The 113,355-nt window shown below is 60.2% G+C and carries 106 protein-coding genes and 1 other RNA gene (2 of these 107 running past the window's edge); 68 read left to right on the top strand and 39 right to left on the bottom strand.

All coding sequences use genetic code 11. From position 1 onward, the window contains the following. Both VY732_RS28595 and VY732_RS28590 read right to left on the bottom strand, forming a co-directional pair. A protein-coding gene (locus VY732_RS28595; RefSeq protein ID WP_331693046.1) for a COG3014 family protein crosses the window boundary here: on the bottom strand, positions 1–325 show its 5' portion. It extends 1,070 nt beyond the left edge of the window; the window shows 325 of its 1,395 coding nt (coding positions 1–325); it begins with the start codon at positions 323–325; the stop codon falls past the left edge of the window. 189 nt (positions 326–514) lie between these two features. Continuing rightward, positions 515–1,936: a COG3014 family protein gene (locus VY732_RS28590; RefSeq protein WP_331693045.1), complete on the bottom strand. Its 1,422-nt coding sequence runs from the start codon at positions 1,934–1,936 to the stop codon at positions 515–517. A 252-nt stretch (positions 1,937–2,188) separates the two neighbouring features. Between VY732_RS28590 and VY732_RS28585 the strand changes: the two genes are divergently transcribed. Further along, positions 2,189–4,084 (top strand): FTR1 family protein, encoded by a 1,896-nt coding sequence (locus VY732_RS28585; RefSeq protein ID WP_331693043.1) that lies wholly within the window; start codon positions 2,189–2,191, stop codon positions 4,082–4,084. 108 nt (positions 4,085–4,192) lie between these two features. Next, positions 4,193–4,648, top strand: coding sequence for a YaiI/YqxD family protein (locus VY732_RS28580; protein ID WP_007911138.1), 456 nt, complete (start codon positions 4,193–4,195; stop codon positions 4,646–4,648). Between the two features lie 117 nt (positions 4,649–4,765). Here the strand turns inward: VY732_RS28580 and elbB are convergent, their stop codons facing one another. After that, on the bottom strand, positions 4,766–5,434 hold the full coding sequence (gene elbB / locus VY732_RS28575; RefSeq protein ID WP_331693041.1) for an isoprenoid biosynthesis glyoxalase ElbB: 669 nt from the start codon (positions 5,432–5,434) through the stop codon (positions 4,766–4,768). A gap of 278 nt (positions 5,435–5,712) precedes the next feature. Further along, positions 5,713–6,363, bottom strand: a complete 651-nt coding sequence (locus tag VY732_RS28570) for a DedA family protein (RefSeq protein ID WP_331693039.1) — start codon at positions 6,361–6,363, stop codon at positions 5,713–5,715. Between the two features lie 207 nt (positions 6,364–6,570). Between VY732_RS28570 and hemB the strand changes: the two genes are divergently transcribed. Both hemB and ppk1 read left to right on the top strand, forming a co-directional pair. Continuing rightward, on the top strand, positions 6,571–7,584 hold the full coding sequence (hemB, locus tag VY732_RS28565) for a porphobilinogen synthase (protein WP_331693037.1): 1,014 nt from the start codon (positions 6,571–6,573) through the stop codon (positions 7,582–7,584). Between the two features lie 18 nt (positions 7,585–7,602). Further along, positions 7,603–9,828 (top strand): polyphosphate kinase 1, encoded by a 2,226-nt coding sequence (gene ppk1, locus VY732_RS28560; RefSeq protein WP_077574992.1) that lies wholly within the window; start codon positions 7,603–7,605, stop codon positions 9,826–9,828. 286 nt (positions 9,829–10,114) lie between these two features. On the opposite strand, the gene ppx is transcribed toward ppk1, so the two are convergent. The 5 genes from ppx to VY732_RS28535 form a co-directional block, all read right to left on the bottom strand. Next, positions 10,115–11,617: an exopolyphosphatase gene (gene ppx / locus VY732_RS28555; RefSeq protein ID WP_008081406.1), complete on the bottom strand. Its 1,503-nt coding sequence runs from the start codon at positions 11,615–11,617 to the stop codon at positions 10,115–10,117. Between the two features lie 207 nt (positions 11,618–11,824). After that, positions 11,825–12,562 carry an amino acid ABC transporter ATP-binding protein gene (locus VY732_RS28550; protein WP_007911148.1) on the bottom strand — a complete coding sequence of 246 codons (738 nt, stop codon included), beginning with the start codon at positions 12,560–12,562 and terminating at the stop codon, positions 11,825–11,827. Next, positions 12,549–13,199 carry an amino acid ABC transporter permease gene (locus VY732_RS28545; protein WP_077574990.1) on the bottom strand — a complete coding sequence of 217 codons (651 nt, stop codon included), beginning with the start codon at positions 13,197–13,199 and terminating at the stop codon, positions 12,549–12,551. The genes VY732_RS28550 and VY732_RS28545 overlap by 14 nt, the downstream gene beginning before the upstream one ends. Then, positions 13,196–13,864 carry an amino acid ABC transporter permease gene (locus tag VY732_RS28540; protein WP_007911165.1) on the bottom strand — a complete coding sequence of 223 codons (669 nt, stop codon included), beginning with the start codon at positions 13,862–13,864 and terminating at the stop codon, positions 13,196–13,198. The genes VY732_RS28545 and VY732_RS28540 overlap by 4 nt, the downstream gene beginning before the upstream one ends. Positions 13,865–13,885: 21 nt before the next feature. Beyond that, positions 13,886–14,671, bottom strand: coding sequence for a transporter substrate-binding domain-containing protein (locus tag VY732_RS28535; protein WP_331693033.1), 786 nt, complete (start codon positions 14,669–14,671; stop codon positions 13,886–13,888). A gap of 256 nt (positions 14,672–14,927) precedes the next feature. Here VY732_RS28535 and VY732_RS28530 point away from each other — a divergent pair, with 256 nt between their 5' ends. The 6 genes from VY732_RS28530 to VY732_RS28505 all read left to right on the top strand — a co-directional run bounded on the left by VY732_RS28530 (position 14,928) and on the right by VY732_RS28505 (position 21,132). Continuing rightward, positions 14,928–15,635: a FadR/GntR family transcriptional regulator gene (locus tag VY732_RS28530; RefSeq protein ID WP_331693032.1), complete on the top strand. Its 708-nt coding sequence runs from the start codon at positions 14,928–14,930 to the stop codon at positions 15,633–15,635. Between the two features lie 120 nt (positions 15,636–15,755). Beyond that, on the top strand, positions 15,756–16,085 hold the full coding sequence (gene trxA / locus VY732_RS28525) for a thioredoxin TrxA (protein ID WP_003206727.1): 330 nt from the start codon (positions 15,756–15,758) through the stop codon (positions 16,083–16,085). Positions 16,086–16,335: 250 nt separating this feature from the next. Next, the gene (rho, locus tag VY732_RS28520; protein WP_077574986.1) at positions 16,336–17,595 is read left to right on the top strand and encodes a transcription termination factor Rho; all 1,260 of its coding nucleotides are present in this window, start codon (positions 16,336–16,338) and stop codon (positions 17,593–17,595) included. A 237-nt stretch (positions 17,596–17,832) separates the two neighbouring features. Next, positions 17,833–19,299 carry a 4-hydroxy-3-polyprenylbenzoate decarboxylase gene (gene ubiD, locus VY732_RS28515; protein WP_034151998.1) on the top strand — a complete coding sequence of 489 codons (1,467 nt, stop codon included), beginning with the start codon at positions 17,833–17,835 and terminating at the stop codon, positions 19,297–19,299. Continuing rightward, complete coding sequence (locus tag VY732_RS28510) at positions 19,299–20,267, top strand: CDP-6-deoxy-delta-3,4-glucoseen reductase (RefSeq protein ID WP_034151997.1); 969 nt, start codon at positions 19,299–19,301, stop codon at positions 20,265–20,267. The genes ubiD and VY732_RS28510 overlap by 1 nt, the downstream gene beginning before the upstream one ends. 196 nt (positions 20,268–20,463) lie before the next feature. Beyond that, positions 20,464–21,132 (top strand): gamma-glutamylcyclotransferase, encoded by a 669-nt coding sequence (locus VY732_RS28505; RefSeq protein WP_077574984.1) that lies wholly within the window; start codon positions 20,464–20,466, stop codon positions 21,130–21,132. On the opposite strand, the gene glpT is transcribed toward VY732_RS28505, so the two are convergent. Beyond that, the gene (glpT, locus tag VY732_RS28500; protein WP_007911178.1) at positions 21,108–22,457 is read right to left on the bottom strand and encodes a glycerol-3-phosphate transporter; all 1,350 of its coding nucleotides are present in this window, start codon (positions 22,455–22,457) and stop codon (positions 21,108–21,110) included. The two genes, VY732_RS28505 and glpT, sit on opposite strands and share 25 nt — an antisense overlap. A gap of 224 nt (positions 22,458–22,681) precedes the next feature. Here glpT and VY732_RS28495 point away from each other — a divergent pair, with 224 nt between their 5' ends. Together VY732_RS28495 and VY732_RS28490 are read left to right on the top strand one after the other, a co-directional pair. After that, a complete protein-coding gene (locus tag VY732_RS28495; RefSeq protein WP_331693021.1) occupies positions 22,682–23,299 on the top strand; it encodes a flagellar basal body-associated protein FliL in 618 nt (205 codons plus the stop codon). Between the two features lie 188 nt (positions 23,300–23,487). After that, positions 23,488–24,102: an energy transducer TonB gene (locus VY732_RS28490; protein ID WP_116028467.1), complete on the top strand. Its 615-nt coding sequence runs from the start codon at positions 23,488–23,490 to the stop codon at positions 24,100–24,102. 54 nt (positions 24,103–24,156) lie between these two features. Here VY732_RS28490 and VY732_RS28485 read toward each other — a convergent pair whose 3' ends face one another. Continuing rightward, entirely contained in the window at positions 24,157–25,134 is a 978-nt protein-coding gene (locus VY732_RS28485; protein WP_273916284.1) for an NADPH:quinone oxidoreductase family protein, read from the bottom strand. A 150-nt stretch (positions 25,135–25,284) separates the two neighbouring features. Between VY732_RS28485 and VY732_RS28480 the strand changes: the two genes are divergently transcribed. Further along, positions 25,285–25,692 carry a flagellar basal body-associated protein FliL gene (locus VY732_RS28480; RefSeq protein ID WP_116028465.1) on the top strand — a complete coding sequence of 136 codons (408 nt, stop codon included), beginning with the start codon at positions 25,285–25,287 and terminating at the stop codon, positions 25,690–25,692. A gap of 115 nt (positions 25,693–25,807) precedes the next feature. Here the strand turns inward: VY732_RS28480 and VY732_RS28475 are convergent, their stop codons facing one another. Then, positions 25,808–26,260 carry an EVE domain-containing protein gene (locus VY732_RS28475; RefSeq protein WP_123593548.1) on the bottom strand — a complete coding sequence of 151 codons (453 nt, stop codon included), beginning with the start codon at positions 26,258–26,260 and terminating at the stop codon, positions 25,808–25,810. 198 nt (positions 26,261–26,458) lie between these two features. Between VY732_RS28475 and VY732_RS28470 the strand changes: the two genes are divergently transcribed. After that, on the top strand, positions 26,459–26,614 hold the full coding sequence (locus VY732_RS28470) for a hypothetical protein (protein ID WP_007911192.1): 156 nt from the start codon (positions 26,459–26,461) through the stop codon (positions 26,612–26,614). Between the two features lie 36 nt (positions 26,615–26,650). Here VY732_RS28470 and VY732_RS28465 read toward each other — a convergent pair whose 3' ends face one another. The 4 genes from VY732_RS28465 to VY732_RS28450 all read right to left on the bottom strand — a co-directional run bounded on the left by VY732_RS28465 (position 26,651) and on the right by VY732_RS28450 (position 28,068). Beyond that, positions 26,651–27,256 (bottom strand): 5-formyltetrahydrofolate cyclo-ligase, encoded by a 606-nt coding sequence (locus VY732_RS28465; protein ID WP_116028463.1) that lies wholly within the window; start codon positions 27,254–27,256, stop codon positions 26,651–26,653. A 79-nt stretch (positions 27,257–27,335) separates the two neighbouring features. Then, positions 27,336–27,514: non-coding RNA, 6S RNA (gene ssrS, locus VY732_RS28460), on the bottom strand. A gap of 30 nt (positions 27,515–27,544) precedes the next feature. Further along, positions 27,545–27,862 (bottom strand): cell division protein ZapA, encoded by a 318-nt coding sequence (locus VY732_RS28455; protein WP_093429754.1) that lies wholly within the window; start codon positions 27,860–27,862, stop codon positions 27,545–27,547. Beyond that, the gene (locus VY732_RS28450; protein WP_007911197.1) at positions 27,859–28,068 is read right to left on the bottom strand and encodes a TIGR02449 family protein; all 210 of its coding nucleotides are present in this window, start codon (positions 28,066–28,068) and stop codon (positions 27,859–27,861) included. Before VY732_RS28450 ends, VY732_RS28455 begins: the two co-directional genes overlap by 4 nt. 130 nt (positions 28,069–28,198) lie before the next feature. On the opposite strand from VY732_RS28450, the gene VY732_RS28445 reads away from it, so the two are divergent. The 10 genes from VY732_RS28445 (at position 28,199) to gcvP (ending at position 41,012) form a co-directional block, all read left to right on the top strand. Beyond that, positions 28,199–28,759 carry a YecA/YgfB family protein gene (locus VY732_RS28445; RefSeq protein ID WP_331693013.1) on the top strand — a complete coding sequence of 187 codons (561 nt, stop codon included), beginning with the start codon at positions 28,199–28,201 and terminating at the stop codon, positions 28,757–28,759. A 27-nt stretch (positions 28,760–28,786) separates the two neighbouring features. Continuing rightward, positions 28,787–30,121 (top strand): Xaa-Pro aminopeptidase, encoded by a 1,335-nt coding sequence (gene pepP / locus VY732_RS28440; RefSeq protein ID WP_116028461.1) that lies wholly within the window; start codon positions 28,787–28,789, stop codon positions 30,119–30,121. Next, the gene (gene ubiH / locus VY732_RS28435; protein WP_116028460.1) at positions 30,118–31,305 is read left to right on the top strand and encodes a 2-octaprenyl-6-methoxyphenyl hydroxylase; all 1,188 of its coding nucleotides are present in this window, start codon (positions 30,118–30,120) and stop codon (positions 31,303–31,305) included. Before pepP ends, ubiH begins: the two co-directional genes overlap by 4 nt. Beyond that, positions 31,298–31,783, top strand: a complete 486-nt coding sequence (locus VY732_RS28430; protein WP_077574975.1) for a DUF4442 domain-containing protein — start codon at positions 31,298–31,300, stop codon at positions 31,781–31,783. The genes ubiH and VY732_RS28430 overlap by 8 nt, the downstream gene beginning before the upstream one ends. Positions 31,784–31,792: 9 nt before the next feature. Continuing rightward, on the top strand, positions 31,793–33,010 hold the full coding sequence (locus VY732_RS28425; RefSeq protein ID WP_331695900.1) for a 2-octaprenyl-3-methyl-6-methoxy-1,4-benzoquinol hydroxylase: 1,218 nt from the start codon (positions 31,793–31,795) through the stop codon (positions 33,008–33,010). 221 nt (positions 33,011–33,231) lie between these two features. Continuing rightward, positions 33,232–34,236, top strand: coding sequence for an extracellular solute-binding protein (locus VY732_RS28420; protein WP_331693009.1), 1,005 nt, complete (start codon positions 33,232–33,234; stop codon positions 34,234–34,236). Positions 34,237–34,598: 362 nt separating this feature from the next. Further along, on the top strand, positions 34,599–36,215 hold the full coding sequence (locus tag VY732_RS28415) for an ABC transporter permease (protein WP_331693007.1): 1,617 nt from the start codon (positions 34,599–34,601) through the stop codon (positions 36,213–36,215). Between the two features lie 156 nt (positions 36,216–36,371). Continuing rightward, positions 36,372–37,454: a glycine cleavage system aminomethyltransferase GcvT gene (gene gcvT, locus VY732_RS28410; protein WP_077574971.1), complete on the top strand. Its 1,083-nt coding sequence runs from the start codon at positions 36,372–36,374 to the stop codon at positions 37,452–37,454. A 50-nt stretch (positions 37,455–37,504) separates the two neighbouring features. Further along, positions 37,505–37,888 (top strand): glycine cleavage system protein GcvH, encoded by a 384-nt coding sequence (gene gcvH / locus VY732_RS28405; RefSeq protein ID WP_116028457.1) that lies wholly within the window; start codon positions 37,505–37,507, stop codon positions 37,886–37,888. Between the two features lie 250 nt (positions 37,889–38,138). Continuing rightward, positions 38,139–41,012: an aminomethyl-transferring glycine dehydrogenase gene (gcvP, locus tag VY732_RS28400; protein ID WP_331693003.1), complete on the top strand. Its 2,874-nt coding sequence runs from the start codon at positions 38,139–38,141 to the stop codon at positions 41,010–41,012. Between the two features lie 176 nt (positions 41,013–41,188). Here gcvP and VY732_RS28395 read toward each other — a convergent pair whose 3' ends face one another. From VY732_RS28395 to VY732_RS28375, 5 genes are all read right to left on the bottom strand, one after another. After that, positions 41,189–41,509, bottom strand: a complete 321-nt coding sequence (locus tag VY732_RS28395; RefSeq protein WP_331695899.1) for a DUF2388 domain-containing protein — start codon at positions 41,507–41,509, stop codon at positions 41,189–41,191. Between the two features lie 67 nt (positions 41,510–41,576). Beyond that, a complete protein-coding gene (locus VY732_RS28390; protein WP_077574968.1) occupies positions 41,577–42,020 on the bottom strand; it encodes an NfeD family protein in 444 nt (147 codons plus the stop codon). Between the two features lie 3 nt (positions 42,021–42,023). Further along, on the bottom strand, positions 42,024–42,944 hold the full coding sequence (locus VY732_RS28385; RefSeq protein ID WP_016983812.1) for an SPFH domain-containing protein: 921 nt from the start codon (positions 42,942–42,944) through the stop codon (positions 42,024–42,026). Positions 42,945–43,024: 80 nt separating this feature from the next. Then, entirely contained in the window at positions 43,025–44,809 is a 1,785-nt protein-coding gene (locus VY732_RS28380) for a GspE/PulE family protein (RefSeq protein WP_123593556.1), read from the bottom strand. Positions 44,810–44,901: 92 nt separating this feature from the next. Continuing rightward, positions 44,902–45,240, bottom strand: coding sequence for a hypothetical protein (locus VY732_RS28375; RefSeq protein ID WP_331693001.1), 339 nt, complete (start codon positions 45,238–45,240; stop codon positions 44,902–44,904). 126 nt (positions 45,241–45,366) lie between these two features. Here VY732_RS28375 and VY732_RS28370 point away from each other — a divergent pair, with 126 nt between their 5' ends. Next, positions 45,367–45,831 carry an Lrp/AsnC family transcriptional regulator gene (locus tag VY732_RS28370; RefSeq protein WP_016983809.1) on the top strand — a complete coding sequence of 155 codons (465 nt, stop codon included), beginning with the start codon at positions 45,367–45,369 and terminating at the stop codon, positions 45,829–45,831. 89 nt (positions 45,832–45,920) lie between these two features. Here VY732_RS28370 and VY732_RS28365 read toward each other — a convergent pair whose 3' ends face one another. Further along, complete coding sequence (locus tag VY732_RS28365) at positions 45,921–47,291, bottom strand: CYTH domain-containing protein (RefSeq protein ID WP_123593557.1); 1,371 nt, start codon at positions 47,289–47,291, stop codon at positions 45,921–45,923. 156 nt (positions 47,292–47,447) lie between these two features. On the opposite strand from VY732_RS28365, the gene argE reads away from it, so the two are divergent. Both argE and argA read left to right on the top strand, forming a co-directional pair. Next, the gene (gene argE / locus VY732_RS28360) at positions 47,448–48,602 is read left to right on the top strand and encodes an acetylornithine deacetylase (protein ID WP_038359003.1); all 1,155 of its coding nucleotides are present in this window, start codon (positions 47,448–47,450) and stop codon (positions 48,600–48,602) included. A 264-nt stretch (positions 48,603–48,866) separates the two neighbouring features. Beyond that, on the top strand, positions 48,867–50,165 hold the full coding sequence (gene argA, locus VY732_RS28355) for an amino-acid N-acetyltransferase (protein ID WP_034151976.1): 1,299 nt from the start codon (positions 48,867–48,869) through the stop codon (positions 50,163–50,165). 84 nt (positions 50,166–50,249) lie between these two features. Here the strand turns inward: argA and tauA are convergent, their stop codons facing one another. Beyond that, complete coding sequence (gene tauA, locus VY732_RS28350; protein WP_442968555.1) at positions 50,250–51,239, bottom strand: taurine ABC transporter substrate-binding protein; 990 nt, start codon at positions 51,237–51,239, stop codon at positions 50,250–50,252. Positions 51,240–51,603: 364 nt separating this feature from the next. On the opposite strand from tauA, the gene VY732_RS28345 reads away from it, so the two are divergent. The 8 genes from VY732_RS28345 (at position 51,604) to VY732_RS28310 (ending at position 58,953) form a co-directional block, all read left to right on the top strand. Further along, positions 51,604–52,971, top strand: a complete 1,368-nt coding sequence (locus VY732_RS28345) for an OprD family porin (protein WP_331692999.1) — start codon at positions 51,604–51,606, stop codon at positions 52,969–52,971. A 296-nt stretch (positions 52,972–53,267) separates the two neighbouring features. Further along, complete coding sequence (locus VY732_RS28340) at positions 53,268–53,906, top strand: peroxiredoxin (protein ID WP_331692998.1); 639 nt, start codon at positions 53,268–53,270, stop codon at positions 53,904–53,906. 308 nt (positions 53,907–54,214) lie between these two features. Further along, positions 54,215–54,808, top strand: coding sequence for an NADPH-dependent FMN reductase (ssuE, locus tag VY732_RS28335; RefSeq protein ID WP_034151973.1), 594 nt, complete (start codon positions 54,215–54,217; stop codon positions 54,806–54,808). An 89-nt stretch (positions 54,809–54,897) separates the two neighbouring features. Beyond that, the gene (locus VY732_RS28330; protein ID WP_137218529.1) at positions 54,898–55,863 is read left to right on the top strand and encodes a sulfonate ABC transporter substrate-binding protein; all 966 of its coding nucleotides are present in this window, start codon (positions 54,898–54,900) and stop codon (positions 55,861–55,863) included. A gap of 25 nt (positions 55,864–55,888) precedes the next feature. Further along, complete coding sequence (ssuD, locus tag VY732_RS28325) at positions 55,889–57,037, top strand: FMNH2-dependent alkanesulfonate monooxygenase (protein WP_018928626.1); 1,149 nt, start codon at positions 55,889–55,891, stop codon at positions 57,035–57,037. 8 nt (positions 57,038–57,045) lie between these two features. Next, complete coding sequence (ssuC, locus tag VY732_RS28320) at positions 57,046–57,828, top strand: aliphatic sulfonate ABC transporter permease SsuC (RefSeq protein ID WP_003229260.1); 783 nt, start codon at positions 57,046–57,048, stop codon at positions 57,826–57,828. Then, complete coding sequence (gene ssuB, locus VY732_RS28315; RefSeq protein ID WP_007913838.1) at positions 57,825–58,631, top strand: aliphatic sulfonates ABC transporter ATP-binding protein; 807 nt, start codon at positions 57,825–57,827, stop codon at positions 58,629–58,631. Before ssuC ends, ssuB begins: the two co-directional genes overlap by 4 nt. A gap of 106 nt (positions 58,632–58,737) precedes the next feature. Next, a complete protein-coding gene (locus VY732_RS28310) occupies positions 58,738–58,953 on the top strand; it encodes a TOBE domain-containing protein (RefSeq protein ID WP_003229256.1) in 216 nt (71 codons plus the stop codon). A 153-nt stretch (positions 58,954–59,106) separates the two neighbouring features. On the opposite strand, the gene VY732_RS28305 is transcribed toward VY732_RS28310, so the two are convergent. Both VY732_RS28305 and VY732_RS28300 read right to left on the bottom strand, forming a co-directional pair. Continuing rightward, positions 59,107–59,745 carry a TetR/AcrR family transcriptional regulator gene (locus VY732_RS28305; RefSeq protein ID WP_102901388.1) on the bottom strand — a complete coding sequence of 213 codons (639 nt, stop codon included), beginning with the start codon at positions 59,743–59,745 and terminating at the stop codon, positions 59,107–59,109. Between the two features lie 277 nt (positions 59,746–60,022). Next, positions 60,023–61,399: a glutamine synthetase family protein gene (locus tag VY732_RS28300; protein ID WP_007913842.1), complete on the bottom strand. Its 1,377-nt coding sequence runs from the start codon at positions 61,397–61,399 to the stop codon at positions 60,023–60,025. Between the two features lie 278 nt (positions 61,400–61,677). Between VY732_RS28300 and VY732_RS28295 the strand changes: the two genes are divergently transcribed. The 8 genes from VY732_RS28295 (at position 61,678) to VY732_RS28260 (ending at position 70,491) form a co-directional block, all read left to right on the top strand. Beyond that, positions 61,678–62,034, top strand: coding sequence for a glutamine amidotransferase (locus tag VY732_RS28295; RefSeq protein ID WP_331692984.1), 357 nt, complete (start codon positions 61,678–61,680; stop codon positions 62,032–62,034). Between the two features lie 93 nt (positions 62,035–62,127). Then, complete coding sequence (locus VY732_RS28290) at positions 62,128–63,486, top strand: glutamine synthetase family protein (protein ID WP_034151968.1); 1,359 nt, start codon at positions 62,128–62,130, stop codon at positions 63,484–63,486. A gap of 56 nt (positions 63,487–63,542) precedes the next feature. Beyond that, positions 63,543–64,907, top strand: a complete 1,365-nt coding sequence (locus VY732_RS28285; RefSeq protein ID WP_077574959.1) for an aspartate aminotransferase family protein — start codon at positions 63,543–63,545, stop codon at positions 64,905–64,907. 172 nt (positions 64,908–65,079) lie between these two features. After that, complete coding sequence (locus tag VY732_RS28280; RefSeq protein ID WP_077574958.1) at positions 65,080–66,192, top strand: polyamine ABC transporter substrate-binding protein; 1,113 nt, start codon at positions 65,080–65,082, stop codon at positions 66,190–66,192. A gap of 188 nt (positions 66,193–66,380) precedes the next feature. After that, entirely contained in the window at positions 66,381–67,478 is a 1,098-nt protein-coding gene (locus tag VY732_RS28275; protein WP_116028450.1) for a polyamine ABC transporter substrate-binding protein, read from the top strand. A gap of 66 nt (positions 67,479–67,544) precedes the next feature. Then, positions 67,545–68,687, top strand: coding sequence for an ABC transporter ATP-binding protein (locus tag VY732_RS28270; RefSeq protein WP_007913856.1), 1,143 nt, complete (start codon positions 67,545–67,547; stop codon positions 68,685–68,687). A gap of 35 nt (positions 68,688–68,722) precedes the next feature. Then, positions 68,723–69,604, top strand: coding sequence for an ABC transporter permease subunit (locus VY732_RS28265; RefSeq protein ID WP_177412532.1), 882 nt, complete (start codon positions 68,723–68,725; stop codon positions 69,602–69,604). Then, entirely contained in the window at positions 69,601–70,491 is an 891-nt protein-coding gene (locus tag VY732_RS28260) for an ABC transporter permease subunit (RefSeq protein ID WP_007913861.1), read from the top strand. The genes VY732_RS28265 and VY732_RS28260 overlap by 4 nt, the downstream gene beginning before the upstream one ends. Positions 70,492–70,631: 140 nt before the next feature. On the opposite strand, the gene VY732_RS28255 is transcribed toward VY732_RS28260, so the two are convergent. Beyond that, entirely contained in the window at positions 70,632–71,273 is a 642-nt protein-coding gene (locus VY732_RS28255) for an HD domain-containing protein (protein WP_331692982.1), read from the bottom strand. Positions 71,274–71,511: 238 nt separating this feature from the next. Here VY732_RS28255 and VY732_RS28250 point away from each other — a divergent pair, with 238 nt between their 5' ends. Next, the gene (locus VY732_RS28250) at positions 71,512–72,477 is read left to right on the top strand and encodes a GlxA family transcriptional regulator (RefSeq protein WP_331692980.1); all 966 of its coding nucleotides are present in this window, start codon (positions 71,512–71,514) and stop codon (positions 72,475–72,477) included. A 180-nt stretch (positions 72,478–72,657) separates the two neighbouring features. Here the strand turns inward: VY732_RS28250 and VY732_RS28245 are convergent, their stop codons facing one another. Both VY732_RS28245 and VY732_RS28240 read right to left on the bottom strand, forming a co-directional pair. Next, complete coding sequence (locus VY732_RS28245; RefSeq protein ID WP_331692978.1) at positions 72,658–75,066, bottom strand: penicillin acylase family protein; 2,409 nt, start codon at positions 75,064–75,066, stop codon at positions 72,658–72,660. 102 nt (positions 75,067–75,168) lie between these two features. Then, complete coding sequence (locus tag VY732_RS28240) at positions 75,169–75,747, bottom strand: DUF6436 domain-containing protein (RefSeq protein ID WP_331692977.1); 579 nt, start codon at positions 75,745–75,747, stop codon at positions 75,169–75,171. 99 nt (positions 75,748–75,846) lie between these two features. Between VY732_RS28240 and VY732_RS28235 the strand changes: the two genes are divergently transcribed. Further along, on the top strand, positions 75,847–76,794 hold the full coding sequence (locus tag VY732_RS28235; RefSeq protein ID WP_116028445.1) for an alpha/beta hydrolase: 948 nt from the start codon (positions 75,847–75,849) through the stop codon (positions 76,792–76,794). A 118-nt stretch (positions 76,795–76,912) separates the two neighbouring features. Here VY732_RS28235 and VY732_RS28230 read toward each other — a convergent pair whose 3' ends face one another. After that, a complete protein-coding gene (locus VY732_RS28230; protein WP_123593566.1) occupies positions 76,913–77,644 on the bottom strand; it encodes a DUF2059 domain-containing protein in 732 nt (243 codons plus the stop codon). A 108-nt stretch (positions 77,645–77,752) separates the two neighbouring features. Here VY732_RS28230 and VY732_RS28225 point away from each other — a divergent pair, with 108 nt between their 5' ends. Continuing rightward, positions 77,753–78,385, top strand: coding sequence for a 2OG-Fe(II) oxygenase (locus VY732_RS28225; protein ID WP_077574950.1), 633 nt, complete (start codon positions 77,753–77,755; stop codon positions 78,383–78,385). Position 78,386: 1 nt separating this feature from the next. Continuing rightward, on the top strand, positions 78,387–78,872 hold the full coding sequence (locus tag VY732_RS28220; RefSeq protein WP_212620820.1) for a DUF523 domain-containing protein: 486 nt from the start codon (positions 78,387–78,389) through the stop codon (positions 78,870–78,872). 286 nt (positions 78,873–79,158) lie between these two features. On the opposite strand, the gene VY732_RS28215 is transcribed toward VY732_RS28220, so the two are convergent. After that, on the bottom strand, positions 79,159–79,722 hold the full coding sequence (locus VY732_RS28215; protein WP_331692973.1) for a transporter substrate-binding domain-containing protein: 564 nt from the start codon (positions 79,720–79,722) through the stop codon (positions 79,159–79,161). A gap of 135 nt (positions 79,723–79,857) precedes the next feature. On the opposite strand from VY732_RS28215, the gene VY732_RS28210 reads away from it, so the two are divergent. Next, complete coding sequence (locus tag VY732_RS28210) at positions 79,858–80,283, top strand: DUF4399 domain-containing protein (protein WP_034151953.1); 426 nt, start codon at positions 79,858–79,860, stop codon at positions 80,281–80,283. 63 nt (positions 80,284–80,346) lie between these two features. On the opposite strand, the gene serA is transcribed toward VY732_RS28210, so the two are convergent. Next, a complete protein-coding gene (gene serA, locus VY732_RS28205) occupies positions 80,347–81,576 on the bottom strand; it encodes a phosphoglycerate dehydrogenase (RefSeq protein ID WP_331692971.1) in 1,230 nt (409 codons plus the stop codon). A gap of 204 nt (positions 81,577–81,780) precedes the next feature. On the opposite strand from serA, the gene VY732_RS28200 reads away from it, so the two are divergent. The 4 genes from VY732_RS28200 (at position 81,781) to VY732_RS28185 (ending at position 86,175) form a co-directional block, all read left to right on the top strand. Beyond that, positions 81,781–83,175 carry an FAD-binding oxidoreductase gene (locus VY732_RS28200; protein ID WP_137218536.1) on the top strand — a complete coding sequence of 465 codons (1,395 nt, stop codon included), beginning with the start codon at positions 81,781–81,783 and terminating at the stop codon, positions 83,173–83,175. 39 nt (positions 83,176–83,214) lie between these two features. Next, a complete protein-coding gene (locus tag VY732_RS28195; protein WP_008085293.1) occupies positions 83,215–83,880 on the top strand; it encodes a fumarylacetoacetate hydrolase family protein in 666 nt (221 codons plus the stop codon). Between the two features lie 258 nt (positions 83,881–84,138). Beyond that, positions 84,139–85,062, top strand: coding sequence for an SdiA-regulated domain-containing protein (locus tag VY732_RS28190; RefSeq protein WP_137218537.1), 924 nt, complete (start codon positions 84,139–84,141; stop codon positions 85,060–85,062). Positions 85,063–85,257: 195 nt separating this feature from the next. Then, positions 85,258–86,175 carry an SdiA-regulated domain-containing protein gene (locus tag VY732_RS28185; protein WP_331692968.1) on the top strand — a complete coding sequence of 306 codons (918 nt, stop codon included), beginning with the start codon at positions 85,258–85,260 and terminating at the stop codon, positions 86,173–86,175. A 148-nt stretch (positions 86,176–86,323) separates the two neighbouring features. Here VY732_RS28185 and rpiA read toward each other — a convergent pair whose 3' ends face one another. Next, positions 86,324–86,998 carry a ribose-5-phosphate isomerase RpiA gene (gene rpiA, locus VY732_RS28180; RefSeq protein WP_331692967.1) on the bottom strand — a complete coding sequence of 225 codons (675 nt, stop codon included), beginning with the start codon at positions 86,996–86,998 and terminating at the stop codon, positions 86,324–86,326. Between the two features lie 147 nt (positions 86,999–87,145). Here rpiA and ilvA point away from each other — a divergent pair, with 147 nt between their 5' ends. Both ilvA and VY732_RS28170 read left to right on the top strand, forming a co-directional pair. Beyond that, the gene (gene ilvA / locus VY732_RS28175) at positions 87,146–88,660 is read left to right on the top strand and encodes a threonine ammonia-lyase, biosynthetic (RefSeq protein ID WP_077574943.1); all 1,515 of its coding nucleotides are present in this window, start codon (positions 87,146–87,148) and stop codon (positions 88,658–88,660) included. Positions 88,661–88,700: 40 nt separating this feature from the next. Then, the gene (locus VY732_RS28170) at positions 88,701–89,114 is read left to right on the top strand and encodes a DUF2269 family protein (RefSeq protein WP_077574942.1); all 414 of its coding nucleotides are present in this window, start codon (positions 88,701–88,703) and stop codon (positions 89,112–89,114) included. A 105-nt stretch (positions 89,115–89,219) separates the two neighbouring features. Here the strand turns inward: VY732_RS28170 and VY732_RS28165 are convergent, their stop codons facing one another. Next, on the bottom strand, positions 89,220–89,876 hold the full coding sequence (locus tag VY732_RS28165) for an HAD family hydrolase (protein ID WP_331692964.1): 657 nt from the start codon (positions 89,874–89,876) through the stop codon (positions 89,220–89,222). A gap of 143 nt (positions 89,877–90,019) precedes the next feature. Between VY732_RS28165 and VY732_RS28160 the strand changes: the two genes are divergently transcribed. Further along, on the top strand, positions 90,020–90,499 hold the full coding sequence (locus tag VY732_RS28160; protein ID WP_003229203.1) for an RNA pyrophosphohydrolase: 480 nt from the start codon (positions 90,020–90,022) through the stop codon (positions 90,497–90,499). A 22-nt stretch (positions 90,500–90,521) separates the two neighbouring features. Further along, positions 90,522–92,801: a phosphoenolpyruvate--protein phosphotransferase gene (gene ptsP / locus VY732_RS28155; protein ID WP_116028435.1), complete on the top strand. Its 2,280-nt coding sequence runs from the start codon at positions 90,522–90,524 to the stop codon at positions 92,799–92,801. A gap of 235 nt (positions 92,802–93,036) precedes the next feature. On the opposite strand, the gene VY732_RS28150 is transcribed toward ptsP, so the two are convergent. Continuing rightward, complete coding sequence (locus VY732_RS28150; RefSeq protein ID WP_331692963.1) at positions 93,037–93,783, bottom strand: NRDE family protein; 747 nt, start codon at positions 93,781–93,783, stop codon at positions 93,037–93,039. 132 nt (positions 93,784–93,915) lie between these two features. Between VY732_RS28150 and VY732_RS28145 the strand changes: the two genes are divergently transcribed. The 3 genes from VY732_RS28145 (at position 93,916) to VY732_RS28135 (ending at position 96,615) form a co-directional block, all read left to right on the top strand. Next, complete coding sequence (locus tag VY732_RS28145) at positions 93,916–94,698, top strand: sulfite exporter TauE/SafE family protein (protein ID WP_116028433.1); 783 nt, start codon at positions 93,916–93,918, stop codon at positions 94,696–94,698. A 79-nt stretch (positions 94,699–94,777) separates the two neighbouring features. Then, on the top strand, positions 94,778–95,593 hold the full coding sequence (gene lgt / locus VY732_RS28140) for a prolipoprotein diacylglyceryl transferase (protein ID WP_007913003.1): 816 nt from the start codon (positions 94,778–94,780) through the stop codon (positions 95,591–95,593). A 50-nt stretch (positions 95,594–95,643) separates the two neighbouring features. Further along, positions 95,644–96,615, top strand: coding sequence for a thymidylate synthase (locus VY732_RS28135; protein WP_034153704.1), 972 nt, complete (start codon positions 95,644–95,646; stop codon positions 96,613–96,615). 125 nt (positions 96,616–96,740) lie between these two features. Here VY732_RS28135 and cadR read toward each other — a convergent pair whose 3' ends face one another. Further along, on the bottom strand, positions 96,741–97,190 hold the full coding sequence (gene cadR / locus VY732_RS28130; RefSeq protein ID WP_331692960.1) for a Cd(II)/Pb(II)-responsive transcriptional regulator: 450 nt from the start codon (positions 97,188–97,190) through the stop codon (positions 96,741–96,743). Positions 97,191–97,274: 84 nt separating this feature from the next. Between cadR and VY732_RS28125 the strand changes: the two genes are divergently transcribed. From VY732_RS28125 to VY732_RS28095, 7 genes are all read left to right on the top strand, one after another. Further along, positions 97,275–99,584: a heavy metal translocating P-type ATPase gene (locus VY732_RS28125; protein ID WP_331692959.1), complete on the top strand. Its 2,310-nt coding sequence runs from the start codon at positions 97,275–97,277 to the stop codon at positions 99,582–99,584. 13 nt (positions 99,585–99,597) lie between these two features. Continuing rightward, positions 99,598–100,461, top strand: coding sequence for a LysR family transcriptional regulator (locus tag VY732_RS28120; protein WP_064116303.1), 864 nt, complete (start codon positions 99,598–99,600; stop codon positions 100,459–100,461). A gap of 221 nt (positions 100,462–100,682) precedes the next feature. Beyond that, positions 100,683–101,759 (top strand): putative 2-aminoethylphosphonate ABC transporter ATP-binding protein, encoded by a 1,077-nt coding sequence (locus VY732_RS28115; protein ID WP_331692957.1) that lies wholly within the window; start codon positions 100,683–100,685, stop codon positions 101,757–101,759. Continuing rightward, positions 101,759–103,483 carry a putative 2-aminoethylphosphonate ABC transporter permease subunit gene (locus tag VY732_RS28110; protein WP_331692956.1) on the top strand — a complete coding sequence of 575 codons (1,725 nt, stop codon included), beginning with the start codon at positions 101,759–101,761 and terminating at the stop codon, positions 103,481–103,483. Before VY732_RS28115 ends, VY732_RS28110 begins: the two co-directional genes overlap by 1 nt. A 36-nt stretch (positions 103,484–103,519) precedes the next feature. Beyond that, positions 103,520–104,545 (top strand): putative 2-aminoethylphosphonate ABC transporter substrate-binding protein, encoded by a 1,026-nt coding sequence (locus VY732_RS28105; RefSeq protein ID WP_034153698.1) that lies wholly within the window; start codon positions 103,520–103,522, stop codon positions 104,543–104,545. Positions 104,546–104,663: 118 nt separating this feature from the next. Continuing rightward, positions 104,664–105,797, top strand: coding sequence for a TIGR03364 family FAD-dependent oxidoreductase (locus VY732_RS28100; RefSeq protein ID WP_331692955.1), 1,134 nt, complete (start codon positions 104,664–104,666; stop codon positions 105,795–105,797). After that, positions 105,797–106,357: a phosphonate degradation HD-domain oxygenase gene (locus VY732_RS28095; RefSeq protein WP_331692954.1), complete on the top strand. Its 561-nt coding sequence runs from the start codon at positions 105,797–105,799 to the stop codon at positions 106,355–106,357. Before VY732_RS28100 ends, VY732_RS28095 begins: the two co-directional genes overlap by 1 nt. 185 nt (positions 106,358–106,542) lie before the next feature. On the opposite strand, the gene VY732_RS28090 is transcribed toward VY732_RS28095, so the two are convergent. Both VY732_RS28090 and VY732_RS28085 read right to left on the bottom strand, forming a co-directional pair. After that, positions 106,543–107,928, bottom strand: a complete 1,386-nt coding sequence (locus VY732_RS28090) for a GTPase/DUF3482 domain-containing protein (protein ID WP_331692952.1) — start codon at positions 107,926–107,928, stop codon at positions 106,543–106,545. Beyond that, on the bottom strand, positions 107,921–109,300 hold the full coding sequence (locus VY732_RS28085) for a DUF2868 domain-containing protein (RefSeq protein WP_077574929.1): 1,380 nt from the start codon (positions 109,298–109,300) through the stop codon (positions 107,921–107,923). Before VY732_RS28085 ends, VY732_RS28090 begins: the two co-directional genes overlap by 8 nt. A gap of 85 nt (positions 109,301–109,385) precedes the next feature. On the opposite strand from VY732_RS28085, the gene VY732_RS28080 reads away from it, so the two are divergent. Next, positions 109,386–109,898 carry a dihydrofolate reductase gene (locus tag VY732_RS28080; RefSeq protein WP_331692951.1) on the top strand — a complete coding sequence of 171 codons (513 nt, stop codon included), beginning with the start codon at positions 109,386–109,388 and terminating at the stop codon, positions 109,896–109,898. Between the two features lie 90 nt (positions 109,899–109,988). On the opposite strand, the gene VY732_RS28075 is transcribed toward VY732_RS28080, so the two are convergent. Then, positions 109,989–111,380: an L-cystine transporter gene (locus tag VY732_RS28075; protein WP_038358898.1), complete on the bottom strand. Its 1,392-nt coding sequence runs from the start codon at positions 111,378–111,380 to the stop codon at positions 109,989–109,991. Positions 111,381–111,621: 241 nt separating this feature from the next. Here VY732_RS28075 and VY732_RS28070 point away from each other — a divergent pair, with 241 nt between their 5' ends. Further along, complete coding sequence (locus VY732_RS28070) at positions 111,622–112,683, top strand: hypothetical protein (RefSeq protein WP_016983215.1); 1,062 nt, start codon at positions 111,622–111,624, stop codon at positions 112,681–112,683. A 166-nt stretch (positions 112,684–112,849) separates the two neighbouring features. On the opposite strand, the gene ilvD is transcribed toward VY732_RS28070, so the two are convergent. Beyond that, a protein-coding gene (gene ilvD, locus VY732_RS28065) for a dihydroxy-acid dehydratase (RefSeq protein ID WP_008088424.1) crosses the window boundary here: on the bottom strand, positions 112,850–113,355 show its 3' portion. 1,336 nt of this gene lie beyond the right edge of the window; only the last 506 of its 1,842 coding nucleotides appear in the window; its start codon lies beyond the right edge, outside the window; the stop codon is at positions 112,850–112,852.

Here is a 113,355-nt window from a genome sequence, read left to right as displayed (position 1 = left end):
CGAACTGAGCCAGGTATTTACCGGTGTCGAGCTTGACCGAGTCTTCCCACTGACCGACCACCACATCGGCACTGGTCCAGGCATTCTGACTGCCGGAGAGATCGCCCTTGGCGCGCAGCAACTCACCTTTCTCGAAGTAATAGAGCAGGTCTTTGTCTGGGCCGGTGTTGTTCTTTTCCAGCAGGGTCAGCGCGGCGTCAACGTTGCCGGTGGCCAGTTGCTGGTTGGTCTGTGCCAGTTCGGAGTCGTAGTTGCGAAACGCCGTACAGCCGGACAGCAGAGTGACGGCGCTGAGCGCGATCAGAGTGGGGGCGCGGAATGCCATGGGGGTACTTCTTCCCTGGAGTAATACAGCCGCGGGTGCTGGTCGGGCTGGTGTGACCCATCGACAGTGGCGTTGGCCTCCTGCCAATTCCTCATAACCTGAGGAGCTTTAATGCCCGATCGCAATAACGCGGGCGCGGCATTATAAGCAGGCGGTGATGGCTATGTAATAGCTTTTTAATTGCACTGGTTAGTTAGGTGCCATTACCTGTTTCGAAGGGCTTGCTTTCTCTGGTAAAGGCGTCGCAGGAGCAACGAAGGCCGATCCGACGTAATAGGTCTGATCCCGGAACACGCGCAGATTGAGTATCTGATGATCCTGATCGACGCGTAAGGTCAGGGGATAGCCCGGCGGGTAGATGGGCACGTCGACCGTGTGCAGGCCCTTTTTCAGGCGCAGACGAGTGACGAGCGTCTTGTCAGGCAGGGCGCGCCAGGTGCGTGTATCGGCCTCCTCGAAAGGATCCTTGTTTGTCACCACCAGCGAGGCCTTGGCCGGGTTGCGCTCGTTTTCCTGTGCCTGGCCGATCGCGGCCATATTGGCGCGGAACATGGCGCGCGAGATGATTTCAGGCATGTCATCGCGCAGTGTTCGCATGGCCATATCGGTCACGCTGTTGATGACCGTCAACGGCTGCTTACGGCCATCAACCTTCAGGTGATTGAAGGTCGGGGTGACGGCGTCCGGAATCATCACCGGAAAGGATATCGGCGCGACAATGACCAGGTTTTCGTTCAGGCGCACCGGAATCGGCACTTGAACCGAGCTGCGCGCCGGTGCCAGACCGCTTTGCACAATGATCAGAACGTCACTTTCATCGGCCTTGGCTGCAGGCTTGTCGAGGTTACGCAAAGCGTTCTGCAGAAACGGCATGTCCGGGCGCAGTTCGATGGCTTGGCGATAACCGGGCGCCGCGAGGTCGCGCTCACCCAAGGCTTCATAAGTGAACCCGGCCAGATAGTGACTGAACGCACTTTGATAGCCGTTCTTCAGTTCGAGCACTTGTGGCGCATCGAGTATGGCCACCGGATAACCTTGCAGATCTTTGTAGCGCAGGGTGATGCCCTGGGACTTGGCCTCTGCCTCTGCCGCTTCGTATTGCAATTCGCGTTGCCGGGCGATCAGTCCTTCGCGTTCATGGGTCTTCTTGATATCGGCGCGAGCACCATCGAAATCGTTGACGGCTAACTGATTGAGGGCCATTTGCGTGGTCAGCATGACCTTCTCGTAGTCATAGCCTTCGTAGCGCAGCAGCTTGTCGTTGACGAGCATGGTGCCCATTTCATTGCCGAACCGGGACAGCAGCTGCATGGCGCCGGATGGGTTGGCCTCTTCGCGCTGGAAGATCATCCGGTCAGCACTGCGCCACGCTTGCTGACTTTCGGGCAGAGCGCTGCCAGCGCTGAGGATGGCGCCTGTTTCCAGGTAATACAGCAGATCCTTGTCTTCCCACGGGTTATGCATCTCGACCAGTGCCAGTGCGCCGGTGAGGTTGCCCTTGGTCATCTCGTCGGTGGTTTGCTGCATTTCCTGATCGTAATTGCGGTAAGCCGCGCAGCCGTTTAAAAAAAGCGCAGTGGCGAGCAGGACGAACAACGGGATGATCCGCATAAACGGTGTGTTTCCTTGAGCCGGAATGTTGAAGGCGCGCGCAGTATAGTGACGGATGCTGGCCAGTGGCTGCGAGTTGGGGGCCGATGTGCGCAGATCAAAGACTCTGTTCCTGAGGCAATCCTCGGCGATTTTGCGGAGTTCGTCTGCCGGGTACATCCGCCCCATCAAAGCGAAACACCGACAAAGCTTGAGGGAAATGCGTTCGAAGTGAACAATATGTAACTTCGCATTTCCATTTGAGAATTCTTCATGACTGCCTCGTCCCGTTTCCTGGCCTGGCTGGTGTTCCCGCTGTTTGCCCTGAGCAGCTTCAATCTGCTGGCCGATACCGTGGAAGGCGCGCCGCAAGCGCTGCACCTGCTCGATTACATCAGTGCGGATTACCCGCCGACGGTAGCGGCGGGCAAGGTTGTCGATGACGCCGAATACCGCGAGCAACTGGAGTTCACGCGGGCGCTGCAAGGCTTGATCGCCGGTATGCCGGCCAAATCGGAAAAGGCTGCGCTGGAGCAGGGCGTTGAAGCCCTGCACGCGGCGATCAGCGCGAAACAGGATGGCGCCGAAGTCGCTCGGCAGGCGCGGCAACTGGGCGCGCAACTGGCGGTAGCCTATGAAGTCAGCCAGGCACCGATCATCACCCCCGATCCCACCCGAGGCGCTCCGCTCTATGCGCAGAACTGCTCGGTGTGCCACGGTGACAGCGGCGCCGGTGACGGTCCGGCGGGACTTGGCATGACCCCCGCTCCGGCCAATCTGCGTGATGCGGCGCGGATGGATCACCTGAGTCTGTACGCGATCTACAACACCCTCGGCCAAGGCGTCGAAGGCACCGACATGCCGGCGTTTGCCGATCAGCTGGACGATCGTCAGCGCTGGGATCTGGCGACTTACATCGCCGGCTTCAGCGCCGATCCGGCGGCGGCCACGTCCGAGAAGAGCTACAACATCGCCGATCTGGCCCGCCAGACCCCGGCCGAAGTGCAGGCTGCCGATGGCCCGCAAGCGGCGGCGACGTTCCGTGCGCAACGCGCGCAGCCGCCGCAGGTCAAGCGTGGTCCGGCGCAGTTGCTCGACTACACCGCCGCAACCCTGGACAAGAGCCTTGCCGCGTACCGCGCCGGCGAACACGATCAGGCTTACGACCTGTCGGTCGCGGCCTATCTGGAAGGCTTCGAACTGGTCGAAAGCTCGCTGGATAACGTCGACGCCAACGTGCGCAAGGACACTGAAAAGTCGCTGATGGCGTATCGACAATCGTTGCAGGACGGCTTGCCGGTCGAGCAGGCCGAGCAGCGTCTGGACGCGGCCAAGGCGAAGTTGAAAGAGTCCGCCGGGTTGCTCGGCAGTGACGGCTTGAGCTGGTCGCTGAGCTACATCTCCGGCCTGCTGATTCTGCTGCGCGAAGGGCTGGAAGCGATTCTGGTGCTGGCGGCGATACTCGCCTTCCTGCGCAACACCGGCCAGCAATCGGCGGTGCGCAGCGTCAACGTCGGTTGGGGCCTGGCGCTGCTGGCCGGCCTCGGCACCTGGGCGCTGGCGGCGTATGTGATCGACGTCAGCGGCTCGCAGCGTGAACTGCTCGAAGGCGCCACGGCGCTGTTCGCCAGTGTCATGGTCTTGTGGCTGGGCGTGTGGATGCATGACCGTCGCCACGCCGCGGCCTGGCAGGATTACATCAAGAGCAGTCTGGTCGGTGGTGGCGGACGTTTCGGCTTCGCGATTCTGGCGTTCTTCTCGGTGTATCGCGAGTTGTTCGAAGTGATCCTGTTCTACGAAACCCTGTGGTTGCAGGCCGGCCCGGCCGGGCATGACGCGGTGCTCGCCGGTGGCGCGACGGCACTGGTGCTGCTGGTCGGTCTGGCGTGGGTGATCCTGCGCGGTTCGGCGAAACTGCCGCTGACGCTGTTCTTCAGCATCAACGCGGCGCTGTTGTGCGCGCTGTCGGTGGTGTTTGCCGGGCATGGCGTGAAGGCGTTGCAGGAAGCCGGGATCTTCGGCACGCGGCCGGTGGCGTTCTTTGAATTCGACTGGCTGGGGATTCATGCCGATGCGTATTCGTTGACGGCGCAGGCGGTGGCGATTCTGGCGATTGTTGTGTTGTATGGGCGTAGTTGGGTGGCGGAGAAGCGGCGGGTAGTCGCTTAACAGCATTCGCTGGGGCTCACATTCGCGAGCAGGCTCGCTCCCACAGGATTTGTGCGTAACCTGTGTGGGAGCGAGCCTGCTCGCGAATTGTTTTTGGAGGTTAGAAAAATGCGTGTATGGATCGATGCCGACGCCTGCCCACGGGCGGCGAAGGATCTGGTAGTGAAGTTTGCGCTCAAGCGCCAGTTCGAAGTGGTGCTGGTTGCCGGGCAGCCGCAGATCAAACCGGGGCTGGCCATCGTCAAACTGATCGTGGTACCGAGCGGTCCGGATGCGGCAGACGATTATCTGGTCGAGCACGCGGTACCCGGTGAGCTGGTGATTTGCAGCGATATCCCGCTGGCCGATCGTTTGGTGAAGAAGGGTGTGGCGGCGCTGGATCCGCGCGGCAAGGAGTTCGATGCGCAGAACATGGGCGAGCGCCTGGCCGTGCGCAACCTGTTCACCGATCTGCGCGAGCAGGGCCAGATGAGTGGCGGACCGGCGCCGTTTGGCGATCGCGAGAAGCAGGCGTTCGCCAATGCGCTGGACCGGATCCTCACACGCCTGACCCGCAAGCCTTAAGCCCTACACAAATCCCCTTGTAGGAGTGAGCCTGCTCGCGATAGCGGTCGGTCATTCAACAGATATGTGCCTGATACACCGCCATCGCGAGCAGGCTCACTCCTACAGTAGACCGTATCAGGCGTCGTTTTCGTGGGTCAGCTCGAGCACGCGGTCGACCAGTTTGTTGATCCCCGAAGCCGCCTCACTGATGTTCTGCGCCAGCATGTAAGCCGGGGTCGTCACCAGTTTGCGCGCCTTGTCTTCGATGATTTCCGTCACCGCACAGTCTTCATGGGTGGCGCCCATCTTGTTCATCGCCGTGGCGGTGTCGGCGTCGTTGCCGATGGTGCAGGTTACGCCCGGGCCGTAGATCTTCGCCGCCAGTGCCGGCGAGATGCACATCAGACCGACCGGTTTGCCCGCTTCGGCAAATGCCTCGGCCAGCGCCAGCACTTCCGGCTGCACGCTGCAGCTAGCACCTTCAACAGCGAAGTTCGAGAGGTTCTTCGCCGCACCGAAACCACCCGGCACGATCAGCGCATCGAAGTCGTCGACGTCGGCCTCGCGGATGTCCTTGATGTTGCCGCGGGCAATCCGCGCCGATTCCACCAGGACGTTGCGCGTCTCGGGCATTTCTTCGCCAGTCAGGTGGTTGATCACGTGCAATTGCGCGATGTTCGGGGCGAAGCACTGCACCTGCGCGCCGCGTTGGTCGAGGCGCAGCAGGGTGATCACGCTTTCATGGATCTCGGCGCCGTCGTACACGCCACTGCCGGACAGGATCACTGCAACTTTTTTGCTCATGGTTTTCTCTCCAGATTCATGGCGCTAAATGTCCACTAAATTGTCGCGCGTTGCCATAGGCTCAAGTGGTGGCGGCACCTGCATGGAACGCTTTCTACATGGATCGCAACAACGGCGGGGTGTTCATTATTTGGGATGTCTGTTGCGTGGCGAGCGGGTGATTTTTGGCGTGAGAACGCCGCTGACGAGCGGGAGTCCGCTAGCGCAGAGGGGATAAATGACTGAAAGAGGCGGCCAGCCCGCTCAGTGCCGGCGGGCTGTAGCAAGTCGCCAGCGCGTTACTCGGCTGGCGTCTTCGGTTCGGCAGGCTTGGATTCTTCGGCCTGATTCAGCAGTGCAGCTTTCGCAGCTTGCTCGTCGGCGTACACCTGCTTGGCCAGCCGCGCATTCTTGAAGCGGCGGCGCAGCCACAGACCAACACCCAGCACCAGCAACGCACCCAGCACCCACAGCTCGTACTTCTTGATGCTGCCAAGCATGCCTTCCAGCACCGCGCCGAAGTGGTAAGCGGCGGCGGCCAGCGCGGTCGCCCAGATCGCTGCACCGATACCGTTGAGCAGCAGATAACGTCCCGGCGGATAACCCGACAGGCCGATCGCCACCGGCATCACCGTGCGCAGACCGTAAACGAAACGGAAGCTCAATACCCAGATGTCAGGATGCTTGCGAATGTGCTCCAGCGCGCGGTCGCCCATCAGTTGCCAGCGCGGTTTGCGCGCGAGCAATTTGCGCCCGTGCTTGCGGCCCAGGAAGTACCACAGCTGATCGCCGGCATAGCTGCCGCAGAACGCCACGACCACCACCAGGTTGATGTCCATGTATCCACGGAACGCGAGGAAGCCCGCGAGCACCAAGATGGTTTCGCCTTCGAAGAACGTGCCGAGAAACAAGGCAAAGTAGCCAAAGTCATGCAGAAATTGTTGGAGCATTGTCTGGGTGCTGGCGAAATGAACGCGCAGCCTAACCCTTCGGACACATTCATGAAAGTGTCCAAATGTGTCTCGACGTGAACAATTCCTACACTGAGAATGGAATGCGGCTACATGTCACGGGCCTCACACAACTGTCATCTGTTCGTCATAATGGCCGTCTATAACTGTCACGCTCGCCCGTTTGCGCGGGCTCAGGAGTCCGCCGTGAGCTTTACCCCTGCCAATCGTCTGTTCCCTGCCACGCGCCTGCGCCGCAATCGTCGTGATGATTTTTCGCGTCGGCTGGTGCGGGAAAATGTGCTGACGGTCGATGATCTCATCCTGCCGGTGTTCGTGCTTGACGGTGAAAACCGTCGCGAAGCCGTGGCGTCGATGCCCGGGGTAGAGCGGTTGACTATCGATCTGCTGCTCGAAGAAGCAGCGAAATGGGTCGAACTGGGGATTCCGGCGCTAGCGCTGTTCCCGGTCACCCCTCCTGAACTTAAATCCCTCGACGCCGCCGAAGCCTGGAATCCTCAAGGCATCGCCCAGCGCGCCACCCGCGCGCTGCGTGAGCGTTTCCCTGAGCTCGGCGTGATCACTGACGTGGCGCTCGATCCATTCACCACCCACGGTCAGGACGGCATCCTCGACGAAGAAGGCTACGTACAGAACGACATCACTGTCGACGCATTGGTCCGTCAGGCGCTGTCCCATGCCGAAGCCGGCGCTCAGGTTGTCGCGCCGTCGGACATGATGGACGGTCGTATTCAGGCGATCCGCGAAGCGCTGGAAATCGCCGGTCACGTCAACGTGCGGATCATGGCTTATTCGGCCAAGTACGCCAGTGCCTATTACGGCCCGTTCCGCGATGCGGTCGGCTCGGCCTCGAACCTCGGCAAGGCCAACAAGGCCTCCTATCAGATGGACCCGGCCAACAGTGACGAAGCGCTGCACGAAGTCGGTACGGACTTGTCTGAAGGCGCGGACATGGTCATGGTCAAACCGGGCATGCCCTACCTCGACATTCTTTTCCGGGTAAAAGATGCCTTCAAAGTGCCGACCTTCGTCTACCAGGTTAGCGGCGAATACGCCATGCACATGGCGGCGATCCAGAATGGCTGGTTGAGCGAGGCGGTGATTGTCGAATCACTGACCGCCTTTAAACGTGCCGGCGCTGATGGCATCCTGACTTACTTTGCTGTCCGCGCCGCTCAATTGTTACGAGAGCAGAAATAGCCCTCCCAGGAACATTCAATGAATACCGAAGGACTCACGGAAGTTGCAGTAAAAGAAGCTCAACCGGTGGTCGAGCAAATCACCGAGACCCCGCCGGAACTGGAGCCTGCGCCACCCGCGCCGGTCACCGAACCTGTCGCGGCGGCGCCAGTGATTGCGATACCGGGCCTGGATGACAGCAGCCTGTACATCCACCGTGAGCTTTCGCAACTGCAATTCAATATCCGCGTGCTGGAACAGGCGCTGGACGAGTCCTATCCGCTGCTGGAGCGCTTGAAGTTCCTGCTGATCTTCTCCAGCAACCTCGACGAATTTTTCGAGATCCGCGTCGCCGGTCTGAAGAAGCAGATCACCTTCGCCCGTGAACAGGCCGGTGCTGACGGCTTGCAGCCGCATCAAGCGCTGGCGCGGATCAGCGAGCTGGTGCACGGTCACGTTGATCGTCAGTACGCGATCCTCAACGACATTCTGTTGCCGGAGCTGGAAAAGCACCAAGTGCGCTTCATCCGTCGCCGCCACTGGACGGTCAAGATCAAAACCTGGGTGCGCCGCTACTTCCGCGACGAGATCGCGCCGATCATCACCCCGATCGGCCTCGACCCGACGCACCCGTTCCCGTTGCTGGTGAACAAGAGCCTGAACTTCATCGTCGAGCTGGAAGGCATCGACGCCTTTGGTCGCGACTCCGGTCTGGCGATCATCCCGGCGCCGCGCTTGCTGCCACGGATCATCAAGGTGCCGGAAGAAGTTGGCGGCCCGGGCGACAACTACGTGTTTCTGTCGTCGATGATCCACGCCCACGCCGATGACCTGTTCCAGGGCATGAAGGTAAAAGGCTGCTACCAGTTCCGTCTGACCCGAAACGCCGACCTCGCGCTCGATTCCGAAGACGTCGAAGACCTGGCCCGCGCCCTGCGTGGCGAGTTGTTCTCGCGTCGCTACGGCGATGCGGTACGTCTGGAAGTCGCCGACACCTGCCCGAAACACCTTTCGGATTACTTGCTCAAGCAGTTCAACCTGAGCGAGAGCGAGCTGTATCAGGTCAACGGCCCGGTCAACCTGACACGCCTGTTCAGCATCACCGGTCTGGACAGTCATCCGGAGCTGCAATACACGCCGTTCACTCCGCAGATCCCGAAACTGCTGCAGAACAGCGAAAACATCTTCAGCGTGGTCAGCAAGCAGGACATCCTCTTGCTGCACCCGTTCGAGTCTTTCACCCCGGTGGTCGACCTGCTGCGTCAGGCGGCGAAAGACCCGCACGTTCTCGCTGTGCGCCAGACGCTGTACCGCTCCGGTGCCAACTCCGAGATCGTCGATGCGCTGGTGGATGCCGCGCGTAACGGCAAGGAAGTGACGGCGGTCATCGAGCTGCGTGCGCGGTTCGACGAAGAGTCCAACCTGCAACTGGCCAGCCGTCTGCAAGCGGCCGGTGCGGTGGTGATCTACGGCGTGGTCGGCTTCAAGACCCACGCCAAAATGATGCTGATCCTGCGGCGTGAGGCCGGTGAAATCGTCCGTTACGCGCACCTCGGCACCGGTAACTACCACGCCGGTAACGCCAAGCTCTACACCGACTACAGCCTGCTGACCTCCGACGACGCCTTGTGCGAAGACGTCGGCAAACTGTTCAGCCAGTTGATCGGCATGGGTAAAACCCTGCGCATGAAGAAGCTGCTGCATGCGCCGTTCACCCTGAAGAAGGGCATGCTCGACATGATTGCCCGCGAGACTCAGTTCGCTGTTGAAGGCAAGCCGGCGCACATCATCGCCAAGTTCAACTCGCTGACCGATCCGAAGATCATCCGCGCGCTGTACAAGGCCAGCCAGTCCGGTGTGCGCATCGACCTGGTGGTGCGCGGCATGTGCTGTCTGCGTCCGGGGATTGCCGGGGTTTCGCACAACATCCATGTGCGCTCGATCATTGGCCGCTTCCTTGAGCACACACGTGTTTTCTACTTCCTCAATGGCGGCGACGAGCAGATGTTCCTCTCCAGCGCCGACTGGATGGAGCGCAACCTCGACAAGCGCGTCGAGACTTGCTTCCCGGTCGAAGGCAAAAAGCTGCTGACCCGCGTAAAGAAAGAGCTGGAGCTGTACCTGACCGACAACACTCATAGCTGGAGCCTGCAGTCGGATGGCCGTTACATCCGCAACACACCGACCGGCAACCAGAACCCGAGGAGTGCGCAGGCGACGTTGCTGGAGCGGTTGGGTAGCCCCATCCTTCCGGTAAGCAGCTGAGGCCTTGAAGGTCAAAAGCCCCTCACCCTAACCCTCTCCCAGAGGGAGAGGGGACTGATCGAGGTGGATGGGCGAGTTACGCCGACCTGAACTACCGAGTCGAACTCAGGCCTTGAAGCCAACGGAGATCGGCTCCCTCTCCCTCGGGAGAGGGCTGGGGTGAGGGGCAGGCCCACCTCCCATCTCAAGCCGAACCCAATAAAAAAGGCGATCCCTGCGGATCGCCTTTTTTGCACCTGTCATCCACCCACCTTCGGCAGCTCCTGCGGGGGAGATTTGCGGTGTTTCAGTGAACAGTGAGCACAATCCCCACCCGCGTCAGCCAATCTGCCTCAAGCCCGAAATCCGCCTGAGTCAGCTGATTCTCATCCAGCCAGTTCTCCGGGAATTCCACATCCAGGGTGTTGCCCTTGGCGTGCAACACCACCTGCGGCATCGTCTGCGTGCCACGAATGTGGTGGAACAGGATCGCAAAGCGCAGCAGCACGCACAGGCGGATCAGCTTGTCGCCGTCGTCGCCGAAATCGGCAAACTTGTCCTTGGGAATGTTGCGGCGATGGCCGCGCACCAACAGCGCAAGCATTTGCTGGTCTTCGCGGGAGAAGCCGGCGAGGTCCGAGTGCTCGATCAGGTAGGCGCCGTGCTTGTGGTAGTGATAGTGCGCAATATCGAGGCCGACTTCGTGCACTTTCGCCGCCCAGCCGAGGAGTTCGCGCCAGATGCCGTCATCCAGCTCCCAGTCCACCGCGACCTGATCGAACGCGTGCAAGGCTTTGCGCTCAACTCGCGCCGCCTGCTCCAGGTCGACGTGGTAGCGCTCCATCAGCGAGGTCAGGGTGCGTTCGCGCACGTCTTCGTGATGATGACGACCGAGCAGGTCGTAGAGCACGCCTTCACGCAGTGCGCCGTCGCAGTGATCCATGCGTTGCAGTTCGAGGGCGTCGAAAATCGCTTCGAGAATCGCCAGGCCCGCCGGGAAAATGGTCCGGCGATCCGGCTTGATGCCTTCGAAATCGATCTTGTCGACGTCGCCAAGCTTGAATAGCCGACGCTTTAGCCAGGCCAGACCTTCGGCATTCACTTCGCCAGTGCCGTGGCCGCCGGCCTTCAATGCCAGGCCGATGGCGCGGATGGTGCCCGAGGAGCCGATGGCTTCATCCCAGGTCAGACGGTGCAGGGCGTGTTCGATGCTCATGATCTCCAGCCGCGCCGCCGTGTATGCCTGGGCGTAGCGGGCCGGGGTGATCTTGCCGTCCTTGAAGTAGCGCTGGGTGAAGCTGACGCAGCCCATCTGCAGACTTTCGCGCAGCAGCGGCTCGAAGCGCTGGCCGATGATGAACTCGGTACTGCCGCCGCCGATGTCGGCGACCAGACGTTTGCCCGGAGTGTCGGCGAGGGTGTGCGACACGCCCAGATAGATCAGACGCGCTTCTTCACGGCCGGAGATGACTTCCACCGGGTGGCCGAGGATTTCTTCGGCGCGGTGGATGAATTCGAGGCGGTTGCGCGCTTCACGCAAAGCATTGGTGCCAACGATGCGCACGGCGCCCAGCGGCATACCGTTGATCAGTTGGGCAAAACGCTTGAGGCAATCGAGGCCACGTTGCATCGATTCTTCGTTGAGCTTGCGCTCATCGTCGATGCCGGCGGCCAGCTGAACCTTTTCGCCGAGCCGCTCGAGAATGCGGATCTCGCCGTTCTGGGCCTTGGCCACGACCATGTGAAAGCTGTTCGAGCCCAGGTCGATTGCGGCGATCAGGGACAGATTCTTGGCTTGGGATTGCGGCATGGTCAGGGGGTCTCGGTCGATAACCTCGACATCGTGCCACGATCAACGGCTGGCGCCAACGCGCACGGTTCAAACCGTTGATTCAGCGCAGAAAGTCGGTGACCGCTGCGCGGTCAATCGCGAGCAGGCTCACTCCTACAGGTGAACGCATTCCCATATAGGAGTGAGCCTGCTCGCGATGAGGGCCTGGAAGCCCCTGTTTTTCTCTCAGGCTGTTGCTTCAACTGTGCCAATAAAGTTCGCCAGCTCCGCCGTCTGCGGATTGGCAAACAACACCTTCGGATCACCCACCTCATGCACCTTGCCATGGTGCATGAACACCAATTTATCCCCGACCTCGCGGGCAAAGCGCATTTCATGGGTGACCATGATCAGCGTCATGCCTTCCTTGGCCAGTTGCCGAACCACGCTGAGCACTTCGTTGACCAGTTCCGGGTCGAGCGCCGAGGTGATCTCGTCGCACAGCAAAACCTTCGGCGACATCGCCAATGCCCGGGCAATCGCCACACGCTGTTGCTGGCCGCCTGAGAGTCGATCCGGGAAGGCATCGAATTTTTCCCCAAGCCCCACACGTTCGAGCATCTCTCGCGCCAGTTCCGCAGCCTTGGCTTTCGGCACTTTCTGCACCACTTGCGGCGCGAGCATGACGTTTTCGCCCACGGTCAGGTGCGGGAACAGGTTGAACTGCTGAAACACCATGCCGACCTTCTGCCGCAGGCTGCGCAGATCGGCGCGGGCGGCGTCGAGGTATTCGCCATCGACTTCGATGACGCCATCGTTGATCGACTCCAGACCATTGAGCGTACGCAGCAGGGTGGATTTGCCCGAGCCGCTGCGGCCGATGATCGCCACGACCTGGCCTTCCTCGACGCTGAGGTCGATGCCTTTGAGCACGTGGTGATCGCCGTAGTATTTATGCAGGGCGGAAATTCTAAGCAGAGGCATGCAGTCTCCTTTCCAGGTAGCGCGCACTGAGGGACAAGGGGTAGCAGAGCAGGAAGTAGCCGAGGGCGACGAGGCCGTAGACCATGAACGGTTCAAACGTGGCGTTGGCAAGCATTCCGCCGGTCTTGGTCAATTCGGTGAAGCCGATGATCGAGGTCACCGCGGTGCCTTTGACCACTTGCACCGAGAAACCCACGGTCGGCGCCACGGCAATGCGCAGCGCCTGCGGCAGGATCACGTAGCGCAGCTGTTCCAGCGGATTGAGCGCCAGACTCGCCGATGCCTCCCACTGTCCGTTGGAGATCGACTCGACGCAGCCGCGCCAGATCTCCGCCAGATAGGCGCTGGTGAACAAGGTCAGGGCAATCGCTGCGGCCATCCACGGCGAGATTTCGATCCCGGCCAGCGCCACGCCGAAGAACACCAGAAACAGCTGCATCAACAATGGCGTGCCCTGGAACAGCTCGATCCATGTGCGGGCGATGCTGCTTGGCAGAGAGTTTTTCGAGATGCGCATGATCAGGATCAGCAGCCCGACAATCCCGCCGCCGATAAACGCCACCAGCGACAGCGCCAGCGTCCATTGCAGGCCGACGAGCAGGTTGCGCAGGATGTCCCAGAAGGTGAAATCGCTCATGCGCGGCTCCTGCTGATGTAGCGCCGACCGATCCAGTTCAGCAGTTGGCGAATCAGCAGCGCCATGCACAGATAGATCAGCGTGGTCAGCGCGTAGGTTTCAAAGGCGCGGAAGTTGCGCGACTGAATGAAGTTGGCGGCAAAACTCAACTCTTCGGTGGCGATCTGCGAACACACCGCCGAGCCAAGCATGACGATGATGATCTGGCTGCTCAGCGCCGGCCAGACCTTGCCCAGCGCCGGCAGCAGCACCACATGACGGAACGCTTCGAAGCGCGTCATCGCCAGCGCCGCCGCGGCTTCCAGCTGTCCGCGCGGGATCGCCTGAATGCCGGCGCGAATGATCTCCGTCGAATAGGCGCCGAGGTTGATCACCATCGCCAGCACCGCCGCCTGCCACTCGGAAATCTGCACGCCAAGCGATGGCAGGCCGAAGAAGATGAAGAACAACTGCACCAGAAACGGCGTGTTGCGGATCAACTCGACGTAGACGCCGAAGATTGCCGAGAACGGGCGGATGTTCCACGCCCGCACCAGCGCCCCGACAATCCCCACGCCGACCCCGAGCAACGCGCCGATGGCCGTCAGCTCAAGGGTGAACAGCGCCCCGCGCAGCAGCAGGTCGGTGTTTTCCACCACCGGCATGAAATCGAACTGATAAGCCATGAAGGTCTCCCGCTCAGTCGATCAGAGATCGGCCGGCAGCGGCTCTTTCAGCCAGGTCTGCGAATTCTTTTCCAGTGCGCCGTCAGCTTTGGCGGTGGTCAGGATGTCGTTGACCTTGGCCAGCAGCGCCGCTTCGTTCTTGTTCACGCCAACGTAGACCGGCGAATCCTTCAGTTTCACTTTCAGCGCCGGCACGCGTTTCGGGTTCTTTTCGCTGATTGCGACCATCACCACGTTGCCGCTGGCGATCAGGTCGACCTGTCCTGCGAGGTAGGCGGCGATGGTCGAGTTGTTGTCTTCGAAGCGTTTGATGGTCACGCCTTCGGGGGCGACCTTGGTCAGCTCGATGTCTTCGATGGCGCCACGGGTGACGCTGATGGTTTTGCCCTTGAGGTCGTCGAGGCCGGCGATCGCAGCGTCTGGCGGGCCGAACACGGCGAGGTAGAAGGGGGCGTAGGCGCGGGAGAAGTCGATGACTTTCTCGCGCTCAGGGTTTTTGCCGAGGCTGGAGATCACCAGGTCGACCTTGCCGGTGGTCAGGAACGGGATGCGGTTGGTGCTGTTGACCGGGGTCAGTTCGAGTTTGACCTTGAGTTGATCGGCCAGCAATTTCGCTGTGTCGATGTCCAGACCACGAGGTTTCATGTCCGGGCCGACCGAGCCGAACGGCGGGAAGTCCTGGGGCACGGCGACTTTCAGCGTGCCGCGCTTGACCACGTCGTCCAGACCGTCGGCGTGAGCGGGAGCCTGGCTGAGCAACAAAGAGGCAAACAGAGCGGCGAGGAGGGCGCTGTAACGCTTGGTCATGGACAATCTCCGGATCGGCGGGAAGTGATTTCTGCGTTCGGACAGAGCATGTGCCGTGCCAATACGTGGCTTTCGTCGTGGCAGGCCGCGGTTTCAGCGGCTTTGTTCGGTCTTACTGGTCTGAACAGTCAGGTTGTTTTTCGCACCGCTATCGCGCATCGCTGCGCAGCACCGAACCCCGCTGGGGCACGACTTGCCGGACTCGACGAATAGCTTTACAACTAGCCGCACATTGGCCTGGCGCGTCTGAAAAACCATGAACTCGATTTCCCGTGCGGTACCTGAAGTGGCGCTGCAAGCGATCCGCAAACTGATCACCGAGCAGGGTTTCGGTGCGGGCGACGCCTTGCCGTCGCAGCGGGATCTGGCGTTGCAACTGGGCGTGAGCCGGGCGTCGTTGCGCGAGGCACTGTCATCGTTAAGTGCGCTGGGCGTGGTCAGTATTCAGCCGGGCAAAGGCGTGTTCGTGCAGTCACCAGTGGAATTGTCGCTTGGCGAAAACGCACCGGGCTGGTCGTTCGCGGCGCAGGCGTCGCCACTGGACATCTTTCAGTTGCGCTATGCGCTGGAAGGATTTGCGGCGGGGCTGGCGGCGGTGACCTTGAGCACGTTCGATCTGGATGCGCTGGAAGACAACGTTGCAGCCATGCGCGAGCAATTGAAGGTCGGTGATTTTGAGGCAGCGGCGAAACTCGACTTCGAATTCCACCGGCGCATCCTTCTGGCCAGCGGCAATCAGGCGATGCTGAACATCCTCACCGCCAGCGCCGAGATGTTCCTGGAAAGCCAGAAACTACCGTTCATCCGCGCCGAACGCGCCATGGAAACCTGGCAGGAACACCGCAAGATTCTTCGTGCCCTCACGCGCCGGGCGTCCGGCGCTGCGCAAAAAGCCATGCAGGAGCACGTGCGCAACGCGGCCCTGCGCACTGGAATTTCCTTCATTGCCCCCGCCACCGCGTGACTTGAGCTATACCCAAACTCATCGAGTGCCATAGCAAGACTCAATCAACTGCGGCTTCCTGAACAGGGGAAGGGCGGCTATGATGGGCCACGTTTTTTTGCTTACAACCTGGAGAATTCCATGAGCAGCGATCTTATCAAACACGTTAGCGACGCTAGCTTCGAAGCCGACGTACTCAAGGCCGAAGGCGCTGTCCTGGTCGATTACTGGGCTGAATGGTGCGGTCCTTGCAAAATGATCGCTCCGGTTCTGGACGAGATTGCCGAGACTTACAAAGGCAAGCTGACTGTTGCCAAACTGAACATCGACGAAAACCAGGAAACCCCGGCCAAGCACGGCGTGCGTGGTATCCCGACCCTGATGCTGTTCAAGAACGGCAACGTTGAAGCGACCAAAGTCGGCGCCCTGTCGAAGTCGCAACTGGCGGCTTTCCTCGACGCCAACATCTAAGCGTCGCTGTAAAGTGCCTGAAAAAAAGCCCCGCAATTAGCGGGGCTTTTTGCGTATTCAGGGCTAGACGCTCCGAAACTCAGGTGGTACATTCGGCCCCGCACTGGTTTCTCCACTGCCCCCTGCTAGCCGTCGCCGACGCACTCCTTTTCGAATTAGTTCGCGATCCTGTCGCCTTCTCCGCGGCGCGGCCTCATTAAGCCAAAAGCTTAATTTCCCCCCCCTCCATAAATGATTACGTCATTCCTATATGAATCTGACTGAACTCAAGCAAAAGCCGATTACCGAACTGCTCGAATTGGCCGAACAGATGGGCATAGAAAATATGGCCCGTTCGCGCAAGCAGGACGTGATTTTCTCCCTGCTGAAAAAGCACTCGAAAGGCGGCGAGGAAATCTCCGGTGATGGCGTGCTGGAGATTCTCCAGGACGGCTTCGGCTTCCTGCGCTCCGCTGACGCTTCCTACCTGGCCGGCCCGGACGATATCTACGTCTCGCCAAGCCAGATCCGCCGCTTCAACTTGCGTACCGGTGACACCATCGTTGGCAAGATCCGCCCTCCGAAGGAAGGCGAGCGGTATTTCGCCCTGCTCAAGGTCGACACGATCAACTTCGATCGTCCGGAGAACGCGAAAAACAAGATTCTCTTCGAGAACCTGACCCCGCTGTTCCCGACCGTGCGCATGAAGATGGAAGCCGGTAACGGTTCCACCGAAGACTTGACTGGTCGCGTGATTGACCTGTGCGCCCCGATCGGCAAAGGCCAGCGTGGTCTGATTGTCGCGCCGCCGAAAGCCGGTAAAACGATCATGCTGCAGAACATCGCAGCGAACATCGCCCGTAACAACCCTGAAGTTCACCTGATCGTGCTGCTGATCGACGAACGTCCGGAAGAAGTAACCGAAATGCAGCGCACCGTGCGCGGCGAAGTGGTTGCCTCGACCTTCGACGAGCCGCCGACCCGTCACGTGCAGGTTGCCGAAATGGTGATCGAGAAGGCCAAGCGGCTGGTCGAACACAAGAAAGACGTGGTGATCCTGCTCGACTCCATCACCCGTCTGGCCCGTGCCTACAACACCGTGATCCCGAGCTCCGGCAAGGTATTGACCGGTGGTGTCGATGCCCATGCCCTCGAGAAGCCAAAGCGTTTCTTCGGTGCTGCGCGTAACATCGAAGAAGGCGGCTCGCTGACCATTATCGCCACCGCGCTGGTTGAAACCGGCTCGAAAATGGACGAAGTGATCTACGAAGAGTTCAAGGGTACCGGCAACATGGAGCTGCCTCTGGATCGCAAGATCGCCGAGAAGCGCGTGTTCCCGGCGATCAACATCAACCGCTCCGGCACCCGCCGCGAAGAGTTGCTGACCGCCGACGACGAACTGCAGCGTATGTGGATCCTGCGCAAGCTGCTGCACCCGATGGACGAAGTCGCTGCCATCGAGTTCCTGGTCGACAAGCTGAAAGCGACCAAGACCAACGACGAGTTCTTCTTGTCGATGAAGCGCAAGTAATACGCAGCTGTTTAAAAGAACGCTCCCGAAAGGGGGCGTTTTTTTTTGCTTTCGGGGGGCATGACTTTGCCGATGTGTCAGTCCTCTTGTTTGAACAACAGCTACCCGCAGGGGCAAGAAACCTTATGTAGCTGATTGGTGGTCACCGTGATATCGACGGATTAAGGGCACTGACGGGCTGCTGTTTGCCCGTCAGAGCAGGTAGGATGTACGCCTATTTTGAGGGTGCCATCGTCAATGAAATTCAAGGATCTTCGGGATTTCGTGCAGCAGCTTGAGCAGCGCGGAGAGTTGAAACGCATCCAGATTCCCGTCTCGCCGGTGCTGGAGATGACCGAGGTGTGCGACCGCACGCTGCGGGCCAAGGGCCCGGCGCTGTTGTTCGAAAAGCCCACCGGTTACGACATTCCGGTGCTTGGCAACCTGTTCGGCACCCCTGAGCGGGTAGCCATGGGCATGGGCGCCGAGTCGGTCAGCGAGCTGCGCGAAATCGGCAAGCTGCTGGCCTTCCTCAAGGAACCCGAGCCGCCGAAGGGCTTGAAAGACGCGTGGTCGAAGCTGCCGATCTTCCGCAAGATCATCTCGATGGCGCCGAAAGTCGTCAAAGACGCGGTGTGCCAGGAAGTGGTCATTGAAGGCGACGACGTCGACCTGGCGATGCTGCCGGTGCAGACCTGCTGGCCTGGCGACGTCGGCCCGCTGATCACCTGGGGTCTGACCGTCACCAAAGGCCCGAACAAAGAGCGCCAGAACCTCGGCATCTACCGTCAGCAAGTGATCGGCCGCAACAAGGTGATCATGCGCTGGCTCAGCCACCGTGGCGGCGCGCTGGACTATCGCGAATGGTGCGAGAAGCATCCGGGCCAGCCGTTCCCTGTGTCCGTGGCATTGGGCGCCGACCCCGCGACCATCCTCGGCGCGGTAACCCCGGTGCCAGACAGCCTGTCCGAATACGCTTTTGCAGGTCTCTTGCGCGGTAACCGCACCGAGCTGGTGAAATGCCGTGGCAACGACCTGCAAGTGCCGGCCACTGCCGAGATCATCCTCGAAGGCGTGATCCATCCCGGCGAAATGGCTGATGAAGGCCCGTACGGTGACCACACCGGTTACTACAACGAAGTCGACAGCTTCCCGGTGTTCACCGTCGAGCGCATCACCCACCGGATCAAACCGATCTATCACAGCACCTACACCGGCCGTCCGCCGGATGAGCCGGCGATTCTCGGCGTGGCGCTCAACGAAGTGTTTGTGCCGATCCTGCAGAAGCAGTTCCCGGAAATCACCGACTTCTACCTGCCGCCGGAAGGCTGCTCGTACCGCATGGCCATCGTGACAATGAAAAAGTCGTATCCGGGGCATGCCAAGCGCGTGATGCTCGGTGTCTGGTCGTTTTTGCGACAGTTCATGTACACCAAGTTCGTTATCGTCACTGACGACGATATCAACGCCCGCGACTGGAACGACGTGATCTGGGCCATCACCACGCGCATGGACCCCAAGCGCGATACGGTGATGATCGATAACACGCCGATCGACTACCTCGACTTCGCCTCGCCGATCTCCGGCCTGGGTTCGAAAATGGGCCTCGATGCCACCCACAAGTGGCCGGGCGAAACCACTCGGGAGTGGGGCCGCGTGATCGTCAAGGACGACGCCGTCACCCAACGGATCGATGCCATCTGGAATCAGTTAGGAATAGATTGATGCGTGTAACCCTGCAGCCCTCCGGAGCAGTGCTCGAGATACAGCCCGGTGAGCGGATTCTCGATGGCGCGCGGCGCCTGGGCTACGAATGCCCGCAAAGCTGCCGCAATGGCAATTGTCATGTGTGTGCGGCGCTGCTGGTTGAAGGTAGCGTCGCGCAGGACGGCAAGGTGCATGACCACGGCGAGTTCTACACTTGCATAGCCGAGCCGCTGGAAGACTGCATCCTGCTGTGGGATGGCGTGCTCGCGCTGGGAGAACTGCCGGTGCGCAGCCTGTCATGTCAGGTCATCGAATGCCGCGATGTCGGTGGCGACACCTGGCGTGTGCGCCTGCGGGCGCCGGCCGGCAAGCCGCCGCGCTATCACGCCGGGCAGTATTTGATGATCGAGCGCGAGAACGGTGAGAAATCGGCGTTTTCCATGGCCTCGGCACCGCACGGCGGGCGCGATCTGGAAATCCATGTGCTGGCGCGCGAAGCCAGTGCACTGAGCCTGATCGAACAGCTGCAACGCAACGCGATGGTGCGTGTCGAGCTGCCGTTCGGCGATACGCATCTGGCCGAGCTGCCCGACGGGCCGCTGGTGCTGGTCGCCGCCGGTACCGGCATGGGCCAGATTCACGCGCTGATCGAGCATTGCCGCGCCAACGGCTTCAAACATCCGGTGCATCTGTACTGGGGCGTGCGCCGTCCGGAAGATTTCTATGAGATCGAACATTGGGACGAATGGCTGAAATTGCCCAACCTGTTCCTGCACAAAGTCGTCAGCGATCAATGCGGTTGGGAAGGGCGCTGCGGCATGCTGCACGAGGCGGTCTGTGAAGACTTCCCCGACCTGAAACCGTTGCACGTCTACGCCAGCGGCTCGCCAGCCATGGTCTACGGCACGCTGGACGCATTGGTCGAAGCCGGGATGGATGCCCATCAAATGCGTGCCGACGTATTCGCTTACGCCCCGCGCTCCTAATTCTTTATAACTCGCTATATAGCCGATCGGTATTTATGTAATTGCATAAATACCGCTAGGTTATATATCAATCAGGCAATCAATTAGGAACTGTGCCATGGCACTCAAATTGCCTTAAAACATATGTGCCTTATTGTTACAGCGGTGCGTTCTATTAAGTAATTCTTTACCCGCGGGGAGCTGAACGCTATTCGCCATGAGCGCCATTGAAAACGCTTTTCTGAATTTGAATTACCCTCCGCGGCTCGATCTTGGGCCGCAGCTGACGCACGAACAACTTCTCGCTTCCATGCAATCGACCATGGCGCGCCACAAGGGCGGGCCGGTGTGGCTGTTCGCGTATGGTTCGCTGATCTGGCGGCCGGAATGTACGGCAGTGGAGCGCGTACGTGGACGCGTGCATGGCTACCATCGCGGCTTGTACCTGTGGTCGCACGAGCACCGCGGTACGCCGGAAATGCCGGGTCTGGTATTTGGTCTGGATCGCGGCGGTTCGTGCAGCGGCTTCGCCTATCGCTTGCCGGAAGACAATCTCGATGCGGCGCTGTACGCGCTGTGGAAGCGCGAGATGCCGGTGCCATCCTATCGGCCACACTGGCTCAATTGCCGTCTTGCCGACGGTAGCCAGGTGCAGGCATTGGGATTTGTGTTGGAGCGACACCTGCCCAGCTATGCCGGCAACCTGCCGGATCATGTGCTGAGTCAGGTGTTCGAAAGCGCCAGCGGGCGTTACGGCACGACTCGCGATTATGTCGAGCAGACCGCCCACGCCCTGCGCAGCCACGCCATGCCAGATCGAAACCTGGAGGCGCGGCTCAAGCGCTGTAAATCACAAAGCGATCAGGCGACCGCTTCACGGCTCTGACTGGCGACTTGCTTGTGCCACAGGGTCGGGGCGAGGAAGGCCATCGACAGCAGGCAAGCGCCCACCAGCAGGACAAAACCACCGTCCCAGCCGAAGTGGTCAACGGTGTAGCCCATCGCGGCACTGGCCGCGACCGAACCACCGAGATAACCGAACAGGCCAGTGAAGCCTGCGGCAGTGCCAGCGGCTTTCTTCGGTGCCAGTTCCAGCGCCTGCAGGCCGATCAGCATCACCGGGCCATAGATCAGGAAACCGATGGAGAACAGCGCGATCATGTCGACGGTCGGGTTGCCGGCCGGGTTCAGCCAGTAAACCAGCGTTGCGACAGTCACCAGTGCCATGAACACCATGCCGGTCAGGCCACGGTTGCCACGGAAGATCTTGTCCGACATCCAGCCGCACAGCAGCGTGCCCGGGATACCCGCCCACTCATAGAAGAAATAGGCCCACGAGGTTTTGTCGACGGTGAAACCCTTGGCTTCCTTCAGGTAGGTCGGTGCCCAGTCCAGCACGCCATAACGCAGCAGGTAGACGAAGACGTTGGCCATGGCGATGTACCAGAGCATTTTGTTGCGCAGCACGTATTTGACGAAGATCTCTTTCGCGCTGAATTCGTCTTCGTGGCTGGCGTCGTAGCCTTCCGGGTAATCGTTCTTGTACTTCTCGATCGGCGGCAGGCCGACCGATTGCGGGGTGTCGCGCATGGTGATGAACGCAAACACGGCCACGCCCAGCGCCACCGCTGCCGGTACGTAGAACGCTGCGTGCCAGTCGTTGAACAGGCCCATGCCGAGCAGGAACAGCGGGCCGATCAGGCCGCCGCCAACGTTATGCGCCACGTTCCACACGGAAACCACGCCGCCACGTTCCTTCTGCGACCACCAGTGCACCATGGTCCGGCCGCTTGGCGGCCAGCCCATGCCCTGGGCCCAACCGTTGATGAACAGCAGGATGAACATCATGGTCACGCTGGATGTTGCCCAAGGTGCGAAACCGAAAATGAACATCACCCCGGCCGAGACCAACAGGCCGAACGGTAGGAAGTAGCGTGGGTTGGAGCGGTCGGACACCAGGCCCATGAGGAATTTCGATAAGCCGTAGGCAATGGCGATCGCCGACATCGCCAGACCCAGATCACCGCGGCTGTAGCCTTCGTCGATCAGGTACGGCATGGCCAGCGAGAAGTTTTTGCGCAGCAGGTAGTAACCCGCATAGCCAAAGAAAATACCGGCGAAGATCTGCCAGCGCAGGCGTCGGTACGTGCTGTCTATTTTTTCTTCAGGCAATGGAGCCTGATGTGCGGCAGGACGAAAGAAAGCAAACATTCAAGAGCTCCAGATTTCTTGTTTTGACTGCGGATGCGAATGTTACAGTTTCGTTACCGAAAATAGCACCGGTTCGCATCGAGCAAATAGCGGAAAATGTTGGAAGTCGCGTGTTCCTTTACGAACCTGTCGCTCAGCTGTAAGAACAGGGCGTTTTTGTGGCGGTCGGGACGTTGTGTCTTAGACTCGCGATCTACAGATCGACTGATATCTCGAGATAAACGATGACCCCGAAAGTTCGCAGGCTATTGCCCAGACTGTTGATGGTCGCAGCGGTGACTGTTTCAGTGTTGGCACTGAGCTTCGCCCAAGGTTCTGCAGCACCAGGCCTGCGCAATGTCACCGTATTGATCGTCCGCCATGCGGAAAAGCCTGATGTCGGCCGAGAACTCAATGCCCGGGGCGAACAGCGCGCCGCAGCTTACGCGGACTATTTCACCTCTTTGCAGTTGGACGACCAGACACTCACACCCCAACGTCTGATCGCTACCGCCGACAGCCCGGAAAGCATCCGCCCGCGACAGACGCTGATTCCACTGTCCCAGCGCCTGCAACTGCCGATTGAACAGCCCTATGTAAACAACGAGGTCGACAAGCTGGTCAGTTCGCTGCGCAAGAATAATCAGGCGAAAACCGTGCTGATCGCCTGGCATCACGGCCACATCAATAAGCTGATTGCCGCTTTCGGCGGCGATGGCCCGGCACTGATCGGTCAGCCGAAATGGCCGGTGGATATCTACGACTGGCTGATTGTTTTGCGCTTCGACGACAGGGGGCAGTTGATCCAGTCGCGAAGCGAGAAGGTTCAGGAACAACTGATGCCAGGCGATATTGCAGGCTGAAACGGTAATAGGGTCCGTCAGAAAAGTTACCTTTAAGCATTCGCGTGGTGCGTTCGCCCGATTTACCGTTGTGTCTTGGGAAACGTCCTGCGTCCAAAGCAGAAGTTGCGCCATTCAGTTAAACGTCATAGCTCCGTAACCTTTGTGCTGTTGCCGGGATCGGTATTCGGGTGCTTAGGGAGCGGATCATGCGGTGGATTGTGGCGTTGCTTTTGTTGCTGGTCGGCGGTGTCGTGCAAGCGGCAGGGGCGCTGTTGATTCCCGAAGACAACCCCCGACCAATTTATCCACTGGCATTGTCCAGGGCAGGGATTACGGGAGAGGTTAAGGCTCGTTTCATCGTCAGGGCGGATGGCTCAGTCAGCGAAATCAGCATTCTGAAAAGCGACCACCCCGATCTGGCTGAAGCGGTCAGAGTTGCGCTGGTGCAGTGGCGTTTCAAGCCTTGGGCTGTAGAGGAGGACAAACCCGAAAAGCAGGAAGTCGTCGCGCCGATAGTCTTTCGGCTCGATCTGGATCAACCCATTCACGTCAACCGGCAACTGAAAGTCTTGCGATGCCGAACGGTCAACGAGAACCTCGCCAACATTGCCGAGTATTCATGGATCGATTCGGCGGCGTTCGCACAAACCCGCGCCTATCTATCGAACGTCTTCCATAAAACCCAGCTTCCGGATGAGCAGCGTCTGGCGATGATCGCCAGGATGAATCGGCAGGTTGAGAAGATCGTCAGGGCTTGTCGAGAGAGCCCCACGCGCAAATTCATAAGCCTGTTGCCCACGGAGATTCGTGAGTTGCTCTGATAACAAAAGCCAGTATGACCGAGCCGGACATTCTGGCCTTTATCGAAAGGTTACTCAGCGCACCTGCACCACCACCTTGCCCACCGCCTTGCGCTGGCCAAGATCATTGATCGCCTGCGCCGCATTGCTCAGCGGATAGACCTGCGACACCAGCGGTTTCAACTTGCCCTCGGCAAACCAGCCGAATAACTGCTGAAAGTTCGCCGCGTTGTCTTGTGGCTGACGCTGGGCAAAAGACCCCCAAAACACACCCAGTACAGCCGCGCCTTTGAGCAGGGCGAGGTTGACCGGCAGTTCGGGGATCCGGCCGCTGGCGAAGCCGACTACCAGCAAGCGACCGTTCCAGGCGATAGCGCGGATGGCTTGATCGAACAGGTCACCGCCAACCGGGTCGTAAATCACATCGGCACCCTGGCCATCGGTGAGGCGTTTGATTTCGTCTTTGAGGCTGGTTTCGCTGTAGTTGATCAACTCGTCGGCGCCGGCTGCCTTGGCTACTGCGAGTTTCTCGGCACTGCTGGCGGCAGCAATCACCCGGGCGCCCATGGCTTTGCCGATTTCGACGGCAGCCAGGCCGACCCCGCCGGAAGCACCGAGTACAAGCAGGGTTTCCCCCGGTTGCAGGTTGGCGCGCTGCTTGAGTGCATGCATCGAGGTGCCGTAGGTCATGCTGAAGGCGGCGGCGATGTTGAAATCCATCGACGGCGGAATCGGCAGCACGTTATAGCCCGGCACCGCGACCTGTTCGGCAAAACTGCCCCAGCCGGTCAGGGCCATGACCCGGTCGCCAACCTTGAGGTGGCTGACCTTTTCCCCGACTTCACGCACCACACCGGCCGCTTCACCTCCGGGCGAGAACGGGAAGGGCGGCTTGAACTGGTACTTGCCCTCGATGATCAGCGTATCCGGGAAGTTGACCCCGGCGGCGTGCACGTCCAGCAGGATTTCGTTCTTCTTCGCGACAGGACTGGCGACGTCTTCCAGCACCAGCGATTCGGCAGGGCCGAAGGCTTTGCACAGCACGGCTTTCATCAGGGCTATTCCTTTGGGAGTGATGGCCGATAAGTGTAGGTGTGTCAGTCAACGGGTCAACGAGCATGCCCGGCCCTGATAGTCAGCCATAAGCTTGTGCTTGCGCGGCGGGTCGTTATGCTAGGCCGCAAACCGGATAAGGAGCGAATTGTGAAAGCGTGGATCATGTTGTTGCTGGCCCTGTCTCTGCCTGTGGCAGCGCTGGCCGAAGAAGCCAAAGAAGGCGAGGCGCCGAAGGTAAGCTACATCACCCTGAGTCCACCGTTCGTGGGCAACTACGGGCTGGACGGTACGCCGAAGCTCAAGGTCTACAAGGCCGATGTGGCATTACGCGTTACCGGCGAAGAGGCGAGCAAACTGGTCAAGGCCAACGAGCCGCTGATTCGCAATCAACTGGTGGCGCTGTTCACTCAGCAGACCTCTGATGCGATGGCCAGCATCGAAGGCAAGGAAAAGCTGCGTCAGGAAGCGTTGAAGCAGACCCAGCAAGTGATGAATGACGAGACCGGCAAACCGGTGGTTGAGGATCTGTTGTTCAACAACCTGATCATTCAATAAGCCATTCGTTGTCCGGGCTGGCCCCATCGCGAGCAGGCTCACTCCTACAGTTGGAATGCGTTCCCCTGTAGGAGTGAGCCTGCTCGCGATGGCGATGTTTCAGGCAACATATTCTTCAAGGCTTGAGCGCAATCACCGCAGCCCACTGCTCCGGCGTCACCGGCATCACCGACAACCTTGATCCCTTCTGTACCAGCGGCATCTCCGCCAGCGCCGTCTGCTGCTTCAGATAATCCAGCTTCAACACCCGCGTAAACGTCTCGACGTGTTCAACGTCAATCGCACTCCACGCGTTCTTCTCCTGCGTAGCCTTCGGATCGAAGTAATGACTCTCCGGCTCCAGTGCGGTGGGATCCGGGTACGCCGCTTCGATTATTTTGCCGATCCCGGCAATCCCTGGCTCCGGGCAGCTGGAATGATAGAAAAAGAACTCATCGCCCACCGCCATCGCGCGCAGGAAGTTGCGTGCCTGATAGTTGCGAACCCCGTCCCAGCGCGCTTTGCCGAGTTTTTCCAGACCTTTGATCGAGAGTTCGTCGGGCTCGGACTTCATCAGCCAATAGGCCATGGTTTTTTGCTCCTGAAACGGTCATTGGGCAGGTTGTCGGGCAATTTTATGACAAACCGACAGTCGGTTGACGTCAGCGTTTGCGCGCAGGTTCACGTTGTCGCAAAATGCCGGCCTTTAAAGCTTGACGCTGCTGCACGGCCTACAAACGGAAACCGCTGCTGTCATCGTGATGATGTGCCTTGAGGGGGGCAATCGATGAAACGCAAACCGGATTTACTATGGACTTTGGTAATTTTGTTTGGCCTGGGCGTCGTGACCACCGGTTACGCGCAAAGCCTGTGGGCGAACAAGGCCGACGCGCCGATTGAAGTTGCACAGCAAGTACAACAGTCGACAGCCTTCAAGCGCTGAAACTGCTTTCCCGACGCCGCTGATCTGCGCGGCGTCCTATCCTGCGAAATACCACGCCTTGTCGCTGACCGTGCCCTGTAACGGTACATCCCAGCTCGCCTGCGCCAATCGCTCGACCTTCTGACACTCATGGGCCAGCCCCAGCAACGTCGGCTTGCGCCAGTTTTTGCGTCGAGCCAGATACGCCAGACTGCGATCATAGAAACCGCCGCCCATCCCCAGTCGTCCACCGACATCGTCAAACCCTACCAACGGCAACAACACCAGATCCAGTGCCCAGACCTTGCGTTGCTGCGCCAGATTGGCGCGCGGCTCGAGAATGCGGAAGCGATTGGGTTTGAGTTTCTCGCCGGGACGAATCCGCTGAAAGACCATTTTGGTTCGCGGCCAGGCGCTGAGTACCGGCAGATATGTGGCTTTGCCGCGACGCTGTGCTTCACGCAACAGCAGGCGCGGATCGATTTCACCGTCGGTGGGTAAATATAGAGAGATATGTCTGGCCCGGCGAAAATGCGGGTCTTGCGCCAATTGCCGGTACAGGCCTTTGGCGGCCTGGCGTTGTTCGCTTTTGCTCAGCGAACGGCGCGCCTTGCGCAGCAGGCGGCGGAGTTGCGGGCGGGGCAGTAGCGCGGGTTCGGTCATGGTTCGGCTTCGGCAGGTTGGACGAAAACGTACGCATAAAAAATCCGATGGCGGTTTTCACCGACATCGGATTCGAATCAGGCTCCCCGGATGAACCGCTGTCAACTTAGCCCTTGAACCCGAAAGTTCAAGGTGGAAGATGCAGTAGACTTTAAGGCTTTCCGTCTAGCGGACATGCACACCAGCCCAACGTGCAACTTCCAGGGTAGTGCGAATCGGCTCAGGGACATCGTCAACTGGCAAGCACCCCAGGGAGTGCCGCGAGTATACCGCAAGCGGCCAGTCGAATCAGCCCTTGCTGGTGTTCTGATCGTCGGCGAGGACCAGATCGACACGATCGAGCAAGTCACGCACCTGTTCACGGGTCGAACCGCTGGCCTGGATATCCGGGCGCTCTTCTTTGTGCAAGAGGTCATGGGTGATGTTCAGCGCGGCCATCACAGCAATGCGATCGGCACCGATGACTTTGCCGCTGCTGCGGATTTCGCGCATCTTGCCATCGAGGTAGCGCGCGGCGCTGACCAGATTGCTGCGTTCTTCCTGCGGGCAGATGATCGAATACTCTTTGTCGAGGATCTGCACGGTGACGCTATTGCTTGAACTCATGAGTCTTGCTCCAGGGCCTTGAGGCGCGAAATCATCGATTCGACCTTACGCCGGGCGATTTCGTTTTTTTCAATGAGGTGAGCGCGTTCCTCGCGCCAGGTTTTTTCCTGAGCTAGTAAGAGTGCGTTTTGACTCTTTAGTTGCTCGACTCGGCCAATCAGCAGTTCGAGTCTGGCCATCAGCGCTTGCAGGTCGGTGTCTTCCATTGTGTCCACTGGGTCGGAGTCTGTCTGATGGGATAGCTGGCGGACAGCCTTTAATAGTCTTGGCGAGTCTGTCGATGTAGGATACAAGGCCTTCATTCTAGACATAGCGCCGTCTGGCGCCTAGCTGCCCATGACCATTGCGAATTCCCCGTACCAAGCCTTTGCCACCCTGCTGACCTCCAGCGGCCACAACGTTTCGCCTGCCGAACTGCACGGCGTGCTGCTCGGGCGCAGTTGCGCCGGTGCCGGCTTCGATAACGAAGGCTGGCTGATCGACGCCGCCGAACTGCTCGAAGGCGACATCCAGGACAACGTCCGCAACGCCCTGATCGGCCTGCAAGAGATGGTCAAAGGCGAGCTGACCGGCGACGACGTTACTGTCGTTCTGCTGCTGCCGACCGATGACGCGCCACTGGCCGACCGCGCCGCTGCACTGGGCGAGTGGTGCCAGGGCTTCCTCAGCGGTTTCGGCCTGAACTGCCGCGACAGCAGCATGCTCAGCACTGAAGCCACCGAAGTGCTGCAGGATCTGGCCGCCATTTCTCAGGTGCAAGATGCCTTGGAAGAATCCGAAGACGGCGAGACCGACTACATGGAAGTCATGGAATACCTGCGAGTTGCGCCGCTGCTGCTGTTCTCGGAAACCAAGAAAGCCAACGTGCCGCCTGCCGCCAAGCCGTCGCTGCATTAATCGCGTGCCAGGGAAAGCCATCTGCCCATGACCCATATCCCGAAAGCGGAATACAGCCGTCGCCGCAAGGCCCTGATGGCGCAGATGGAACCCAACAGCATCGCGATCCTGCCCGCCGCCGCGGTGGCCATTCGCAACCGCGACGTCGAGCACGTCTATCGGCAGGACAGCGACTTCCAGTACCTCAGTGGTTTTCCCGAGCCGCAGGCTGTCATCGTCCTTATGCCCGGCCGTGAGCATGGCGAGTACGTGCTGTTCTGTCGTGAACGCAACGCCGAACGCGAGTTGTGGGACGGCTTGCGCGCAGGCCAGGAAGGCGCGATCCGCGACTTCGGTGCCGACGACGCCTTTCCGATTACCGACATCGACGACATTCTCCCGGGCCTGATCGAAGGACGTGACCGGGTGTATTCGGCGATGGGCAGCAACCCCGAATTCGATCGTCACCTGATGGACTGGATCAACGTGATCCGCTCCAAGGCGCACCTCGGTGCCCAGCCGCCGAACGAATTCGTTGCCCTGGATCATCTGCTGCACGACATGCGCCTGTATAAATCGGCGGCAGAAGTGAAGGTGATGCGCGAAGCCGCACGGATTTCGGCGCAGGCGCATATTCGCGCGATGCAGGCCAGTCGGGCCGGGCTTTACGAGTACAGCCTCGAAGCCGAGCTCGATTACGAATTCCGCAAGGGCGGAGCGAAGATGCCGGCCTACGGCTCGATCGTCGCCGCCGGGCGCAACAGCTGCATCCTGCATTACCAGCAGAATGACGCGCTGCTCAAGGACGGTGATCTGGTGTTGATCGACGCCGGTTGCGAGATCGACTGCTACGCCAGCGATATCACCCGTACCTGGCCGGTCAACGGCAAGTTTTCGCCCGAGCAGAAAGCGATCTACGAATTGGTGCTGGCCTCGCAGGAAGCCGCGTTCGCCGAAATCGCCCCGAACAAGCATTGGAATCAGGCACATGAAGCCACGGTTCGGGTGATCACCACAGGCTTGGTGAAACTCGGATTGCTGCAAGGCGAAGTCGACGAATTGATCGCCAGCGAAGCCTATAAAGCGTTTTACATGCACCGCGCCGGCCACTGGCTGGGTATGGATGTGCATGACGTCGGCGAGTACAAGGTCGGCGGCGAATGGCGCGTGCTGGAAGTCGGCATGGCGCTGACCGTGGAGCCGGGCATTTATATCGCCCCGGACAATCAGAACGTCGCGAAGAAATGGCGCGGCATTGGCGTGCGCATCGAGGACGACGTGGTGGTGACCAAAACGGGCTGTGAAATCCTCACCAGCGGCGTGCCGAAAACCGTCGCAGAAATCGAAGCGCTGATGGCGCAAGCAAGGACACATGCGGCATGAGTCGAGTCAATCTGGCAATCATCGGTGGCGGTCTGGTCGGCGCCAGTCTGGCGTTGGCCTTGCAGGCCGGAGCCAAGGCGCGTGGCTGGAAGATCGTGCTGATCGAACCGTTCGCTCCCGGTGACAGTTGGCAGCCGAGCTACGACGCACGTTCCTCGGCGTTGTCCTTCGGCTCGCGACAGATCTATCAACGGTTGGGCGTGTGGCAGGAAATCTCCCGCCGTGCCGAGCCGATCAAACAGATTCACGTTTCCGACCGTGGCCGCTTCTCCACCGCGCGCTTGTCGGCGATGGAAGAGGGCGTGCCGGCACTCGGTTACGTGGTGGAAAACGCCTGGCTCGGTCAGTGCCTGTGGCAGCACGTCGACAAAGACGTGATCAGCTGGCGCTGCCCGGCGGAGGTCACGCGCATGGAACCGCTGCCCGACGGCTATCGCCTGACCCTCAATGATGAAACCACCCTTGAATGCGACCTCGCGGTACTCGCCGATGGCGGTCGCTCCGGGCTGCGCGAGCAGTTGGGCATCAACGTGCGCCAGCGTCCGTACAACCAGAGCGCGCTGATCGCCAACATCACCCCGAGCGAAGCGCACAACGGCATGGCCTTCGAGCGCTTTACTGACGAAGGGCCGATGGCGCTGCTACCGCTGCCGGAAAACCGCTGCGCTTTGGTCTGGACCCGTTTGGGTATGGACGCGCAGCGCTTGGCCGATCTGAGCGAGCGCGATTTCCTCAGCGAATTGCAGGGCGTGTTCGGTTACCGCCTCGGCACGCTGAAACAGGTCGGCGCGCGGCATTTGTATCCGCTGACGCTGGTTGAGGCCGAAGAACAAGTGCGCTCGCATCTGGCCGTGCTCGGCAATGCGGCACACAGCCTGCACCCGATTGCCGGGCAGGGTTTCAACCTGTCGCTGCGTGATGCCGATGCTTTGGCGGCTGCGCTGTTGGCCAGCGATAAACCGCTCGGCGACCTCGCCACGTTGCAGACGTATCGCGAGCGTCAGCGTCTCGATCAGGATCTCACCGTCGGCTTCTCCGATCAGGTCACGCGCCTGTTCGGCAGCACGCAACCGCTGGTTTCGCTGGGGCGCAACATCGGCCTGCTCGGCCTTGATCTGCTGCCACCGGCCAAGCGCTGGTTTGCCCGTCAGGCCATGGGTTTGGGAACACGACCGGATGCTTAAGTGGTTAAGCGGCAAATTCGGTAAAGCACGATTGATGCGCTGGGTGATGACGTTCTACCCGCCGTACCTCGGCGCCGGTGTTCGGGTTCGGCACATCAGCGATGACTTTCGCGATGTGCAGGTGTCGATGGGCCTCGGCTGGTACAACCGCAACTACGTCGGCACCCAGTTTGGCGGCAGCCTGTATTCGATGGTCGACCCGTTCTTCATGCTGATGCTCATGGAAAACCTCGGTTCGCGTTACATCGTCTGGGACAAAGCTGCCGACATCGATTTCATTGCGCCGGGCAAAGGCCCGGTGTTCGCCCGCTTCACTATCGACGAGACCTTGCTCGCCGAGATTCGCCGGCAAACCGCCAATGGTGAGAAATACCTGCCGCAGTTGCAGGTCGACATTCATGACGGCGCCGGTAATCTGGTGGCGCGGGTCGGTAAAACCCTTTACGTGCGGCTCAAGCCGCAAGCGAGACAGGCTTAAAGCATGGAAATGCGCGCAGATCTGCTGATTGTCGGAGCCGGAATGGTCGGCAGCGCTTTGGCGTTGGCGTTGCAGGACAGCGGCCTCGAAGTCCTGCTGCTCGACGGCAGCCCGTTGAGCGTCAAACCCTTCGACGCCGAAGCCGCTTTTGAGCCGCGAGTGAGTGCCTTGTCGGCAGCCAGCCAGCGCATTCTTGAACGCCTCGGCGTGTGGGAAGGCATCGCCAAACGCCGCAGCAGTCCATACACCGACATGCACGTCTGGGACGGCAGCGGCACCGGGCAGATTCATTTCTCGGCGAGCAGTGTGCACGCCGAGGTGCTGGGGCATATCGTCGAAAACCGTGTGGTGCAGGACGCCTTGCTCGACCGTCTGCACGATTGCGATCTGGGCATGCTGGCCAATGCGCGGCTGGAACAGATGCGCCGCTCTGGTGATGACTGGCTGCTGACGTTGGCTGACGGTCGGCAGTTGCGCGCGCCGCTGGTGATTGCCGCTGACGGTGCCAACTCGGCAGTGCGCCGTCTCACCGGTGTGCCGACGCGTGAGTGGGATTACCTGCATCACGCCATCGTTACCAGCGTGCGCAGCAGCAAATCGCACCAGATGACCGCGTGGCAGCGCTTTACCGATCACGGGCCGCTGGCGTTTTTGCCATTGGAACGTGACGGGCAGCAGGATTGGTGTTCGATCGTCTGGTCGACCACGCCGAGTGAGGCCGAACGCTTGATGGCGCTGGATGAGGCGGCTTTCTGCCGTGAGCTGGAGCGTGCCTTTGAAGGGCGACTCGGCGAAGTGATCAGTGCCGATCCACGCCTGTGCGTGCCGCTGCGTCAGCGTCATGCCAAGCGTTACGTGGCAGAAGGGCTGGCGCTGATCGGCGATGCGGCGCACACCATTCACCCGTTGGCGGGGCAGGGCGTAAACCTGGGTTTCCTCGATGCGGCGGTGTTGGCGGAAGTGCTGTTGCAGGCGGCGGAGCGCGGTGAGCGTTTGGCCGATGTGAAGGTGTTGAGCCGTTACGAGCGTCGGCGCATGCCGCATAACTTGGCGTTGATGGCGGCGATGGAAGGGTTTGAGCGGTTGTTTCAGGCGGATCCGTTGCCGGTGCGTTGGTTGAGGAATGCCGGGTTGAAGCTGGTGGAGCAGATGCCCGAAGCGAAGGCGCTTTTTGTGCGTGAAGCACTCGGATTGACCGGTGATCTTCCGGCCCTCGCCAAGCCTTGATCTTTTCGTTGCTGCTGATGGCCTCATCGCGAGCAGGCTCACTCCTACAGGGGATCGCATTTCAAATGTAGGAGTGAGCCTGCTCGCGATGGCGCCCGTCCAGGCACCACAATTTTCAAACTGTGCAACATCTGGTAACTCCTTCAAAAAGAGTTCGATTGAGGTGGTAAATGTGAGTCCTTATCATTTGGCCCACATTTTCCGACCGAGAGACCACTCCCATGTTGGCACCCAAGCGTCTTCTGACCGCACTGGCCCTGACCCTGATCGGTAGCACCACGGCCCAGGCCGCTGATGAGGTGGTGGTTTACTCGTCGCGCATCGATGAACTGATCAAACCGGTCTTCGATGCCTACACCGCCAAGACCGGGGTGAAGATCAAGTTCATCACCGACAAGGAAGCGCCGCTGATGCAGCGCATCAAGGCCGAGGGTGAAAATGCTACCGCCGACCTGCTGCTCACCGTCGACGCCGGTAACCTCTGGCAGGCCGAGCAGATGGGCATCCTCCGGCCGTTCACCTCGAAGACCATCGACGCCAATATCCCGCTGCAATATCGCTCGTCCAGCCATGCCTGGACCGGTCTGAGCCTGCGTGCGCGGACCATCGCCTACTCCACCGAACGGGTGAACCCCGGCGAACTGACCACCTACGAAGCACTGGCCGACAAGAACTGGGAAGGGCGCCTGTGCCTGCGAACGGCGAAGAAGGTCTACAACCAGTCGCTGACCGCCACCATGATCGAAGTCCACGGTGCCGAAAAGACCGAGAAGATCCTCAAGGGCTGGGTCAACAATCTGTCCACCGACGTGTTCTCCGATGACGTCGCGGTGCTCGAAGCGATCAATGCCGGGCAGTGCGACGTTGGCATCGTCAACACGTACTACTACGGTCGCCTGCACAAGCAGAAGCCGGAGTTGCCGGTAAAACTGTTCTGGCCGAATCAGGCCGATCGGGGTGTGCATGTCAATCTGTCGGGCATTGGCCTGACCAAGCATGCACCGCACCCGGAAGCGGCGAAGGCTTTGGTTGAGTGGATGACTACACCTGAGGCGCAGAAGATCTTTGCTGACGTGAACCAGGAATTCCCGGCCAACCCGGCGGTAGCACCTTCGGAAGAAGTGGCGGCGTGGGGCAAGTTCATTGCCGATACTTTACCGGTGGAAGTGGCGGGCAAGCGTCAGGCTGAGGCGATCCGGATGATGGATCGGGCGGGTTGGAATTGAGTCTGTTCCGATAACGCTGTTCACATTAGATCGCTGCCCTCACCCCAGCCCTCCCGAAACGTCGGACCGCCCGGAGGGAGAGGGAGCCGACTTGTAGTGTTTTCGAAACCTGAGTTCGACTCGATATCTCAGGTCGATGTAGCTTGCATGAGCACCTCGGTCAGTCCCCTCTTCCTCTGGGAGAGGGAGTCGATCTATGTTGAATTCAAATCCTGAGTTCGACTCGATATCTCAGGTCGGCGTAATTCTCATAAACTACGCGGTCAGTCCCCTCTCCCTCCGGGAGAGGGCTAGGGTGAGGGCAACAATCCCAACCTGAAATACTCAACCCAAGAACACCCCAATCCCCCAGAGACCCAAAAGTGGCCCACCCTGCCCAACGCCGCTGGTACCCCATCGTCTTCGCCATCGCCGCGCTGGTGCTGTTGCCCCTGAGCGTTCTGCTGCTCTCCTGGCAGACCATCGACCAGCAAATCTGGTCGCACCTGTGGGAAACCCAGATGCCACGCCTGCTGGGCAATACTCTGACGCTGGTCGTTGGCGTCGGTGTCGGTGTGACGCTGCTCGGCGTCAGCCTCGCCTGGCTCACCAGCCTTTGCGAGTTCCCCGGGCGGCGCTGGCTCGACTGGGCGCTGATGCTGCCTTTCGCCATTCCGGCCTACGTACTGGCGTTCGTCTTCGTCGGCCTGCTCGACTTCGCCGGCCCCGTACAGACCCTGCTGCGCGAATGGTTCGGCAGCGGCCTGCGGCTGCCCCGGGTGCGCTCCACCGGCGGGGTGATTATCGTGCTGGTACTGGTCTTTTATCCCTACGTTTACCTGCTGGCGCGCACCGCGTTCCTCGCCCAGGGCAAAGGCCTGATGGAAGCCGCACGGGTACTTGGCCAGTCGCCGTGGCAAGCCTTCTGGCGGGTGGCGTTGCCGATGGCGCGTCCGGCCATCGGTGCGGGCGTGGCGCTGGCGCTGATGGAAACCCTGGCCGATTTCGGTGCAGTGTCGGTGTTCAACTTCGACACCTTCACCACCGCCATCTACAAAACCTGGTATGGCTTCTTCAGCCTGCCGAGCGCCGCGCAACTGGCCAGTCTGTTGTTGCTGGTGGTGATGTTGGTGCTCTACGGTGAACGCCGTGCGCGCGGCGCCAACCGGGCAAGCAACGAGCGGCCACGGGTTAAAGCCCTGTACCACTTGCGCGGATTCAAGGCCCTCGCGGCGATGAGCTGGTGTGGATTGGTGTTCGCCTGCGCTTTCGTCATTCCGATGCTGCAACTGATCGTCTGGTTCTGGCAGCGCGGCCGTTTCGATCTCGATGAGCGCTACGCCGGGCTGATCCTGCACACCCTGTATCTGGGCGGCATGGCGGCGCTGATTACGGTCAGTGTTGCCCTACTGCTTGCGTTTGCCCGGAGGCTGGCGCCGACGCAGGCGATCAACTCTGGTGTTGGTCTGGCCAACCTTGGCTACGCCTTGCCGGGTTCGGTGCTGGCGGTGTCGATCATGCTGGCCTTCAGTTACCTGGATCGAGAATTGGTCATCCCGCTCTCCGGATGGCTCGGTGGCGCAGGCAAACCGTTACTGCTTGGCAGCCTGGCGGCACTGTTGATGGCTTACCTGGTGCGTTTCATCGCGGTCGCTTACGGCCCGCTGGAAAGCAGTCTGGCGCGTATACGGCCATCTTTGCCCGAAGCGGCACGTAGCCTGGGTGTCAGTGGGCCGCGACTGTTTTTCAAAGTGTATCTGCCGTTGTTACTGCCCGGCACGTTGAGCGCGGCGTTGCTGGTGTTCGTCGATGTGCTCAAGGAAATGCCCGCGACCCTGCTGATGCGCCCATTTGGCTGGGACACGCTGGCCGTACGCATCTTTGAAATGACCAGCGAAGGCGAATGGGCGCGTGCGTCTTTGCCAGCGCTGACCCTGGTTCTGGTCGGATTGTTACCGGTCATCGGCCTGATTCGCCGCTCTGCCCATCGAAACACTTAGTAGTGAGTCCTGAATCATGCGGCTACAATGCGCGGCATTCGGTGCGGTTCGTCTGACAGATCTTTTCGCTGAAATTGGCTGAAAGCCTTCTATTACAAGGCTTTCACGCTGTGCAGCGACTGTCCGCACCTTCGCCACGCCCGGAAGGAGAAACCCATGGGACAGCGTACGCCTCTGTATGACCTGCATCTCGCCCTCGGCGCGAAGATGGTCGATTTTGGCGGTTGGGACATGCCTCTGCATTACGGCTCGCAGGTCGAGGAGCACCACGAAGTGCGCCGCGATTGCGGGGTGTTCGATGTATCCCACATGACCGTGATCGATGTCACCGGCCCCCAGGCCAAAGCCTGGCTGCAGCATTTGCTGGCCAATGACGTCGACCGCCTGCACCGCCCCGGCCGCGCGTTGTACAGCACCATGCTCAATGAGCGCGGTGGCATCGTCGACGACATGATCGTCTACCGCCTCGACGACGCTTATCGACTGGTGTTCAACGCTTCCACCCGCGATCAGGATCTGGCCTGGATGAACGCGCAGCGCGGCGATTACGACGTGCAGCTGCACGAGCGCGCCGAACTGGCGATGCTCGCCATTCAAGGTCCACAGGCCCGGCACAAGATTGCCGAACTGGTGACCCAGTCGCGCGCCACGCTGATTCAGCACCTCAAGCCATTCGAAGGCTACACCGACGGTGACTGGTTTATCGCCCGAACCGGTTATACCGGTGAAGATGGTCTGGAAATCTGCCTGCCGGCCAGTCAGGCGCCGGGGTTCTTCAACGATCTGGTCGGCGCCGGTATTTCCCCGATCGGCCTCGGTGCCCGCGACACCCTGCGGGTTGAAGCCGGAATGAACCTCTACGGTCAGGACATTCATCAGGATGTTTCGCCGCTGGCGTCGAACATGGCCTGGAGCATTGCCTGGGAACCGGCCTCGCGCCAGTTCATCGGTCGCACTGCGCTGGAAGCGGAAAAAGCCGCCGGCGTTGCGCACAAACTGGTCGGCCTGGTGCTGGAAGAACGCGGCGTTTTGCGCGCTCATCAAGTGGTTCGCATCGCCGATGTTGGCGAAGGGGAGATCACCAGTGGTAGTTTCTCTCCTACGCTAAGCAAATCGATTGCCCTGGCGCGTGTTCCGATGGCAACCGCCGACCGCGCCGAAGTGGAAATCCGTGGCAAGTGGTACCCGGTGCGAGTGGTCAAACCGACCTTCGTACGCCACGGCAAAACTTTGATCTAACCTTTTTCCGGCGGGCATGACCGCTGACCCAATTCCCGAGGACACCGAAGATGAGCAATATCCCCGCTGAACTGCGTTTTGCCGAAAGTCATGAATGGGCACGTCTGGAAGCCGACGGCACCGTCACCGTGGGCATCAGCGATCACGCGCAGGAAGCGCTGGGCGATGTGGTGTTCGTCGAGCTGACTGAAGTGGGCAAGGTGTTCGCCGCTGAAGATCAGGCTGGCGTCGTTGAATCGGTGAAAGCTGCTTCCGACATCTATTCGCCGATCAGCGGTGAAGTGATCGCAATCAACGAAGAGCTGGGCGGCTCGCCTGAGCTGCTGAACTCCGACCCGTATGGCGCGTGGATCTTCAAGATCAAGCCAACCGACGCGGCTGAGCTGGACAAGCTGCTGGATGCAGCGGCGTACAAGGCCGCCATCGGAGAGTAAGCGTTAAGCAATACCCAAAGCCCCGACTCGTCGGGGCTTTTTCATGGGCGATACAAATCCCCTGTAGGAGTGAGCCTGCTCGCGATAGCGCTCTTTCAGACACATTAATGCTGACTGACACACCGCTATCGCGAGCAGGCTCACTCCTACAGGGGGACGCGGTGCACTGAAAATGGGTTGCCATGTGGGCTGCTATGCTGGTTTGACCGTGTTGCATTGACGCCGAGCGCGAGCCAAGAGAGAGCCCGTCATGTCCCAGTTGCCGTCCCTGAGCCAGTTACGTGATCCCGATGCCTTCCTGCGCCGTCACCTCGGCCCCGATGCTGCCGAACAGCAGGCGATGCTCGACAGTCTCGGCCTCGGTAGTCGAATCGAACTGATCGAGCAAACGGTGCCGCCAGGCATTCGCTTCAATCGCGCGCTCGACCTGCCACCGGCGCTGGATGAACAAGCAGCGCTGGCCAAACTGCGCGGTTATGCCGAACAGAATCAGGTCTGGACCAGCCTGATCGGCATGGGCTATCACGGCACACTGACGCCGACCGTCATCCTGCGCAACGTCCTGGAAAATCCCGGCTGGTACACCGCGTACACGCCGTATCAACCGGAGATCGCCCAGGGCCGGCTCGAAGCGCTGCTGAATTTTCAGCAGTTGACCATCGACCTCACCGGGCTCGAATTGGCCAACGCCTCACTGCTCGATGAAGCCACGGCAGCGGCGGAAGCCATGGCGCTGGCCAAGCGTGTGGCGAAGTCGAAGAGCAACCTGTTCTTCGTCGATGAGAACTGTCATCCGCAAACCATTTCCGTGGTGCAGACCCGCGCCGAAGGCTTCGGTTTCGAGCTGATCATCGACGCTGTGGATAACTTGAAACAGCATCAGGTGTTTGGCGCGCAGCTGCAGTATCCCGACACTCACGGCGAGATCCGTGATCTGCGGCCGTTGATCGATCACTTGCATGCGCAACAGGCGCTGGCCTGTGTCGCGACGGATCTGTTGAGTCTGCTGTTGCTGACGCCGCCAGGTGAGCTGGGCGCCGATGTGGTGTTCGGTTCTTCCCAGCGCTTTGGCGTGCCGATGGGATATGGCGGCCCCCATGCGGCGTTCTTTGCCAGTCGCGAGGAATACAAACGGGCGATTCCGGGACGGATCATCGGTGTGTCGAAAGATGCCCGGGGCAACGTGGCGCTGCGCATGGCGTTGCAAACCCGCGAGCAACATATCCGCCGTGAGAAGGCCAATTCGAACATCTGCACCGCGCAGGTGCTGCTGGCCAACATCGCCAGTTTCTACGCGGTGTATCACGGCCCGGAAGGTTTGAAACGCATCGCCCAGCGCACGCATCGGTTGACCTGCATTCTGGCGGCCGGGCTTGAGCGCAAAGGCATCAGTCGGGTCAATGCGCAGTTCTTCGACACGCTGACGCTGGACGTCGGCGGTGCGCAAACCGCGATTATCGAAAGCGCTCAAGCCGCACAGATCAATCTGAGAATACTCGGGCGCGGTCGAGTGGGGCTGAGTCTCGATGAGACGTGCGATGAGAGCACCGTGGCCAAGCTGTTCAATGTATTGCTCGGCGCCGATCATGGGTTGAATGTCGATGAACTTGACGCTGAAGCCCTGAGCTTGGGCATCCCCGACAACCTTCAGCGCAAAACCCCGTACCTGCGCCACCCGGTGTTCAACGCTCATCACAGCGAAACCGAGATGCTGCGCTATCTCAAACAACTGGAAAACAAGGATCTGGCGCTCAACCAGTCGATGATCCCGCTGGGCTCCTGCACCATGAAACTCAACGCCACCAGCGAAATGATCCCGATCACCTGGCCGCAATTCGCCAATCTGCATCCGTTTGCGCCTCGCGAGCAGGCCGTCGGTTACACATTGATGATCGAGGAACTGGAACGCTGGCTGTGCGCAATCACCGGCTTCGATGCGATCTGTATGCAGCCCAACTCCGGCGCCCAAGGCGAGTACGCCGGGCTGCTGGCGATCCGCAAATATCATGAGAGCCGTCAGCAGGGTGCGCGGGATATCTGCCTGATTCCGTCCTCGGCCCACGGCACCAACCCGGCCTCGGCGCAGATGGCCGGAATGCGCGTGGTGATCGTCGAATGCGACGAGGCGGGCAACGTCGATCTGCCGGATTTGAAAGCGAAAGCCGCCGAGGCTGGGGATAAGTTGTCGTGCCTGATGGCAACCTATCCGTCGACTCACGGTGTGTACGAGGAGGGCATCAGCGAGATCTGCGAGGTTATCCACAAGCATGGCGGTCAGGTGTACATGGACGGCGCCAACCTCAATGCGCAGGTCGGGCTGGCGCGGCCGGCAGACATCGGCGCCGACGTCTCGCACATGAACCTGCACAAGACTTTCTGCATTCCCCATGGCGGCGGTGGGCCGGGCATGGGCCCGATCGGCATTCGTGCGCATCTGGCGCCGTTCGTCGCCAATCACCCGGTGGTGCCAATCGATGGGCCGTTGGCGCAGAACGGCGCCGTCAGCGCGGCGCCATGGGGCAGTGCAAGTATTCTGCCGATCAGTTGGATGTACATCGCCATGATGGGCCCGCAATTGGCGGACGCCAGCGAGGTGGCGATCCTGGCAGCGAATTACCTGGCGCAGCATTTATCCGGCGCGTTCCCGGTGTTGTACACCGGGCGCAACGGGCGCGTGGCTCATGAATGCATTCTGGATTTGCGGCCATTGAAGGCGCAGACCGGGATCAGTGAGGAGGACGTCGCCAAGCGTCTGATGGATTACGGTTTCCATGCGCCGACCATGTCCTTCCCGGTGCCGGGAACCTTGATGGTCGAGCCGACCGAGAGTGAATCCAAGGCTGAACTGGACCGCTTTATCGGTGCAATGTTGAGCATTCGCGCAGAAATCACTGAGGTGCAGAACGGCAACTGGCCGGCCGAGGACAACCCGTTGAAACGAGCGCCGCATACCCTGGCGGATGTCACTGGAGTCTGGGAGCGGCCGTACAGCATCGAGCAGGGCATTACCCCGGATGCGCACACCAAGGCGCACAAGTATTGGCCGGCGGTGAATCGGGTCGACAATGTCTACGGCGATCGCAACCTGTTCTGCGCGTGCGTCCCGGTGGATGATTACCGCTGAACTCTCTGGTGGCACACTGTCTCCTGTAGGAGTGAGCCTGCTCGCGATAGCGGTGAATCAGTCACCGGAGAATTTGCTGATACACCGCTATCGCGAGCAGGCTCACTCCTACAAGGGATTGTGGTGATCCTGAAATCCGGGCAAAAAAATGCCGCTCATTTGAGCGGCATTTTTTGTTACTCGGAAGCCACGGCGTTCTTCGCCAGAATCGCATTCGCCAGTTCCATATCGGTCGCCTGCAGGCCCGGATTGTCGGCGCGGACTTTCTGCATCGCGGCTTCCAGATACGGCCCACGAATGCCGCCGTCACTGGCAACGAAGCTGCCGGCATCGTCCTGTGCGGCGATGATCAGCTTGTGATCCTTGAAGGTCAGGTAGGTCGAACCGGTGGTGGCACCGGACGAAATGACGTTACGCCAAAAGCTGTCCGCCATGGCCGAACCAACGGGAAGGGACAGCAAGGCCAGTGTGGCAGCAGCAAGTTTGAGACGCATGATGAGATGACTCCTGGGGGGTTAACTGAGGCGTTGGATCGCCATTTCCCCGATCCGGTTCCGTACCCGGCTATTCGGCGTGTTCCACTAGCAAAACCGCACCCTGCTGCCCGGTCACGCGCACGCGTTCGCCGAGCGCTGTGTCCGGCCCGCGAGCGATCCACACGCCATCGGCCACCTTGATCTTGCCGCGACCGTCGACAATCGCCTCACTGACCACGAACACTTTGCCGATCAATTCCTGACCGCGCAGGTTCAGCAGTGGTTGATCGCTGCTGCGCACTGCCGTGCGCTGACGGCGCCACCAATACAGCGCCGTGAGAATCGAAAACACGGCAAACAGCAGCAGTTGAATCTCCCACGGCAGGGTTGGCAACACGAACGTAGTGACGCCGACAGCGGCCGCTGCCATGCCGATCCACAACAGGTAGCCGCCCGCCCCGAACACTTCGAGGATCAGCAACACGGTGCCCAGCCCCAGCCAGCTCCAGAAGGTGAACAGTTCGGTGGGCATGACTCAGGCCTTCTTGCCGTCGAAGGTCGCCTTGACGATTTCGCCGATCCCGCCCACGGCGCCGATCATCGAACTGGCTTCCAGCGGCATCAGGATCACTTTGCTGTTGTTGGCCGACGCCAGTTTGCCCAGCGCGTCGATGTATTTCTGTGCAACGAAATAGTTGACCGCCTGAACGTTACCGCCAGCGATGGCCTCGGACACCACTTTGGTCGCCTGAGCTTCGGCTTCGGCCTGACGCTCACGGGCTTCCGACTCGAGGAATGCGGCCTGACGACTACCTTCGGCTTCGAGAATCTGTGCCTGCTTCTTGCCCTCGGCGGTGAGGATCGCCGAGGCGCGCAGGCCTTCGGCTTCGAGGATTTGCGCGCGTTTGATCCGCTCGGCTTTCATCTGCCCGGACATCGCCGCCATCAGATCGGCAGGCGGGCTGATGTCCTTGATTTCGATCCGGGTGATCTTGATGCCCCACGGCGCGGTGGCTTCGTCGACGGTGCGCAGCAGACGTTCGTTGATGTTGTCACGCTGGCTGAGCATCGCATCGAGTTCCATCGAGCCGAGCACGGTGCGGATGTTGGTCTGCAGCAGATTACGAATGGCGTGCTCAAGGTTGTTCACCTCGTACGCGGCCTGGGCGGTGTTCACTACCTGGAAAAAGCACACCGCATCGATCTGCACCGTGGCGTTGTCGGCGGTGATGACTTCCTGCGGCGGGATATCCAGCACGCTTTCCATCACGTTGATCTTGCGCCCGATCCGGTCCATCACCGGAATGATGATGTTCAGCCCAGGCTTGAGGGTGTTGGTGTAGCGACCGAAGCGCTCGACCGTCCACTCGAACCCTTGCGGCACGACTTTGAAGCCCATGAACAGGATGGCGACGGCCAGGGCCACAAACAGTAAAAGTACACTTCCGGTCTGCATAACGATTCCTTGTTGGATAGATCAGTGGCGCAAGTGTAACGGCGTGGCCCGGGGTTAAGAACTGATTGATGGCAATTTGCTCATTTGAGCTCACTCTGCGGCGTCACGCGCAACACCTCTTCAACCGTGGTCAGCCCTGCCGCAACTTTCTGCGCGCCGGACAGACGCAGGCTACGCATGCCTTCCTTGAAGGCCTGGCGCCGAATGGCGGTGAGGTCGGTATCCGGGGTGATGAAAGCTTTGAGGCTGTCGCTCAGTTGCATGATTTCGTAGACCCCGGCGCGGCCGCGATAGCCGGTGTCGCGGCATTCCACGCAACCGATGGCGCGTTGCGCGTTGCTCGGCAACGGCGCTTGCCACGGGCGGGTCAGGGTTTGCCAGTCTTCTTCTTCGAGCGTCAGCGGCGCCTTGCAATGCGGACACAAGGTGCGCACCAAACGCTGGGCCATGACCCCGAGCACAGTGGCTTTGATCAGATAATGCGGCACGCCGAGTTCGAGCAGACGACTGATCGCGCTGGGGGCGTCGTTGGTGTGCAGGGTCGACAGCACCAAGTGTCCGGTGAGCGCCGCCTGAATCGCCATTTCAGCGGTTTCCAGATCGCGAATCTCGCCGATCATGATGATGTCCGGGTCTTGCCGCATCAGCGCACGCACCCCGGCGGCGAAGCTCAGGTCGATGTTGTGCTGCACCTGCATCTGGTTGAACGCCGGCTCGACCATTTCGATCGGGTCTTCGATGGTGCAGAGGTTGACCTCCGGCGTCGCCAGTTTTTTCAGCGTGGTGTACAGCGTGGTGGTCTTGCCCGAGCCGGTCGGCCCGGTGACCAGAATGATGCCGTTGGGCTGGCGGGTCATGTCCTGCCAGCGGCGCAGGTCATCGGCGCTAAAACCCAACTGGTCGAAATCCTTGAGCAGCACTTCCGGGTCGAAAATCCGCATGACCATTTTTTCGCCGAACGCTGTAGGCAGGGTCGAAAGGCGCAGCTCGACTTCGCCGCCGTCCGGGGTCTTGGTCTTGACCCGGCCGTCCTGGGGTTTGCGCTTCTCGGCGACGTTCATCCGCCCGAGGCTTTTAAGGCGACTGACAATTGCCATGGTCACCTGCGGCGGGAATTGATAAACGTTGTGCAGCACGCCGTCGATGCGAAAGCGCACGGTGCCTTGCTCGCGGCGCGGTTCGATATGGATATCACTGGCCCGCTGCTGAAAGGCGTACTGAAACAGCCAGTCAACGATGTTGACGATGTGCGCGTCGTTGGCGTCCGGCTCCTGATCGCTGGCGCCGAGGTTGAGCAGTTGTTCGAAATTGCCGAGGTTACCGCTCTGAGCGTCGGCATTGCTGGCGCCGCTGACCGATTTCGCCAGGCGGAAAAACTCGACACTGAAGCGCTGGATGTCCGCCGGGTTGGCCACCACCCGTTTGATTGGCAGCTTCAATACATGGGTGAGATCGGCCTCCCAGCCGGTGACATAAGGCTGGGCGCTGGCCACGGTGACCGAATCCCGGTCGACCGCCACGGCGAGAATCTTGTGCCGTTGTGCGAAGGCGTAGGACATCAATGGCGTGATCGCGGCGACGTTGATCTTTAGCGGATCGATACGCAAATACGGCTGGCCGGCCTGCTGCGCCAGCCACAGGGTCAGGCTCTCCAGGTCGAGGTGTTTGCCTGGACGGCTAAGGTCGTCGAGTTGCTGACTGGCGATGAATTCCAGCGGATGCATCTGGCCGTGGGCGGCGTGACGGCGACGGGCGTTCAGCGCCTGCTCCGCCGCGTCCTGGCCGATAAAGCCTTGGGCGACCAGTTCACGCAGCACCTCGTTGAGTTCCAGCCAGCGGTCCTGAGTGGCGAGTTGAACGGACATGCGGGCTTCCTTTTGAGCGACAGTGCGCAAAAGGATAGTCGTGGCCCCGCAGACCGTTGGGCCACTACCCGACGAAGCCGTTGCCGGATCTGTCAGCCAGCGGCTTGGGCGGGCGCATCCCAAGCGCTGTCGGCGTTTTGCAGATTGACCGAGCAGACGCTGATCAGGTTACGAAGTTTTTCCGCGATCACTTGCGCGCGATGCCAACTGAAACCGCCCATGACAATGTCGATCGACATCAAGTCATCCATGCGCTGCACGTTGACCTGCTCGGGTGTGAGGAACTGCAACGCGAACAGGTTGAGCACCCGCACCAGCAAGTCCGGCTCAGCCTCTGCGAGGATCTGATACTGCGCCAGGCAATGGGCGTTGCTGACGTTCCAGACATCGGCGCGGGTAGGGGCGCTGTTCACGGCTTCGAGGTGCGGCATGACGAGTCTCCATAATCTCTGGAGGAATTTTTACATTCGGCACGGGGTATTTCTTGGCTATGATCGGCGTTAATGACGGTTGATCGAAAAGATCAATTCGCGGAAATACGTAATCGAGGTTTTTCTATGCACAGTGAGCTGGACAGCTACGACCGCAAGATTCTCGCCTTGCTGCAAGAGGACGCTTCACTGTCGAGCGCGCAGATCGCCGAGCAGGTGGGCTTGTCCCAGTCGCCGTGCTGGCGGCGGATTCAGCGGATGAAGGAGGAGGGCATCATTCGTGGCCAGGTGACATTGCTCGATCGCAAGAAGATCGGCCTGAACACGCAGATCTTTGCCGAGATCAAACTCAACGCGCACGGGCGTTCGAACTTCACCGAGTTCACCGAGGCGATTCGCGGCTTTCCGGAAGTGCTGGAGTGTTATGTGCTGATGGGCGCGGTGGATTTTTTGCTGCGGATTGTCGCGGCGGACATCGAGGCGTATGAGCGGTTCTTTTTCGAGAAACTGTCGCTGGTGCCGGGGATTCAGGAAGTGAATTCGATTGTGGCGCTTTCTGAAATCAAGTCCACCACCAGCCTGCCGGTTTGAGGTAAGGCAGCTGGCCTCTTCGCGAGCAGGCTCGCTCCCACAGGGGATTGCATTCCAATGTGGGAGCGAGCCTGCTCGCGAAAGCGGTATTACATGCGCAGGAGCATTTTCCACGCGCGATTCTGGTAAACCGCAATCGCCTGCTGCTTGCGTGCATCGAGCAGTTCGTCAGTGATCGTCGGCTCGTTGGCCAGTTGCGCCAGTTTGTTCAGTTCGCCGTACAGGCGATCCATTTCCGGGATCTCCAGCACGTTGCGGGCGTGGTGTAGCCAGACCTGAATGCGCTCGATACGCGGCAGTTGCTCAGCCAGATCTTCCGGCTGCTGCTGATAACGTTGCAATTGCAGGGCCGTGGCTTCTTCGCCCAAGGTACGCGGCAGCCAGCTGTGCAACTGCGCACCGCCCTGACGATTGCCACGCACATTGCGCTCGGCGGTCCAGGTGCGAGCCAGCAACCAACGCGAAGTGTTCAGCGAGAACGAGCCCCAGCGCGGGTCTTCGAGTTCTTCGAGGAACTGCTCCGGTGCGGCTTTGCGCACGTCTTCGTCTTCGATACCGGCCTGGACCAGCGGGCGCCAGTCTTCCAGCAACGCATCCAGGGCAACGCGCAAGTCGTGCGTCGACTGACGCGGTGCGGCCTGGCCGAGGCTGCTGAGCAGGGCGCGCATTTCGGCGAGGTTCTCGACCCAGTCGAGCAACAGGCGCCAGTGGCCGTTGAAACGGTACTGTTCAGCCAGACGCTGGCTGCTGCCGAGCAAATGCCAGCTCAGCGCGGCGAAGGCGTCGTCGAGTTGGGTTTCCGCGGTCAGCTCCGGTGCCGGCAGGCTCAGCGAGTAGCTGTTGGCGTCGTACAGACGATAACCGCGTTCGGCCTTGCTGATGTCGCACGGCATCAGCGCCAGGGTTTCCGCCAGTTCGGCAGCCAGTTCCAGCAGCGCGGCAGGCTCGCCTTCGCGCAGTTCCAGTTCCAGCTCGCAGATTTCTTCTTTCTGCTTGCCGACTACCACGTGACCGAGGTCCAGCGCGGCTTCGATAACCACTTTGGATTTGCCACGGCCCCAGGCGATTTCCGCACGTTCGCGGACGAAATCGGTGGTGAAGATCGGCTTGAGGGTTTTCTTGTCCAGCTCGGCCAGCGACTCGGGCCAGCATTCGCCGTCGAGTTTCTTCACGTCGAGCTTGGCTTTCGGCAACGTCCAGTCGTACTCGTTACGCTCGGACAGACCGGCGACACTCTGGCCACGGGTCTTGAGGGTCTGAATCACTTCGTCACCGTCCTTGCGCAGGCGCAGGGCAACTTTGGCCTGCGCCAGATCGCGCTCGGGGGTGTCGAAGTACTGGTTCATCAACTCACGGCGTTCCCAGCCACTTTTGTTGCGTTTTTTCAGTAACGGGTGCTCGCGCAGGGCGGCGAGGGTTTCGCGGCTGACGCGGAGTTTGATTTCGGTTTCTTTCTGCATGGCCGGAAAATCCAGGATCGGGAGCGCAGCCGGGGGAATGTGTGGCTGCCAAGGCCGTGCAGTGTACAGGACTGATTCGTCCTACGCCCTGCGGCGGTTTATTCCTGACGCCGGATGGCTCTATGATGGACTTCAAATCGGGAGTTGGAGTCAGCGATGCCTTTGCCGTCCATGCAAGACCAGTTCGCTGCGCTGATCGCCGCGCCATCGGTCAGCTGTACCCAACCGAACCTCGATCAGTCCAACCGCGCGGTGATCGATTTGCTCGCCGGCTGGCTGGGTGACCTCGGTTTCAGCTGCGATATCCAGCAGGTCAGCCCCGGCAAGTTCAACCTGCTCGCCAGTTTCGGCAGCGGCCCCGGCGGGCTGGTGCTGGCCGGGCATAGCGACACGGTGCCATACGACGATGCGTTGTGGCAGACCGATCCGCTGAAGCTCACTGAAGTCGATGGCCGCTGGGTCGGGTTGGGCAGTTGCGACATGAAAGGTTTCTTCGCGCTGATCATCGAAGCGGTGTTGCCGCTGCTCGATCAGCCGTTCAAGCAGCCGCTGTTGATCCTCGCCACCTGCGATGAAGAAAGCTCGATGTCCGGCGCCCGTGCGCTGGCCGAGGCCGGACGTCCGCTGGGCCGCGCGGCGGTAATTGGCGAGCCGACCGGGCTCAAACCGATCCGCATGCACAAAGGCATCATGATGGAGCGCATCGACATCCTCGGGCAGAGCGGCCATTCGTCGGATCCGCGCCTGGGCCACAGTGCCCTCGAAGCGATGCACGATGCGATCGGCGAACTGCGCGGCCTGCGCCTGTTGTGGCAACGTGAATTCAACAACCCGCAGTTCAGCGTGCCGCAGCCGACGATGAACTTCGGTTGCATTCATGGCGGCGATAATCCCAACCGTATCTGCGGTCAGTGTTCGCTGGAGTTTGATCTGCGGCCATTGCCGGGCATGGACCCGAAAGTCCTGCGCGCAGAGATCCTGCGCAAGCTCAACCCGGTCGCCGAGCGACATCAGGTCAAGATTGATTACAAGCCGTTGTTCCCGGAAGTGCCATCGTTTGAACAGTCGGAAGACGCCGAACTGGTGCGCATCGCCGAAAAGCTCACCGGTCATAGCGCCGAAGCAGTAGCGTTTGGCACCGAAGCGCCTTATCTTCAGCGCCTTGGCTGCGAAACCATCGTGCTTGGCCCCGGTGACATTGCCTGTGCACATCAGCCCGGCGAGTACCTTGAAATGTCACGTTTGCAGCCTACCGTGCATCTATTACGGCAACTGATTGAACATTACTGCCTGACTGCTGACGAACGATGATCCATCCCTGTGGGAGCGAGCCTGCTCGCGAAAGCGCCAGTTCAGACACCTCGATGTCGACAGATACACCGCTTTCGCGAGCAGGCTCGCTCCTACAGGGATTGTGTTTTGCCTGATCAAACGCTGTAAATTGCCAGCATCCCAACCCGTATTCATGAGGAGAGCGCGCGTGTCGCCAAGCCTGTTCCGACGATAACCATCAGCCCGCTGTGCGTTTTCCGTTTCGCCCCTTTTTAGGCTGCTATTTATTACAGGCCCAGGTTCATGCCCGAATACGTTAACTGGCTCCGTCACGCGTCCCCTTACATCAATGCCCACCGCGACTGCACCTTCGTCGTCATGCTGCCCGGCGACGGCGTGGAGCATCCGAATTTCGGCAACATCGTTCACGACATCGTCCTGCTGCACAGCCTTGGCGTGCGTCTGGTGTTGGTACACGGTTCGCGCCCGCAAATCGAAACCCGCCTCGCCGCGCGTGGCCTGACCCCGCATTACCACCACGGCATGCGCATCACCGATGCCGCGACCCTGGAATGTGTGATCGACGCCGTTGGCCAGTTGCGCATTGCCATCGAAGCGCGGCTGTCGATGGACATGGCTTCGTCGCCGATGCAGGGTTCGCGTTTGCGCGTGGCCAGCGGCAACCTCGTCACCGCACGGCCGATCGGCGTGCTCGAAGGCGTCGACTATCACCACACCGGCGAAGTGCGCCGGGTCGACCGCAAAGGCATCAATCGCTTGCTGGATGAGCGTTCGATCGTGCTGCTGTCGCCGCTGGGCTACTCGCCGACCGGGGAAATCTTCAACCTCGCCTGCGAAGACGTCGCCACCCGCGCCGCCATCGACCTGGGCGCAGACAAACTGCTGCTGTTCGGCGCCGACCTCGGCCTGATCGATGAGAACGGCAAGCTGGTGCGTGAGTTGCGTCCACAGCAAGTGCCGGCACATTTGCAACGTCTTGGCAGCAACTATCAGGCGGAATTGCTCGATGCCGCCGCCGAGGCTTGCCGTGGCGGCGTGGCGCGCAGTCATATCGTCAGTTATGCCGAAGACGGCGCGCTGCTGACCGAGCTGTTCACCCGTGACGGTGGCGGTACGCTGGTCGCGCAGGAGCAATTCGAACTGGTGCGCGAAGCGGCGATTGAAGACGTCGGCGGCTTGCTCGACTTGATCAGTCCACTGGAAGAGCAGGGGATTCTGGTGCGGCGTTCGCGCGAAGTGCTGGAGCGCGAGATCGAGCAGTTCAGCGTGGTCGAGCGTGAAGGCATGATCATCGCCTGTGCAGCGCTGTATCAGATTGCCGATTCCGATGCCGGTGAACTGGCGTGCCTGGCGGTGAATCCGGAGTACCGCCATGGCGGTCGCGGTGATGAACTGCTGGAGAGAATCGAGACCCGTGCGCGGGCGCAGGGTTTGAAAACCTTGTTCGTCCTCACTACGCGTACTGCGCACTGGTTCCGCGAGCGTGGTTTCGAACCGAGCAGCGTTGAACGCCTGCCAGCGGCGCGGGCGTCGCTGTACAACTTTCAACGTAATTCTAAAATCTTCGAAAAGCCCCTATAAACCTCGTCGCTCCATTCGCGAGCAGGCTCGCTCCCACAGGAAAATGCATTCCAAAGTGTGGGAGCGAGCCTGCTCGCGAAGCTTTTATTGCGCCACGAATTTCGCGCTGACGTACGGCGAGTAGTCCGGCAGCACCGTTTCAACCTTGCCCTGTTCCTTCAAAAACTTCGCCGTCTCGCCAATCGCCTTCGCCGTGCCGCCCTCCAGCAGCGCCGTGGTTTGCTGCGCCTTGGCATCCGGGAACGCTGAACCTGCGAGCAATTCCGGTACATCAGCGGCATTGGCACCGGTCAGTTTGGCGATTTTCTGTACCGGCACCGAGTCAGCCGTCCAGCTGTCTTTATGCGCCGCGTAATCGGCAAATGAATCCAGCGTGACCTTGGCGAATTTCGCTACGACGTCTGGATGCTTATCGGCGAAATCCTTGCGCGCGACCCAAACCTCGAAGGTCGGCGCGCCCCACTGACCGACCTGCGCGGCATCGGTGAGGGTCTTGCCTGTCTTGCGGATTTCACCCAGCGCCGGCGACCAGACAAAAGCACCATCAATGTCGCCGCGTTTCCACGCAGCGGCGATTTCTGCGGGTTGCAGGTTCACCACTTTGACTTTCGAGGCGTCCAGGCCCCAGTGCTTGAGGGCGCCGAGCAGGCTGTAGTGTGAGGTCGAAACGAAAGGTGTGGCGATGGTTTTACCGACCAGGTCCTGGGGTGTGTTGATACCGCTGCCATTGCGCACTACCAGCGCTTCGGCGGCATTGATCTGCGCCGAAACGATGAACGCCACAATCGGCAGATTGCGCGAAGCGGCAGCGGCTAACGGGCTGGAGCCGAGGTTGCCGATCTGCACGTCACCGGATGCAATGGCTGTCACAACTTCCGGGCCACTGTTGAAGCGGCGCCAGTCGATTTTCTCGCCGATGGTTTTTTCGTAAACGCCGTCGGCCTGGGGGACTTTGCTCGGGTCGATACCGGTTTGATAGCCAACGGTGAGGTTGGCGGCATGGGCCGAAAAAGAAATCAGTGCTGACACACAAACTGTAACAAATTGACTAGATAGTGCGCGTTTGGCCATCATGGCGTCGCCTTTTCGATAGGGTTTGACGAATTGCGGTTGCGCCAAAGCTAATCGATATAAAAAAAGGCTAACAAATACCATTTAGGAATGAGCTTAGTCGCCGATACGCTGTTTCCCGGCGGAGGTGGCACGATACTGGCCATATTCCGAAATGATATGAAAAAGAATGAATAAATTCTTTTTGGGTTTATCAGGAAATCTTTACTCTGCACGGACCAAATCACTGCGATTAGACCTTGGTCGTAGACATGAAAGGTTACGATTGACTTGTCAGTCACGGTCTGGCGCTAATCGCGCATCTTAGGACTCAGGGCATCAGACCCCGGGCCAGGAACACAAGAATTAGAAACGAGAGGAGCTTTACATGAACAAGTCCACCTTGGCCCTGGCTGTGGCCGTAGGGGTTATGGCGCAGCAGGCAGGCGCCGCCGGTTTCATCGAAGACAGCAAAGCTACTTTGGGGCTGCGTAACTTCTACATCAACACTGATAACCGTGATGGCGATACCAAAGCTGCCAAGGCTCAGAACAAGCAAGAAGAATGGGGCCAAGGCTTCGATCTGCGTTTCATCTCCGGTTACACCCAAGGCACCGTAGGCTTCGGTATCGACGCCATCGGCCTGGTGGGCGTGCGTCTGGATTCGGGTGGCGGCACCAACGGTGCCACGTCGACTTCCTATGGCGGCACTGTATTCCCGAGCAAGTCCAACGGTGAAGCGGTCGACAACTACTCCAGCCTGGGTCTGACTGCCAAAGCCAAGATCTCCCAGACCGAACTGAAGCTCGGCACCCTGCAGCCAAAACTGCCGGTCATCGTGACCAACGACGGTCGTCTGCTGCCGCAAACCTTCCAGGGTGGCCAGATCACTTCGAGCGAGATCAAGGATCTGACGCTGGTTGCTGGTCAAATCGAGCACGCCAAGGGCCGTAACTCCAGCAACAACGAAGAGTTGTCGATTGCTGGCTCCAACGCTCACACCGCTGCCGGTCGTGACAGCAACAAGTTCATCTACGGTGGTGGCGACTACAAAATCACCAAAGACCTGACTGCCCAGTACTACTACGGCAATCTGCAGGATTACTACAAGCAGCACTTCCTGGGTCTGGTACACAACTGGGCAATCGGCCCGGGTGTATTGAAGTCTGACTTCCGTTACTTCAACAGCCGTGACGATGGCGCCAACGGTAACGACCCTGCCTACTACACCACCGGTGACTACGGCACTGGCATCACCAAAGGTAAAGTCGACAACAACCTGTACAGCGGCTTGTTCCTGTACACCGTTGAAGGTCACACCTTCGGTGGCGGTTATCAGGTCAGCAACGGCAACAGCGACTTCCCTTGGCTGAACCAGGGTGACGGCTCGTCGGCTTACATCACTACCGACATGCAGATTGCCAAATTCGCCCGCGCTGGCGAGCGTACCTGGCAAGCTCGCTACTCGTACGACTTCGCCAAAGTTGGCGTACCTGGCCTGACCGCCGGTGTGGTTTACCTGCGTGGCGATAACATCGACACCACCGGTAAAGTCGGCGACCGCCAAGTCAGCACCAACGCGACCGGCCGTTCCGAGTGGGAACGCGACCTGACCATCGGTTATGTCGTACCGGAAGGCCCGCTGAAAAACGTTGGCCTGATGTGGAAAAACGCTACCTGGCGCAACGACATCCCAGGTCAGCGTGACCAGGATGAAAACCGCCTGATCGTCAGCTACTCGATCCCGCTGCTGTAATAGCGCGTTTCGATTCGTTGATGTAAAAAAAGCCCCGTCCGGCATCGCGCCGGACGGGGCTTTTGCGTTTTCGAGTCAGGCCCACCCCCGTAAGCCCTCCCCGAATTTCCCTCTTTACTGCAACTCAAGGCCTTCTCGAACCTTGCGACCGATGTTCGTCGGGATGTCGTTCAGCGTCCAGTGAACAGATGTTTAATATTCGTTAATGATCTAGATATCTAGTTATTTATTCTTTTTCACGATGGTGAATCCCGGGCTACAGTTGAGGTCTCGAACAACTCATCAGGAGCAGCATCATGAGCCTCAGACTCGGCGACATCGCCCCCGATTTCGAACAGGATTCCAGCGCCGGCAAGATTCGTTTTCACGAATGGCTGGGCGATAGCTGGGGCGTGCTGTTCTCCCACCCGGCGGACTTCACCCCGGTGTGCACCACGGAGCTGGGCTTCACCGCCAAGCTCAAGGATGAGTTCAGCAAGCGCGGCGTCAAAGCCATTGCGCTGTCGGTCGACCCGGTGGACTCACACCACAAGTGGATCGAAGACATCAACGAAACCCAGAACACCATCGTCAACTTTCCTATCCTGGCCGATGCCGATCGCAAAGTTTCCGACCTCTACGATCTGATCCACCCGAACGCCAACGACACGCTGACCGTGCGTTCGCTGTTCGTGATCGATCCGAACAAGAAGATTCGCCTGACCATCACTTACCCGGCGAGCACCGGGCGCAACTTCCACGAGATTCTGCGGGTGATCGATTCGCTGCAGCTCACCGACAACTACAAGGTGGCTACGTCGGCCAACTGGCAGGACGGTGAAGAGGTGGTGATCGTGCCTTCGTTGAAAGATGAAGAAGAGATTAAGCAGCGCTTTCCGAAGGGTTATCGCGCGGTGAAGCCATACCTGCGCCTGACGCCGCAGCCGAACAAGTGAGATTTGCGGTGTAGTCACCACCGCCATCGCGAGCAGGCTCACTCCTACAGGGAAACGCATTCCAAATGTAGGAGTGAGCCTGCTCGCGATGGCGTTAGTCCAGTCACCACGGAACCACTAAGCAGGGGATTTCAGGCCGTTTCGACGGCCTTTTTTTTCGCCTTGAATAACGCAAATCCTATATCTCCAAAACGCATAACCAAATGAATAAATATGATTTATGGATATATAAATCAGCTGGTAAGGTCACTCCATCGAAGCGAGATCGCAACCCGCGAATCGCCTGCAACGCTTAAGGAATTGTCTCGATGCTGGTCGTCTCACTCGGTGGCAGTCCCAGCCTGCGCTCCCGGTCCGGGGTGCTGCTGGAACGCTCGCAACGTTGGTTGCAGCAGCAAGGGGTGGAAGTGGTGAGTTATCAGGTGCGGGACTTCCCGGCCGAGGATTTGCTCCATGCCCGCTTCGACAGCCCGAAGGTACTCGACCTGCTGCAACAGATTGAAAACGCCGATGGCCTGCTGATCGCCACACCGGTTTACAAAGCGTCGTTCTCCGGCGCTCTGAAGACCCTGCTGGATCTGCTGCCCGAGCGCGCCCTGAACCACAAGATTGTCTTGCCGATGGCCACTGGCGGCAGCATCGCCCACATGCTGGTGGTCGATTACGCCCTCAAGCCCGTGTTGTCGGCGCTGAAAGCCCAGGAAATGCTCCAGGGGATTTTCGCCGAGGACAGCCAGATCGCTTACGGCGAAGGCAGTGCGGCGGCGCAACTGGCACCGGCGCTGGAGCAGCGACTGCATGAAGCGCTGGATCAGTTTGTCGGCGCCATGGCGCGCCGGCCAAAGCCGTTGGAACCGGGCCTGTTGAACGAACGTTTGTTGAGTGCTCGCTGGAGCATTTAAGCCTCATCGAAATTTGAAGTACTGGCCTTACTCGCCCGCCAACGGGCAAGCAGGTGCAGCCAAAACCCAACAGCAAAAAGGAGAGCGCTATGCGCACTGTATTTTTGCGTCGTGGTCTGGTCGCTCTGTTTGCTGCGGCTGTCACCTTCGGCGCCATCACTCAAGCTCAAGCCGAGACTCTTCGGATCGGTTATCAGAAGTACGGCACGTTGGTGCTGCTCAAGGCCAAGGGCACTTTGGAAAAACGTCTGGCCGCCCAAGGCGTCGACGTGCAATGGACTGAATTCCCCGGCGGCCCGCAGCTGCTGGAAGGCCTGAACGTCGGCTCGATCGACTTCGGTGTCACCGGCGAAACCCCGCCAGTTTTTGCTCAGGCTGCCGGCGCCGATTTGCTTTACGTCGCTTATGAACCACCAGCGCCGAACAGCGAAGCGATCCTTGTGCCGAAAGACTCGCCGATCAAATCGGTGGCCGATCTCAAAGGCAAGAAAGTCGCGCTGAACAAAGGCTCCAACGTCCACTACCTGCTGGTGCGTGCGCTGGAAGACGCCGGTCTCAAGTACACCGATATTCAAACCGTATTCCTGCCGCCGGCGGATGCTCGCGCTGCGTTCGAACGTGGCAGCGTCGACGCCTGGGTCATCTGGGATCCGTACCAGGCTGCCGCCGAGAAACAACTGCAAGCGCACACCCTGCGCGACGGCAAAGGCATCGTCGACAACCACCAGTTCTACCTCGCGACCAAGCCTTACGCCGAGAAAAATCCTCAGGTGATCAAGACCCTCGTCGAGGAAGTGCGCGCCGTTGGCGAGTGGTCGAAAGCCAACCCTGAAGACGTGACCCAACAAGTTGCGCCACTGCTCGGCCTGCCGGCGGACATCACTCTGACCTCGGTGAAACGCCAGGGCTACGGCGCGCTGTTCCTGACCCCGGAAGTGGTCGCCGCGCAGCAGAAAATCGCTGACACGTTCTACCAGCTCAAGCTGATTCCCAAGCCGCTGAGCATCAAGGATGTGATCTGGACACCACCGGCCGCTGTGGCTAAAGCGCAGTAATTCGAATCCCCAAGGAGACCACTCCATGAGCCTCAATATCTTCTGGTTCCTGCCTACCCACGGCGACGGCCATTACCTTGGCACCGCCGAAGGCGCTCGCGCCGTCGACCACGGTTATCTGCAACAGGTCGCGCAAGCGGCGGATCGTCTGGGCTTCGGCGGTGTGCTGATCCCCACCGGCCGCTCTTGCGAAGACTCGTGGTTGGTGGCGGCGTCGCTGATCCCGGTGACCCAGCGTCTGAAGTTCCTCGTTGCCCTGCGTCCCGGGATCATTTCCCCGACGGTGGCAGCGCGGCAGGCAGCCACGCTGGATCGTCTGTCCGGCGGCCGTGCGCTGTTCAACCTCGTGACTGGCGGTGACCCGGAAGAATTGGCTGGCGACGGTCTGTTTCTCAGCCACGAAGAACGCTATCAGGCCTCGGTGGAATTCACCCGCATCTGGCGTCGTGTGCTCGAAGGCGAAACCGTCGATTACGACGGTCAGCACATCAGCGTGAAAGGCGCCAAGTTGCTCTACCCGCCGATTCAGCAACCGCGTCCGCCGCTGTACTTCGGTGGCTCGTCGGAAGCGGCGCAGGACTTGGCTGCTGAACAAGTGGAAATGGTCCTGACCTGGGGCGAGCCGCCAGCAGCGGTGGCCGAGAAGATTGCACAAGTTCGCGCCAAGGCCGCCAAGCTCGGCCGCACCGTACGCTTCGGCATTCGTCTGCACGTGATCGTCCGTGAAACCAACGCTGAAGCGTGGCAAGCGGCGGATCGGCTGATCTCGCACCTGGACGACGACACCATCGCTCGCGCTCAGGCTTCGCTGGCGCGTTTCGATTCGGTCGGCCAGCAACGCATGGCCGCACTGCACGGTGGCAGCCGCGACAACCTCGAAGTCAGCCCGAACCTCTGGGCCGGCGTTGGCCTGGTGCGCGGTGGTGCCGGTACGGCGCTGGTCGGCGATGGCCCGACCGTGGCCGCACGCGTCAAGGAATACGCGGATCTGGGCATCGACACCTTTATCTTCTCCGGTTATCCACACCTTGAAGAGTCGTATCGCGTCGCTGAACTGTTGTTCCCGCACCTCGACATCGAGCGTCCGGAACTGCCGAAAAGCGCCGGTTATGTCAGCCCGTTCGGCGAGATGGTCGCCAACGACATTCTTCCCAAAGCCGCGTCGCAGAGCTGAGGCGCGCCATGAAGAAAATCATCCACAGCCTCGCGCCCTGGGCGTTGCCGGTGTTGTTGCTGGCGGTGTGGCAGTTGTCGGTGTCGGCCGGTTGGTTGTCGACACGGATTCTGCCGGCACCGGTGGCGGTGATCGAAGCCGGCGTGAGCCTGGTACGCAGCGGCGAAATCTGGACGCACCTGGCGATCAGCGGCTGGCGCGCGGCACTCGGTTTTACCATCGGCGGCAGCATCGGTCTGGTCCTGGGTTTCATCACCGGCCTGTCGAAATGGGGCGAACGCCTGCTCGACAGTTCGGTGCAGATGATCCGCAACGTGCCGCATCTGGCGCTGATTCCGCTGGTGATCCTGTGGTTCGGCATCGACGAGTCGGCGAAGATCTTTCTGGTGGCGTTGGGCACGTTGTTCCCGATCTACCTCAACACTTATCACGGCATCCGCAACGTCGACCCGGCGCTGGTGGAGATGGCGCGCAGTTATGGCCTGAGCGGTTTCAGCCTGTTTTGGCAGGTGATTCTGCCGGGTGCGCTGCCTTCGATTCTGGTCGGTGTGCGCTTCGCCCTGGGCTTTATGTGGTTGACGCTGATCGTCGCCGAAACCATTTCCGCCAGCTCCGGTATCGGCTATTTAGCGATGAACGCTCGTGAGTTTTTGCAGACCGACGTGGTGGTACTGGCGATCCTGCTTTACGCGGTGCTTGGCAAACTCGCCGACCTCGCGGCCCGTGGACTTGAGCGTGTGTGGTTGCGCTGGCACCCGGCGTATCAGGTTGCCAAAGGAGGTGCGGCATGACTGCTCAACAACCTCCACGCCTGCTTCGCGGGATTCCGCTGGCGGTGCGCAACCTGCAGAAAACCTTCGGCGCGCGGCAGGTGCTGCGTGACATCGATCTGCACATTCCGGCGGGGCAATTCGTCGCCGTGGTCGGGCGCAGTGGCTGCGGCAAAAGTACCTTGCTGCGTTTGCTCGCTGGGCTTGATCAACCGACTGGCGGCGACTTGCTGGCCGGTTCTGCGCCGCTCAGCGATGCACGGGAAGACACCCGATTGATGTTCCAGGAGGCGCGTCTGCTGCCGTGGAAAAAGATCATCGACAATGTCGGCTTGGGCCTTAAAGGCAACTGGCGTCCGAAAGCGCTTGAAGCACTGGACGCGGTGGGTCTGGCCGATCGCGCCAATGAGTGGCCGGCGGCGTTGTCTGGCGGACAGAAGCAGCGCGTTGCACTGGCGCGGGCGCTGATCCATCAACCGCGCCTGCTGTTGCTCGACGAACCGCTCGGCGCGCTGGATGCGCTGACCCGCATTGAGATGCAGCAACTGATCGAGCGTCTCTGGCAGCAACACGGCTTCACCGTGCTGCTGGTGACCCACGACGTCAGCGAAGCGGTAGCGATTGCCGACCGGGTGATTCTGATCGAGGACGGCGAAGTCGGCCTCGACCTGCATGTGGAATTGCCGCGGCCGCGGGTGCGTGGTTCGCACAGACTCGCAGCGCTGGAAACCGAAGTGCTTAACCGTGTTCTCTCCCTGCCCGGCGAACCGCCGGCGCCGGAACCTGTTTCACCACTGCCTACGCAACTGCGTTGGGCGCAATGAAGCAGCTGCGAGCTTCAAGCTGCAAGCTACAAGTAGAAGCGCTGTGCTTTTGCTTGCCGCTTGAAGCTTGCCACTTGCCGCTTATTTCGACCTCAGGAGAAATATCATGACTATCAAAGCCATCAACGTCCGTAACCAGTTCAAAGGCTCGATCAAGGAAATCGTCCTCGGCGACGTGCTGTCGGAAATCGACGTGCAGACCGCTTCGGGCATCGTCACTTCGGTGATCACCACCCGCTCGGTCAAGGAGCTGGAACTGGTGGTCGGCAGCGAAGTGATCGCCTTTGTGAAATCCACCGAGGTGTCGATCGCCAAGTTGTAAGCCAGTGAGTAAAAAACAACCCCGGAGGGCGTGAGCCCTTCGGGGTTTTTTGTGCCTGATCTGAAAGCTGCGGTGCGGCCTTCGCGAGCAGGCTCGCTCCCACAGGGGATCGCATTCCAAATGTGGGAGCGAGCCTGCTCGCGAAGAGGTCAGTCAGATCACTAGAGATCTTTTGGGTAGATACGGCGGTAGATACAGGCCGATATAGGCATCAAACACCCGCATCCCTTCCTCGGCCATGCGCGGGGTGATCTGCCCATGTTGCTGCACCGAGCGCGCATAAACCCGGTCACCCAACTCCATCGCCAAGGCAAACACATCGACATCCTCCGGCAGCCTCGGCAATTCGAAGTGATGATCGAACAGCTTGTGCATCAGGTCGCCCAGCTCAATATCGTGCTGACGGTCAGCCTGGGTCACTTCGGTCAGACCATGCTGGGCAAGGATCAACTGACGCGCCGCCGCGTCTTCGTCGTAGATCTCCAGCATTCGTTGTTCGACCAACCGCGATAGGTCGCGCCAGTCACGCAGGGCTTCGTGATCGATCGGCGCTTGCAGGCAGGCGCGAAACGCCGCGTGCACATCCGCCGTCAGTGCCTCAAGCAGCGCCGGGACGCTGGCGAAAAAGTGGTACACGGAAGAGGGCGGAATCTGCGCGCGCTCGGCGACGCTGTAGATCGACAGACTCGCCACACCCTCGGCGGCCAGCAATGTGCGCGCGGCGTCGAGTATCGAATCGATGCGCGCCTGGCTGCGGGCACGGGGTTTGCGGACGGGGGCGGGTCGCGTCATGGAAGTCTCCTGCGGGGCAGCGGGCATTGTACGAGCCGGCTTGTGTGTTGTCTTGTCTGCCGCTTTCGTCGGAACGCCGCCCGGAGCAAGCTCGCTCCCACAGGGGATCTCCTGTGTACGCACAAGTCATGTTGAATGGAGATCCCTGTGGGAGCGAGCCTGCTCGCGAACCGCCGCAGGCGGCCATTCACTCCCATCCCAAGGATTTGTGTTCGGCCATAAAAAAACGCCGTTGGCTGAATCAGCCAACGGCGTTTTTCCTGAAGCTGCAATCCGCTTAAACGGTATGCAGATACCAGTTGTACTCAAGGTCGGAGATGGAGTGTTCGAACTCCTCCAGCTCACTTTCCTTGCAGGCGACGAAGATATCGATGTACTTCGGATCGATGTACTTGGCCATCACCTCGCTGTCGTCCAGCTCGCGCAGGGCATCGCGCAAGTTGTTCGGCAGGCTTTGTTCGTTCTGCTCGTAGCTGTTGCCTTCGACAGGCGCGCCCGGCTCGATCTTGTTGGTCAGACCGTGGTGCACGCCGGCCAGAACCGAAGCCATCAGCAGGTACGGGTTGGCGTCGGCACCGGCGACGCGGTGTTCGATACGCACGGCATCGGACGAGCCGGTCGGTACGCGAATCGCCACGGTGCGGTTGTCCAGGCCCCAGCACGGCGAGTTCGGTACATAGAACTGCGCGCCGAAACGACGGTAGGAGTTGACGTTCGGGCAGAGGAACGCCATCTGCGCGGGCAGGGTCTCGAGCACACCGCCGATCGCGTGACGCAGCGCGGCGTTCTGCTCGGGATCCTCGCTGGCAAAAATGTTTTTGCCTTCTTTATCCAGAATCGAAATGTGTACGTGCAGACCATTACCTGCCTGGCCCGGGTACGGCTTGGCCATGAAGGTGGTGTCCATTTCATGGTCGTAGGCGATGTTCTTGATCAGACGCTTGAGCAGTACCGCGTAGTCGCACGCCTTGATCGGGTCGGCGACGTGGTGCAGGTTCACTTCGAACTGCGCCGGGGCACTTTCCTTGACGATGGCGTCGGCCGGGATGCCTTGCTCTTTGGCACCTTCCAGAATGTCCTGGAGGCAGTCGACGTATTCGTCGAGGTCGTCGATCAGGTAGACCTGCGTCGAGTGCGGGCGTTTGCCGGAGATCGGCGAGCGTGGCGGCTGAGGACGGCCGTTCACGTTTTCCTGGTCGATCAGGTAGAACTCGAGTTCGAATGCGGCGCAGATGGTCAGGCCCAGCTCGTCAAACTTTGCAACAACTTGACGGAGCACTTCGCGCGGATCGGCGAAGAACGGGTCGCCTTCGAGTTCGTGCATGGTCATCAACAGTTGCGCGGTCGGGCGCTTCTGCCATGGCTCGTTGCACAGGGTATCGGGGATCGGATAGCAGATACGATCGGCGTCGCCGATGTCCAGGCCCAGGCCGGTGCTTTCCACCGTAGAGCCGTTGATATCCAGAGCAAATAGAGAGGCCGGCAGGTTGATGCCTTTCTCGTAAACCTTGTGGAGGCTGGTGCGTTCAATGCGCTTGCCGCGCACCACACCATTCATATCCGCAATCAGAAGGTCAACGTACAGAACCTCAGGATGTTCCTTAAGGAACGCGTTCGCTTCGTTAAGCTGAACGGCACGCGGGGGTACCGACATGATGCAACACCTTTGTTGTTAAAAATATCAATCATTGATCTTTTCTGGTTTCAGTCAACCCGAACGGCCTGCCGAAGTCAAGCGAGGCCTTTTTTGCCCTAAAAAAGCGCTGTGAGGGCATTTATGGGGCACTTTCGGGCGATTTTTGGCCCTTGGGACGCTGGGCACCCGCGGGCTTGAGCAGGCCGTGTTGTATTTTTTACGGGGGTGTTGTGTAAAAAAATGAACAAGGCTAAGCTCCGATCAAACCCATAACAGCAATAATACCGGGGTGCTTCATGTCTCGCCTGCCGTTAATCGGCATCACCGACTGCTCGCAACAGTCCGGTCTGCATGCTCATCACATCAGTGGCGACAAATCCGTCCGTAGCGCAGCCAGCAAGGCTTGCCGCTTGCCGACGATGTTCCCGTCCATGGCCGTTCAAGCGTCAGCGTCCGATATTCTGGACGTACGGGAAAGCATCCTGTTTATGGCGTCCCCTTCCAATATAGATCGCTTTCACCCTCAAAGCCTGTGCCGCTTGCCCAGCCGTGCTCATGATTCTGCACGCCTGGACTGTGCACAGGAAATGCAACGCCAGCGTAAAGGGCAGGTAAGCTCTTCTTTCATTGTCTATGCGCGGTGCCAGGCATAAGCCGGCACTGCGCGAGCAAGCCCCTTTAACGCGACGCTCATAGCGTCAAACTTTGCCTGACATCATGTCAGGAGACTCAGCCCAGAGGCATTTATGAGTAACAACCTCGACCAGCTCACCGATTGGTTGAAAGACCACAAGATCACAGAAGTCGAATGCATGATCGCCGACTTGACCGGGATCACCCGGGGCAAGATCTCGCCGACCAACAAGTTCATCGCCGAAAAAGGCATGCGCCTGCCGGAAAGCGTGCTGTTGCAGACCGTGACCGGCGACTACGTCGAAGACGACATCTATTACGAACTGCTCGACCCGGCCGACATCGACATGATCTGCCGCCCCGACCAGAACGCCGTGTACCTGGTGCCGTGGGCCATCGAACCAACCGCGCAGGTGATCCACGACACCTACGACAAGCAAGGCAACCCGATCGAGCTGTCGCCGCGCAACGTGCTCAAGAAAGTCCTCAAACTCTATGCCGACAAGGGCTGGCAGCCGATCGTGGCGCCGGAGATGGAGTTCTACCTGACCAAGCGCAGCGACGACCCTGACTATCCGTTGCAGCCGCCAATCGGTCGCTCGGGCCGTCCGGAAATCGGTCGCCAGTCGTTCTCCATTGAAGCGGCGAACGAATTCGATCCGCTGTTCGAAGACGTCTACGACTGGTGCGAACTGCAGGAGCTGGACCTCGACACGCTGATCCACGAAGACGGCACGGCGCAGATGGAAATCAACTTCCGTCACGGCGACGCGCTGTCGCTGGCCGACCAGATTCTGGTGTTCAAGCGCACCATGCGCGAAGCCGCGCTCAAGCACGACGTCGCTGCGACCTTTATGGCCAAACCGATGACCGGCGAGCCGGGCAGTGCGATGCACTTGCACCAGAGCATCATCGACATCGAGACCGGCAAGAACGTCTTCTCCAATGAAGACGGGACCATGAGCCAGCTGTTCCTGCACCACATCGGTGGTTTGCAGAAGCTGATTCCGGAATTGCTGCCGCTGTTCGCCCCCAACGTCAACTCGTTCCGCCGTTTCCTGCCGGACACCTCGGCACCGGTCAACGTCGAGTGGGGCGAAGAAAACCGTACCGTCGGCCTGCGCGTACCGGATGCCGGCCCGCAGAACCGCCGTGTGGAAAACCGTCTGCCGGGCGCTGACGCCAACCCGTACCTGGCGATCGCCGCGAGCCTGCTCTGCGGTTACATCGGCATGGTCGAAGGCCTCAATCCGAGCGCGCCAGTGGTGGGCCGTGGTTACGAGCGCCGCAACCTGCGCCTGCCGCTGACCATCGAAGACGCGCTGGAGCGTATGGAAAACAGCGCGACCATCGAGAAGTACCTGGGCAAAACCTTCATCACTGGCTACGTCGCGGTAAAACGGGCCGAGCATGAAAACTTCAAGCGCGTGATCAGTTCCTGGGAGCGTGAGTACCTGCTCTTCGCCGTCTGATACGCCGGGCGCGGCCCTCAGCGGCCGCGTCTTCACCGATAACAAGGAGAATTGGCATGACCAGCAACAACCCGCAAACCCGCGAGTGGCAAGCACTCAGCAATGATCACCACCTGGCCCCGTTCAGCGACTTCAAGCAGTTGAAAGAGAAGGGCCCGCGGATCATCACCAACGCCAAGGGCGTTTACCTGTGGGACAGTGAAGGCAACAAGATTCTCGACGGCATGGCCGGTCTGTGGTGCGTGGCCATCGGTTATGGTCGCGATGAGCTGGCCGACGCAGCCGCCAAACAGATGCGCGAACTGCCGTACTACAACCTGTTCTTCCAGACCGCGCACCCGCCGGCGCTGGAACTGGCCAAGGCCATTGCCGACGTGGCACCGGAAGGCATGAACCATGTGTTCTTCACCGGTTCCGGCTCCGAAGGCAACGACACCATGCTGCGCATGGTCCGCCACTACTGGGCGATCAAAGGCCAGCCGAACAAGAAAGTCATCATCAGCCGCAAGAACGGTTATCACGGTTCGACCGTGGCCGGCGCGAGCCTCGGTGGCATGACGTATATGCACGAACAAGGCGACTTGCCGATCCCGGGCATCGTCCACATCGCCCAGCCGTACTGGTTCGCTGAAGGTGGCGAGATGTCCCCGGAAGAGTTCGGTATCTGGGCGGCCAATCAGCTGGAAGAGAAGATTCTCGAAGTCGGCGTCGACAACGTTGGTGCCTTTATTGCCGAGCCGATCCAGGGCGCCGGCGGCGTGATCATTCCGCCCGACAGCTACTGGCCGCGCATCAAGGAAATCCTCGCCAAGTACGACATCCTGTTCGTGGCGGACGAAGTGATTTGCGGTTTCGGCCGTACTGGTGAGTGGTTCGGCAGTGATTTCTACGATCTCAAGCCGGACATGATGACCATCGCCAAAGGCCTGACCTCAGGCTACATCCCGATGGGTGGCCTGATCGTTCGTGACTCCGTTGTTGCGGTGCTCAACGAAGGCGGCGATTTCAACCATGGCTTCACTTACTCCGGTCACCCGGTGGCGGCGGCGGTGGGTCTGGAAAACATCCGCATCCTGCGCGATGAAAAAATTATCGAGAACGCGCACAACGAAACGGCACCGTATTTGCAGAAACGTCTGCGGGAACTGAACGATCACCCGTTGGTGGGTGAAGTTCGCGGGGTCGGTCTGTTGGGCGCGATCGAGCTGGTGCAGGACAAGGCCACGCGCAAGCGTTATGAAGGCAAGGGCGTCGGCATGATCTGCCGCCAGTTCTGCTTCGACAACGGCCTGATCATGCGCGCTGTGGGCGACACCATGATCATCGCGCCGCCGCTGGTTATCAGCAAAGCGGAGATCGATGAGCTGGTTACAAAGGCACGCAAGTGTCTGGACCTGACCCTCAGTGCGTTGCAGGGCTAAGTGCTAGGCTTTGAGCGGGGGAGCCGTGGCGCTCGCGCTCAAAGCTGTCAGAAAGGCTGGTCTTTTCTTGAAAGACCGCCTCGGATCTTGCCAGACTAGCCGCGGTTCCAGTTGTCCGGGTTCGGCCGCTGAACAAAGTGGTTCAAAAAAGAAAAATTTGGAGCATTAACGCATGAAGGCATTAGGCAAAAAGCTCGCTGGCAAGACTCTGCTCGCCATGTCCCTGATGGGAATCATGGCGGCTGCGGCTCAGGCGGACGACAAGGTGTTGCACGTCTACAACTGGTCCGACTACATCGCCCCGGACACCATCAAGAAGTTTGAAGACGAGTCGGGCATCAAAGTCGTCTACGACGTCTTCGACAGCAACGAAACCCTCGAAGCCAAACTGCTCGCAGGCAAGTCCGGCTACGACATCGTCGTGCCGTCGAACAACTTCCTCGCCAAGCAGATCAAGGCTGGCGTGTACCAGAAGCTGGACAAGTCCAAGCTGCCTAACTGGAAGAACCTCAACACTGATTTGCTCAAAGCCGTGTCGGTCAGCGACCCGGGCAACGAGCACGCCTTCCCGTACATGTGGGGCTCGATCGGCATCGGCTACAACGCCGAAAAGGTCAAGGCTGCACTGGGCGCCGATGCGCCGGTCGATTCGTGGGATCTGATCTTCAAGCCGGAAAACGCGGCCAAGCTGAAATCCTGCGGCATCAGCCTGCTCGACTCGCCAACCGAGATGATCCCGGTTGCGCTGCACTACCTGGGCCTGCCGACCGACAGCCAGAAGAAAGAAGACATCGACAAGGCTGAAGCGCTGATCATGAAGGTCCGTCCTTCGATCGCCTACTTCCACTCGTCCAAGTACATCTCCGACCTGGCCAACGGCAACATCTGCGTAGCGATCGGCTACTCGGGTGACATCTACCAGGCCAAGTCCCGCGCGGCTGAAGCCGGTGACAAGGTGAAAGTCAGCTACAACATTCCGAAAGAAGGTGCCGGCAGCTTCTACGACATGGTCGCCATCCCTAAAGATGCCGAAAACGTCGAAGGCGCCTACAAGTTCATGACCTTCCTGCAGAAGCCGGAAATCATGGCTGAAATCACCAACGCCGTACGCTTCCCGAACGGTAACGCCGCTGCCACGCCACTGGTTGATAAAGACATCACCAGCGACCCGGGCGTCTATCCACCGGCTGACGTGCTGGCCAAGCTGTACGCGATTGCCGACTTGCCGGCCGCGACCCAGCGCATCCTGACCCGCAGCTGGACCAAGATCAAATCGGGTAAATAAGCCGGTTTGAAGCAGTAACCGCTGGCCGTCATGCCCCGCGCGGGCGGCCAGCGGATCAATTAAATGACAGGAAGTTTTGCAGGAACGGTTTTTCGAGGGTAAGTTGCGCGCCGGTTTTGTTGCCGGGCAGCCATGGCTGTCATGCAGCGCGGGGCAACTTGGGCCCAACTAATTTAGAGGACCTCCACTTGCCTATTTTTTCTTCTTTGCGCAAAGCCCTGCTGGCCACTGCCGGCCTGACGATTGCTGTCGGAGCCCAGGCCGCCGGTACGGTGCATATTTATAACTGGTCCGATTACATCGGCGAGACGACCCTGGCCGACTTCCAGAAAGCCACCGGAATCAAACCGGTTTACGACGTCTTCGACTCCAACGAAACCCTGGAAGGCAAGCTGCTGGCCGGGCGTACCGGCTACGACGTGGTCGTGCCGTCGAACCACTTCCTCGGCAAGCAGATCAAGGCCGGCGCGTTCCAGAAGCTCGACAAGTCGCAACTGCCAAACTATTCCAATCTCGACCCGGCGCTGCTCAAGCGTCTGGAACAGAACGATCCGGGTAACCTGTACGCTGTTCCCTACCTCTGGGGCACCAACGGCATCGGTTACAACGTCGATAAAGTAAAAGCTGTACTCGGCGTCGACAAGATTGATTCGTGGGGCGTCTTGTTCGAGCCAGAGAACATCAAGAAGCTGCAAAGCTGCGGCGTGGCATTCCTCGATTCGGCGGATGAAATGATGCCGACCGTGCTCAACTATCTGGGCCTGAATGCCAACAGCACCAATCCGAAGGACTACGAAAAAGCCACCGACAAATTGCTCGCGGTGCGTCCTTACGTGACCTACTTCCATTCCTCGAAATACATCGGTGATCTGGCCAACGGCGACATCTGCGTAGCCATCGGTTTCTCCGGCGATATCTTTCAGGCCAAGCACCGCGCCGAAGAAGCCAAGAAAGGCGTGAACATCGCCTACTCGGTACCGAAAGAGGGCGGCGCCTTGTGGTTCGACATGCTGGCAATCCCCAAGGATTCGTCGAACGTGAAGCAGGCTCATGCCTTCATCAACTATCTGCTGAAACCTGAGGTGATCGCTCAGGTCAGTGATTACGTGGGTTATGCCAACCCCAACCCGGGTTCGGACAAGCTGATGGAACAATCCATCCGCACCGATGCGTCGGTGTATCCGCCGCAGGCCGTTATCGACAAGGCCTACGTATCGACCGAGTTGCCACCGAACATTCAGCGTCTGATGACCCGCAGCTGGACCAAGGTCAAGTCGGGGATGTAAGGCACACACTATCCTGGGTTCGCCTTGCGGGGCGAACTGCATTGTTTTTTTCTGGGAGTTTCGTAAATGGCAGTTGCCTCCGGCGCCTATAAGAAAGCCCTCGAGGGCGACCAGACACCGAAACAGGTGTTGGTCAAAATCGACCGGGTCACGAAGAAGTTCGACGAGACGATTGCCGTGGACGATGTGTCCCTGGAAATCAAGAAAGGCGAAATTTTCGCCCTGCTCGGCGGTTCGGGATCGGGCAAATCCACTCTGCTGCGGATGCTGGCAGGGTTCGAACGGCCCACGGAGGGGCGCATTTTCCTCGACGGCGTCGACATCACCGACATGCCGCCGTACGAACGTCCAATCAACATGATGTTCCAGTCGTACGCCTTGTTCCCGCACATGACCGTGGCGCAGAACATTGCCTTCGGCCTCAAGCAGGACAAGATCCCGGCGGCTGAAGTCGATGCCCGCGTGGCCGAAATGCTCAAGCTCGTACAGATGAGCCAGTACGCCAAGCGCAAGCCGCATCAACTGTCGGGTGGTCAGCGTCAGCGCGTGGCGCTGGCCCGCTCGCTGGCCAAGCGGCCGAAGCTGCTGCTGCTCGATGAGCCGATGGGCGCACTGGACAAGAAACTGCGTTCGCAGATGCAACTTGAATTGGTGGAAATCATCGAGCGCGTCGGCGTGACCTGCGTGATGGTGACCCACGACCAGGAAGAGGCCATGACCATGGCCGAGCGCATCGCGATCATGCATTTGGGCTGGATCGCCCAGATCGGCAGCCCGATCGATATCTACGAAACCCCGACCAGCCGCCTGGTCTGCGAATTCATCGGTAACGTCAACATCTTCGAAGGCGAAGTGATCGACGACGCCGAAGGCCACGCAACCATTACCTGCAAAGACCTTGATCGGCAGATCTACGTCGGCCACGGCATCAGCACCTCGGTGCAGGACAAATCGGTGACTTACGCGATCCGTCCGGAGAAGCTGCTGGTCACCGCCGACCAACCGACCTGCGAATACAACTGGTCGAGCGGCAAGGTCCACGACATCGCCTACCTCGGCGGGCACTCGGTGTTCTACGTTGAGTTGCCGAGCGGCAAACTGGTGCAGTCGTTTGTCGCCAACGCCGAACGTCGCGGCGCGCGTCCGACCTGGGGCGATCAGGTTTACGTGTGGTGGGAAGATGACAGCGGCGTGGTACTCCGCTCATGAACATGCGCAAATTCAAACGCCGCATCAACCGAATAATCCCCAATGGCCGGCAGTTGGTCATCGGGGTTCCGTTCATCTGGCTGTTTCTGTTTTTCATGTTGCCGTTCTTCATCGTTCTGAAGATCAGTTTCGCCGAAGCCGACGTGGCCATCCCGCCGTACACCGAGATCTATACGTACGCCGAGCAGAAGCTGCAACTGCTGCTGAACCTGGGCAACTACGCGATGCTGGCGGGCGACGAGTTGTACATCGCCGCTTACCTCGGCTCGCTGAAGATGGCGCTGATCAGCACCATCCTTTGTCTGGTGATCGGCTACCCGATGGCCTACGCCATCGCCACTGCCCGTAAAGAGCTGCAAACGGTGCTGGTGCTGCTGATCATGATGCCGACCTGGACCGCGATCCTGATCCGCGTGTATGCGTGGATGGGCATTCTCAGCAACAACGGCTTGCTCAACGGTTTCCTGATGAGCATGGGCTTCATCGACGAGCCGCTGCAGATCCTCAACACCAACCTCGCGGTGTACATCGGCGTCGTTTACTCGTATCTGCCGTTCATGATCCTGCCGCTGTACGCCAACCTGGTGAAGCACGATCAAAGCTTGCTGGAAGCAGCTTCCGACCTCGGTTCGAGCACCTTCAACAGCTTCTGGAAAATCACCATTCCACTGTCCAAGAACGGCATTATTGCCGGCTGCATGCTGGTGTTCATCCCGGTGGTCGGCGAGTTCGTGATCCCGGAACTGCTTGGTGGTCCGGAAACCCTGATGATCGGTAAAGTGCTCTGGCAAGAGTTCTTCAACAACCGTGACTGGCCGGTGGCGTCCGCGCTGGCGGTGGTGATGCTGGCGATCCTGATTGTGCCGATCATTCTGTTCAACCGCAGTCAGGCCAAGGAAATGGAGGGTAAAGAATGAAGCGCATCCGTTTCTCCAGCCTGATGCTGGTCATCGGTTTGTTGTTCATCTACCTGCCGATGCTGATCCTGGTGATCTACTCGTTCAACGCCTCGAAACTGGTGACGGTGTGGGGCGGCTGGTCGATCAAGTGGTACGTCGGCCTGCTCGACAACACGCAACTGATGGGCTCGGTGCTGCGCTCGCTGGAAATCGCCTGCTACACCGCGGTTGCCGCGGTGGCGCTGGGCACGCTGGCGGCGTTCGTGCTGACCCGCATCACCCGCTTCAAGGGCCGTACGCTGTTCGGCGGTCTGGTCACCGCGCCGCTGGTGATGCCGGAAGTGATCACCGGTCTGTCGCTGTTGCTGCTGTTCGTGGCCATGGCGCAGATGATCGGCTGGCCGCAGGAACGTGGCATCGTCACCATCTGGATCGCCCACACCACGTTCTGTGCGGCGTATGTCGCGGTGGTGGTGTCGGCGCGCCTGCGTGAGCTGGACCTGTCGATCGAAGAAGCGGCCATGGACCTCGGTGCACGGCCGTGGAAGGTGTTCTTCCTGATCACCATTCCGATGATCGCGCCATCGCTGGCGGCGGGCGGCATGATGTCGTTCGCGCTGTCGCTGGATGACCTGGTGTTGGCGAGCTTTGTGTCCGGGCCGGGTTCGACGACTCTGCCGATGGAAGTGTTCTCGGCGGTGCGTCTGGGCGTGAAGCCTGAGATCAACGCCGTGGCCAGTCTGATTCTGCTGGCCGTGTCGATCGTGACCTTCATGGTCTGGTTCTTCAGCCGCCGTGCCGAGGAAGCGCGCAAGAAGGCGATTCAGCAAGCCATCGAAGAAAGCGCAGCCGATTCATGGAAACAGCCGGACGTGCGCCGGGCGCCAAGCCCGGAGGCTGCGTAAGCACTAATGGGTTGGCCTCACTCTCGAGACCAACCCAATTCAAACTGTAGGAGTGAGCCTGCTCGCGATAGCGGAGTGTCAGTCAGGAAATTTCCAACTGACAGGACGCCATCGCGAGCAGGCTCACTCCTACATGGGTTTTACGCAGTCCAGGGAGAGTTGCGGATGACCTCGACAAAGTTCATCGGCGTGAACCCCGGCTCCTGATCCTTCAGCACATCGGTCTTCACATTACCAAACGTGGTCTGCGGACGATGACGCAAACCATCGGCAAACGCGCAGATGATGCACTCCTTGAAACCTTCTCCACGCGGGTGCGCATGCACCACCGCTTCGCGTTGCACGGTGCTGAACGCTGCGTAATCCATGCCCAGCACATCCATCTCTACGCCTGCGGTGACCAGTGCCACGGTCGGACGCAGATGCTTGGGCACGCCCGGCGTGGTGTGCAGGGCAATCGACAGCCACACCTGTTCGATATCGTCATCGCTGAGCCCGTACGGCTTGAGAAACGCTGCTGCTGCGTTGGCACCGTCTACTTCGAAACGCTCGTCATCACTGCGATGACCTTCGACCAGACCGAGGTCATGGAACATCGCGCCGATGTAGAGCAACTCCGGATCGTAGGCCAGTTGCTGGCGCTCGCCGCTCAATGCACCGAACAGAAATACCCGGCGCGAGTGGTGGTAGAGCAGGTCGGACTCGATGTCGCGGATGTACTCGGTGGTGGCCCGGGCGAGGGTGCTGTCGGGGATTTTGATGCCGGCGATGGTCGTGCTCATGGCAGGTTTCCTCACTGAAACGCCGTTGTGGCGCTGATGGGGAAAGTCTGTTCCCGGCGCTGAAAGCGAACAATCGATGCATGGCTGCGATCCTTGCCAATCCACCTGCAAATCGTGCCAAGCTAAAAGATCGTCCGATCGCGGCCCGAGCCTGCGGCAGCTCCTGCAGAACCCCGCATTCCCCTGTGGGAGCTGCCGCAGGCTGCGATCTTTTGCTCTTGAAAGGGAATCCACAGCCATGAACAAAACCATCGCCATCGTGGTGTTCGCAGGCGTGCAGTCGCTGGACGTCAGCGGCCCGATGGATGTGTTCGCCGAGGCCAACCGCTTCCTGCCGCCCGAGGATCACTATCGGCTTGAGGTAATTGGCGTCGAGCACGGCCCAATGGCCTGTTCCAACGGCTTGACCCTGAATGCCCATCGGCATTTCAGCGAAGCACTCGACGCCTATGACCTGCTGCTGGTTGCCGGTGGGCCGCAACTGCCGTTCATGGATTTTGGCGCGACGTTCAACGAGTGGCTGCGCGAGGCCTGCGCACGGGCGCAGCGCTTCGGTTCAATCTGCAATGGTGCGTTCATGCTTGCGCGGGCCGGATTGCTGGAAGGGCGCACCGTCACCACGCATTGGAACGATGCCGAGGCGTTGGCGCGGTTGTGTCCGACGACGCAGGTCGACGCGGATCGTTTGTATGTCGAGGACGGCGCGCTCTACACCTCGGCCGGGGTCACGGCGGGGATCGATCTGTCGTTGTATCTGCTGGCGCGTGATCACGGTGCTGAAGTGGCGCTGAGCGTGGCCAAGCGGCTGGTGGTGTTTACTCAGCGCTCTGGTGGGCAGTCGCAGTTCAGCCCGTTCCTCACGCCGCATGCGGAACCGACGTCGGCGGTGGCGATGGTGCAGTTGTATGTGCTGGCCAATCTCACGGGCGATCTGACGATTGCCGATCTGGCCAGTGCAGCGAATATGAGTGCGCGTAATTTCTCGCGGGTGTTTGCTCGGGAGGCGAAAGTTACGCCGGCGGAGTTTGTCGAAAGGGCGCGGGTGGATGCGGCGCGGGTGATGCTGGAGAGCACGGCGGCGCCGTTGAAGACGGTGGCGTATCAGTGCGGGTTTCGCGATGCGCAGCATATGCGCGGGGTGTTCAACCGGCGGTTGGGGGTGACGCCGCAGCAGTTTCGGTTGAATTTTGCGTTGAAGCTGTGACCCTCACCCCAGCCCTCTCCCGGAGGGAGAGGGAGCCGACCGCAGTGTCTGGTGTTTTACATCGACCTGAAAGACCTTAGCGATTATGGATTCGGCAAAGCAGGATCAGGTCGCTGTAAGCCTTGAGCATCCCCAAATCAGTCCCCTCTCCCTCGGGGAGAGGGCTAGGGTGAGGGGCTTTTAAGGTGCCCGCATCGGCAACAGCTTCAACGTACTGCGCGTATTCGCCGTCACCTCTTCCTCACTGAAATGCGCCTGCACATACATCCCGTCGACATACGCCTCAGCCTGATCGTCATAGTGGCTATCAAACGGCACACCACTCTGCCCAACCGGGTTGATCGTCAAGCCATGCGCCGGATCGGCAAAATCCACCAGACGCCGCGTCGAAGGCCCATAAGTCACCGGCCAAGGCGCAGGCCCGATCTTCGCCGACAGGTTGTTCGGCACTTCATGACTGCCCGGCGCCGCAAACGGCCCAACATTGAAAATCCGCTCCAGCGGCTTCTGCTGTCCCAGCGGATGCCCGTGAGTCAGCGTGTGCGCGGTCCCCCATTTCCAGCCAGCAACATCGTCGCCAAGCGTCAGCTTCAGATGCGTCATGCTCGCTGCCCACGCGGTGCGCACGACATCGGCACGGGTCTCCTTGTTCGGCGTGTTGCGGTTATCCCACCACGGTGAATCGGCATTCGCCGCCAGCTTCGGCAGCGCGGCATCAATCACTCGCGTCGACAGCAAGGTGTCGAAAAAATCATTGCCCAACTCATCACGCATCGCGGCATCGGCGAGGTCGTAGAGGAACTGGTTGAACACCGTTGCACTGACCGAATCCAGCGGATAGTCGCCCGGCCACTGCGCCAGTTGCTCGACCAGTTTCAGTTGCGCCGGATCGCTCACCACCTCACGCAACACCGGCAGCAACGGTGCGAGCAAGCGCGGGCCATAACCGGTCGCCGTGCCCAGTTGCAGTTTCTGGTTGGCCTCATTGGTCCACTTCACGCTCTTGTCGCTGAGCTGACGATTGAGTTGCTGGCCGCGATCGGCAAGGTTGTAGTAACCGGGAATCTCCATGCCGGTGGGCGACAGCGGCTGGAAGTTGGCCGAGACGATGTAGCCGCGCGCCGGGTTTTCTTCCTGCGGGTTGGCGCTGAACGGGTAGAAGCCGTCCTTGTCCGCCTGATTGCTGCTGCCGTCGAGAATGAATTCCGGCCGCACCCCGGCCGGACGCTTGGGCAGCAGTGCCGAGGCCCACCAGGCGATATCGCCCTTGGCGTTGGCGTAAACCAGGTTCAGCCCCGGTGCCTGCACTTTCGCCGCTGCGGCGCGAGCCTTGGCCAAGGTGTCGGCGCGGTTGAGCTGGTAGAAGCCTTCGAGGATCGGGTTCGGCGTTTCGAGGAAAGCCCACCACATCGCAATCGGCGTTTTCCCGGCAGCAGTCCCCAGCGCATCGTTGACGATCGGGCCGTGGGGCGATTGACGCAAGGTGAGGGTGACCGGCGTCTGGCCTTTCACATTGATCTGCTGCTGCGTGACGACCATGTCGGTCCACTGGCCGCGATACCAGACCTGATTCGGATTATCCGGGTTGACCTTCTCGGCGATCAGATCCAGATCGTCGTTCTGGAACATGGTCAGGCTCCAGCCGAAATCGAGGTTGTGGCCGAGGAAGGCGAAAGGCACCAGCGCCTGATGATGGCCGTACAACTCGAAGCCCGGCGCCGACAATTGCGCTTCGTACCACACCGACGGCACTGAGAAACGAATGTGCGGATCACCCGCCAGCAATGGCTTGCCGCTCTGGCTGCGGCTGCCGGCGATGACCCAGGCGTTGCTGCCTTCGAACTGCGGCAAACCATTGTCGACCAGCGCTTGTTCGCTGAGGCGGGCGAGGGTATTGAGGTCTTTCCAGTCGCCGGCAGCGAGGGCCGGCGTCGGTTTGGCGTGACCGTTGACCAGCACACCTTTGGGCTGCCAGTCGAGATCGAAGACCTTGAGGTAATCGACACCCAGTTGATCGCGCACATAAGTCAGCAGCGGTTCGGTGCGAAACGCCGCCGCAAAGCTGTAGGCCATGTAGCCGGCGACGCTGATGCTGTCTTCCGCCGTGAACGGCCGCTTGGGGATGCCCAGCACGTCGAACTCGATCGGCGCGGCGTGAGTGTCCTGATATTGGTTGATGCCATCCAGATAGGCTTGCAGGCCCTTCCACGCCGGCGACTGTTTATCGAGACTGGCGACGTAACTGGCCGCGCGCTCGCGGATGCGCAGGCTGCGGAACAGTTTGTCGGTGTCGAGCAGCTTCGGCCCGAGTACTTCCGCCAGCTCACCACGGGCGAGGCGGCGCATGGCTTCCATCTGGAACAGGCGATCCTGGGCATGCACATAGCCGAGGGCGCGGTAGAGGTCGGTTTCGTTCTCGGCACGGATGTGCGGCACGCCGCGCTCGTCGTAGCGCACGGTCACCGAACCTTGCAGGTTGCGCAGTTCGACCTGGCCCTGGCGCGTCGGTTGTTTGCTGTAGACATACCAGCCGACGCCGGCGAGCAGGACAACGATGAGCAAGCCAAGTACGGTGAACACGCGCTTCATGGTGACTCCTTGTGCAGGCGGGATTGCCGCCCGTCGGGCTGCAAACAATTAGCACAGACCTTCTGTGCCGTGCAGCGCTGTCCTTGAAAAGTCCGGAATGCCTTACTGCGCCTCCACCGGCCACGGGCAGTAGCAACCGACCGCCAGGGTGTGCGTGGCATTGACCGGGCGATCTTCTGTCAGGGCATTCAAAATCGGTTCGATAAAGCTGTTGCTGGAGTTGCAGGTCAGGCCTTCGCTGTACGGGCCGAAGTACGCCAGTTTGCCGCTGCGGTCCCAGATCGCCACGGCGGGACTGGCGGGCACCTGTTCGGAACCGGGCAATATCGTGATGGTTTTCAGGCTGCTGAGGGTCGCGGGCAACTGCCCGTGGCTGCCAGTTTTTTGCACGGCGAAGAACTCCACGCCTTTGGCGCCGAACTGCTCGACCATCTCGGTCAGGTGTTGTTGGTTGCCGACATTGCACGGGCAGGCCGGGTCCCAGAAATGCACCAGACGAATCTTGCCGGGACCGGCGAGATTGTCCGGCAGGCGCAACGGATCACCGGAGAACACCGCCGTGTGTTCGCTGAATGCGCGCAGATAACGCCCTTGAAACCAGTCGTACGCCGCCCACAGCACCCCGGCGCAAATCAGCGCGAGCAGGCTGGCAAGCAGTGCGGTGCGGTAGGGCGAACGCATGGTTTTCGATCCTCGAAAGGTCGGCTAGCTTGCCATGTCTGTCACTACAGATGAATATCGCAGGCCTATAAAGTCTGTTTACCGCTTTGGAATTCCCGCATGCCTGCCACTTTCGACCCCGATCAAATCCGCGCCAGCCTCAAGCCTTTGGCCGAGTGGCAGCCGTTGTCGGACGAGGCGAAGGCGTACCAGCAGTTTTATAAAACCGATTTCCCCCATCGCGATGTCTGGCGTGGCATGGGCCGTTTCGAAGTCGATGGTTATGAAGTGGTCAGCCATTGCTGGTGGCCGGAGAAGGTCAAGGCGACACTGTTTCTGCTGCACGGTTACTACGATCATGTCGGGCTCTACCGGCATGTGATCGAGTGGGCGCTGGATCAGGACTTCGCGGTGATCGCCTGCGACTTACCGGGGCATGGTCTGTCGAGCGGGCCGCGCGCGAGCATTCGCGATTTTTCTGAATACCAGGACGTCCTGCAGGCCTTGTTCGCCGAGGCGCAGTCGATCGCGCTGCCGCAGCCGTGGCATTTGTTTGGGCAGAGCACTGGCGGGGCAATTGTCGTCGATCACTTGCTCAACCATGCTGAAAACAGCCCGGCGCAGGGCCAGGTGATTCTGATGGCGCCACTGGTGCGACCGCGGGCGTGGGGTTGGTCGCAGCTGAGCTATTACCTGCTCAGGCCTTTTGTCAGAGGTGTTGCGCGGCGCTTCAGCGAGAACTCCAACGATCCGGATTTCTTGCCGTTTCTCCAGGCAGATCCATTGCAGCCGCGACGCTTGCCGACGAAGTGGGTGGGGGCGTTGTCGCGTTGGATCATTCGCGTCGAGCACGCGAAAAAAAGTCCGCGGCGGCCACTGATCATTCAGGGGCAGGCGGACATGACCGTGGACTGGCAGCACAATTTGCAGGTATTGAAATGGAAGTTTGATCGACCGCAGATTCTGCTGCTGGCCGAGGCGCGGCATCATCTGGCGAATGAGACGGTGGAGATGCGTGAGGAGTATTTCGAGTTTCTGAGCAAGCGGATCAGGGGCCGGAATCTTTAGCGTTGGTGAGGGCCCTATCGTCGGAACGCCGCCCGGAGCAGGCTCACTCCTACATTTGGAATGCGTACCCCTGTAGGAGTGAGCCTGCTCGCGATAGCGGTCTAAGAGACGACGAAGATCATTGCCCGACCGCCAACCCTGCGCGGATCGCCGCCAAAGCCGCCTGGTAATACGCCTTGCCCTCAGCCGACTCGGCAAACGTCGCAAATTCTTCCAGCTCTTCATCCGACAGATCGCGATAGACGTAAAGCAGCGTGTTGTTCATGTCCGCGCCAATCTGATCCATCAAACGCTGGCGCTGACCATTGAGCATGCCTTGCGCCTGACCGCCACCGAGCAGCCCCGGAATCATCGAACTCAAACTGTCCGCTGCCACGCCGGCAATCGCCAGGCTGACTTCGGCGCCGGCTTCACGGGCAGGCAAGGCTTGGGCGAGGTGACCGATGATCAGCAGACGACTGTCGCTGACCTGCATCTTCGGCAGGCCTTTGGCGTTTTTCGCCAATTGATCGCGACGGGTTGCGAGCAATTCAGCCGCGACAATTTTCTTGCCCAGCGGCGATTGAAAGAAGGTCAGTGCCGGTTTCGGGTCGGCGAGCTTCTGTCGCAGTTGCGCTTCGGCACGTTGATCCACAGCCTGCGGGGCAAAGCGCTGGTTGCTGTTGTTGACCAAGGCCTGGAACACCGCGGGCGGCAGGCTGTTCTGATAGCGCTGCTGTGCGGCCGTCAGGGCGTCGTTGAAATGCGCACGTTGATCTGGCCAGCCGGCGACCTTGTACAACTGATCGTGGCCGTCCGCCCAGGCGGGCAAAACGCAGAACATCAACAGTGAAAAAAGCAAACGGCGCATAGGGACTCCTGTCAGCAGCGGACTATTCTCCGTGCGGTGCCGGTACTTGTCGAGAATTCGTAGCAAGCCGCCGCGTGGCTCTGTCGGATTTCTTGCCGCCGACATACTATGCGCGCCATGCAAATATCCTCTGAACACCCACTGCTGTTACGCATTGTCGATGACCTGGCCGAACACGGCTGGTCGCAGCAGAACATTTTCCTGCCCGCCGGTTTGACCCGCGAGCTGGCGGCCGAGTGCCGTAAACGTGAGGCCGAAGGCGAGTTGGCCCCGGCGGCGGTGGGGCGTGGGCCTTTTTCGGAGATCCGCGAGGGGATTCGTGGCGACCACATCCAGTGGATCGATCCCGGTCAGGCCGAGGCCAGCGACCGTTATCTGAACCTGATGGAGAGCCTGCGCGAGGCACTCAACCGTGGCTTGTTCCTCGGCCTTGAAGACTTTGAATGCCATTTCGCGTTGTATCCGCCGGGTGCGTTTTATCGCAAGCACGTCGACCGTTTTCGCGACGATGACAAGCGCATGGTTTCGGTGGTGGTCTATCTCAATGACGCCTGGCTGCCGGAGGATGGCGGTCAGTTGCGCATGTACCTGAACGATGAACGCGTGCACGACGTTCAGCCTACGGGCGGGTGTCTGGTGGTGTTTCTCTCCGGCGAAGTGCCGCATGAAGTGTTGCCGGCGAACCGCGAGCGCTTGTCGCTGACCGGTTGGTTTCGCCGCCGTGGCAACGAGCCGTTCTGACATGGACAAGATTCTGGTCAGCCGCTGCCTGCTGGGCCATCGCGTGCGTTACGACGGTGGCGCGAGCGGGCCGTTTGATTTGCTTGAACAGTGGATTGCCGAAGGGCGGGTGGTGCCGTTGTGTCCGGAGGTTGCGGGCGGTTTGCCGACGCCACGGGCAGCGGCGGAGATTCCGGGCGGGCAGGGTGGTGAAGTGCTCGATGGTGTCGCGGCGGTGATCACCACTGAGGGCGAGGATGTCAGTGCGCAGTTTCTCGATGGTGCGCGGCAGGCGCTGGCGCTGGTGCAGAAATATGGCATCCGCGTGGCGGTGCTTAAGGCCAACAGTCCTTCTTGCGGGAATTTGCTGACTTACGACGGGACGTTCAGTGGGGTCAAAGTCAGTGGCGAAGGGGTGACGGCGGCGTTGCTCAAGCGCCATGGTGTGCAGGTTTTCAGTGAACTGGAATTGCCGCAGGCCGCGCTGGCACTGGCTGCTTTGGACTGATCCGGAATCGTTGCCCTCACCCCAGCCCTCTCCCGGAGGGAGAGGGGGCCGACCGTGGTGTCTGGCGTTGTCCATCGACCTGAAAGACCTTTTCGACTATGGATTCGACACAGCCATGACTGATCGATTATGGATTCGACACAGCCATGACCGATCGATTATGGCGTCGACGAAGCCATGGTCAGTCGATTTCGGATTCGGTATAGCCAACCCAAGTCGGCGTATCTCTGAAGCATCCCCCATTCAGTCCCCTCTCCCTCCGGGAGAGGGCTAGGGTGAGGGGCTTTTAAGGTTTCAACCACTTCTCGGTCAGCGCTGCCAAACGTCCATCCGCCTTGATCCGCTGCATCGCGCTCGCCAGACTGGCATGAAACGCCGGATTACCCTTCTGAAACGGAATCGCCAGATCCACCGGCTCCGCCGCTTTCGGCTTCTCTTCCGTCAATGCCTGCACCAGCACCATCGGCCGTGGTTGCTCATCCTTCTTTGCCAGCAACTGCGAATCGACCTTGCCGTACGGTTCGCTGAAGTCGAAACGATCCTTGAGCTCCGGTGTCAGTGCTATGTGGTTGAGCGCGACGTCGTACTTGCCGCTTTCAACGCCCTGGAGCAGGTCGGCTTCGTCGGTGACGATGAAGTCGGCGCGCACATCCAGCTCGTTGGCCAGCAGTTGCCCAAGCTCGACCTCGAACCCCGTGAGTGTGTCGCCTTCCTTGTAATTGAACGGCGGTGTATTAGCCTCAAGGGCTATGCGCAGCTCGCCACGGTCGTTGACGTCATCAATCAGTTCGGCATGAACCAAAGGGCTCAAAAGGGGTAGCAGGCAGATCAGGCCAGGCAGAAAACGCATGGTCACTCCTTTGAAATCATTATCGCGACGCTCTGATTCAGGCTCGCTTTGCTATGGTTGTCGAGTGCCTTCGACAACGAATGGTCATGAAGTTGTCATGACCGTGCGGATTTTACGGAAAAACTGGAGAAGAAAATGAAAAGCTTTATGTCACGTGCAGCGTTCGCGGGTGTGCTGATGGGCGTTTCGGTGCTGGCCAGTGCGGCGACACCGGCCCCGAAAGGCGCCGAAGTGTTCATCGTTTCTCCCGAAGACGGGGCGAAGGTTTCCCAAGAGTTCAAGGTCAAGTTCGGCACCAAGGACGTCGCGCTGGCACCGGCCGGTGATGTCACCAAGAATACCGGTCACCATCACTTGCTGATCGACGTCGACAAGCTGCCAGCGGCCGGTCAGCCGATTCCCAACGATGCCAACCACATGCATTTCGGCAAGGCGCAGACCGAAGCGACCATCAAACTGGCTCCGGGCAAGCACACCTTGCAGCTGGAACTGGGCGACAGCGGCCACATGCCGTTCGATCCACCAATCGTTTCGAAGAAAATCACCGTCAACGTCGAATAACCTTTTCGCCGTGCACGAAAAAGGGAGCCCGAAGGCTCCCTTTTTTTGTCGCTCAACGCTTGATCAGAACAACACACGGCTACGGATAGTGCCGTTGATGTGCTGCAGCTTCTCTTGCGCCAGATCCGAGTACTCGGCGTCGACGTCGATCACCACGTAGCCCACCTTCTCGTTGGTCTGCAGGAACTGACCGGAGATGTTGATGCCGTTTTCGGCGAAGACCTTGTTGATCTCGCTCATCACACCCGGGATGTTCTCGTGGATGTGCAGCAGGCGGTGCTTGCCAAGGTGAGCCGGCAGGGCCACTTCCGGGAAGTTCACCGACGAAACGGAGGTACCGTTGTCGCTGTACTTGACCAGTTTCTCTGCCACTTCCAGACCGATGTTGGCTTGCGCTTCGGCGGTCGAACCACCGATGTGCGGGGTCAGGATCACGTTGTCGAGGCCACGCAGCGGGCTTTCGAACTCTTCGTCGTTGGAGCGTGGCTCCACCGGGAATACGTCGATGGCCGCGCCGATCAGGTGCTTGTCCTTGATCGCGTCCGCCAGAGCGTCCAGTTCAACCACGGTGCCACGAGCAGCGTTGATCAGGATGCCGCCCTTCTTGATGGCGCGGATTTCCTTCTCGCCGATCATCCACTGGGTCGCAGCGGTTTCCGGAACGTGCAGGGTGACGATGTCGGACATGCCCAGCAGTTCGGTCAGGCTACCGATCTGAGTCGCGTTGCCCAGCGGCAGCTTGGTCACGGTGTCGTAGAAGTACACCTGCATGCCCAGACCTTCAGCCAGAACCGACAGCTGCGTACCGATCGAGCCGTAGCCGACGATGCCGAGTTTCTTGCCGCGGATCTCGAAGGAGTTGGCTGCGGACTTGATCCAGCCGCCACGGTGGCAGGAAGCGTTTTTCTCCGGGATGCCGCGCAGCAGCAGGATCGCTTCGGCCAGCACCAGCTCGGCAACGGAGCGGGTGTTGGAGTACGGCGCGTTGAACACGGCGATACCGCGCTCGCGGGCAGCACTCAGGTCAACCTGGTTGGTGCCGATGCAGAAACAGCCGACCGCAACCAGCTTCTTCGCGTGATCGAAGATCTCTTCGGTCAGTTGGGTGCGCGAACGAATGCCGATGAAGTGAGCGTCAGCGATCTTTTCCTTGAGCTGGGCTTCCGGCAAGGAACCTGTCAGGTATTCGATGCTGGTATAGCCCGCCGCCTTGAGGACGTCGACAGCCGATTGGTGGACGCCTTCGAGAAGAAGGAACTTGATCTTGCTCTTATCGAGAGAAGTCTTGCTCATCTGCGTAAACCTGTATCCCGGAGAAAAATGGCAGGAAATGGTCAACAGACGCTGACCCGGACGACAAGAAAGTCGTCTCCGCGGATCTGGCCTTGGGCACTGTCCTGCGGGGTCGATATGCTAGCATAGCCTCCCCGCTAAACACTCATTCCTGCGACGTGAAGCGTTCTCAGGATGACCATGAATTGTTCGAGAGTTCTGTCGATGACCAATCCTGCCCTGATTGATGAACTGAAGACCCTGGTCGAGCCTGGCAAGGTCCTGACCGACGCCGACTCCCTGAATGCGTACGGCAAGGATTGGACCAAGCACTTCGCCCCGGCGCCCAGCGCCATCGTGTTTCCCAAGACCATTGAGCAGGTGCAGGCGGTTGTCCGTTGGGCCAATGAACACAAGGTCGCACTGGTGCCATCGGGCGGGCGCACCGGGCTTTCCGCCGCTGCGGTGGCCGCGAATGGCGAAGTGGTCGTGTCGTTCGACTACATGAATCAGATTCTCGACGTGAACCTCACCGACCGCACTGCCGTTTGTCAGCCGGGCGTGGTCACCGAGCATTTGCAGAACGTCGCCGAAGAAAAAGGCCTGTATTACCCGGTCGACTTCGCCTCGGCAGGTTCCAGCCAGATTGGCGGCAATATCGGCACCAATGCCGGCGGGATCAAGGTGATTCGCTACGGCATGACCCGTAACTGGGTGGCTGGCATGAAAGTCGTCACCGGCAAGGGCGATGTGCTGGAGCTGAACAAAGACCTGATCAAGAACGCCACCGGTTATGACCTGCGCCAGTTGTTTATCGGCGCTGAAGGCACCCTCGGTTTCGTCGTCGAAGCGACCATGCGCCTCGATCGCGCGCCGAAAAACCTCACCGCGATGGTCCTCGGCACCGCCGATTTCGACTCGATCATGCCGGTGCTGCACGCTTTCCAGGGCAAGCTCGACCTGACCGCGTTTGAATTTTTCTCCGACAAAGCCCTGGCCAAGGTCATGGGCCGTGGTGACGTGCCGGCTCCGTTCGAGACCGATTGCCCGTTCTACGCGTTGCTGGAATTCGAAGCGACCACCGAAGAAGTGGCCAACAGCGCACTGGAAACCTTCGAGCACTGCGTCGAGCAGGGCTGGGTGCTGGACGGCGTGATGAGCCAGAGCGAAACCCAGCTGCAGAACCTGTGGAAACTGCGCGAGTACATCTCCGAAACCATCTCGCACTGGACGCCGTACAAAAACGACATCTCGGTCACCGTGTCGAAAGTGCCAGCGTTCCTGAAGGAAATCGACGCGATCGTCGGCGAATACTATCCGGACTTCGAAATTGTCTGGTTCGGCCACATCGGCGACGGCAACCTGCACCTGAACATCCTCAAGCCGGACAACCTGAGCAAGGACGAGTTCTTCGCCAAGTGCGCAACCGTCAACAAATGGGTGTTCGAAACCGTCGAGAAGTACAACGGTTCGATCTCCGCCGAGCACGGCGTCGGCATGACCAAGCGCGATTACTTGACCTACAGCCGCTCGCCGGTTGAGATCGAGTACATGAAAGCGGTGAAAGCGGTGTTCGACCCGAACGGCATCATGAACCCGGGCAAGATCTTCGCGGTTTGATTGGCAATCCCTTGAATCAATGAAGGCAGGAGTCGGTAAATGAGCTATCAGCACCAGTACGTCGACGGCACGCGCATCCACTTCCCGATCGGGAAAGTCGTGTGCATTGGCCGTAATTACGCCGAACACGCCAAGGAACTGGACAACCCGGTACCTACCGAACCGTTGCTGTTCATCAAACCGGGCAGTTGCGTGGTCGAGCTGGAAGGCGGTTTCGCCATTCCGACCGAGCGCGGTTCGGTGCACTACGAAGCGGAAATCGCCGTGTTGATCGGCAAGCCATTGTCGACCAAACCGAGCCGTGAAGAAGTCCTCGACGCGATCTCCGGTTTCGCCCCGGCGCTGGACCTGACCCTGCGCGACAAGCAGGCCGAGCTGAAAGCCAAGGGCCTGCCGTGGGAAATCGCCAAGTCGTTCGACGGCGCGGCAGTGATCGCCCCGTTCGTGGTCGGCAGCACCTTTGCTGATCTGACCGACATCGGCATTCGTCTGACCATCAACGGCGAAGTGCGTCAGGACGGCAACAGCAGCGCGATGCTCAACCCGATCGTGCCGATGATCCAGCACATGGCCGGCTGCTTCTCGCTGCAGGCCGGTGACGTGATCCTCACTGGCACGCCAGTCGGCGTCGGCCCGCTGAACGTTGGTGACGACATCGTCCTCGAACTGGTCGGTGCGAGCAGCTTCACCAGCAGCGTGCGCTGATTTAACGCGGTCCCCTTGTAGGAGTGAGCCTGCTCGCGATAGCGGTCTGTCAGTCAACGATTGTTTCGACTGACCTGACGCTATCGCGAGCAGGCTCACTCCTACAGGGTTTTGTGATCTCTCCCACAATGGCGCAGGGCAATCCCGCCATTTGCCGTTTTTTTCACATCCTGTACGGATAATTCCTCTCATTCTGGCGTCTGAGCCGGCCTCTTTGTGCTATTACCCATAGCCTGAATTTTCGGAACGCGTCCCTCGATGTCATCTCAAACTCAGCTCAAACCCACCCGCCGCTCACGTTTCTCCCTGCGCTGGTATGTCTGGCTCTTGCTGGTGGTTGCCGCCGCTTATGCCTTGGCGTTTGCCATGCATTGGGATGATCGCGGGGTGCTGTGGCTGCAGGAACGCTTCGAAAGCCAGGCCGAGCAGAAAGAAAGCATCTGGCTACCGGACTATCGCGTGGTGATCGATGCCAAGCCGCTCAAGGGGATGGAGAAGGATGAAGCTTCGGATCTGGCGTACAACCCGCAGACCAAAACGCTGTTCTCGGTGATGGGCAAGAACCCGTTTCTCGCTGAACTGACTTTACAGGGCGATGTACTGCGCAAGATGCCGCTGGTGGGCTGGAGCAATCCGGAAGGCCTGACGATGATGGAAAACGGCCTGATGGCCATCGTCGACGAGCGCCAGCACATGCTGTCGATCGTCAAGGTCGACGCTGATACCCGTGAACTGAATATCGCCGACTTCCCGAAATACGATCTCGGTCCGTCGAAAGACCAGAACAAGGCCTTCGAAGCTATCACTTGGGATGCGCACAACCAGCAATTGCTGTTGGGCGAGGAGCGCCCGCCGGCGTTGTTTACCTGGAAAAGCGATGGCAGCCAGACCCTCAAGGGTGACAAGCAGAAACTTGCCAGTGACGAACTGGATATTCGCAACCTCTCGGCCTTGGCGATTGACCCACGCACCCAGCACACGCTGGTACTGTCAGCCGATTCGCACCTGCTGCTGGAGCTGGACGAGAAGGGCGAGCAAGTCAGCTTCATGACCCTGCTCGGCGGTTTCAATGGCTTGAAAAACACCATTCCCCGCGCAGAAGGCGTGACCATGGACGAAGCGGGTACGCTGTACATGGTCAGCGAGCCGAACCTGTTCTATCGCTTCGAAAAACAGAAATAGCAGCCTTTACCGATTCCAATGTAGGAGCTGCCGCAGGCTGCGATCTTTTGATCTTATGAACAGCAAGATCAAAAGATCGCAGCCTGCGGCAGCTCCTACAGGGGTTGGCTTGTGGTTTGAGGCAAGTGGCCATTAAGCTTCAGTTCAGACGGGCGTGATATTTCATCCGCCTGTCTTGATCCCGAGCTCACCCGAATGCGTCGACTTGCCCGTCCCAAACCTCTGATTATCATCCTGTCGGTGATTGTCTTGATCGCGTTAATCGCTATCGGTCAATACATGCGTCTGTTCGAGCGCGCCTGGTTCAATCTGCACACGTTGTGGCAACCGCAGAGTAGCGAGTCGATTGGGCTGGATCAGTATCGCGTCGAAATTGAAGCGCGGGTGATTGGCGGGCTGGACGACGATGTCTCGGCGCTGACCTTCGATCCGGTGCGCAAAAGCCTGTTCACCGTGACCAACAAGAATTCCGAACTGGTCGAACTGTCGCTCGAAGGCCAGATCCTGCGGCGTATCGCGCTGATTGGTTTCGGCGATCCGGAAGCCGTCGAGTTCATCAGCGCCGACACCTATGTCATCACTGACGAACGTCAGCAGCGGTTGATCAAGATTCACTTGGAGGCAGACACCACCTTCCTCGACGCAGCAGACGCCGAACAAATGACCCTCGGCGTGCATATGGCCAGTAACAAGGGTTTTGAAGGCCTGGCGTACGACTCGGTGGGCAAGCGCCTGTTTGTCGCGAAAGAACGCAACCCGATGCTGATCTACGAAGTGCACGGCTTTCCGCACTTCAACCCGGAGAAGTCCTACGCGGTGCATGTGATCAACGATCCCAAGCGCGATGCCGGGATGTTCGTGCGCGATCTGTCGAGTTTGCAGTACGACGAGCGCAGCGGGCATTTACTGGCGCTGTCGGATGAGTCGAGATTGATTCTGGAACTGGATGTCGACGGGCGCCCATTGAGCACAATGTCCATCAGTGGCGGCCGACAAGGTTTGAAGAAAACCGTACCGCAGGCGGAAGGAATTGCCATGGATGATGACGGGACGTTGTATCTGGTGAGTGAGCCGAACCTGTTTTACGTCTTCAAAAAGCCAACCCCGAACTAACCAACACCACAAAACCATTGTAGGAGTGAGCCTGCTCGCGATAGCGATGTGTCAGTCGACATTAATATCAACTGATCCACCGCTATCGCGAGCAGGCTCACTCCTACAGGGGTATTTCGTCTGCCCATTAATTTCGGACAGTCTGGGTTTACTCAGCCTTGAGGGTTTTCACGCCTTCGCTGGTCCCCAGCAACAACAGATCCGCCGGGCGCGCCGCGAACAAGCCATTGGTGACCACGCCGACAATCGCATTGATCTGCGCTTCCAGCTCCACCGGGTTGGTGATCTGCAGGTTGAACACATCAAGAATGATGTTGCCGTTGTCGGTCAAAACACCTTCGCGATACACCGGGTCGCCGCCCAGTTTCACCAGTTGGCGTGCGACATGGCTGCGCGCCATCGGGATCACTTCGACCGGCAGCGGGAACTCGCCCAGCACCGGTACCAGTTTGCTGGCGTCGGCGATGCAGATGAAGGTCTTGGCCACGGCCGCAACGATCTTCTCGCGGGTCAGGGCCGCACCGCCGCCCTTGATCAGGTTCAGGTGCGCGTTGCTTTCGTCGGCGCCATCGACGTAGAACTCCAGGTCGCTGACGGTGTTCAGTTCATACACCGGAATCCCGTGGCCTTTCAGGCGTGCGGCGGTGGCTTCGGAGCTGGCGACGGCGCCATCGAATGCGCCCTTGTGCTGGGCCAGGGCATCGATGAAGCAGTTGGCGGTGGAGCCGGTGCCGACCCCGACGATGCTCTTGTCGTCGAGTTTCGGAAGGATGAAGTCGACGGCGGCCTGAGCCACTGCCTGTTTGAGTTGATCCTGGGTCATGCGGGCTCCGGAAGCGGGCAAGGTGAGAACGGAAAGGCCGGCATTATAGCCGCAAGCGTGGCTAAAACCTCTGGATTCGTGTGGTCGTGCGGGCAAAAGCCGGGTTAGACTCCTCGGTCCCGCTCAACCGCTCAGTGATGCTTTCCGATGCTCGAACAGTACGTCAAAAAGATCCTCACCTCGCGCGTTTATGACGTTGCCGTAGAAACCCCGCTGCAGAACGCTCGCCAGCTCTCCGAGCGGCTGGGCAATGACATTTGGCTCAAGCGCGAAGACTTGCAGCCAGTGTTCTCGTTCAAGATTCGCGGCGCCTACAACAAGCTGACGCAACTGAGCGATGAAGAGCGCGCCCGTGGCGTAGTCACCGCGTCGGCGGGTAACCACGCGCAGGGCCTGGCCCTGGCGGCGAAAGTGCTGGGCGTGAAAGCCACTATCGTCATGCCCAAGACCACTCCGGAAATCAAAGTCGAAGGCGTGCGTTCGCGCGGCGGCAAAGTGGTGCTGCACGGTGATTCGTTCCCGGAAGCCCTGGCCTACTCGCTGAAACTGGTCGATGAAAAAGGTTACGTCTACATCCACCCGTACGACGATCCGCACACCATTGCCGGGCAGGGCACCGTGGCCATGGAAATTCTGCGCCAGCACCCGCAACCGCTGGACGCGATCTTCGTGCCGGTCGGTGGCGGTGGTCTGATCGCCGGTATTGCCGCGTACGTCAAATACCTGCGTCCGGACATCAAAGTCATCGGCGTCGAGCCGGACGATTCCAACTGTCTGCAAGCGGCGATGGCTGCGGGTGAGCGCGTCGTATTGCCGACCGTGGGCATCTTCGCCGACGGCGTGGCGGTGGCGCAGATTGGCCAGCACACCTTCGACATCTGCAAGGACTATGTCGATGAAGTGATCACTGTCAGCACCGACGAGATCTGTGCAGCAATCAAGGATATCTACGACGATACCCGATCGATCACCGAGCCTGCTGGTGCTTTAGGCGTGGCCGGGATCAAGAAATACGTCGAGTTGCGCGGCGTCAGTGGCCAGACTTTCGTGGCCATCGACTCCGGTGCCAACGTCAATTTTGACCGCCTGCGCCATGTTGCCGAACGCGCCGAACTGGGTGAAGGCCGCGAAGCGATCATCGCCGTGACCATCCCCGAGAAAGCCGGCAGCTTCAAAGCGTTCTGCGAGGCCGTCGGCAAGCGTCAGATCACCGAATTCAACTACCGCTATAACACCGGCAGCGAAGCGCACATCTTCGTTGGCGTGCAGACCCACCCGGACAACGACCCGCGCAGCGCACTGCTGGCGAGCCTGACCGAACAGGGTTTCCCGGTCATTGACCTGACCGACAACGAACTGGCCAAGCTGCACATTCGCCACATGGTCGGCGGGCATGCGGCGCACGTCATTGATGAAGTGGTGTTCCGCTTCGAGTTCCCGGAGCGTCCGGGCGCGCTGTTCAACTTCCTTAATAAGCTGGGTGGGCGCTGGAACATCTCGATGTTCCACTACCGTAACCATGGCGCCGCTGATGGTCGCGTGGTCGCGGGCCTGCAAGTGCCGCACGACGAGCGTCATCTGGTGCCGGCGGCCCTTGAGGAAATCGGCTACCCGTATTGGGATGAAAGCGAGAACCCGGCCTATCAGCTGTTTCTTGGCTGAGCGGCTACGCTAAGGGGCATGGCCCAAGGAAGAGAAATTCATGGAAACCCTGACCACCCTGAAAGTCCTTCACGTCGCGGCGACCGTGGTCATACTCGCGAGCGGGCTGGGGCTCGCCGCTCTGACCTGGCGTAATCGCAGCGAAGGGCCGGCGAGCACGATGCAGCGCCCCTGGTTGTTTGTCTGGTGTTTGATGCTGATCGGCATGTTCAGCATGCCCTTCACTGGCTGGTGGCTAGTGCATCTGACTGGCTGGCCATTGGGGCAGTTGTGGATTCTGGGTTCCAGCGTGATTTATGCCGTGGCCACGTTGAGTGCAGTGTGGCTGTTGGTGCGGCTTAATCGGCTGTGGACTGGCGGGGTAGGTAACGGGAAATTCACGCTGGCGCTGGCGATTGTCAGCGGCATCGGATTTCTCGCCATTGCCGGGTTGATGGGGGCCAAGCCTGTTTAAGGCTTGGGACCGTGTCGGCCCGATTCGCGGGCAGGCTCGCTCCCACAGGGGATTTGTAACCTACACAGATCCAATGTGGGAGTGAGCCTGCTCGCGATAGCGATTTCAGTCGCGCAGAGTAATGACCGGCCAGCCACGCTTTTCCGCCTCAGCCCGCAGATTCGGATCCGGATCGACAGCCACCGGATTCGCCACCTGCTCCAGCAACGGCAAATCATTCATCGAATCGCTATAGAAATAGCTGTCGTCCAGCGAATACCCGGTCTCTTCCAGCCAACGGTTCAGGCGCGTCACCTTGCCTTCGCGGAAGCATGGAATATCAGTGCTGCGCCCGCTGTAACGGCCATCAACCATTTCGCACTCGGTAGCGATCAGCGTCTCAACGCCAAGACGCACAGCAATCGGCGCCGTAACAAAGCGGTTGGTCGCAGTGATGATCACTAGCTTATCGCCAGCATCGCGGTGCTTTTTCAGCAATTCCAGCGCCTGCGGCAGCACGATTGGCTCGATGCAGTCGCGCATGTAATCGTTGTGCCACTGATCGAGCACGGCCATGTCGGTGCGGCCGAGGATCTCCAGGCAGAAGTTCAGGTACGCGGCGTTATCCAGTTTGCCGGCCAGGTAATCCTGATAGAACTCGTCGTTGCGCGCCTTGTACGCAATCGGGTCGAGGAAGCCGCGTTCACACAGATAGTCGCCCCAGGCGTGATCGCTGTCGCCGCCCAGAAGGGTGTTGTCCAAATCGAAGAGTGCCAGGCGCATTGCAGTTACCCGCTGATAAGTCTGTAAAAAGGCGACAAGAATACGGTCTTTTCACAAGAGTGCACATAAGGTAGGAAGCTTCGTTGCCGCCTTATCAACCTTTGTGGAACAATGCGGCGACATGCGTTTGCGAGGTTGTGCCCGTGATCGACCCCGATGGTTTCCGCCCCAATGTCGGGATCATTCTGACGAATGACGCCGGCCAGGTGCTATGGGCTCGCCGTATCAATCAAGATGCCTGGCAGTTTCCGCAAGGGGGAATCAACCCTGAAGAGACGCCGGAAGACGCCTTGTACCGCGAGCTGAACGAAGAAGTTGGCCTGGAACGTGAAGATGTTGAAATACTGGCCTGTACTCGGGGCTGGTTGCGCTATCGTTTGCCGCAACGTCTGGTGCGTACCCACAGCCAACCGCTGTGCATCGGCCAGAAACAGAAATGGTTTCTCCTGCGCCTGATCTCCAACGAGCAGCGGGTGCGGATGGATTTGACCGGTAAACCGGAGTTCGATGGCTGGCGCTGGGTCAGCTATTGGTATCCGTTGGGCCAGGTGGTGACATTCAAGCGCGAGGTGTATCGCCGCGCCCTCAAAGAGCTTGCCCCGCGCCTTTTAGCGCGCGACTGACGACGGAGTTCGACCCCGAGCCATGCTCAATACGCTGCGCAAGATCGTCCAGGAAGTTAACTCCGCCAAGGATCTCAAGGCGGCGTTGGGGATTATTGTGTTGCGCGTCAAAGAGGCCATGGGCAGCCAGGTCTGCTCGGTCTACCTGCTTGATCCCGAGACCAACCGCTTCGTCCTGATGGCCACCGAGGGCTTGAACAAGCGCTCGATCGGCAAGGTCAGCATGGCACCCAACGAAGGTCTGGTCGGTCTGGTCGGCACGCGTGAAGAACCCCTGAACCTCGAAAACGCTGCGGATCACCCGCGCTACCGCTACTTCGCCGAAACCGGTGAAGAGCGATATGCCTCGTTCCTCGGCGCACCGATCATTCACCACCGCCGCGTCGTCGGCGTGTTGGTCATCCAGCAAAAAGAACGCCGCCAGTTCGACGAAGGTGAAGAAGCCTTCCTCGTGACCATGAGCGCGCAGCTCGCCGGCGTAATCGCTCACGCCGAGGCCACCGGGTCGATCCGGGGTCTGGGCCGTCAGGGCAAAGGCATTCAGGAAGCCAAGTTCGTCGGCGTGCCGGGTTCGCCGGGTGCGGCGGTCGGTACCGCGGTGGTCATGCTGCCGCCGGCCGATCTCGACGTGGTGCCAGACAAGACCATCACCGACATCAACGCCGAGCTGGCGCTGTTCAAGACCGCCATCGAAGGCGTGCGCGCCGACATGCGCGCGTTGTCCGCCAAGCTCGCGACCCAACTGCGCCCGGAAGAGCGCGCGCTGTTCGACGTCTACCTGATGATGCTCGACGATGCCTCGCTGGGCAGCGAAATCACCACCGTGATCAAGACCGGCCAGTGGGCCCAGGGCGCACTGCGTCAGGTGGTCACGGAACACGTCAACCGTTTCGAACTGATGGACGACGCCTACCTGCGGGAACGTGCCTCGGACGTCAAAGACCTCGGTCGCCGCCTGCTCGCTTATTTGCAGGAAGAGCGTCAGCAGAATCTGGTCTACCCGGAAAAAACCATTCTGGTCAGCGAAGAACTGACGCCGGCGATGCTCGGCGAGGTGCCGGAAGGCACGCTGGTCGGTCTGGTTTCGGTACTCGGTTCGGGTAACTCGCACGTCGCGATCCTGGCCCGGGCGATGGGCATTCCGACGGTCATGGGTCTGGTCGACCTGCCGTACGCCAAGGTCGACGGCATCGAAATGATCGTCGATGGCACGCGTGGCGAGGTCTACACCAACCCGAGCGAAGTGCTGCGCAAGCAGTTCGCCGAAGTCGTCGAAGAAGAGAAACAACTGGCGCTGGGCCTCGACACCCTGCGCGACCTGCCGTGCGTGACCCTTGATGGCCACCGCATGCCGCTGTGGGTCAACACCGGCCTGCTGGCCGATGTGGCGCGGGCGCAGAAGCGCGGCGCCGAAGGTGTCGGCCTGTACCGCACCGAAGTGCCGTTCATGATCAACCAGCGCTTCCCGAGCGAGAAGGAACAACTGGCGATCTACCGCGAGCAACTCGCCGCGTTCCACCCGCAACCGGTGACCATGCGCAGCCTCGACATCGGTGGTGACAAGTCGCTGTCGTACTTCCCGATCAAGGAAGACAACCCGTTCCTCGGCTGGCGCGGCATTCGTGTCACCCTCGACCATCCGGAAATCTTCCTGGTGCAGACCCGCGCGATGCTCAAGGCCAGCGAAGGCCTGAACAACCTGCGGATTCTGCTGCCGATGATCTCCGGCACCCACGAACTAGAAGAAGCCCTGCACCTGATCCACCGGGCCTGGGGCGAAGTGCGCGACGAAGGCACCGACGTGCCGATGCCGCCGATTGGCGTGATGATCGAAATTCCGGCAGCGGTGTACCAGACCAAGGAGCTGGCGCGGATGGTCGACTTCCTGTCCGTCGGCTCCAACGACCTGACCCAGTATTTGCTGGCGGTGGACCGTAACAACCCGCGTGTGGCCGATCTTTACGATTACCTGCATCCGGCGGTGCTGCAAGCGTTGCAAACCGTGGTGCGTGATGCGCATGCGGAAGGCAAACCGGTGAGTATCTGCGGCGAGATGGCCGGCGATCCGGCGGCGGCAGTGCTGTTGATGGCGATGGGTTTCGACAGCCTGTCGATGAACGCCACCAACTTGCCGAAGGTGAAGTGGATGTTGCGTCAGGTCAATCTGAGCAAGGCCAAGGAGTTGTTGGCCGAGTTGATGACCATTGATAACCCGCAAGTTATCCACAGCTCGCTGCAATTGGCGCTGAAGAACCTTGGGTTGTCGAAGATGCATCCGCCGGCGGTGGTCAAAGCGCTCTGAAGATCAAAAGCCCCTCACCCTAGCCCTCTCCCAGAGGGAGAGGGGACTGATTGGGGGATGCTGCAGAACTCCGCCGACCTGAAGGTGCTGTGCTGAATCCATAATCGAAGCGCACCGATTTGAAGGTGCTGTGCTGAATCCATAATCAACTCGGTCTTTCAGGTCGATGTATGGCTCAAGACACCTCGGTCGGCTCCCTCTCCCTTTGGGAGAGGGCTGGGGTGAGGGTCTGCTCTTAAGCTGTTATTTCCACTTCACCCAAATGCCCGCCATACGGCCCGAAACTGCGCTCGACCATCCGCCGCGACCCATCCGCCTGAACGATCAACGCCGTACTCGCCCGCGTCCCGTAACTCTGGCTGGCAATAAACACACTCGACAGCAATGTTTCAGTGGCCAGACCCACCCCGGTATCTGGCAATTCGGCAGATGGTGCCGTCTGCGCATCACTTAACAAACCCAACAACCGTTCAGGCTGCGGATCATCCAGCACCCCACTCAACGCTGCCTTGGCCTTGAGCAACTTCGGCCACGGCGTGTCCAGCCCGGCATTCGACAACCCATAGACGCCCGATTCCAGCATCACCGGTTCCGACATCCGCGCATTGAAATGCCACAGCTCATGACTATTGCCGAGCAACAGATTGAACCCGGCATATTCCGCCGCACGCCCGACCACATCGCTCAAATAATCATCAATCGACGCATCGCCGGTCAGAAACCGCGCCACCAATTCCCCCCGCGAGTTGCGCGCTGGTGGCTGCTGCGGATCACGGATATTGGTCAGCGCAGCAAAGCGGCCGTTGGCGCCAATCCCCAGCCAGGTCCCACCGGCCTCAAGATCGCGCCCGGCATGCACATGCGGCGCCTCTGGCCACTGCGCCAGCGGCAGACTCGGCCGGGCGTAGAACTCGTCACGGTTGGCCGCGACGATCAGCGGCTGAGCATGGCCCGGCCGCCAGGCGAAAACAATCAGGCACATAAGGTGGTCCTTGTGTGTTTTTTGCTCACTCTACGCATCCGGCGTCCGTGCATCCATCGCCAGTGGAGCCAAAGGGTGTGCATCCGTTACCATGCCGCTCCGGTTTTGCGGATGCGGTCTGGGGAGACGGTCATGGAATTTCTGCTCTATCTGGCGCTGGGCGCCTGTGCGGGCGTGCTGGCCGGACTGTTTGGCGTCGGCGGCGGGATCATCATCGTGCCGGTGCTGGTGTTCAGTTTCACCTTGCAGGGCTTTGATCAGTCGATCCTTACCCATCTGGCGGTCGGGACGTCGCTGGCGACGATCATCTTCACCTCGGTCAACGCCGTGCGTGAGCATCATCGACGCGGCGCGGTGCGCTGGCCGATCTTCATGTGGATGGCCGTCGGCATTCTGCTTGGTGCAGGCTTCGGCGCACTGACTGCGGAAGCGATTTCCGGGCCGCACCTGCAAAAGATCATCGGCGTGTTCGCCTTGATCATCTCGGTGCAACTGGCGCTGGACATCAAACCCAAGGCCAGCCGAACGGTGCCGGGTAAACTCGGTTTGACCGTGGCCGGCAGCATCATCGGCTGGGCCTCGGCGATATTTGGCGTTGGCGGCGGCTCGCTGACCGTGCCGTTCCTGACCTGGCGCAGCGTGCCGATGCAGCAAGCGGTGGCGACTTCGTCGGCCTGCGGGCTGCCGATCGCGCTGGTCAGTGCATTAAGTTTCATGATTCTGGGCTGGCACGATCCGTTGTTGCCAGCCCATAGTCTCGGTTTTGTCTATTTGCCGGCGTTGTTGGGCATCGCCCTGACCAGCATGGTCTTCGCCCGCATCGGCGCGCGTTTGGCGCATCGGTTGTCGCCGCGCTTGCTGAAACGGCTGTTCGCCGCTTTGCTGTTCAGCGTGGGTGTGAGCTTTCTGCTTTAACCGCGTCGCAATCCTGGCTTAATCCTGAGGTGGCAGCGTCGCCCGGGAATTTTGGTTTCAACTCTAACGAGGAGTCGCAATGCTGCCTTACCCGCAGATCGACCCGGTGGCCCTGGCCATCGGTCCGCTGAAAATCCACTGGTACGGTCTGATGTACCTGATCGGCATCGGCGGTGCGTGGCTGCTGGCGTCGCGCCGGCTCAACCGTTTCGACCCGACCTGGACCAAGGAGAAACTCTCCGACATGGTCTTCTGGATGTCGATGGGCGTGATCGTCGGCGGACGTCTGGGTTATGTGCTGTTCTACGATCTGAGCGCGTATCTGGCCAACCCGACGCTGATTTTCGAAGTGTGGAAGGGCGGCATGTCGTTCCACGGCGGCTTTATCGGGGTGATGCTGGCCGCATTGTGGTTCGGCAAGCGCAACGGCAAGTCGTTCTTCCAGTTGATGGACTTCGTCGCGCCAATGGTGCCGATCGGTCTGGGCGCCGGGCGCATCGGTAACTTCATCAACGCCGAATTGTGGGGCAAAGCCACCGACGTGCCGTGGGCCATGGTTTTCCCGCCGTTCAGCGATCCGGCGCAGCTGCCGCGCCACCCGTCGCAGCTGTATCAGTTCGCGCTCGAAGGCGTGGCGCTGTTCCTGATCCTGTGGATTTTTTCGCGCAAGCCGCGTCCGACCATGGCCGTCTCGGGCATGTTCGCGCTGTTCTACGGCATCTTCCGGTTCATCGTCGAATTCGTCCGCGTGCCGGATGCACAACTGGGCTATCTGGCCTGGAACTGGCTGACCATGGGCCAGGTACTCTGCGTGCCGATGATCGTCGGCGGGCTGTTCCTGATCTGGCTGGCCTATCGTCGCGCGCCGGCAGCACCGCTCGCACCGACGGCTTAAACTACGAACCCCGGCGCGCGACGCCGGGGCTCAAAGGACACAGGTAACTCATGAAGCAATATCTCGAACTGGTCTCGCACGTCATTCAGAACGGCACCAAGCAAGCCAACCGCACCGGCATCAACACCATCAGCTTCCCGGGTGCGATGCTGCGTTTCGATCTGCAGGAAGGTTTTCCGGCGATCACCACGCGCAAAATGGCCTTCAAATCGGCCATCGGCGAGATGTGCGGTTTTCTCCGTGGCGTGAACAACGCCGCTGAATTCCGTGCGCTGGGCTGCAAGGTCTGGGACCAGAACGCCAACGAAAACGCACAGTGGCTGGCCAACCCGTTCCGTCAGGGCGACGACGACCTCGGCGAAATCTACGGCGTGCAATGGCGCAAATGGCCGGCGTACAAGCAGATCCCGCTGAGCAACACCGCCGCCATCGAACAAACCTTGAGCAACGGCTACAAGCAAATTGCCCAGGGCGAAGAAGACGGCCAGGCTTACGTGGTGTTGTACAAAGCCATCGACCAGGTGCGTCAGTGCGTCGACACGATCATCAACGATCCGGGCAGCCGCCGTATTCTGTTCCACGGCTGGAACGTCGCGCAGCTCGATGAGATGGCCCTGCCGCCGTGCCATCTGCTGTATCAGTTCCACCCGAATGTCGAGACCAAAGAGATTTCTCTGACCCTCTACATCCGCTCCAACGATCTGGGTCTGGGCACGCCGTTCAACCTCACCGAAGGCGCCGCGCTGCTGAGCCTGATTGGTCGCCTGACCGGCTACACGCCACGCTGGTTCACCTATTTCATCGGTGATGCGCACGTCTATGAGAACCACCTGGACATGCTCAACGAACAGCTCAAACGCGAGCCGTTCGCCATGCCGAAACTGAAAATCTCCGACCGCGTGCCGGAGTTTGCCAAGACGGGTGTGTATCAGCCGGAATGGCTGGAGCTGGTCGAACCGAGCGATTTCTCGCTGGAAGGTTATGAGCACCACGCGCCAATGACCGCGCCGATGGCGGTTTAAGCCGTTGCATAAAACCCCTGTGGGAGCGAGCCTGCTCGCGAAGAGGGCGTGTCAGTCATAGAGATGTCGACTGATACACCGCTTTCGCGAGCAGGCTCGCTCCCACATTTGGTTTTGCGTGAGTCTTAATGGCCGTGGCTGCGGCCTACATGGGAGTGCTCCACTTCCGTCGCGACAACCCCGCCACTCACTTCCAGCCGCTGCAAAATCCCGCACTGATCCGCCCCCAGCCCTTCGCCACAGCGTTGGCGCAGGTCGAGCAGTTGTGCCTGCAACGCCAGCAACCCATCAATCCGCGCCTTCACATGCTGGATATGCTCGTCGATCAGCGTATTCACGCTCTCACATTGATCCTGCGGGCTATCACGCATGGCCAGCAGACTGCGGATTTCTTCGAGGGTCATGTCGAGGGTGCGGCAGTTGCGGATGAAGGTCAGGCGTTCGGCGTGCGCCTGGGTGTAGACGCGGTAGTTGCCGTCACTGCGGGCCGGTTCCGGCAGGAGGTTTTCGCGCTCGTAGTAGCGGATGGTTTCCACGGCGCAGTCGGTGAGTTTGGCCAGTTCTCCGATCTTCATGACGGCAATCTCCAAAAGGGTGCTTGACCCTATAGTGGCTACAGGGTCTTTACTTGGCAACAGGCACCTTCATGGACGCGACCAATGAGCGATTCCCAGCACACCCACAAGCCCGGCGACGGCCACGATCACAGTCATAAATTGCAGCCTGTGCATAAGCATTCACAGGGCGGCGATTCTTGCTGCGGGTCGAAAGTTGCAGCGCCGGCACCGGTTCATGCGCACGAAGATTCCTGCTGCTCATCGAAAGCCGCCGCGCCTGCGCTGGTGCAATTGAGCGAAAAAACCAGCGCCGATGCGCGGTTGAGCAGTTTCCGCATCGAGGCGATGGATTGCCCGACCGAGCAGACGCTGATCCAGAACAAGCTCGGCAAACTCGCCGGCGTGCAGCAGCTGGAATTCAACCTGATCAATCGCGTACTCGGCGTGACCCACAATCTGCCGGGTACCGAGCCGATCACCGAAGCGATCAAATCCCTCGGCATGCACGCCGAGCCGTTGGAGACGGGCGTCGAAGCGCCAGCCCCGGCGCCGGTGAAAAAACACTGGTGGCCGCTGGCGTTGTCCGGTGTCGGCGCGCTCGCCGCTGAAGTCATTCATTTCACCAATGCGGCACCCACTTGGGTGGTGGCGATCATCGCGCTGGTGTCGATTCTCAGCGGTGGCCTGACCACTTACAAAAAGGGCTGGATCGCCCTGAAGAACCGCAACCTCAACATCAATGCGCTGATGAGCATCGCCGTCACCGGTGCGATCCTCATCGGCCAGTGGCCGGAAGCGGCGATGGTGATGTTCCTGTTCACCGTTGCCGAGCTGATCGAAGCGCGCTCGCTGGACCGTGCGCGCAACGCGATCAGCGGCCTGATGCAGATGACGCCGGAACAAGCCACGGTGTTGCAGGCTGACGGCAGCTGGATTGAGCAGGACGTGAAAAGCGTCGAACTCGGCGCCCGCGTGCGGGTGAAGCCCGGCGAGCGCATTGCGCTGGACGGTGAGGTGGTCAGCGGCAGTTCGACCATCGATCAGGCGCCGATCACCGGGGAAAGCCTGCCGGTGGAAAAAACCGTCGGTGACAAAGTCTTCGCCGGCACCATCAACCAGGCCGGTTCGCTGGAGTACGCGGTCACCGCCGCAGCGAACAACTCGACTCTGGCGCGGATCATCCACGCCGTCGAACAGGCTCAAGGCGCGCGTGCGCCGACCCAGCGCTTCGTCGATCAGTTCTCGAAAATCTACACGCCCGTAGTGTTCGTGTTTGCCTTGGCCGTGGCGATCATTCCGCCGCTGTTCATGGGCGCCGTGTGGTTCGACTGGATCTACCGCGCGCTGGTGCTGTTGGTGGTCGCGTGCCCGTGTGCACTGGTGATTTCGACTCCGGTGACCATCGTCAGCGGCCTCGCCGCCGCGGCGCGCAAAGGCATTCTGGTCAAGGGCGGCGTGTACCTGGAGGGCGGTTTCAAACTGGATTATCTGGCACTGGATAAAACCGGCACGATCACCCATGGCAAACCGGTGCAGACCGATTACCTGTCCCTCGACCCAACCGCCGATGCCACGGCCCCGGCAATCGCCGCTGCGTTGGCCGGCCGTTCCGATCATCCGGTGTCTCTGGCCATCGCCAAGGCTGCTGTGGATAAAAACTTCCAAGCGCTGATTGTGGATAACTTCGAAGCGTTGGGCGGGCGTGGCGTCAAAGGCGACATCAACGGCCAGACCTATCACTTGGGTAACCATCGTCTGGTCGAAGAACTCGGCCTGTGCTCGCCGGCACTGGAAGAAAAACTCTTCGCGCTGGAGAAACAGGGCAAATCCGTGGTGCTGCTGCTCGACAGCTCCGGTCCACTGGCGCTGTTCGCCGTGGCCGATACCGTCAAGGAAACCAGCCGCGAAGCGATCCGTCAGTTGCATGAACTCGGGGTGAAAACCCTGATGCTCACCGGCGACAACGTCCACACCGCCCAGGCGATTGCCGCGCAGGTTGGCATCGACGAGGCCCGTGGTGACTTGCTGCCGACCGACAAACTGCAAGCCATCGAAGACCTGTACAAGCAGGGCCGGCGAGTCGGTATGGTCGGCGACGGTATCAACGACGCCCCGGCACTGGCCCGCGCCGAGATCGGTTTCGCCATGGCCGCTGCCGGCACCGACACCGCGATTGAAACCGCCGATGTCGCCCTGATGGACGATGATCTGCGCAAGATCCCGGCGTTCATCAGCCTGTCGCGCAACACCGCCAGCATCCTGAAACAGAACATCGCGCTGGCCCTGGTGATCAAGGCTATCTTTCTTGCGGTAACCTTCGCCGGACTCGCCACCATGTGGATGGCGGTGTTCGCCGACATGGGCGTGAGCCTGTTGGTGGTGTTCAACGGTTTGCGCCTGCTGCGCAAATAAATGAGGAAAGGTTGTGCTGAGTGCCGAGCTGAAAGCGTTTTACATGGTCGCCCGCCTGGGCAGCATCACGCTGGCGGCGAAAAAACTCGGCCTCAGCCAACCGACCGTGACCACGCAGATCCGCAATCTGGAAAGTCAGTATTCGGTGGAGCTGTTTTATCGCGGCGGTCGACGCCTCAGTGTCAGCGACGAAGGCGCGCGGCTGCTGCCGATGGTCAAGACGCTGTTGCAGCAAGAGGCGGACATCGAGTTTTTCCTGCGCAACAGCGGTCAGGTGCAGGGCACTTTGCGCATCGCGGCGACGGCGCCGTATTACATCCTCGATCTGGTGAAGACCTTTCGCGAGCGTCTGCCGCAAGTGGAAGTGTCGGTGGAAATCGGTAATTCACAGCAGGTGCTCGAAGCGCTGGAGGATTACCGCGTGGACATCGCCGCGTCGTCGCAATTGCTCGATGACGCGCGGTTGATTCGCCGGGTGCTCGGCACTGATCCGCTGGTGCTGGCGGTGCATCGCAATCATCCGTTGGCGGCGCAGGAGCATGTGGCGTTGAGTGCGTTGGCCGGGCATACCTTGTTGATGCGCGAGTCGGGTTCCACCACGCGGCGGCTGACTGAAGAGTTGCTGGCCAGCGCCGGGGTCAGTTTCGGGCCGTTGCTGGAGATTGGCAGTCGTGAGTCGATTCGTGAGGCGGTGTTGCGCAATATTGGCATCAGCATCATTGCGCGGCAGGAAGTGCCGCATGATCCGCAGTTGCGCGTGCTGACGATCGAGAATGCGCCGCAGATTCCGGAGTACCTTTATTGCCTGAAAGAGCGCAAGGGCGCGCGGTTGCCGGCGGCGTTCCTAGGCTTGGCCCAAGAAATGTCCCCCGCGTAATGATCGTTCCCACGCTCCGCGTGGGAATGCAGCCCGGGACGCTCTGCGTCCCAACAGCCGAACGCGGAGCGTCCGATGAGGCATTCCCACGCAGAGCGTGGGAACGATCTCTGGTGAACCAAAATCCCTGAATACCACTATCGGCCGTTTTTGCCTCACTGCCACATGACGGACGCATTACAACTCTAGGATTGGCCCCATCTGCTTGATGAGGTCTGTCCATGAATCCTGCCATCGCAACTGCCCTGACCAACCCCGGTGCGCCGATGAAAGTGCGCGGCGTGCAGAAACGCTTCGGCGCGTTCACCGCACTGGATAACGTCTCCCTCGACGTCGCCGCCGGTGAACTGGTGTGCCTGCTTGGCCCGTCGGGCTGCGGCAAGACCACGTTGCTGCGCTGCATCGCCGGTCTGGAAAAACAGGACAGCGGCGAGCTGTACCTCGGCGACCGCGACGTCTCGCACCTCGCCCCGCAAGCCCGCGACTACGGGATTCTGTTCCAGTCCTACGCGCTGTTCCCCAATCTGACGGTCGAAGCGAACATTGCCTACGGCCTCGCCGGCAGCGGTCGTGATGAAGTGCGCCGTCGCGTCGGCCAGATGCTGGAATTGGTCGGCCTCACCGGCAGCGAGAAAAAGTACCCCGGCCAATTGTCCGGCGGCCAGCAACAGCGTGTCGCGCTGGCCCGCGCTTTGGCGCCGGCACCATCGCTGTTGTTGCTCGACGAACCGATGTCGGCCCTCGACGCCCGCGTCCGCGAGCATCTGTGCACCGAGCTGCGCCAACTGCAACGCAACCTCGGCATCACCACCCTGATGGTCACGCACAATCAGGACGAAGCCATGCTGATGGCCGACCGCATCGCGGTGATGAACAACGGCCGCGTCGAGCAGTACGCCACGCCGCAGGAAATCTACAACCGCCCGGCCACACCGTTCGTGGCCGAGTTCGTCGGCCAGGGCAACTGGCTGCCGTTCCAGCGCAACAGCGACAGCCACGCGCAGGTCGGCGGGATGAACCTGCGCCTCAGCGACGGCAGCGTTCAGCGCGCCTCGGGTCGTTTGTTCTGCCGCCCGGAAGCGATCAACGTCAATCCGCCGGTGCACGAAGAAAACCTGTTTCCGGCCAAAGTCCGCGAAATCACCTTCCTCGGCAACCGCTGCCGCATGAGCTTCGAACTCGATCAACTGCCGGGCCACGCACTGCTCGCCGAACTCGCCCCGGAAGCCATGCCGCGCCTCGGCGCTCAGCAGATCATGGTCGCCTTGCCGCCGCGCAGCCTGCAGGTGTTTGCCTGATGAACAGCAACCTCGCGCTGCCGCTACCGCACAAGCAGGTGCGCCAGACTTCGAAAGCCGAGATCGGCGACCGCATTTTTGTCGTCGGCGGCAAAGTCCTTTTGCTGCTGTTGCTCGGCGTCGCGGTGTTGCTGCCGCTGCTGGCGATTTTCTGGCGCGGCTTCAGCAGTGAAGCCGGGCAGGGCGGTGGCTGGGTCGCGGCGAAGGAACTGGTGACCAGCGAGAATTTCCACTGGCTGCTCGGCAACAGCCTGAAAGTTTCCCTCAGCGTCGCGGCCATCGTCGTACCGCTGGCCTACCTGTTTGCCTACGCGCTGCAACGCACGCTGATTCCGGCGAAAGGTATCTGGCGCGGAATTTCTCTGTTGCCGCTGATGGCGCCGTCGATGCTGCCGGGGATTGCGTTGGTCTATCTGTTCGGCAATCAGGGCATGTTGCGCGGGCTGCTCTCGGACAACATCTACGGGTTCTGGGGGATTGTGCTGGGCGAGGTGATCTACACCTTTCCCCATGCGCTGATGATTTTGCTCTCGGCGTTGTCGCTGGCTGATGCGCGATTGTTCGACGCTGCGTCGAGCATGGGCGCCAGTCCGGCCAAGGCGTTTCGCAGCATCACCTGGCCGGCGACGCGGCAGGCCGTGTTCGCCGCGTTCTGTCTGGTGTTCACCCTGACCATCACCGATTTCGGGGTGCCGGTGGTGGTCGGTGGCGACTATCAAGTGCTGGCGCTGGAAGCCTACAAAGCCGTGGTCGGCCAGCAACAATTCGGTCGCGGCGCTTTGATCGGCATGGTGCTGTTGCTGCCGGCACTGTTCAGCTTCGGCGTTGATGCCTGGCTGCGCCGTCGTCATGGTGATTCCATGAGCGGTCGCGCTCAGGTGTTCAAACCGGCGCCGTCGAAGTTGCGTGATGGCTGCTATCTGGCGATTGTTTTGTTGATCTCCGCGGCGTTGATTCTGGTGTTCGGCATGGCGGTGTTCTCGTCGCTGGTGAAGTTCTGGCCGTACAACCTGTCGCTGTCGCTCAATCACTATCAGTTCAACGAAACCGCCGGCGGTGGCTGGCTGGCCTACAGCAACAGTTTGAAAATGGCCTTGGGCACAGCGCTGATCGGCAGTGTGCTGATTTTCACCGGCGCTTATCTCATGGAGAAAACCCGCGATCAGCGCGGCCTCAACCTGGCGTTGCGCATGCTCAGTTTTGTGCCGATGGCGGTGCCGGGGCTGGTGCTTGGTCTGGGTTACGTCTTCTTCTTCAACCTCACGGGTAACCCGCTGCATGTGCTCTACGGGACGATGACGCTGTTGATCGTCTGCACTATTGCGCACTACCTGACCACCGCACAAATGACCGCGACCACCGCGTTGCGCCAGCTCGACGCCGAGTTCGAAGCCGCCGCGCTGTCGCTGAAGGCGCCGCTGTACCGGCATTACCTGCGCGTCACCGTGCCGATCTGCCTGCCGGCGCTGCTCGACATCGTGCGCTACCTGTTTGTCTCGGCGATGACCACGGTGTCGGCGGCGATCTTCCTCTACAGCCCCGACACCATCCTTGCGGCGGTCGCGGTGCTGAACATGGATGACGCCGGCAACGTCGGCGGCGCGGCGGCGATGTCGACCCTGATTCTGTTCACTTCGGCGGGCGTGTCCTTGCTGCTGGCGTGGGCTTCGCGCGGCTTGCTGCGCCGTTCTCAAGCCTGGCGGCAAACCGCGCCCGGTCACTGATTCCAACCCCGTTCAACTCATTACAGGAAAACGATCATGTTCAAGCCTATGGCCCTGGCCGCTGCTGTGCTCGCTACTTTCAGCCTGAATGCCTTTGCGGCAAAAACCGAGTTGACGGTGTACACCGCCCTCGAAGCCGAGCAACTGAAGTCCTACAAAGAAGCCTTCGAAAAGGCCAACCCGGACGTCGAGATCAAATGGGTGCGTGATTCCACCGGGATCATCACCGCCAAACTGCTCGCCGAAAAGGCCCGTCCGCAGGCTGACGCGGTGTGGGGTCTGGCGGCTTCGAGCCTGGCGATCCTCGATCAGCAAGGCATGCTGCAAAGCTATGCGCCGAAGGACCTCGGCAAGATCGGCGCGAACTACCGCGACGCCGCCAACCCGCCAGCCTGGGTCGGCATGGATGTGTGGGCCGCGACGATTTGCTTCAACACCGTCGAAGCCGAGAAGCAGGGTTTGAGCAAACCGGTGAGCTGGCAGGATCTGACCAAGCCTGAGTACAAGGGCAAGATCGTCATGCCGAATCCGGCGTCGTCCGGCACCGGTTTCCTCGACGTCAGCGCCTGGCTGCAAACCTTTGGCGAGAAGCAGGGCTGGGCCTACATGGACGGTCTGCACCAGAACATCGGCCAGTACGTTCACTCCGGTTCCAAGCCTTGCAAGTTAGCAGCGGCGGGCGAGTTCCCGATCGGGATTTCCTTTGAATACCCAGCGGTACAGCTGAAGCGTCAGGGCGCGCCGCTGGACATCATCTTGCCGAAGGAAGGCCTGGGCTGGGAGATCGAAGCGACTGCGGTGATCAAAGGCACGCCGCATGAAGAGGCCGCGAAGAAACTGGCTGACTTCTCGGCGAGTGCCGAGGCGATGGATTTGTACAAGGAGAACTTCGCTGTTCTTGCGCAGCCGGGGATCGCCAAGCCGCAGACCGAATTGCCGGCGGATTACGAGCAGCGTCTGATCAAGAACGACTTTGCCTGGGCCTCGAAGAATCGCGACGAGATCCTGACCGAGTGGCGCAAGCGTTATGACGGCAAGTCCGAGAAAGTGGCTGCCAAGTAAATCTTCGCAAGCTGACAGGGCCTCATCGCGAGCAGGCTCACTCCTACAGGGGAACGCATTCCAATTGTAGGAGTGAGCCTGCTCGCGATAGCGGTTCTGGATTCAGGGAAATATCCAGATGACACAACACAAAGACCTGCTCATCGTCGGCGCCGGCATCCTCGGCCTGTCCCACGCCTACGCCGCCGCCAAACGCGGCCTCAAGGTCGCCGTTTTCGAACGCACCGCCACGCCGCTGGGCGCCTCGGTGCGCAACTTCGGCCAGGCGCTGGTCACTGGCCAGCCACCCGGCCCGATGCTCGAACTGGCCAAGGCCAGCCGCGAAATATGGGGCGACTGGGCGCAACTCGCCGGGCTGCAAATCAAACGCAACGGCTCCTACTTGTTTGCCCGCACCGAAGCCGAAGAACACCTGCTCGAGACCTTCTGCAACGGTCGCGCCGTGGAACACGGTTACAACATTCAATTGCTGCGCGGCGCCGCGCTGCGCGACCTCTACAACGGCCAGTTCAGCCACCACCGCGCCGCCCTCCACGGTATCGACGATCAACAGCTGTACTCGCGTGAAGCAATCCCAGCGCTGATCGATTACCTGCGCCGCGACCTCGGCGTCGAGTTCCACTTCTCCACACTGGTACGCGACGTCGAGCCGGGTCACCTGCACAGCACCGCCGGCAGCTTTACCGCCAAGCAGATCATCGTCTGCTCCGGCCACGATTATCAGACCTTGCTCGCCGAGCCGATCGCTGCGCTCGACCCGCAAATCTGCCGCCTGCAAATGCTCCGCGCCAAACCTGCGACCGAGCTGAATCTGCAGCACGCCTTGCTCACCGGCCTGAGCTGCGTGCACTACGGCGCCTTCGCCGATCTGCCGGAAGCGGCGGCGGTGCAGGCGCAAATCATCCGTGAGCAACCGCACCTGCACGACAACGGCATCCACCTGTTGATCAGCCCGACGCCGTACGGCGAATTGATCATCGGCGACTCGCACCATTACGGCAGCGACCCTTCACCGTTCAACGCTGAGCAAGTGGATAACTGGATGATCGAGTTGGCCGAGCAGACGCTGGGCTGCAAGGTGCAGGTGGTCGAGCGCTGGCAGGGCGTCTATGGTTCCCGGGGGCCGGGGCCATTTTCATTCCTGCGCCCGGCAGTGGGTTTGAGTGTGGCGCTGATGCACACCGGCGTCGGCATGAGCGTCGGCCCGGCGTTGGCTGAGCGCAATATCGCGCAGTTGCTGGAGGAAATCTGATGGCGGATCACCAACAAGTCGTCGCCCGGGTGTTCGGGTTGTATGAGCGCTTCGGCACCAGCGATTACATCGGCGAGCCGGTGTCGCAGATCGAGCACATGTCCCAAGCGGCCGAACTGGCGATCGCCGAGGGCTTTGATGATGAAGTGGTGCTGGCGGCGTTCTTTCATGACATCGGCCATTTGTGTGCCGAGGGCGCTGAGAACATGGGCGGCTTTGGCGTGGTCAGTCATGAACGGCTGGGTGCGGACTATTTGCGTGAGGCCGGTTTCAGCGAACGTATGGCGAGGCTGGTGGAATATCACGTGCAGGCCAAGCGGTATCTGACGTTGCGGGAGCCGGGATATTTTGATCGGCTGAGTGAGGCGAGTCGGCGGACGCTGGAGTATCAGGGCGGGGTGATGACCGAGGCTGAGGCGAATGTGTTTGAGCGGGATCCGTTGTGTGCAGTCAGTTTGCGGATGCGGCAGTGGGATGAGCTGGCCAAGGAGAGGGCGGTGCCGGTGATGGATCTTGGGGTTTTGAAGCGTAAGGCTGCGAGATTGTTGTCTACTGTGTGATTGTCGCCCTCATCGGATCGCCGCCCGCCCAGCCCTCTCCCGGAGGGAGAGGGAGCCGACCGTGTTGTTTGGGGCTATACATCGACCTGAGATATCCAGCCGAACTCAGGTTTGAAAAGCCTGGAGATCTGCTCCCTTCCCCCTCTACCCCCTGGGGGAGAGGGCTGGGGTGAGGGGGTAGCGATCTAAAGCTCAAGCACCCGATCAACCAACGCCTCAATCTGCTCCTGCCTTTCCGCCTGATTCAACTTCGCCTGCGGATTGAGCGACGACCACTGCGGATGCGCCCGCGCCTTGTTCAGCGCTTCCGGCAACTTGCCCTCACGCCAGGTCTTGTCTTGGGGCGTGGCCACCTGAACCGCATCCATCGCCGCATGCCCGCGCTGATCCAGCGCCAATACCAACTGCCGCTGGCGCAACGCCAACAGCCGCAGCACTCCGTCATCCACCGTCAACTCGCGCTGCCCTTTGATCTTGCCCAGCAAGCGACTGCCATAACTGCGCGCCGTCTGCAGCGCCCCACCTGCAATCGCCCCTGCCAGTGCCGCTGCACCAAGGGTAATCCCGCCAACCAGCAAATCCACACCAGCCCCCGCCGCCGCACCGGCAGCAATACCGCCGCCCACCCGTACGCCGAGCTGCTTCAAGGTTTCCGGGTTAAACAGGTCATCACCCCAACGCCCATCGAGCAACGGTAAATCACTCGCCGCCGCATCCTGCGGGCGAAACGCATACAGCTTGAGCAACGCTTCAACACACTTCTGCTCGCGCTGGCGCACAGCCTTGCGCAGTTCGCTGATGGCCTGCTGTTCCTGCTCCGCTTCGCTGACCACACTGCGCCGGCACGCGGCGCAGTCGATCAACAATTCAGCAATCAAACGCGCCGCACTTTGCTGGCGGGCGAGGCGCTGGGCCTGTTGATCGGCAATCAGTCGCTCCAGTTGCGGACGAGCATTTTCCAGCAGCAGCGCAAGGCTTTCATACAGCCGCCGCTCGCCATCCTCGGGCGGCGCGACGCTGTCGAAACGCACCAGCGCATGCAGCCCGAGCCGTGCCAAAGCCTCGCGCCAATCCGGCTCACGATGATTGGCACTGCTGACGAAATTCAGCACCGGCAGCAGCGGTTTGCCGCAACTGGCCAGCACTTCCAGTTCATCGCGATACTTGGCCAACACCGGTTCTCGGGCGTCGATTACATACAAACCGGCGTCGGAGGCGAGCAGTTGTCGCAGCACTTTGGCTTCCTGCTCAAAGCGCTGACGCGCCTCGCTGCCGTCGAGGAACCGCGCTAGTCGCGCCGGGCCGTCGAGGCGTTCACCGGGGCGCTCCAGGCGTTCGAGAAAATCCAGCAGGGCGATGGCGTCTTCCAGGCCGGGCGTGTCGTAGAGGTCGAGCAACGGTTCGCCGTCCACCGACAACCGCGCGCCCTCGACGTGCCGTGTGGTACTCGGGCGATGAGAAACCTCGCCAAAGCCCACGTCGCGGGTCAGCGTGCGCAACAGCGAAGTCTTGCCGACGTTGGTGTGGCCGACCACCGCGAGTTTCAGCGGCGCTTTCCAGGCATCAGTCATGACCCGTCTCCAACCAGTTCAACGGCGCGCAATCGGCAAACTTCAGATCAAGCTGTTGCAGCGCCACGTGCCAGTCGCCGAGACGCTCGGCATCCAGCGCTTCGCCGGGCGGCGCTTGCAGCAGCCAGACGCGCGTCTCCCCGGCACTGCGCGCCAGTTCAGCGATCAAGGCGAGGCTGCCGCGATCCGGCGAACGCCGTGGGTCGCAGGCAATCGCCAGACGCGCCGGCGGAAAGCGGCTGAGTTGTTCGAGGAGTTTGTGCCGCGATTCGCGGCTGTCGAGGATGCCGGCGTTGCTGACGTTTTTCGGCAGCGCGGGCGGCCATGGGCGCTGCTCATCGAGTTCAATCGCGACCAACAACGCGCCTTCGCTAACCAGTTCGCCAACGCCGCTTTCGACACGGTGCAGTTGCGCAGGCTCAGGATCGTTGACGCCAAGGCGTTCGCTGGTCGGCATCAAGCGTTCGCGCAGTTGCGCGTAGCCGGGCAGGTTCAGCTCCAGACGCAAGCGATCACGTCCACGTTTCCAGCGCCAACGGCAGAACAGCATCAACAGCAGACGGGGTAGCACGCCGTAGATCAGCACCGCGCCGACCAGCCATATCGCCCACATCTGGCGAACCAGAACGCGGTTGTAATCGGTATCCAGTGTCACGCGGATCATGTCCACGCTCGGCGCACTCCAGCCCAGCGCATGGGGAACGACCGTCAACGCATCAGTCAGTGCCGCGAAGAAGTCAGCGCCCAGCAGCGTGCTTTCCCAGATGAAGTCATATTGCCGAGTGGCCATCATCAATATCAGCATGCTCAGCGCGCTGAACATGATCAGCAGCCACAGGCCATTGACCAGTGAGCCAATCGCCCAGCGATTGAGTTTGTGGCGTTGCAGCAGGACCAGTAATGCGGGGGGTAATTGCGCGGCTTTGGCGTCCCGGGCAAATTTCTCGCTGAGCCACAGCCACAACCTGCCAAGCGCTGCCGCGTGTTCGCCAGCGAATAACAGGCCGAATGCCCAGCTCAGCAACAGGATCAGATTGACCCCGAGCAACGTGCCCAGCGCCCAGAAAATGTTCACTGCTCGCGTGCCGTCGCCGAGCGCAGAAAATGCCATTCCTGCACCAGTGACGCAGGCCAGCACCACCATCAATAGCAGTGCCAGGCGCGCGCCTTGCAGCCAGTGTTTGAGGGCAGCCGTCAGCCCGTCACGTTCGGCCAGCCACAACGCCCGGCGCTGAATGCGGCTCGGCAGATCGCCGCCGGCCGTGCGCGCCAGTCGGTTGGCTTCCAGATCTTCCAGGGGGCCTGCGTGTTCTTCGCGCAGGCGCACGGTCTCGGTCAGCCAGAGGTTTTGCAGTGGAGTCAGTTCAGTCACGCGGCGTCCCGTCGCTTAAATGAGCGCTGAGCATAACCGCTGTGGCGCTTATCGGGGTAAGCGCGGCTCTGGTATCCTCGCCGGCATGACTAAATCACTCCCCCTCAGCCTGATCGCAGCCCTCGGTGAAAACCGCGTGATCGGCGTCGACAACAGCATGCCCTGGCACCTGCCGGGGGACTTCAAATACTTCAAGGCCACCACCTTGGGCAAGCCGATCATCATGGGTCGCAAGACCTGGGATTCGCTCGGTCGGCCATTGCCGGGGCGCTTGAACATTGTGGTCAGTCGTCAGGCCGGTCTGGTGCTCGAAGGTGCCGAGGTGTATCCGTCGCTGGAAGCTGCCGTGGTTCGCGCCGAAGAGTGGGCGAAAGCCCAAGGCGTCGATGAGCTGATGCTGATTGGCGGCGCGCAGTTGTACGCGCAAGGGCTGGCGCAGGCGGATCGTCTGTATCTGACTCGCGTGGCGTTGAGCCCGGAAGGGGATGCGTGGTTTCCTGAGTTTGATTTGCACCAGTGGAAGCTGGTGTCGAATGTGCCGAATCCGGCTGAGGGCGACAAACCCGCGTACAACTTTGAGATTTGGGAAAAAGCCTAAAAGCATCGCGAGCAGGCTCACTCCTACAGGGGGAACGCATTCCAATTGTAGGAGTGAGCCTGCTCGCGATAGCGGTCTGTCAGGCGCTACTTAAGCCTGAGCCAACTCCGCATGCTCATCGGCATCCAGCAACGCTTTATCCGTCTGCTGCATTACCTGACTGGTAATCGCGCCAGCTGTGATCGAACCACTCACGTTCAACGCCGTACGGCCCATATCAATCAGCGGCTCAACCGAAATCAGCAACGCCACCAGTGACACCGGCAAACCCATCGCCGGCAGCACGATCAGCGCCGCGAACGTCGCGCCGCCACCGACCCCGGCCACGCCCGCCGAACTCAAGGTCACAATCGCCACCAGCGTCGCGATCCACAGCGGATCCAGCGGGTTGATGCCGACCGTTGGCGCAACCATCACCGCCAACATCGCCGGGTACAGACCCGCACAGCCGTTCTGGCCGATGGTCGCACCGAACGACGCGGCAAAACTCGCCACCGATTGCGGAATGCCCAGACGACGGGTCTGCGCTTCAATGCTCAGCGGAATGCTTGCCGCGCTGGAACGGCTGGTGAACGCGAACGTCAGCACCGGCCAGATCTTGCGGAAGAAACGCAGCGGGTTGATTCCGGCCGCCGACACCAGCAAACCGTGTACGACAAACATCAGGCCCAGACCCAGATACGACACCACGACAAAACTGCCGAGCTTGATGATGTCCTGCAGGTTGGAACCGGCGACCACTTTGGTCATCAGCGCCAGCACGCCGTACGGGGTCAGTTTCATCACCAGACGCACCAGACGCATTACCCAGGCTTGCAGGGTGTCGATGGCGTTGATCACTTTTTGACCTTTTTCGACGTCATCCTTGAGCAGTTGCAGCGCGGCAACCCCGAGGAATGCGGCGAAAATCACCACGCTGATGATCGAGGTCGGCTTGGCCCGCGCCAGATCGGCGAACGGGTTCTGCGGGATGAACGACAGCAGCAGTTGCGGCACATTCAGGTCGGCAACCTTGCCGGCGTAGTCAGTCTGAATGGTTTGCAGACGGGCCATTTCCTGGGTACCGGCGACCAGACCTTCAGCGGTGAGGCCGAACAGGTTGGTCAGGCCGATGCCGATCAGCGCGGCAATCGCGGTGGTGAACAGCAGGGTGCCGATGGTCAGGAAACTGATCTTGCCCAGCGACGAAGCATTGTGCAGGCGCGCCACGGCGCTGAGGATCGAGGCGAACACCAGCGGGATAACGATCATTTGCAGCAACTGCACGTAGCCGTTGCCGACCAGATCGAACCAGCCGATCGAGGCTTTCAGCACCGGGTTGCCGGCACCGTAAACGGTGTGCAGGGCCACGCCGAACGCGACGCCCATCGCCAGCGCGAGCAGGACTTTTTTCGCCAGGCTCCACGTGGTGTGGCGGGTTTGTGCCAGACCGAATAGCAGGGCGAGGAATACCAGCAGATTGAGGATCAGCGGCAGATTCATGAAAACTCCGATAAGACTTGTGCCAGTCGCGTTCTTGGGCAACTGCGAACCGGCAAGCCTAACAGTTTGATTTGCAATGAATTAATACCAAAATCGCAGGTCGTCCGTCGTTTTTGGAATAAGGCTGTGTCGCTCTCGGCAATGCATCTGGCGCAATAGGGACGTGGGCGGTCGCTGACAGACGAGGACTGTCACACTTATTTGTTAGCGTCGATCTCTTTGAATCAGGGAGAAGAGGCTTATGAAGTTCGCACCGAAATTTCTGGCTGTCGCACTGGCTGTGGGCATGGGTCTGGCCACTCAGGCTTTCGCCACCGACCTGAAACACTGGCCGGCCGATCAGGCCAAAGCGCTGGACGCGATGATCGCGGCCAACGCCAACAAGGGTAACTACGCGGTGTTCGACATGGACAACACCAGTTACCGCTACGACCTCGAAGAGTCGTTGTTACCGTTCATGGAAAACAAGGGCCTGATCACCCGCGACAAACTCGATCCTTCCCTGAAACTGATGCCGTTCAAGGACACCGCCGACCATAAGGAAAGCCTGTTCAGTTACTACTATCGTCTTTGCGAAGTCGACGACATGGTCTGCTACCCATGGGTGGCGCAGGTGTTCTCCGGCTTCACCCTCAAGGAACTCAAAGGCTACGTCGACGAGCTGATGGCTTCGGGCAAACCGGTGCCCGCGACCTATTACGAAGGCGATGTGGTGAAGAAACTCGACGTCAACCCGCCGAAGATCTTCACCGGCCAGCAAGAGCTCTACAACAAGCTGATGGAGAACGGCATCGAGGTCTATGTGATGACCGCCGCCTCGGAAGAGCTGGTGCGCATGGTCGCGGCGGATCCGAAGTATGGCTACAACGTCAAACCGCAGAACGTCATTGGCGTGACCACGCTGCTGAAGAACCGCGAAACCAACGAACTGACCACTGCACGCAAGCAGATTACCGCCGGCAAATATGACGAGAAGGCCAACCTTGGCCTGGAGTTGACGCCGTACCTGTGGACCCCAGCGACGTGGATGGCCGGCAAGCACGCGGCGATTCTCACCTACATCGACGAATGGAAAAAACCGGTACTGGTGGGTGGTGATACGCCGACCAGTGACGGTTACATGCTGTTCCACGATGTTGACGTGGCCAAGGGCGGGATTCACTTGTGGATCAACCGCAAGGACAAGTACATGACGCAGTTGAACGGCATGATGGCCAAGCATGCGGCGGCGCAGGCGAAAGAAGGGTTGCCGGTGACGGCGGACAAGAACTGGGTGATCGTCAAGCCTGAAGAGATTCAGTAAGACCGGGTCGCTCCCATCGCGAGCAGGCTCACTCCTACAATTGGAATGCGTTCACCTGTAGGAGTGAGCCTGCTCGCGATGGGGCCCTCATGCTCACCAACAACTTTAGCCCGACAAAAAAATGCCCCGCACATTGGCGGGGCATTTTGTCTCGGCGATTTGACGCTTACAGCCCGTCGAGCATCGCTTTGTTACGCACAGCACCTTTGTCGGCACTGGTCGCCAGCAGGGCGTAAGCCTTGAGGGCGGTCGTCACCTTACGTGGACGAATCTCGACCGGTTTCCAGCCTTTCTTGTCCTGCTCGGCACGGCGTGCAGCCAGTTCTTCGTCGCTGACCAACAGGTTGATCGAGCGGTTTGGAATGTCGATCAGCACTTTGTCGCCGTCCTGCACCAGACCGATCGCGCCACCGGCGGCGGCTTCTGGTGAAGCGTGGCCGATGGACAGACCCGAAGTACCGCCAGAGAAACGCCCGTCGGTGAGCAACGCACAGGCTTTGCCCAGGCCTTTGGATTTCAGGTACGAAGTCGGGTAGAGCATTTCCTGCATGCCCGGGCCGCCTTTCGGGCCTTCGTAGCGAATGATGACGATGTCGCCAGCCTTCACTTCGTCAGCGAGGATGCCGCGTACGGCGCTGTCCTGGCTTTCGAAGATCTTCGCGTTGCCTTCGA

Source organism: Pseudomonas sp. ZY71, assembly GCF_036542145.1.
Lineage (GTDB): Bacteria > Pseudomonadota > Gammaproteobacteria > Pseudomonadales > Pseudomonadaceae > Aquipseudomonas > Aquipseudomonas koreensis_A.
This window is presented reverse-complemented; position numbering and strand designations above follow the sequence as displayed.

What these genes read in the sequence shown, in the direction of transcription:
- cadR (WP_331692960.1), bottom strand. Translation starts at nt 97,190, where the DNA reads ATGAAGATCGGAGAACTGGCCAAACTCACCGACTGCGCCGTGGAAACC.
- VY732_RS28535 (WP_331693033.1), bottom strand. Translation starts at nt 14,671, where the DNA reads ATGACCAAGCGTTACAGCGCCCTCCTCGCCGCTCTGTTTGCCTCTTTG.
- VY732_RS28425 (WP_331695900.1), top strand. Translation starts at nt 31,793, where the DNA reads ATGCGCGCAGATCTGCTGATTGTCGGAGCCGGAATGGTCGGCAGCGCT.
- VY732_RS28240 (WP_331692977.1), bottom strand. Translation starts at nt 75,747, where the DNA reads ATGCGTTCGCCCTACCGCACCGCACTGCTTGCCAGCCTGCTCGCGCTG.
- VY732_RS28530 (WP_331693032.1), top strand. Translation starts at nt 14,928, where the DNA reads ATGAACTCGATTTCCCGTGCGGTACCTGAAGTGGCGCTGCAAGCGATC.
- VY732_RS28580 (WP_007911138.1), top strand. Translation starts at nt 4,193, where the DNA reads ATGCGTGTATGGATCGATGCCGACGCCTGCCCACGGGCGGCGAAGGAT.
- VY732_RS28125 (WP_331692959.1), top strand. Translation starts at nt 97,275, where the DNA reads ATGAGCGATTCCCAGCACACCCACAAGCCCGGCGACGGCCACGATCAC.
- VY732_RS28095 (WP_331692954.1), top strand. Translation starts at nt 105,797, where the DNA reads ATGGCGGATCACCAACAAGTCGTCGCCCGGGTGTTCGGGTTGTATGAG.
- elbB (WP_331693041.1), bottom strand. Translation starts at nt 5,434, where the DNA reads ATGAGCAAAAAAGTTGCAGTGATCCTGTCCGGCAGTGGCGTGTACGAC.
- VY732_RS28115 (WP_331692957.1), top strand. Translation starts at nt 100,683, where the DNA reads ATGAATCCTGCCATCGCAACTGCCCTGACCAACCCCGGTGCGCCGATG.
- VY732_RS28210 (WP_034151953.1), top strand. Translation starts at nt 79,858, where the DNA reads ATGAAAAGCTTTATGTCACGTGCAGCGTTCGCGGGTGTGCTGATGGGC.
- VY732_RS28430 (WP_077574975.1), top strand. Translation starts at nt 31,298, where the DNA reads ATGCTTAAGTGGTTAAGCGGCAAATTCGGTAAAGCACGATTGATGCGC.
- VY732_RS28070 (WP_016983215.1), top strand. Translation starts at nt 111,622, where the DNA reads ATGAAGTTCGCACCGAAATTTCTGGCTGTCGCACTGGCTGTGGGCATG.
- VY732_RS28230 (WP_123593566.1), bottom strand. Translation starts at nt 77,644, where the DNA reads ATGCGCCGTTTGCTTTTTTCACTGTTGATGTTCTGCGTTTTGCCCGCC.
- VY732_RS28295 (WP_331692984.1), top strand. Translation starts at nt 61,678, where the DNA reads ATGTCTCGCCTGCCGTTAATCGGCATCACCGACTGCTCGCAACAGTCC.
- VY732_RS28235 (WP_116028445.1), top strand. Translation starts at nt 75,847, where the DNA reads ATGCCTGCCACTTTCGACCCCGATCAAATCCGCGCCAGCCTCAAGCCT.
- VY732_RS28330 (WP_137218529.1), top strand. Translation starts at nt 54,898, where the DNA reads ATGCGCACTGTATTTTTGCGTCGTGGTCTGGTCGCTCTGTTTGCTGCG.
- tauA (WP_442968555.1), bottom strand. Translation starts at nt 51,239, where the DNA reads ATGATGGCCAAACGCGCACTATCTAGTCAATTTGTTACAGTTTGTGTG.
- VY732_RS28165 (WP_331692964.1), bottom strand. Translation starts at nt 89,876, where the DNA reads ATGCGCCTGGCACTCTTCGATTTGGACAACACCCTTCTGGGCGGCGAC.
- VY732_RS28490 (WP_116028467.1), top strand. Translation starts at nt 23,488, where the DNA reads ATGCGGTGGATTGTGGCGTTGCTTTTGTTGCTGGTCGGCGGTGTCGTG.
- VY732_RS28345 (WP_331692999.1), top strand. Translation starts at nt 51,604, where the DNA reads ATGAACAAGTCCACCTTGGCCCTGGCTGTGGCCGTAGGGGTTATGGCG.
- VY732_RS28455 (WP_093429754.1), bottom strand. Translation starts at nt 27,862, where the DNA reads ATGAGTTCAAGCAATAGCGTCACCGTGCAGATCCTCGACAAAGAGTAT.
- VY732_RS28585 (WP_331693043.1), top strand. Translation starts at nt 2,189, where the DNA reads ATGACTGCCTCGTCCCGTTTCCTGGCCTGGCTGGTGTTCCCGCTGTTT.
- VY732_RS28370 (WP_016983809.1), top strand. Translation starts at nt 45,367, where the DNA reads ATGCACAGTGAGCTGGACAGCTACGACCGCAAGATTCTCGCCTTGCTG.
- VY732_RS28590 (WP_331693045.1), bottom strand. Translation starts at nt 1,936, where the DNA reads ATGCGGATCATCCCGTTGTTCGTCCTGCTCGCCACTGCGCTTTTTTTA.
- VY732_RS28190 (WP_137218537.1), top strand. Translation starts at nt 84,139, where the DNA reads ATGTCATCTCAAACTCAGCTCAAACCCACCCGCCGCTCACGTTTCTCC.
- VY732_RS28495 (WP_331693021.1), top strand. Translation starts at nt 22,682, where the DNA reads ATGACCCCGAAAGTTCGCAGGCTATTGCCCAGACTGTTGATGGTCGCA.
- ubiH (WP_116028460.1), top strand. Translation starts at nt 30,118, where the DNA reads ATGAGTCGAGTCAATCTGGCAATCATCGGTGGCGGTCTGGTCGGCGCC.
- ssuE (WP_034151973.1), top strand. Translation starts at nt 54,215, where the DNA reads ATGCTGGTCGTCTCACTCGGTGGCAGTCCCAGCCTGCGCTCCCGGTCC.
- argE (WP_038359003.1), top strand. Translation starts at nt 47,448, where the DNA reads ATGCCTTTGCCGTCCATGCAAGACCAGTTCGCTGCGCTGATCGCCGCG.
- VY732_RS28385 (WP_016983812.1), bottom strand. Translation starts at nt 42,944, where the DNA reads ATGCAGACCGGAAGTGTACTTTTACTGTTTGTGGCCCTGGCCGTCGCC.
- VY732_RS28310 (WP_003229256.1), top strand. Translation starts at nt 58,738, where the DNA reads ATGACTATCAAAGCCATCAACGTCCGTAACCAGTTCAAAGGCTCGATC.
- ssuD (WP_018928626.1), top strand. Translation starts at nt 55,889, where the DNA reads ATGAGCCTCAATATCTTCTGGTTCCTGCCTACCCACGGCGACGGCCAT.
- VY732_RS28485 (WP_273916284.1), bottom strand. Translation starts at nt 25,134, where the DNA reads ATGAAAGCCGTGCTGTGCAAAGCCTTCGGCCCTGCCGAATCGCTGGTG.
- serA (WP_331692971.1), bottom strand. Translation starts at nt 81,576, where the DNA reads ATGAGCAAGACTTCTCTCGATAAGAGCAAGATCAAGTTCCTTCTTCTC.
- VY732_RS28390 (WP_077574968.1), bottom strand. Translation starts at nt 42,020, where the DNA reads ATGCCCACCGAACTGTTCACCTTCTGGAGCTGGCTGGGGCTGGGCACC.
- VY732_RS28090 (WP_331692952.1), bottom strand. Translation starts at nt 107,928, where the DNA reads ATGACTGATGCCTGGAAAGCGCCGCTGAAACTCGCGGTGGTCGGCCAC.
- VY732_RS28545 (WP_077574990.1), bottom strand. Translation starts at nt 13,199, where the DNA reads ATGAGCGATTTCACCTTCTGGGACATCCTGCGCAACCTGCTCGTCGGC.
- gcvP (WP_331693003.1), top strand. Translation starts at nt 38,139, where the DNA reads ATGTCCCAGTTGCCGTCCCTGAGCCAGTTACGTGATCCCGATGCCTTC.
- VY732_RS28540 (WP_007911165.1), bottom strand. Translation starts at nt 13,864, where the DNA reads ATGGCTTATCAGTTCGATTTCATGCCGGTGGTGGAAAACACCGACCTG.
- VY732_RS28300 (WP_007913842.1), bottom strand. Translation starts at nt 61,399, where the DNA reads ATGTCGGTACCCCCGCGTGCCGTTCAGCTTAACGAAGCGAACGCGTTC.
- VY732_RS28420 (WP_331693009.1), top strand. Translation starts at nt 33,232, where the DNA reads ATGTTGGCACCCAAGCGTCTTCTGACCGCACTGGCCCTGACCCTGATC.
- ssuB (WP_007913838.1), top strand. Translation starts at nt 57,825, where the DNA reads ATGACTGCTCAACAACCTCCACGCCTGCTTCGCGGGATTCCGCTGGCG.
- VY732_RS28220 (WP_212620820.1), top strand. Translation starts at nt 78,387, where the DNA reads ATGGACAAGATTCTGGTCAGCCGCTGCCTGCTGGGCCATCGCGTGCGT.
- VY732_RS28280 (WP_077574958.1), top strand. Translation starts at nt 65,080, where the DNA reads ATGAAGGCATTAGGCAAAAAGCTCGCTGGCAAGACTCTGCTCGCCATG.
- VY732_RS28260 (WP_007913861.1), top strand. Translation starts at nt 69,601, where the DNA reads ATGAAGCGCATCCGTTTCTCCAGCCTGATGCTGGTCATCGGTTTGTTG.
- argA (WP_034151976.1), top strand. Translation starts at nt 48,867, where the DNA reads ATGCCCGAATACGTTAACTGGCTCCGTCACGCGTCCCCTTACATCAAT.
- VY732_RS28550 (WP_007911148.1), bottom strand. Translation starts at nt 12,562, where the DNA reads ATGCCTCTGCTTAGAATTTCCGCCCTGCATAAATACTACGGCGATCAC.
- rpiA (WP_331692967.1), bottom strand. Translation starts at nt 86,998, where the DNA reads ATGACCCAGGATCAACTCAAACAGGCAGTGGCTCAGGCCGCCGTCGAC.
- VY732_RS28505 (WP_077574984.1), top strand. Translation starts at nt 20,464, where the DNA reads ATGAGCGCCATTGAAAACGCTTTTCTGAATTTGAATTACCCTCCGCGG.
- VY732_RS28245 (WP_331692978.1), bottom strand. Translation starts at nt 75,066, where the DNA reads ATGAAGCGCGTGTTCACCGTACTTGGCTTGCTCATCGTTGTCCTGCTC.
- lgt (WP_007913003.1), top strand. Translation starts at nt 94,778, where the DNA reads ATGCTGCCTTACCCGCAGATCGACCCGGTGGCCCTGGCCATCGGTCCG.
- rho (WP_077574986.1), top strand. Translation starts at nt 16,336, where the DNA reads ATGAATCTGACTGAACTCAAGCAAAAGCCGATTACCGAACTGCTCGAA.
- gcvH (WP_116028457.1), top strand. Translation starts at nt 37,505, where the DNA reads ATGAGCAATATCCCCGCTGAACTGCGTTTTGCCGAAAGTCATGAATGG.
- VY732_RS28255 (WP_331692982.1), bottom strand. Translation starts at nt 71,273, where the DNA reads ATGAGCACGACCATCGCCGGCATCAAAATCCCCGACAGCACCCTCGCC.
- VY732_RS28145 (WP_116028433.1), top strand. Translation starts at nt 93,916, where the DNA reads ATGGAATTTCTGCTCTATCTGGCGCTGGGCGCCTGTGCGGGCGTGCTG.
- VY732_RS28150 (WP_331692963.1), bottom strand. Translation starts at nt 93,783, where the DNA reads ATGTGCCTGATTGTTTTCGCCTGGCGGCCGGGCCATGCTCAGCCGCTG.
- ppk1 (WP_077574992.1), top strand. Translation starts at nt 7,603, where the DNA reads ATGAATACCGAAGGACTCACGGAAGTTGCAGTAAAAGAAGCTCAACCG.
- VY732_RS28465 (WP_116028463.1), bottom strand. Translation starts at nt 27,256, where the DNA reads ATGACCGAACCCGCGCTACTGCCCCGCCCGCAACTCCGCCGCCTGCTG.
- VY732_RS28445 (WP_331693013.1), top strand. Translation starts at nt 28,199, where the DNA reads ATGACCATTGCGAATTCCCCGTACCAAGCCTTTGCCACCCTGCTGACC.
- VY732_RS28470 (WP_007911192.1), top strand. Translation starts at nt 26,459, where the DNA reads ATGAAACGCAAACCGGATTTACTATGGACTTTGGTAATTTTGTTTGGC.
- VY732_RS28105 (WP_034153698.1), top strand. Translation starts at nt 103,520, where the DNA reads ATGTTCAAGCCTATGGCCCTGGCCGCTGCTGTGCTCGCTACTTTCAGC.
- VY732_RS28290 (WP_034151968.1), top strand. Translation starts at nt 62,128, where the DNA reads ATGAGTAACAACCTCGACCAGCTCACCGATTGGTTGAAAGACCACAAG.
- VY732_RS28200 (WP_137218536.1), top strand. Translation starts at nt 81,781, where the DNA reads ATGACCAATCCTGCCCTGATTGATGAACTGAAGACCCTGGTCGAGCCT.
- glpT (WP_007911178.1), bottom strand. Translation starts at nt 22,457, where the DNA reads ATGTTTGCTTTCTTTCGTCCTGCCGCACATCAGGCTCCATTGCCTGAA.
- VY732_RS28475 (WP_123593548.1), bottom strand. Translation starts at nt 26,260, where the DNA reads ATGGCCTATTGGCTGATGAAGTCCGAGCCCGACGAACTCTCGATCAAA.
- ppx (WP_008081406.1), bottom strand. Translation starts at nt 11,617, where the DNA reads ATGCCGCAATCCCAAGCCAAGAATCTGTCCCTGATCGCCGCAATCGAC.
- VY732_RS28270 (WP_007913856.1), top strand. Translation starts at nt 67,545, where the DNA reads ATGGCAGTTGCCTCCGGCGCCTATAAGAAAGCCCTCGAGGGCGACCAG.
- VY732_RS28375 (WP_331693001.1), bottom strand. Translation starts at nt 45,240, where the DNA reads ATGCCGCACCTCGAAGCCGTGAACAGCGCCCCTACCCGCGCCGATGTC.
- VY732_RS28380 (WP_123593556.1), bottom strand. Translation starts at nt 44,809, where the DNA reads ATGTCCGTTCAACTCGCCACTCAGGACCGCTGGCTGGAACTCAACGAG.
- VY732_RS28110 (WP_331692956.1), top strand. Translation starts at nt 101,759, where the DNA reads ATGAACAGCAACCTCGCGCTGCCGCTACCGCACAAGCAGGTGCGCCAG.
- VY732_RS28365 (WP_123593557.1), bottom strand. Translation starts at nt 47,291, where the DNA reads ATGCAGAAAGAAACCGAAATCAAACTCCGCGTCAGCCGCGAAACCCTC.
- VY732_RS28285 (WP_077574959.1), top strand. Translation starts at nt 63,543, where the DNA reads ATGACCAGCAACAACCCGCAAACCCGCGAGTGGCAAGCACTCAGCAAT.
- VY732_RS28135 (WP_034153704.1), top strand. Translation starts at nt 95,644, where the DNA reads ATGAAGCAATATCTCGAACTGGTCTCGCACGTCATTCAGAACGGCACC.
- VY732_RS28215 (WP_331692973.1), bottom strand. Translation starts at nt 79,722, where the DNA reads ATGCGTTTTCTGCCTGGCCTGATCTGCCTGCTACCCCTTTTGAGCCCT.
- ubiD (WP_034151998.1), top strand. Translation starts at nt 17,833, where the DNA reads ATGAAATTCAAGGATCTTCGGGATTTCGTGCAGCAGCTTGAGCAGCGC.
- trxA (WP_003206727.1), top strand. Translation starts at nt 15,756, where the DNA reads ATGAGCAGCGATCTTATCAAACACGTTAGCGACGCTAGCTTCGAAGCC.
- VY732_RS28450 (WP_007911197.1), bottom strand. Translation starts at nt 28,068, where the DNA reads ATGGAAGACACCGACCTGCAAGCGCTGATGGCCAGACTCGAACTGCTG.
- VY732_RS28080 (WP_331692951.1), top strand. Translation starts at nt 109,386, where the DNA reads ATGACTAAATCACTCCCCCTCAGCCTGATCGCAGCCCTCGGTGAAAAC.
- VY732_RS28075 (WP_038358898.1), bottom strand. Translation starts at nt 111,380, where the DNA reads ATGAATCTGCCGCTGATCCTCAATCTGCTGGTATTCCTCGCCCTGCTA.
- pepP (WP_116028461.1), top strand. Translation starts at nt 28,787, where the DNA reads ATGACCCATATCCCGAAAGCGGAATACAGCCGTCGCCGCAAGGCCCTG.
- VY732_RS28570 (WP_331693039.1), bottom strand. Translation starts at nt 6,363, where the DNA reads ATGCTCCAACAATTTCTGCATGACTTTGGCTACTTTGCCTTGTTTCTC.
- VY732_RS28510 (WP_034151997.1), top strand. Translation starts at nt 19,299, where the DNA reads ATGCGTGTAACCCTGCAGCCCTCCGGAGCAGTGCTCGAGATACAGCCC.
- VY732_RS28340 (WP_331692998.1), top strand. Translation starts at nt 53,268, where the DNA reads ATGAGCCTCAGACTCGGCGACATCGCCCCCGATTTCGAACAGGATTCC.
- ssuC (WP_003229260.1), top strand. Translation starts at nt 57,046, where the DNA reads ATGAAGAAAATCATCCACAGCCTCGCGCCCTGGGCGTTGCCGGTGTTG.
- ilvA (WP_077574943.1), top strand. Translation starts at nt 87,146, where the DNA reads ATGCTCGAACAGTACGTCAAAAAGATCCTCACCTCGCGCGTTTATGAC.
- VY732_RS28185 (WP_331692968.1), top strand. Translation starts at nt 85,258, where the DNA reads ATGCGTCGACTTGCCCGTCCCAAACCTCTGATTATCATCCTGTCGGTG.
- gcvT (WP_077574971.1), top strand. Translation starts at nt 36,372, where the DNA reads ATGGGACAGCGTACGCCTCTGTATGACCTGCATCTCGCCCTCGGCGCG.
- ptsP (WP_116028435.1), top strand. Translation starts at nt 90,522, where the DNA reads ATGCTCAATACGCTGCGCAAGATCGTCCAGGAAGTTAACTCCGCCAAG.
- VY732_RS28195 (WP_008085293.1), top strand. Translation starts at nt 83,215, where the DNA reads ATGAGCTATCAGCACCAGTACGTCGACGGCACGCGCATCCACTTCCCG.
- VY732_RS28170 (WP_077574942.1), top strand. Translation starts at nt 88,701, where the DNA reads ATGGAAACCCTGACCACCCTGAAAGTCCTTCACGTCGCGGCGACCGTG.
- VY732_RS28250 (WP_331692980.1), top strand. Translation starts at nt 71,512, where the DNA reads ATGAACAAAACCATCGCCATCGTGGTGTTCGCAGGCGTGCAGTCGCTG.
- VY732_RS28225 (WP_077574950.1), top strand. Translation starts at nt 77,753, where the DNA reads ATGCGCGCCATGCAAATATCCTCTGAACACCCACTGCTGTTACGCATT.
- VY732_RS28305 (WP_102901388.1), bottom strand. Translation starts at nt 59,745, where the DNA reads ATGACGCGACCCGCCCCCGTCCGCAAACCCCGTGCCCGCAGCCAGGCG.
- VY732_RS28100 (WP_331692955.1), top strand. Translation starts at nt 104,664, where the DNA reads ATGACACAACACAAAGACCTGCTCATCGTCGGCGCCGGCATCCTCGGC.